The 110,988-nt window shown below is 60.9% G+C and carries 107 protein-coding genes, 1 other RNA gene and 1 pseudogene (1 of these 109 only partly in view); 65 read left to right on the top strand and 44 right to left on the bottom strand.

Annotated elements, in window-relative coordinates; all coding sequences use genetic code 11:
• From PspCFBP13509_RS06380 to PspCFBP13509_RS06370, 3 genes are all read right to left on the bottom strand, one after another.
• Positions 1-1,430, bottom strand: the 5' portion of a protein-coding gene (locus PspCFBP13509_RS06380; RefSeq protein WP_137211710.1) for a class I adenylate cyclase. Its footprint begins 1,411 nt before the window's first position; only the first 1,430 of its 2,841 coding nucleotides appear in the window; it begins with the start codon at positions 1,428-1,430; its stop codon lies beyond the left edge, outside the window.
• 167 nt (positions 1,431-1,597) lie between these two features.
• Positions 1,598-1,852, bottom strand: coding sequence for a TIGR02647 family protein (locus PspCFBP13509_RS06375; RefSeq protein ID WP_027608325.1), 255 nt, complete (start codon positions 1,850-1,852; stop codon positions 1,598-1,600).
• A 95-nt stretch (positions 1,853-1,947) separates the two neighbouring features.
• Positions 1,948-2,232, bottom strand: coding sequence for a hypothetical protein (locus PspCFBP13509_RS06370; protein ID WP_065926681.1), 285 nt, complete (start codon positions 2,230-2,232; stop codon positions 1,948-1,950).
• 125 nt (positions 2,233-2,357) lie between these two features.
• Here PspCFBP13509_RS06370 and PspCFBP13509_RS06365 point away from each other — a divergent pair, with 125 nt between their 5' ends.
• Positions 2,358-3,017, top strand: coding sequence for a glutathione S-transferase family protein (locus PspCFBP13509_RS06365; protein WP_137211709.1), 660 nt, complete (start codon positions 2,358-2,360; stop codon positions 3,015-3,017).
• Between the two features lie 37 nt (positions 3,018-3,054).
• On the opposite strand, the gene argH is transcribed toward PspCFBP13509_RS06365, so the two are convergent.
• Entirely contained in the window at positions 3,055-4,449 is a 1,395-nt protein-coding gene (gene argH / locus PspCFBP13509_RS06360; RefSeq protein WP_137211708.1) for an argininosuccinate lyase, read from the bottom strand.
• Between the two features lie 389 nt (positions 4,450-4,838).
• On the opposite strand from argH, the pseudogene PspCFBP13509_RS32095 reads away from it, so the two are divergent.
• From PspCFBP13509_RS32095 to PspCFBP13509_RS06330, 8 genes and pseudogenes are all read left to right on the top strand, one after another.
• Positions 4,839-4,955 (top strand): annotated as a pseudogene (locus PspCFBP13509_RS32095) (sensor histidine kinase); the annotation flags it as partial.
• Positions 4,952-5,698 carry a LytR/AlgR family response regulator transcription factor gene (locus PspCFBP13509_RS06355; RefSeq protein ID WP_065926678.1) on the top strand — a complete coding sequence of 249 codons (747 nt, stop codon included), beginning with the start codon at positions 4,952-4,954 and terminating at the stop codon, positions 5,696-5,698. The pseudogene PspCFBP13509_RS32095 and the gene PspCFBP13509_RS06355, both read left to right, overlap by 4 nt.
• Before the next feature lie 137 nt (positions 5,699-5,835).
• Positions 5,836-6,777 carry a hydroxymethylbilane synthase gene (gene hemC / locus PspCFBP13509_RS06350; protein ID WP_065926677.1) on the top strand — a complete coding sequence of 314 codons (942 nt, stop codon included), beginning with the start codon at positions 5,836-5,838 and terminating at the stop codon, positions 6,775-6,777.
• Positions 6,774-7,532 carry a uroporphyrinogen-III synthase gene (locus PspCFBP13509_RS31640; protein ID WP_065926676.1) on the top strand — a complete coding sequence of 253 codons (759 nt, stop codon included), beginning with the start codon at positions 6,774-6,776 and terminating at the stop codon, positions 7,530-7,532. The genes hemC and PspCFBP13509_RS31640 overlap by 4 nt, the downstream gene beginning before the upstream one ends.
• An 18-nt stretch (positions 7,533-7,550) precedes the next feature.
• Positions 7,551-8,675, top strand: a complete 1,125-nt coding sequence (locus PspCFBP13509_RS31635) for a uroporphyrinogen-III C-methyltransferase (RefSeq protein WP_065926675.1) — start codon at positions 7,551-7,553, stop codon at positions 8,673-8,675.
• A 5-nt stretch (positions 8,676-8,680) separates the two neighbouring features.
• The gene (locus PspCFBP13509_RS06340) at positions 8,681-9,922 is read left to right on the top strand and encodes a heme biosynthesis protein HemY (RefSeq protein WP_065926674.1); all 1,242 of its coding nucleotides are present in this window, start codon (positions 8,681-8,683) and stop codon (positions 9,920-9,922) included.
• Between the two features lie 236 nt (positions 9,923-10,158).
• Complete coding sequence (locus PspCFBP13509_RS06335; RefSeq protein WP_065926673.1) at positions 10,159-10,680, top strand: disulfide bond formation protein B; 522 nt, start codon at positions 10,159-10,161, stop codon at positions 10,678-10,680.
• Between the two features lie 209 nt (positions 10,681-10,889).
• Positions 10,890-11,348 (top strand): Rsd/AlgQ family anti-sigma factor, encoded by a 459-nt coding sequence (locus PspCFBP13509_RS06330; protein ID WP_027608335.1) that lies wholly within the window; start codon positions 10,890-10,892, stop codon positions 11,346-11,348.
• A gap of 52 nt (positions 11,349-11,400) precedes the next feature.
• Here the strand turns inward: PspCFBP13509_RS06330 and PspCFBP13509_RS06325 are convergent, their stop codons facing one another.
• Positions 11,401-12,078: an FKBP-type peptidyl-prolyl cis-trans isomerase gene (locus PspCFBP13509_RS06325; protein WP_137211707.1), complete on the bottom strand. Its 678-nt coding sequence runs from the start codon at positions 12,076-12,078 to the stop codon at positions 11,401-11,403.
• A 192-nt stretch (positions 12,079-12,270) separates the two neighbouring features.
• Here PspCFBP13509_RS06325 and PspCFBP13509_RS06320 point away from each other — a divergent pair, with 192 nt between their 5' ends.
• Complete coding sequence (locus PspCFBP13509_RS06320; protein ID WP_137211706.1) at positions 12,271-13,272, top strand: AlgP family protein; 1,002 nt, start codon at positions 12,271-12,273, stop codon at positions 13,270-13,272.
• Here PspCFBP13509_RS06320 and PspCFBP13509_RS06315 read toward each other — a convergent pair.
• A complete protein-coding gene (locus tag PspCFBP13509_RS06315) occupies positions 13,269-13,733 on the bottom strand; it encodes a TIGR02444 family protein (protein WP_065926671.1) in 465 nt (154 codons plus the stop codon). The genes PspCFBP13509_RS06320 and PspCFBP13509_RS06315 overlap by 4 nt on opposite strands.
• A 50-nt stretch (positions 13,734-13,783) precedes the next feature.
• On the opposite strand from PspCFBP13509_RS06315, the gene PspCFBP13509_RS06310 reads away from it, so the two are divergent.
• The 3 genes from PspCFBP13509_RS06310 (at position 13,784) to PspCFBP13509_RS06300 (ending at position 16,990) form a co-directional block, all read left to right on the top strand.
• On the top strand, positions 13,784-15,694 hold the full coding sequence (locus PspCFBP13509_RS06310) for an ATP-binding cassette domain-containing protein (RefSeq protein WP_065926670.1): 1,911 nt from the start codon (positions 13,784-13,786) through the stop codon (positions 15,692-15,694).
• On the top strand, positions 15,694-16,266 hold the full coding sequence (locus PspCFBP13509_RS06305) for a mechanosensitive ion channel family protein (RefSeq protein ID WP_003176850.1): 573 nt from the start codon (positions 15,694-15,696) through the stop codon (positions 16,264-16,266). The genes PspCFBP13509_RS06310 and PspCFBP13509_RS06305 overlap by 1 nt, the downstream gene beginning before the upstream one ends.
• A gap of 91 nt (positions 16,267-16,357) precedes the next feature.
• On the top strand, positions 16,358-16,990 hold the full coding sequence (locus PspCFBP13509_RS06300) for a LysE family transporter (protein WP_027608340.1): 633 nt from the start codon (positions 16,358-16,360) through the stop codon (positions 16,988-16,990).
• A gap of 151 nt (positions 16,991-17,141) precedes the next feature.
• Here the strand turns inward: PspCFBP13509_RS06300 and PspCFBP13509_RS06295 are convergent, their stop codons facing one another.
• The 4 genes from PspCFBP13509_RS06295 to PspCFBP13509_RS06280 are packed head-to-tail and all read right to left on the bottom strand — an operon-like array spanning position 17,142 to position 20,285.
• A complete protein-coding gene (locus tag PspCFBP13509_RS06295) occupies positions 17,142-17,882 on the bottom strand; it encodes a penicillin-binding protein activator LpoB (RefSeq protein WP_065926669.1) in 741 nt (246 codons plus the stop codon).
• Positions 17,883-17,885: 3 nt separating this feature from the next.
• Positions 17,886-18,473, bottom strand: coding sequence for a penicillin-binding protein activator LpoB (lpoB, locus tag PspCFBP13509_RS06290; RefSeq protein WP_027608342.1), 588 nt, complete (start codon positions 18,471-18,473; stop codon positions 17,886-17,888).
• A 35-nt stretch (positions 18,474-18,508) separates the two neighbouring features.
• The gene (locus tag PspCFBP13509_RS06285) at positions 18,509-18,880 is read right to left on the bottom strand and encodes a YcfL family protein (RefSeq protein WP_015886478.1); all 372 of its coding nucleotides are present in this window, start codon (positions 18,878-18,880) and stop codon (positions 18,509-18,511) included.
• Positions 18,881-18,890: 10 nt separating this feature from the next.
• Positions 18,891-20,285 (bottom strand): COG3014 family protein, encoded by a 1,395-nt coding sequence (locus PspCFBP13509_RS06280; RefSeq protein WP_137211705.1) that lies wholly within the window; start codon positions 20,283-20,285, stop codon positions 18,891-18,893.
• A gap of 268 nt (positions 20,286-20,553) precedes the next feature.
• On the opposite strand from PspCFBP13509_RS06280, the gene PspCFBP13509_RS06275 reads away from it, so the two are divergent.
• Both PspCFBP13509_RS06275 and PspCFBP13509_RS06270 read left to right on the top strand, forming a co-directional pair.
• The gene (locus tag PspCFBP13509_RS06275) at positions 20,554-22,449 is read left to right on the top strand and encodes an FTR1 family protein (RefSeq protein ID WP_137211704.1); all 1,896 of its coding nucleotides are present in this window, start codon (positions 20,554-20,556) and stop codon (positions 22,447-22,449) included.
• A 1-nt stretch (position 22,450) separates the two neighbouring features.
• Positions 22,451-22,906: a YaiI/YqxD family protein gene (locus PspCFBP13509_RS06270; RefSeq protein ID WP_065926879.1), complete on the top strand. Its 456-nt coding sequence runs from the start codon at positions 22,451-22,453 to the stop codon at positions 22,904-22,906.
• Between the two features lie 29 nt (positions 22,907-22,935).
• Here PspCFBP13509_RS06270 and elbB read toward each other — a convergent pair whose 3' ends face one another.
• Positions 22,936-23,601, bottom strand: coding sequence for an isoprenoid biosynthesis glyoxalase ElbB (elbB, locus tag PspCFBP13509_RS06265; protein ID WP_065926666.1), 666 nt, complete (start codon positions 23,599-23,601; stop codon positions 22,936-22,938).
• Positions 23,602-23,717: 116 nt separating this feature from the next.
• Between elbB and PspCFBP13509_RS06260 the strand changes: the two genes are divergently transcribed.
• Positions 23,718-24,953: a sterol desaturase family protein gene (locus tag PspCFBP13509_RS06260; protein WP_065926665.1), complete on the top strand. Its 1,236-nt coding sequence runs from the start codon at positions 23,718-23,720 to the stop codon at positions 24,951-24,953.
• On the opposite strand, the gene PspCFBP13509_RS06255 is transcribed toward PspCFBP13509_RS06260, so the two are convergent.
• Positions 24,934-25,572 carry a DedA family protein gene (locus PspCFBP13509_RS06255; RefSeq protein WP_065926664.1) on the bottom strand — a complete coding sequence of 213 codons (639 nt, stop codon included), beginning with the start codon at positions 25,570-25,572 and terminating at the stop codon, positions 24,934-24,936. The two genes, PspCFBP13509_RS06260 and PspCFBP13509_RS06255, sit on opposite strands and share 20 nt — an antisense overlap.
• 208 nt (positions 25,573-25,780) lie before the next feature.
• Here PspCFBP13509_RS06255 and hemB point away from each other — a divergent pair, with 208 nt between their 5' ends.
• Both hemB and ppk1 read left to right on the top strand, forming a co-directional pair.
• The gene (gene hemB / locus PspCFBP13509_RS06250) at positions 25,781-26,794 is read left to right on the top strand and encodes a porphobilinogen synthase (protein WP_065948754.1); all 1,014 of its coding nucleotides are present in this window, start codon (positions 25,781-25,783) and stop codon (positions 26,792-26,794) included.
• 18 nt (positions 26,795-26,812) lie between these two features.
• Complete coding sequence (gene ppk1 / locus PspCFBP13509_RS06245) at positions 26,813-29,038, top strand: polyphosphate kinase 1 (protein WP_027608351.1); 2,226 nt, start codon at positions 26,813-26,815, stop codon at positions 29,036-29,038.
• Between the two features lie 168 nt (positions 29,039-29,206).
• Here ppk1 and ppx read toward each other — a convergent pair whose 3' ends face one another.
• A complete protein-coding gene (gene ppx / locus PspCFBP13509_RS06240; protein ID WP_027608352.1) occupies positions 29,207-30,709 on the bottom strand; it encodes an exopolyphosphatase in 1,503 nt (500 codons plus the stop codon).
• A gap of 495 nt (positions 30,710-31,204) precedes the next feature.
• Between ppx and PspCFBP13509_RS06235 the strand changes: the two genes are divergently transcribed.
• The 5 genes from PspCFBP13509_RS06235 (at position 31,205) to PspCFBP13509_RS06215 (ending at position 36,480) form a co-directional block, all read left to right on the top strand.
• Positions 31,205-31,864: a DUF1120 domain-containing protein gene (locus PspCFBP13509_RS06235; RefSeq protein ID WP_065926662.1), complete on the top strand. Its 660-nt coding sequence runs from the start codon at positions 31,205-31,207 to the stop codon at positions 31,862-31,864.
• Positions 31,865-31,947: 83 nt separating this feature from the next.
• Positions 31,948-32,595 (top strand): DUF1120 domain-containing protein, encoded by a 648-nt coding sequence (locus tag PspCFBP13509_RS06230; RefSeq protein WP_161985716.1) that lies wholly within the window; start codon positions 31,948-31,950, stop codon positions 32,593-32,595.
• A gap of 92 nt (positions 32,596-32,687) precedes the next feature.
• Entirely contained in the window at positions 32,688-33,401 is a 714-nt protein-coding gene (locus PspCFBP13509_RS06225; RefSeq protein WP_074847951.1) for a fimbria/pilus chaperone family protein, read from the top strand.
• Positions 33,402-33,536: 135 nt separating this feature from the next.
• A complete protein-coding gene (locus PspCFBP13509_RS06220) occupies positions 33,537-35,915 on the top strand; it encodes a fimbria/pilus outer membrane usher protein (protein ID WP_137211703.1) in 2,379 nt (792 codons plus the stop codon).
• 58 nt (positions 35,916-35,973) lie between these two features.
• Complete coding sequence (locus tag PspCFBP13509_RS06215) at positions 35,974-36,480, top strand: hypothetical protein (protein ID WP_083221267.1); 507 nt, start codon at positions 35,974-35,976, stop codon at positions 36,478-36,480.
• On the opposite strand, the gene PspCFBP13509_RS06210 is transcribed toward PspCFBP13509_RS06215, so the two are convergent.
• From PspCFBP13509_RS06210 to PspCFBP13509_RS06195, 4 genes are read right to left on the bottom strand one after another with little or no spacing between them, the layout of a single operon-like run.
• The gene (locus PspCFBP13509_RS06210; RefSeq protein ID WP_027608358.1) at positions 36,461-37,198 is read right to left on the bottom strand and encodes an amino acid ABC transporter ATP-binding protein; all 738 of its coding nucleotides are present in this window, start codon (positions 37,196-37,198) and stop codon (positions 36,461-36,463) included. The genes PspCFBP13509_RS06215 and PspCFBP13509_RS06210 overlap by 20 nt on opposite strands.
• Positions 37,185-37,835 (bottom strand): amino acid ABC transporter permease, encoded by a 651-nt coding sequence (locus tag PspCFBP13509_RS06205; RefSeq protein ID WP_065938033.1) that lies wholly within the window; start codon positions 37,833-37,835, stop codon positions 37,185-37,187. The genes PspCFBP13509_RS06210 and PspCFBP13509_RS06205 overlap by 14 nt, the downstream gene beginning before the upstream one ends.
• Positions 37,832-38,500 carry an amino acid ABC transporter permease gene (locus PspCFBP13509_RS06200; protein WP_017736949.1) on the bottom strand — a complete coding sequence of 223 codons (669 nt, stop codon included), beginning with the start codon at positions 38,498-38,500 and terminating at the stop codon, positions 37,832-37,834. The genes PspCFBP13509_RS06205 and PspCFBP13509_RS06200 overlap by 4 nt, the downstream gene beginning before the upstream one ends.
• Positions 38,501-38,514: 14 nt before the next feature.
• Entirely contained in the window at positions 38,515-39,300 is a 786-nt protein-coding gene (locus PspCFBP13509_RS06195) for a transporter substrate-binding domain-containing protein (protein ID WP_027608360.1), read from the bottom strand.
• 255 nt (positions 39,301-39,555) lie between these two features.
• Here PspCFBP13509_RS06195 and PspCFBP13509_RS06190 point away from each other — a divergent pair, with 255 nt between their 5' ends.
• The 5 genes from PspCFBP13509_RS06190 (at position 39,556) to PspCFBP13509_RS06170 (ending at position 44,788) form a co-directional block, all read left to right on the top strand.
• The gene (locus PspCFBP13509_RS06190) at positions 39,556-40,251 is read left to right on the top strand and encodes a FadR/GntR family transcriptional regulator (protein ID WP_108573429.1); all 696 of its coding nucleotides are present in this window, start codon (positions 39,556-39,558) and stop codon (positions 40,249-40,251) included.
• Positions 40,252-40,372: 121 nt separating this feature from the next.
• Positions 40,373-40,702: a thioredoxin TrxA gene (gene trxA / locus PspCFBP13509_RS06185; RefSeq protein WP_015886460.1), complete on the top strand. Its 330-nt coding sequence runs from the start codon at positions 40,373-40,375 to the stop codon at positions 40,700-40,702.
• Between the two features lie 234 nt (positions 40,703-40,936).
• Entirely contained in the window at positions 40,937-42,196 is a 1,260-nt protein-coding gene (gene rho / locus PspCFBP13509_RS06180; RefSeq protein WP_003176825.1) for a transcription termination factor Rho, read from the top strand.
• Positions 42,197-42,353: 157 nt separating this feature from the next.
• Positions 42,354-43,820 carry a 4-hydroxy-3-polyprenylbenzoate decarboxylase gene (gene ubiD / locus PspCFBP13509_RS06175; RefSeq protein WP_027608362.1) on the top strand — a complete coding sequence of 489 codons (1,467 nt, stop codon included), beginning with the start codon at positions 42,354-42,356 and terminating at the stop codon, positions 43,818-43,820.
• A complete protein-coding gene (locus tag PspCFBP13509_RS06170; protein ID WP_074847944.1) occupies positions 43,820-44,788 on the top strand; it encodes a CDP-6-deoxy-delta-3,4-glucoseen reductase in 969 nt (322 codons plus the stop codon). The genes ubiD and PspCFBP13509_RS06170 overlap by 1 nt, the downstream gene beginning before the upstream one ends.
• Before the next feature lie 34 nt (positions 44,789-44,822).
• Here the strand turns inward: PspCFBP13509_RS06170 and PspCFBP13509_RS06165 are convergent, their stop codons facing one another.
• Positions 44,823-45,305, bottom strand: coding sequence for a sn-glycerol-3-phosphate transporter (locus PspCFBP13509_RS06165; RefSeq protein ID WP_065926654.1), 483 nt, complete (start codon positions 45,303-45,305; stop codon positions 44,823-44,825).
• Positions 45,306-45,634: 329 nt separating this feature from the next.
• Here PspCFBP13509_RS06165 and PspCFBP13509_RS06160 point away from each other — a divergent pair, with 329 nt between their 5' ends.
• Complete coding sequence (locus tag PspCFBP13509_RS06160) at positions 45,635-48,022, top strand: TonB-dependent receptor plug domain-containing protein (RefSeq protein WP_065926653.1); 2,388 nt, start codon at positions 45,635-45,637, stop codon at positions 48,020-48,022.
• Between the two features lie 27 nt (positions 48,023-48,049).
• Positions 48,050-48,703: a gamma-glutamylcyclotransferase gene (locus PspCFBP13509_RS06155; protein ID WP_065926652.1), complete on the top strand. Its 654-nt coding sequence runs from the start codon at positions 48,050-48,052 to the stop codon at positions 48,701-48,703.
• On the opposite strand, the gene glpT is transcribed toward PspCFBP13509_RS06155, so the two are convergent.
• Together glpT and PspCFBP13509_RS06145 are read right to left on the bottom strand one after the other, a co-directional pair.
• The gene (gene glpT, locus PspCFBP13509_RS06150; RefSeq protein WP_065926651.1) at positions 48,700-50,037 is read right to left on the bottom strand and encodes a glycerol-3-phosphate transporter; all 1,338 of its coding nucleotides are present in this window, start codon (positions 50,035-50,037) and stop codon (positions 48,700-48,702) included. The genes PspCFBP13509_RS06155 and glpT overlap by 4 nt on opposite strands.
• A 230-nt stretch (positions 50,038-50,267) precedes the next feature.
• A complete protein-coding gene (locus tag PspCFBP13509_RS06145; protein WP_137211702.1) occupies positions 50,268-51,245 on the bottom strand; it encodes an NADPH:quinone oxidoreductase family protein in 978 nt (325 codons plus the stop codon).
• A 150-nt stretch (positions 51,246-51,395) separates the two neighbouring features.
• Here PspCFBP13509_RS06145 and PspCFBP13509_RS06140 point away from each other — a divergent pair, with 150 nt between their 5' ends.
• The gene (locus PspCFBP13509_RS06140; protein ID WP_027608369.1) at positions 51,396-51,803 is read left to right on the top strand and encodes a flagellar basal body-associated protein FliL; all 408 of its coding nucleotides are present in this window, start codon (positions 51,396-51,398) and stop codon (positions 51,801-51,803) included.
• A 121-nt stretch (positions 51,804-51,924) separates the two neighbouring features.
• On the opposite strand, the gene PspCFBP13509_RS06135 is transcribed toward PspCFBP13509_RS06140, so the two are convergent.
• The 4 genes from PspCFBP13509_RS06135 to PspCFBP13509_RS06120 all read right to left on the bottom strand — a co-directional run bounded on the left by PspCFBP13509_RS06135 (position 51,925) and on the right by PspCFBP13509_RS06120 (position 57,308).
• Positions 51,925-53,043 carry an ABC transporter permease gene (locus tag PspCFBP13509_RS06135; RefSeq protein WP_065926649.1) on the bottom strand — a complete coding sequence of 373 codons (1,119 nt, stop codon included), beginning with the start codon at positions 53,041-53,043 and terminating at the stop codon, positions 51,925-51,927.
• Positions 53,043-55,760, bottom strand: coding sequence for a ribosome-associated ATPase/putative transporter RbbA (rbbA, locus tag PspCFBP13509_RS06130; protein ID WP_137211701.1), 2,718 nt, complete (start codon positions 55,758-55,760; stop codon positions 53,043-53,045). The genes PspCFBP13509_RS06135 and rbbA overlap by 1 nt, the downstream gene beginning before the upstream one ends.
• Positions 55,757-56,722 carry an HlyD family secretion protein gene (locus PspCFBP13509_RS06125; RefSeq protein ID WP_027608372.1) on the bottom strand — a complete coding sequence of 322 codons (966 nt, stop codon included), beginning with the start codon at positions 56,720-56,722 and terminating at the stop codon, positions 55,757-55,759. The genes rbbA and PspCFBP13509_RS06125 overlap by 4 nt, the downstream gene beginning before the upstream one ends.
• 136 nt (positions 56,723-56,858) lie before the next feature.
• Positions 56,859-57,308, bottom strand: coding sequence for an EVE domain-containing protein (locus tag PspCFBP13509_RS06120; RefSeq protein WP_137211700.1), 450 nt, complete (start codon positions 57,306-57,308; stop codon positions 56,859-56,861).
• A 121-nt stretch (positions 57,309-57,429) separates the two neighbouring features.
• Here PspCFBP13509_RS06120 and PspCFBP13509_RS31415 point away from each other — a divergent pair, with 121 nt between their 5' ends.
• Entirely contained in the window at positions 57,430-57,651 is a 222-nt protein-coding gene (locus tag PspCFBP13509_RS31415; protein WP_162556796.1) for a hypothetical protein, read from the top strand.
• A gap of 7 nt (positions 57,652-57,658) precedes the next feature.
• Here PspCFBP13509_RS31415 and PspCFBP13509_RS06110 read toward each other — a convergent pair whose 3' ends face one another.
• From PspCFBP13509_RS06110 to PspCFBP13509_RS06095, 4 genes are all read right to left on the bottom strand, one after another.
• Positions 57,659-58,288 (bottom strand): 5-formyltetrahydrofolate cyclo-ligase, encoded by a 630-nt coding sequence (locus PspCFBP13509_RS06110; RefSeq protein ID WP_065948759.1) that lies wholly within the window; start codon positions 58,286-58,288, stop codon positions 57,659-57,661.
• Between the two features lie 58 nt (positions 58,289-58,346).
• Positions 58,347-58,525: non-coding RNA, 6S RNA (gene ssrS / locus PspCFBP13509_RS06105), on the bottom strand.
• Between the two features lie 30 nt (positions 58,526-58,555).
• Positions 58,556-58,873: a cell division protein ZapA gene (locus PspCFBP13509_RS06100; RefSeq protein ID WP_027608375.1), complete on the bottom strand. Its 318-nt coding sequence runs from the start codon at positions 58,871-58,873 to the stop codon at positions 58,556-58,558.
• On the bottom strand, positions 58,870-59,079 hold the full coding sequence (locus PspCFBP13509_RS06095) for a TIGR02449 family protein (protein ID WP_007982902.1): 210 nt from the start codon (positions 59,077-59,079) through the stop codon (positions 58,870-58,872). Before PspCFBP13509_RS06095 ends, PspCFBP13509_RS06100 begins: the two co-directional genes overlap by 4 nt.
• Positions 59,080-59,218: 139 nt before the next feature.
• Between PspCFBP13509_RS06095 and PspCFBP13509_RS06090 the strand changes: the two genes are divergently transcribed.
• From PspCFBP13509_RS06090 to gcvH, 8 genes are all read left to right on the top strand, one after another.
• A complete protein-coding gene (locus PspCFBP13509_RS06090) occupies positions 59,219-59,776 on the top strand; it encodes a YecA/YgfB family protein (protein WP_137211699.1) in 558 nt (185 codons plus the stop codon).
• Between the two features lie 25 nt (positions 59,777-59,801).
• Positions 59,802-61,124 carry a Xaa-Pro aminopeptidase gene (gene pepP / locus PspCFBP13509_RS06085; protein WP_065926645.1) on the top strand — a complete coding sequence of 441 codons (1,323 nt, stop codon included), beginning with the start codon at positions 59,802-59,804 and terminating at the stop codon, positions 61,122-61,124.
• Positions 61,121-62,308, top strand: a complete 1,188-nt coding sequence (gene ubiH / locus PspCFBP13509_RS06080) for a 2-octaprenyl-6-methoxyphenyl hydroxylase (protein WP_065948761.1) — start codon at positions 61,121-61,123, stop codon at positions 62,306-62,308. Before pepP ends, ubiH begins: the two co-directional genes overlap by 4 nt.
• 61 nt (positions 62,309-62,369) lie before the next feature.
• Positions 62,370-63,587, top strand: coding sequence for a 2-octaprenyl-3-methyl-6-methoxy-1,4-benzoquinol hydroxylase (locus PspCFBP13509_RS06075; RefSeq protein WP_178084541.1), 1,218 nt, complete (start codon positions 62,370-62,372; stop codon positions 63,585-63,587).
• Between the two features lie 95 nt (positions 63,588-63,682).
• Entirely contained in the window at positions 63,683-64,687 is a 1,005-nt protein-coding gene (locus PspCFBP13509_RS06070) for an extracellular solute-binding protein (RefSeq protein WP_053127831.1), read from the top strand.
• A 160-nt stretch (positions 64,688-64,847) separates the two neighbouring features.
• Positions 64,848-66,464 carry an ABC transporter permease gene (locus tag PspCFBP13509_RS06065; protein ID WP_137211697.1) on the top strand — a complete coding sequence of 539 codons (1,617 nt, stop codon included), beginning with the start codon at positions 64,848-64,850 and terminating at the stop codon, positions 66,462-66,464.
• 155 nt (positions 66,465-66,619) lie between these two features.
• On the top strand, positions 66,620-67,702 hold the full coding sequence (gcvT, locus tag PspCFBP13509_RS06060; protein ID WP_137211696.1) for a glycine cleavage system aminomethyltransferase GcvT: 1,083 nt from the start codon (positions 66,620-66,622) through the stop codon (positions 67,700-67,702).
• Between the two features lie 52 nt (positions 67,703-67,754).
• A complete protein-coding gene (gene gcvH / locus PspCFBP13509_RS06055; RefSeq protein ID WP_065926640.1) occupies positions 67,755-68,138 on the top strand; it encodes a glycine cleavage system protein GcvH in 384 nt (127 codons plus the stop codon).
• A gap of 65 nt (positions 68,139-68,203) precedes the next feature.
• Here the strand turns inward: gcvH and PspCFBP13509_RS06050 are convergent, their stop codons facing one another.
• The 7 genes from PspCFBP13509_RS06050 to PspCFBP13509_RS06020 all read right to left on the bottom strand — a co-directional run bounded on the left by PspCFBP13509_RS06050 (position 68,204) and on the right by PspCFBP13509_RS06020 (position 74,281).
• Positions 68,204-69,346, bottom strand: coding sequence for a DegT/DnrJ/EryC1/StrS family aminotransferase (locus tag PspCFBP13509_RS06050; RefSeq protein WP_065926639.1), 1,143 nt, complete (start codon positions 69,344-69,346; stop codon positions 68,204-68,206).
• 159 nt (positions 69,347-69,505) lie between these two features.
• A complete protein-coding gene (locus PspCFBP13509_RS06045) occupies positions 69,506-70,174 on the bottom strand; it encodes an outer membrane protein (RefSeq protein ID WP_137211695.1) in 669 nt (222 codons plus the stop codon).
• A gap of 163 nt (positions 70,175-70,337) precedes the next feature.
• Positions 70,338-70,655: a DUF2388 domain-containing protein gene (locus tag PspCFBP13509_RS06040; protein WP_027608386.1), complete on the bottom strand. Its 318-nt coding sequence runs from the start codon at positions 70,653-70,655 to the stop codon at positions 70,338-70,340.
• Between the two features lie 69 nt (positions 70,656-70,724).
• Complete coding sequence (locus tag PspCFBP13509_RS06035) at positions 70,725-71,171, bottom strand: NfeD family protein (RefSeq protein WP_027608387.1); 447 nt, start codon at positions 71,169-71,171, stop codon at positions 70,725-70,727.
• A gap of 10 nt (positions 71,172-71,181) precedes the next feature.
• Positions 71,182-72,102 carry an SPFH domain-containing protein gene (locus PspCFBP13509_RS06030; RefSeq protein ID WP_027608388.1) on the bottom strand — a complete coding sequence of 307 codons (921 nt, stop codon included), beginning with the start codon at positions 72,100-72,102 and terminating at the stop codon, positions 71,182-71,184.
• Between the two features lie 77 nt (positions 72,103-72,179).
• Positions 72,180-73,859, bottom strand: a complete 1,680-nt coding sequence (locus PspCFBP13509_RS06025; RefSeq protein WP_137211694.1) for a GspE/PulE family protein — start codon at positions 73,857-73,859, stop codon at positions 72,180-72,182.
• Between the two features lie 83 nt (positions 73,860-73,942).
• Positions 73,943-74,281 (bottom strand): hypothetical protein, encoded by a 339-nt coding sequence (locus PspCFBP13509_RS06020; RefSeq protein WP_065926636.1) that lies wholly within the window; start codon positions 74,279-74,281, stop codon positions 73,943-73,945.
• Between the two features lie 127 nt (positions 74,282-74,408).
• Between PspCFBP13509_RS06020 and PspCFBP13509_RS06015 the strand changes: the two genes are divergently transcribed.
• Positions 74,409-74,879, top strand: coding sequence for an Lrp/AsnC family transcriptional regulator (locus tag PspCFBP13509_RS06015; protein WP_010207358.1), 471 nt, complete (start codon positions 74,409-74,411; stop codon positions 74,877-74,879).
• Positions 74,880-74,920: 41 nt separating this feature from the next.
• On the opposite strand, the gene PspCFBP13509_RS06010 is transcribed toward PspCFBP13509_RS06015, so the two are convergent.
• Complete coding sequence (locus PspCFBP13509_RS06010; RefSeq protein ID WP_137211693.1) at positions 74,921-76,288, bottom strand: CYTH domain-containing protein; 1,368 nt, start codon at positions 76,286-76,288, stop codon at positions 74,921-74,923.
• A gap of 158 nt (positions 76,289-76,446) precedes the next feature.
• Between PspCFBP13509_RS06010 and argE the strand changes: the two genes are divergently transcribed.
• The 10 genes from argE to PspCFBP13509_RS05960 all read left to right on the top strand — a co-directional run bounded on the left by argE (position 76,447) and on the right by PspCFBP13509_RS05960 (position 86,780).
• Positions 76,447-77,595 (top strand): acetylornithine deacetylase, encoded by a 1,149-nt coding sequence (gene argE, locus PspCFBP13509_RS06005; RefSeq protein WP_065948766.1) that lies wholly within the window; start codon positions 76,447-76,449, stop codon positions 77,593-77,595.
• A 133-nt stretch (positions 77,596-77,728) separates the two neighbouring features.
• Complete coding sequence (argA, locus tag PspCFBP13509_RS06000) at positions 77,729-79,030, top strand: amino-acid N-acetyltransferase (protein ID WP_027608393.1); 1,302 nt, start codon at positions 77,729-77,731, stop codon at positions 79,028-79,030.
• A 595-nt stretch (positions 79,031-79,625) separates the two neighbouring features.
• A complete protein-coding gene (locus tag PspCFBP13509_RS05995) occupies positions 79,626-80,996 on the top strand; it encodes an OprD family porin (RefSeq protein ID WP_065926632.1) in 1,371 nt (456 codons plus the stop codon).
• Positions 80,997-81,268: 272 nt separating this feature from the next.
• Positions 81,269-81,907 (top strand): peroxiredoxin, encoded by a 639-nt coding sequence (locus PspCFBP13509_RS05990; RefSeq protein ID WP_065926631.1) that lies wholly within the window; start codon positions 81,269-81,271, stop codon positions 81,905-81,907.
• A 201-nt stretch (positions 81,908-82,108) separates the two neighbouring features.
• Positions 82,109-82,702, top strand: coding sequence for an NADPH-dependent FMN reductase (gene ssuE / locus PspCFBP13509_RS05985; RefSeq protein WP_027608396.1), 594 nt, complete (start codon positions 82,109-82,111; stop codon positions 82,700-82,702).
• A 99-nt stretch (positions 82,703-82,801) separates the two neighbouring features.
• On the top strand, positions 82,802-83,770 hold the full coding sequence (locus PspCFBP13509_RS05980; protein WP_065948769.1) for a sulfonate ABC transporter substrate-binding protein: 969 nt from the start codon (positions 82,802-82,804) through the stop codon (positions 83,768-83,770).
• Between the two features lie 25 nt (positions 83,771-83,795).
• On the top strand, positions 83,796-84,944 hold the full coding sequence (ssuD, locus tag PspCFBP13509_RS05975; RefSeq protein WP_065948770.1) for an FMNH2-dependent alkanesulfonate monooxygenase: 1,149 nt from the start codon (positions 83,796-83,798) through the stop codon (positions 84,942-84,944).
• A gap of 9 nt (positions 84,945-84,953) precedes the next feature.
• On the top strand, positions 84,954-85,742 hold the full coding sequence (gene ssuC, locus PspCFBP13509_RS05970) for an aliphatic sulfonate ABC transporter permease SsuC (RefSeq protein WP_065924365.1): 789 nt from the start codon (positions 84,954-84,956) through the stop codon (positions 85,740-85,742).
• Positions 85,739-86,545, top strand: a complete 807-nt coding sequence (gene ssuB / locus PspCFBP13509_RS05965; RefSeq protein ID WP_065924364.1) for an aliphatic sulfonates ABC transporter ATP-binding protein — start codon at positions 85,739-85,741, stop codon at positions 86,543-86,545. Before ssuC ends, ssuB begins: the two co-directional genes overlap by 4 nt.
• Positions 86,546-86,564: 19 nt before the next feature.
• On the top strand, positions 86,565-86,780 hold the full coding sequence (locus PspCFBP13509_RS05960) for a TOBE domain-containing protein (protein ID WP_003176783.1): 216 nt from the start codon (positions 86,565-86,567) through the stop codon (positions 86,778-86,780).
• 68 nt (positions 86,781-86,848) lie between these two features.
• On the opposite strand, the gene PspCFBP13509_RS05955 is transcribed toward PspCFBP13509_RS05960, so the two are convergent.
• Together PspCFBP13509_RS05955 and PspCFBP13509_RS05945 are read right to left on the bottom strand one after the other, a co-directional pair.
• Positions 86,849-87,478 carry a TetR/AcrR family transcriptional regulator gene (locus PspCFBP13509_RS05955; protein ID WP_074847910.1) on the bottom strand — a complete coding sequence of 210 codons (630 nt, stop codon included), beginning with the start codon at positions 87,476-87,478 and terminating at the stop codon, positions 86,849-86,851.
• A 229-nt stretch (positions 87,479-87,707) separates the two neighbouring features.
• Positions 87,708-89,084: a glutamine synthetase family protein gene (locus tag PspCFBP13509_RS05945; RefSeq protein ID WP_003213894.1), complete on the bottom strand. Its 1,377-nt coding sequence runs from the start codon at positions 89,082-89,084 to the stop codon at positions 87,708-87,710.
• A 597-nt stretch (positions 89,085-89,681) separates the two neighbouring features.
• Here PspCFBP13509_RS05945 and PspCFBP13509_RS05935 point away from each other — a divergent pair.
• From PspCFBP13509_RS05935 to PspCFBP13509_RS05905, 7 genes are all read left to right on the top strand, one after another.
• A complete protein-coding gene (locus tag PspCFBP13509_RS05935; protein ID WP_003176780.1) occupies positions 89,682-91,040 on the top strand; it encodes a glutamine synthetase family protein in 1,359 nt (452 codons plus the stop codon).
• Positions 91,041-91,098: 58 nt separating this feature from the next.
• Entirely contained in the window at positions 91,099-92,463 is a 1,365-nt protein-coding gene (locus tag PspCFBP13509_RS05930; protein ID WP_137211691.1) for an aspartate aminotransferase family protein, read from the top strand.
• 181 nt (positions 92,464-92,644) lie between these two features.
• On the top strand, positions 92,645-93,739 hold the full coding sequence (locus PspCFBP13509_RS05925; protein ID WP_065924369.1) for a polyamine ABC transporter substrate-binding protein: 1,095 nt from the start codon (positions 92,645-92,647) through the stop codon (positions 93,737-93,739).
• Between the two features lie 154 nt (positions 93,740-93,893).
• Positions 93,894-94,988 (top strand): polyamine ABC transporter substrate-binding protein, encoded by a 1,095-nt coding sequence (locus tag PspCFBP13509_RS05920; RefSeq protein ID WP_027608404.1) that lies wholly within the window; start codon positions 93,894-93,896, stop codon positions 94,986-94,988.
• Positions 94,989-95,054: 66 nt separating this feature from the next.
• A complete protein-coding gene (locus tag PspCFBP13509_RS05915) occupies positions 95,055-96,197 on the top strand; it encodes an ABC transporter ATP-binding protein (protein WP_027608405.1) in 1,143 nt (380 codons plus the stop codon).
• On the top strand, positions 96,194-97,114 hold the full coding sequence (locus PspCFBP13509_RS05910) for an ABC transporter permease subunit (RefSeq protein WP_027608406.1): 921 nt from the start codon (positions 96,194-96,196) through the stop codon (positions 97,112-97,114). The genes PspCFBP13509_RS05915 and PspCFBP13509_RS05910 overlap by 4 nt, the downstream gene beginning before the upstream one ends.
• Complete coding sequence (locus tag PspCFBP13509_RS05905; protein ID WP_015886412.1) at positions 97,111-97,995, top strand: ABC transporter permease subunit; 885 nt, start codon at positions 97,111-97,113, stop codon at positions 97,993-97,995. The genes PspCFBP13509_RS05910 and PspCFBP13509_RS05905 overlap by 4 nt, the downstream gene beginning before the upstream one ends.
• Before the next feature lie 111 nt (positions 97,996-98,106).
• Here PspCFBP13509_RS05905 and PspCFBP13509_RS05900 read toward each other — a convergent pair whose 3' ends face one another.
• Positions 98,107-98,748, bottom strand: a complete 642-nt coding sequence (locus PspCFBP13509_RS05900) for an HD domain-containing protein (protein WP_065924361.1) — start codon at positions 98,746-98,748, stop codon at positions 98,107-98,109.
• A 292-nt stretch (positions 98,749-99,040) separates the two neighbouring features.
• On the opposite strand from PspCFBP13509_RS05900, the gene PspCFBP13509_RS05895 reads away from it, so the two are divergent.
• A complete protein-coding gene (locus tag PspCFBP13509_RS05895) occupies positions 99,041-100,006 on the top strand; it encodes a GlxA family transcriptional regulator (RefSeq protein ID WP_065924360.1) in 966 nt (321 codons plus the stop codon).
• Positions 100,007-100,039: 33 nt separating this feature from the next.
• Here PspCFBP13509_RS05895 and PspCFBP13509_RS05890 read toward each other — a convergent pair whose 3' ends face one another.
• The gene (locus PspCFBP13509_RS05890; protein ID WP_074847906.1) at positions 100,040-102,394 is read right to left on the bottom strand and encodes a penicillin acylase family protein; all 2,355 of its coding nucleotides are present in this window, start codon (positions 102,392-102,394) and stop codon (positions 100,040-100,042) included.
• A 31-nt stretch (positions 102,395-102,425) separates the two neighbouring features.
• Entirely contained in the window at positions 102,426-103,001 is a 576-nt protein-coding gene (locus PspCFBP13509_RS05885) for a DUF6436 domain-containing protein (protein WP_137211690.1), read from the bottom strand.
• 99 nt (positions 103,002-103,100) lie between these two features.
• On the opposite strand from PspCFBP13509_RS05885, the gene PspCFBP13509_RS05880 reads away from it, so the two are divergent.
• Positions 103,101-104,042: an alpha/beta hydrolase gene (locus PspCFBP13509_RS05880; RefSeq protein WP_065924357.1), complete on the top strand. Its 942-nt coding sequence runs from the start codon at positions 103,101-103,103 to the stop codon at positions 104,040-104,042.
• 40 nt (positions 104,043-104,082) lie between these two features.
• On the opposite strand, the gene PspCFBP13509_RS05875 is transcribed toward PspCFBP13509_RS05880, so the two are convergent.
• Positions 104,083-104,835, bottom strand: a complete 753-nt coding sequence (locus PspCFBP13509_RS05875) for a DUF2059 domain-containing protein (RefSeq protein ID WP_027608412.1) — start codon at positions 104,833-104,835, stop codon at positions 104,083-104,085.
• A 131-nt stretch (positions 104,836-104,966) separates the two neighbouring features.
• Here PspCFBP13509_RS05875 and PspCFBP13509_RS05870 point away from each other — a divergent pair, with 131 nt between their 5' ends.
• Positions 104,967-105,599, top strand: a complete 633-nt coding sequence (locus PspCFBP13509_RS05870; RefSeq protein ID WP_065924356.1) for a 2OG-Fe(II) oxygenase — start codon at positions 104,967-104,969, stop codon at positions 105,597-105,599.
• Between the two features lie 2 nt (positions 105,600-105,601).
• A complete protein-coding gene (locus PspCFBP13509_RS05865) occupies positions 105,602-106,084 on the top strand; it encodes a DUF523 domain-containing protein (RefSeq protein WP_027608414.1) in 483 nt (160 codons plus the stop codon).
• Here PspCFBP13509_RS05865 and PspCFBP13509_RS05860 read toward each other — a convergent pair.
• Positions 106,035-106,559 carry a transporter substrate-binding domain-containing protein gene (locus PspCFBP13509_RS05860; RefSeq protein WP_051429424.1) on the bottom strand — a complete coding sequence of 175 codons (525 nt, stop codon included), beginning with the start codon at positions 106,557-106,559 and terminating at the stop codon, positions 106,035-106,037. The genes PspCFBP13509_RS05865 and PspCFBP13509_RS05860 overlap by 50 nt on opposite strands.
• 134 nt (positions 106,560-106,693) lie before the next feature.
• On the opposite strand from PspCFBP13509_RS05860, the gene PspCFBP13509_RS05855 reads away from it, so the two are divergent.
• Positions 106,694-107,134, top strand: coding sequence for a DUF4399 domain-containing protein (locus tag PspCFBP13509_RS05855; RefSeq protein WP_027608415.1), 441 nt, complete (start codon positions 106,694-106,696; stop codon positions 107,132-107,134).
• A gap of 67 nt (positions 107,135-107,201) precedes the next feature.
• On the opposite strand, the gene serA is transcribed toward PspCFBP13509_RS05855, so the two are convergent.
• Entirely contained in the window at positions 107,202-108,431 is a 1,230-nt protein-coding gene (gene serA, locus PspCFBP13509_RS05850; protein ID WP_003176761.1) for a phosphoglycerate dehydrogenase, read from the bottom strand.
• 366 nt (positions 108,432-108,797) lie between these two features.
• Between serA and PspCFBP13509_RS05835 the strand changes: the two genes are divergently transcribed.
• Positions 108,798-110,192 carry an FAD-binding oxidoreductase gene (locus PspCFBP13509_RS05835; protein WP_065948776.1) on the top strand — a complete coding sequence of 465 codons (1,395 nt, stop codon included), beginning with the start codon at positions 108,798-108,800 and terminating at the stop codon, positions 110,190-110,192.
• 22 nt (positions 110,193-110,214) lie between these two features.
• On the top strand, positions 110,215-110,880 hold the full coding sequence (locus PspCFBP13509_RS05830) for a fumarylacetoacetate hydrolase family protein (RefSeq protein ID WP_027608418.1): 666 nt from the start codon (positions 110,215-110,217) through the stop codon (positions 110,878-110,880).
• Positions 110,881-110,988 lie beyond the last annotated feature (108 nt).

The following is a 110,988-nucleotide window of genomic DNA, read 5'->3' as shown; positions in this document are numbered from 1 at the left end:
TGGCCGGGCTCCTTGCGGTTGGGCGATTGCACCAGGGTCAGGGTGTCTTCGGCCAGGTCCGGGGCGATGCCGGGGTTGATGAATTCAACCTTGCCGGCCTTGCGTTCAAAGGCGGCATACAGGCGCCGTCCCAGCACATTGAGGTCGCGCTTGTTGATCAGGCTGACCGTCTGTTCGGTCCGGGCGAACTGGGTCAGGAAGCGATAGCTGTAGTTCAGCTCGCTGACCAGGGCACGGCGCTCGGAGGCCACCTGGCGTACTTTCCACTGGCTGCGGCTGTCCAGCAGCGCCAGTTGGCGTTGGTCCCAGCCCCACTCGTGGGCCAGGCGCTCCAGCAACAGCCGCTGCCAACTGGTGCTGCGCTGACCGGCGCTGAGCTTGCGGTTGACCTTCAGGTACAGGGCGCGACGCACCAGCTCCAGGCGCTCCGGCTCGTTGCGTGCCTTGAGATATTCCTCGATACGGCGGTACACCACGATGTACGGGTCCAGCTCATCCAGGTCCATCTGGTTGGCGAACACCGCGCGCTTGAAGCGCAGGCTCAGGCAGTGCACGTTCGGGTGCTCGCTGGCGTAGACCTCGGTCAATAGCAGCTTGAGCACCGACTTGTAGGGCGACTCGATGCCCTTGAACAGTTGCCACAGCCCGGCACCGATGAATTCACCGGGAGGGATACGCGCCATGTGGCCGAGGTCGAGGGTTTCATCGGCGCGGATAAAACGCTTGGAGATCAGCGTGTGGGTGAATTCCGCATAGCGGGCCTCTTCATACACCGGCACCAGCCACCAGATCGGCGTACGCCCGGCCAGCCAGATGGCTGTGCGGTAAAACTCGTCCAGCAACAGGTAATGCTGGGTCGTGCCGCAGTCGTCGGAGCTGAGTTGGGTGTCGCGCTCGCCGAGTACAAAGCGCGTCGGCTCAATCAGGAAGAAGTGCGCTTCTGCGCCCATGCCCAGGGCCCAGGCTTCCAGCAGTTGGCATTTTTTACGCAGCTCCGCGAGCTCGTTTTCGCCCAGGTCGGGTGCGTGGCACACCCACACATCCATGTCGCTCTGGTCGGCCTGGGCGAGGGTGCCGAGGCTGCCCATCAGGAACAGACCGTGGATCGGTTTGGGTTGATTGACTGGACGCGGCTTATAAGAGAACGAGCGGGTCAGGCGCTGGACTTCCGTGAGTGCCTGGGCGTCGGGCTCGAAGTTCGACAGCCCGGCCGGCGTACTGCCCGATACATACCCCGGCAACAGTGGGTGATTGACGTGAAAAAACAGCGGCAGCAGGGTCAGCACGCTTTGCTGGCGCGGCGTCAGCCCTTCGACGGCACGAGCCATGCGACCTTCATTGAGGGCCATGAAGCGCGCACGCAATTGGGCCAGCACCTTGCGGTCGATGCCTTCGTCCAGGTCAGGGCGGATTTCATGGGTGCGGGTCATGTCGAACTCGGTGGCTCGCAGGGCCCGACGCGGGCGGCCATGTAGGAGTTTACAGCCAGTCGCGTAGGAGGTTTAGAGGGAAATGGTTTTTGACGTCAAAAAGCGGGCCGTTGCACAACAGTGCCCTCGGAGTCCGCAAGAGCCGGACTCCATGGGCGGTATACGGATCAGGCGGCTTCTTTGGTGTTGGCGGTGCTCAGGATGGTCAGCAGGGTTTGGGCCTGCTCTGCAGCGTCCCGGCCAAGGCTGGTCAGGTAGCCTCCGTCCGGTTGATCGATAAGTCCTTTCGCATGGAGGCGCTTGGCAGCGGCGATGGCAGAGGGAGCGGCGGTCTGATGGACTTTCAGACCTTCCTTGGTGCTGTCCAAGGGGAAGAGTACAAGGATTTCCAGTTCGGCAACCAACTCAGGGGTATACGACATAAGGACTCCAGACTTTCTAAAATTTATTAGAGGCTAGCAGGCCATAAGGTGAACGCACTTTGCCGAACTGTCCAGCGTGTTGCGGTGTGCCGGGATTATTCCTTTTCGGGCGGCAGCTCAGGCAGTGCCCGCAGCGCTGTTTCATACCATTCGGTATTGAATGCGCGGTCATCATCCAGCATCGCGTCGATCTCGAAAGCCAACACATGAGCCATGAGATTCAGGATCTCTTCACGTTCATAGCCCACCAGGGTCAGTTTATTGAAAGTGGCCTTGGCTGCGGGCGGATTGTCGCTTTCGATCTGGTTTTCGATCGCTTCGATCAAGGTGTTTTCGGTGAACTCTTCTTCGTCGCTGTCGATATCGGTCGGCTCGCTCATGGCAGGCTCCTCAAGGAAAGGGCGCCAGTCTACCCCCATTCAGGCAGGTGATGCTGCTGGTCAGGACCGGCCCTGGGATCTATAACTCCTGCAGCCAACCCCGCACACGGCCTGGAGGCTTTGCGATGCTCAAGCTTTACGGATTCTCGGTCAGCAACTACTACAACATGGTGAAACTGGCACTGCTGGAGAAAGGCCTGGCTTTTGAGGAGGTGCCCTTTTATGCCGGGCAAACCCCTGAAGCCCTGGCGGTCAGCCCGCGTGGCAAGGTGCCGGTGCTGGGCGTGAAGCAGGGGTTTATCAACGAAACCAGTGTGATCCTCGAATACATCGAGCACTCCCAGGAAGGCCCGTCGCTGTTGCCGGCCGACCCGTTCCAGCGTGCCCAAGTGCTGGCGTTGTGCAGGGAAATCGAGCTGTACATCGAATTGCCCGCCCGCGCGTGTTTTGCCGAGGCATTTTTCGGTATGCCGGTGCCGGAGGCGATCAAGGCGAAATCCAGGGCTGAGTTGCTGCTGGGGATCGGCTCTTTAGGCCGTCACGGCAAGTTCGCGCCTTTTGTGGCGGGGGAGGGCTTTACGATTGCGGATCTGTATTTCATGTACAGCGTGAACCTCGCCTGTGCGGTGGGCGAGAAGCTGTTTGGCCTGGACCTGTTGGCTGAATTGCCGGCGGCCAGAGCGTTGCTGGAGCGACTGCATGCCATGCCTAATGCGCAGAAGGTGGCGGCGGACAGGGAGGCCGCGATGCCGGCGTTCATGGCGATGATTGCGGCCAAAAAATGATCAAATGTGGGAGAGGGTTGCCCCCCTCCCACCTTTTTCAGCGGCTGGCGAGCAGGGCCTGGCCGCGCACGACCGCAGCCTTCACCTGCGCCGGCGCGGTACCGCCCACGTGGTTACGGGCATTCACCGAGCCTTCCAGGGTCAACACGGCAAACACGTCCTGTTCGATCTGGTCACTGAACTGGCGCAGCTCTTCCAGGCTCATTTCCGCCAGGTCCTTGCCGGTGTCGACGCCGTATTTCACCGCATGGCCAACGATCTCGTGACAGTCGCGGAACGGCAGGCCACGGCGTACCAGGTAGTCCGCCAGGTCAGTCGCCGTGGAGAAACCGCGCAGGGCCGCTTCACGCATGATCGCGTGCTTGGGCTTGATCGCCGGGATCATGTCGGCAAACGCGCGCAGCGAGTCGCGCAGGGTGTCGGCGGCATCGAACAGCGGTTCCTTGTCTTCCTGGTTGTCCTTGTTGTAGGCCAAAGGCTGGCCTTTCATCAGGGTCAGCAGGCCCATCAGTGCGCCGAATACACGGCCGCTCTTGCCACGCACCAGTTCGGGCACGTCGGGGTTTTTCTTTTGCGGCATGATCGAGCTGCCGGTGCAGAAGCGATCCGGTAGGTCGATGAACTGGAATTGCGCACTGGTCCACAGCACCAGCTCTTCGGAGAAACGCGACAGGTGCATCATCGCGATGCTGGCGGCGGCGCAGAATTCGATGGCGAAGTCGCGGTCGGACACGCCGTCCAGGGAATTGCCGCCGACGGCGTCGAAACCCAGCAGTTGTGCGGTGTACTCACGGTCGATCGGGTAGGTGGTGCCGGCCAGGGCTGCGCTGCCGAGCGGCATGCGGTTGGCGCGCTTGCGGCAATCCACCAGGCGCTCGTAGTCGCGGCTGAGCATCTCGAACCAGGCCAGCAGGTGGTGGCCGAAGGTCACGGGTTGTGCGGTTTGCAGGTGGGTGAAGCCAGGCATGATGGTGTCCGCCTCACGCTCGGCCTGCTCCAGCAAGCCTTTCTGCAAGCGGGTGATTTCGGCCAGGATCAGGTCGATTTCATCGCGCAGCCACAGGCGGATGTCGGTGGCCACCTGGTCGTTACGGCTACGACCGGTGTGCAGTTTCTTGCCGGTCACACCGATACGGTCGGTGAGACGGGCCTCGATGTTCATGTGCACGTCTTCCAGGTCGACACGCCAGTCGAACGTACCGGCTTCGATCTCACCACGGATGGTGGTCAGGCCATCGATGATGCTGTCGCGCTCGGCGTCGGTCAGCACGCCGACCTTGGCCAGCATTGTCGCGTGGGCTATGGAGCCCATGATGTCGTGGCGGTACAGGCGCTGGTCAAAGGTGACGGAGGCGGTGAAGCGGGCGACGAAGGCGTCGACGGGTTCACTGAAGCGGCCGCCCCAGGACTGGTTGGTCTTGTCGGTGCTCATGGGTTCGCTCGTGGTCTGCTTATTAAGAGGCATGAAAGTGTGCCGGCGATAATAACAGGGTTGCCCTTGGAGGCGGTGCCGCGGGTCGTCGGCATTTTTATTTGTGCAAAGGATGGCTAAGTGCCTTGCCGCCGACCGCGTCCGGGACGAGACTGGAGACAGGTGCTTATTGATACGATATTTGACGATTGAGCAATATCGTCTCGGCGAGCGTCTACAGTTGGACTGATAGTGTGTGAATGCACCAAAGTCGGGTAATGCGGTCAGAGCCTGACTATCCATTTAAAAGGGGGGTATTCGGATTGTGTATCAGCAAACCCTACGACGATGCCCGAAGGCAGCAGGTCTTGGGCGCTATTGAACAGGTCCGGGTAAATATGGGTGCCGCTGTCAGGGCACTTTTTGCCGCTCGCGCTAGTCTTAGCGTGGATCGCTGTGACGCAAGTCACCGCACCTGTCTACGCTATCCTTGTGCGAGACTCACGCAGGAATCCAGCGCTATATGAATGTCCTGATCGTTGATGACGAACCCCAAGCCCGCGAGCGACTGAGCCGTTTGGTCAGTGAACTCGAGGGTTATACAGTCCTTGAACCGAGTGCCACCAGCGGCGAGGAGGCGTTGACGTTGATCGACAGCCTCAAGCCGGACGTGGTGTTGCTCGATATCCGCATGCCGGGCCTCGATGGCCTGCAAGTGGCTGCCCGCCTGAGTGAGCGCGAATCGCCACCTGCCGTGGTGTTGTGTGCCGCGCAAGAAGAGTTTGCCGCGCAGACACTGGAAGCCAGTGGTGTCAGCTTCGTAGTCAAGCCAGTGACTGCCGAGGCCTTGCTCAGGGCCCTGAAGAAAGCCGAACGTCCCAACCGCGCCCAACTCGCTGCCCTGACCCAGCCAGCCGCCCAAAGCGGCAACGGGCCGCGCAGCCATATCAGCGCCCGCACACGCAAAGGCATCGAGTTGATCCCCTTGGACCAGGTGGTCTACTTCATTGCCGATCACAAGTACGTGACCCTGCGGCATGAGGCTGGCGAAGTGTTGCTCGATGAGCCGCTCAAGGCCCTTGAGGATGAATTCGGTGACCGCTTCGTGCGAATCCACCGGAACGCGCTGGTGGCCCGTGAGCGAATCGAGCGCCTGCAGCGCACGCCCCTCGGGCACTTTCAGTTATTCCTCAAAGGGCTTAACGGGGATGCGTTGATCGTCAGCCGGCGCCATGTTGCCGGCGTGCGCAAGATGATGCAGCAGCTTTAGCCCAAGGGTTTTGGCAAGCCTGCATTCATTATCCCGGTGCGACGTGGCCAGGGAGGCCCCGCACTTGCTGATTCAAATCAAAGCGTATTTGCCTGAGCTGTTATTATCTGCCGTATCTATTCAGTACGGATTGATCCATGTCCTCTCGCGAAATCCGCATCGCCACCCGTAAAAGCGCCCTGGCCTTGTGGCAGGCCGAATACGTCAAAGCACGCCTTGAGCAGGCCCATCCCGGCCTCAAGGTGACCCTGGTGCCCATGGTCAGTCGCGGCGACAAGCTGCTCGACTCGCCGCTGTCGAAGATCGGCGGCAAGGGCCTGTTCGTCAAGGAACTGGAAACCGCGCTGCTGGAAAACGAAGCCGACATCGCTGTGCACTCAATGAAAGACGTGCCCATGGACTTCCCCGAAGGCCTGGGCCTGTTTTGCATCTGTGAGCGTGAAGACCCGCGTGACGCCTTCGTTTCCAATACCTTTGCGTCTTTGGATGACCTGCCCCTGGGCAGCATTGTCGGTACCTCCAGCCTGCGTCGCCAGGCACAGCTGTTGACCCGTCGTCCGGACCTGCAGATTCGCTTCCTGCGCGGCAACGTCAACACCCGCCTGGCCAAGCTCGATGCCGGTGAGTATGACGCGATCATCCTCGCCGCCGCCGGCCTGATCCGTTTGGGCTTCGAAGACCGCATCACCTCGGCCATCAGCGTCGAAGACAGCCTGCCTGCTGGCGGGCAAGGCGCCGTGGGCATCGAATGCCGCACTGCCGACCGTGAAATCCACGCGTTGCTCAACCCCCTGGATCACTACGAGACCGAAGTGCGTGTCACGGCCGAACGCGCCCTGAACAAGCACCTCAACGGTGGCTGCCAGGTGCCGATCGCCTGCTACGCCGTGCTCGAAGGTGAAAACCTGTGGCTGCGTGGCCTGGTTGGGGATCCGGATGGGGGCACTCTGCTGACTGCTGAAATCCGTGGTCCGCAGCGTGACGCCATCGCCCTGGGTGTCCAGGTGGCTGAAGAGCTGCTGGACAAGGGCGCTGGCGCCATTCTGCAAAAAGTCTACGGCGAGGCCGGCCCGCAGTGACCGGTTGGCGCGTGCTGCTGACACGGCCTGCCGAGGAGTCGGCGGCCCTGGCGGCGGCGTTGTCCGAAGCCGGTATCTTCAGCAGCAGCTTGCCTTTGCTGGACATCGAACCGTTACCCGTTACCCCCGAACAACAGGCCGTCTTCGGTGATCTTGGCCGCTACTGTGCAGTGATCGTGGTGAGCAAACCGGCCGCGCGGCTTGCCGTGCAGCAGTTGGATCAAGCCTGGCCGCAACTGCCGTGGTTCAGCGTCGGTGCGGCCACCGCGCAGGTCCTGGCTGATCACGGCCTTCCCGTTCACTATCCCCAAACCGGCGACGACAGCGAGGCCTTGCTTCAATTGCCTGCGTTGCGCGAGGCTATCGCACGGCCCGGTGCGCGGGTGTTGATCCTGCGCGGCGAGGGGGGGCGGGAGCTGCTGGCTGAGCGTTTGCGCGAGCAAGGTGCTAGTGTCGACTACTTGGAGTTGTATCGTCGTTTCCTTCCGGCCTACGACACCGGTGTACTGACCCGGCACATCCAGTTGGAACGCTTGAACGGCCTGGTGGTCAGCAGTGGGCAGGGTTTTTTGCACCTGCAGGCCCTGGCCGGATCCGATTGGCCACAGGTGGCGCAGCTGCCGTTGTTCGTGCCCAGCCCGCGAGTCGCCGAGATGGCGCGGGCCGCTGGCGCAGAAAAAGTTGTGGATTGTCGCGGCGCGAGTGCCGCGGCTTTGTTAGTGGCGTTACGGAGTCATGCCGTTCCCACTCTCTGATACGCAAAGGACGGATACGTGAGCGAAACAGCCTTGCCTAAAGATGAAACCCAACCCGCACTTGATGCGTCGGTTGAGTCACCGGTCACCGCGCCGCGCCGCGGCAATGGCCTGGCAGTTGTCGCCCTGCTGCTTGGCGCTGCGGGTGTTGCCGCCGGCGGTTGGGGTCTCTGGCAGGTTCGTGCCCTGCAAGCCAGCAGCCAGCACCAACTGGGTCAAGTGCAGACCCTGGATGACCAATCCCAGGCCCTCAAGCAAAGCCAGCAACAACTGGCTGCACGCCTGGCGCAACTGCCGGGTGCGGATGAGCTTGAGGAGCGCCGTCGGCTGGTGGCCCAGTTGCAGGGTGACCAGCAGCGCTTGAGCCAGCGCCTGGAAACCGTGCTGGGTGCCAGCCGCAAGGATTGGCGCCTGGCTGAGGCCGAGCACCTGATTCGCCTGGCGAGTTTGCGCTTGTCTGCCTTGCAAGACATCAACAGCGCCCAGGCCCTCGTCCAGGGCGCCGACGAGATTCTTCGCGAGCAAAGCGATCCGGGCTCCTACGCTGCCCGCGAGCAGCTGGCCAAGAGCCTTGCCGCGTTGCGCAGTACTGAGCAGCCGGATCGCACCGGGCTGTATCTGCAATTGGCGGCCTTGCGTGATCAGGTCGTGCAACTGGCGGCCATTGCCCCTGAGTATCAACTGACCGAGCCCGCATCCCAGGGGCGTCCGAGCACCGATACGGACAGCCGTTGGAGCCAGTGGTGGGAGCAGATTTCCCGTTACTTCCGCATCGACTTCAACCCCGACGACAACATTCGTCCACTGCTCGCCGGTCAAGGCCTGAACCAGGTACGCCTGGCCCTCAGCCTGGCCCTGGAGCAAGCACAATGGGCGGCGCTCAATGGTGAATCGGCGGTGTACAGCCGCTCCCTGGGTGAGGCTCGCAGCGTGTTGCAGGACAACTTCAACCAGGACAACCCGCAGAGCAAGGCGATGCTGGCGCGTATCGCCGAGCTTGAGCCCAAGGCTGTCTCGGTGGTGACCCCGGACCTGGCGGCGAGCCTGGCTGCGGTGCAGGCGTACCTCGAACGTCGTCATCTGTCTGCTGACGAAGCCAAGGCGGCATCCACGCCGGCGGCCACGTCGGCGAAGCAGGAGTAGAGCCGATGAAGCGTTTCTATGTGATCCTGGTGCTGGCGATTGCAATCGCCCTCGCACTGGCCGTGGGCATTTCGAAACACACCGGCTACGTGCTGATTACCTATCCTCATGTGCTGCACTACGAGTCGAGCCTATGGGCTACCGTGGTGGCGGTGTTTGTCTTCGCCCTGGCTATCTACTTGATCCGCGTATTGCTGAGCCTGGTCACCACCTCGGGTGGCGTGGTCAACCCGTGGTCACGACGTAACCGCAGTCGCCGCGTGCAGATCGCCATTGAACAGGGCCAGATGGACCTCGCCGAAGGCCGTTGGGCCAGTGCCGAACGTCACCTGCACCGTGCCGCCGAAGCCGAGCGCCAGCCATTGCTGTACTACCTGGGCGCGGCCCGGGCGGCGAATGAGCAGGGCCGTTATGAAGAGTCGGACGGTTTGCTCGAGCGCGCCCTGGAGCGTCAGCCCCAGGCCGAGCTGGCGGTTGCCTTGAGCCATGCGCAGTTGCAATTGGACCGTGGCGATACTGACGGCGCGCTCACCACCTTGCAGGCCATGCACGAGCGTCATCCCCACAACGGCCAAGTGCTGCGCCAATTGCAGCGTCTGCACCAGCAGCGTGGCGACTGGTCGTCGGTAATCCGCCTGTTGCCGGAGCTGCGCAAGGATAAGGTACTGCCCGCCGGCGAATTGGCCGAATTGGAGCGGCGTGCCTGGGGGGAGAACCTGAGCCTGGCGGCCCAGCGCGAAGAGCAGGGCGAAGCCGGCCTGCAGTCTCTTGAGCGGGCCTGGCAACAGCTCACTTCCGCCCAGCGCCAGGAGCCGCAACTGGTCCTGGCCTATGCCGAGCAACTGCGTCAATTGGGCGCCGATGCCAAGGCGGAGGAGGCGTTGCGCGGTGCCATCAAGCGCGGCTACGACAGCCACCTGATTCGTCTCTACGGCCTGCTGCGCGGCAGTGATCCTGCCCGGCAATTGAAGTTTGCCGAGGGCTGGCTAAAGGACCACCCGGGCGATGCCAGCCTGTTGTTGACATTGGGTCGTCTGTGCCTGCAAAACAGCCTGTGGGGCAAGGCGCGTGATTACCTGGAAAGCAGCCTGCAGGTGCAACGTAATCCCGAGGCCTGTGCCGAACTGGCGCGGCTGTTGGCGCAGTTGGGCGACACCGAGCGCAGCAACCAGTTGTTCCAGGAAGGCCTGGGCTTATTGGATAACCGCTTGCTGGCGTCTCCGCTGCCAGTTCCTGCCCGAGTTTGATGCAGGAAGAAGTCTAGGGTTGGCTCAGATATTTCTGATGACCAGCCCTTCAATGCTGCGCATATGCCGGCCCTGAGGGGCTTTGAAGCAAACTCCTACGTTCATGCGCTTCAAGTCTTCCATTCTCTGACGGGATGTCCCTACGTTCTCACGGAATCGTCTGCTCTGGCGCGTATTGAAAGGGGTCAGGCCTTTCCTCTAACGTAACGACCTATCTCTCGCGATGCGGATAAAGCATGTCTTTGGCCCCTTCACGCTCCTTGTTTTTCCTTGCGTTCATGGCGGGTGCGCTGACGTTGGGTGCGTCCTTCTATCTTGAGTTCGGTGCCTCGTTACGCCCTTGTTTCCTGTGCCAGATGCAACGGGCCTTTCTGGCTGCCTTCACGCTGATCAATCTGGTCGCCGCTATCCACAACCCCAGGCGTTCCACTTTTTACTTGTACGGGTTTACGAGCATGGTCTGTGCGTTGCTGGGTGCCATCACCGCCGTACGCCAGGTGCTGCTGCAAAATGCCGCAGCGGATCAGGCCGCCGATTGCTGGCCCAGTCTCAGTCACATGCTCGAGAACCTGTCGCTGTGGCAGGCGTTGCAATTGACGGTCGAAGGCACGGTCGATTGTATGGAAATAAGCTGGACGCTATTTGACCTGAGCCTTCCCGAGTGGAGCCTGTTGTTCTTCCTGGGCATGTTGATCCTCGGTGTCATGCAGTTTTCCCGACTGTTCTTGAGCCGTCCGTTGCGCTCAGCGGGCCACTGATCGGAGGCCGCAGTTTGTAGGACGGGATTAAACACTTGTATGAACTTTCTCTCCTGCGTACCTTGAAGCCATAGTCATGGGGGCATAATCTGGCCCGCACGCGTTATTGAAACCGTTTGTCAGACGCGGCCTTGTCCCGCTGCTGTTTTATCCTTGAAGTGTTGCGCGGGCATCAGGCGGCAGCGCCCCTATAGGGAAGAGAGATCATCATGCTGGAAAGTTGTCAGAATGCTCAGGAACGCTGGGGTGGGGTGCACAAGCTGATCGACAGCTGGTTGAAGGCACGTCACGAACTGGTTCGGGCCTTTGATGCTCTCGGCGCGAAGCCCGAGGCCCTGGCTGAGAATCGCAAGCCGTTGCAGGAGTTCTGTGAAGTGTTGGTGGACTATGTGTCTGCTGGCCATTTCGGTGTCTACGAGCAGTTGACCAAAGAGGCGGAAGCCTTCGATGATAAGCGTGGTCTGGAACTGGCCGAGACCCTTTACCCGCGTATCGATGTCATCACTGAGAAACTGCTGGCGTTCACCGACCTGTGTGATGCCGGCCAGTGCGTTGCTGAGAAATTCAAGGAGTTGGGTGGCCTGCTCCATGAGCGTTTCGAACTGGAAGATTGCCTGATCGAAGTGCTCCACAACGCCCATAAGGAAGAAGCTGTCCCCCAGGCCTGACCTTTGCGGGCGAGATAAGAACGGTGCGCATGGCGCACCGTTTTTTATTGGCTCAATGACGGGTGCCGAGTAATTCGATCTCGAATACCAGTGGCGTATACGGCGGGATCAGCTCGCCGGCACCGTCGCCTCCATAGGCTTGGGCCGATGGGATCACGAGGCGCCATTTGGCCCCGACCGGCATCTGCTGCAACGCGCTGCTCCAGCCGCTGATCACACTGTCCAGGCGAAACCACTGGGGTTGTGTGCTCTGATCGAAGACCGTGCCATCGGGCAATCGTCCAACGTAGTTCACCTGGACCTGATCATTCGCGCCAGGCTTGTTACCAGTGCCGGGTGTCAGTTCCGTGAGCAGGATGCCATCGGCCAACTCGCGCACCCCTTTCACGGCTTTTTCCTTGGTTAAAAACTGCTGCTCGGCGGCGAGCGCCTTTTCGCTTTTAGGCGCTTGGGCGTCGGCTTCGGCCTGCGCTTCGTGCTCGGCAAGAATCTGTTCGATGCGCGTGTTATCCAACGCCAGCGGCTTGCCTTGATAGGCTTGCTTGAGGCCGTCGATCAAGGCCTGGATCTGCAGGTCCGGGACTTCCTGGCGCAGGCGCTCACCGAGGCTGGCGCCCAGGCTGTAGGCGAGGTCGTGCTGGTCTTGGGGCGTGGTTTTTGACGGTGATTGCTCGCTCGCATTGGCCGTGGAAATCGCCAGGCCCAGCACAAGGAAAAGGTAACGCAACATGGGCATTCTCCTGCCGAAAGTGCGACGGATTATGCCAGTGCGAGTGCGTAAAAAGTGCCGCGTGTTTTCGTTATATCGATAAGAATTTTCGCACGTTGCAACGCAACGCAAACGATACTGTCAACATGCCCTAGCGGCGGTAAGAGCAGAGGGCTAGTATGAGCCGCACCCACGTCAGCCAGGAGGTAAACCATGTCGGCCAAACAGAAGCCTGTAAATACCCCGTTGCATTTACTCCAACAATTGTCGGGCAGCTTGCTCGAACATCTGGAAAGCGCATGTTCCCAAGCGTTGGCCGATGCAGAAAAACTGCTCGCCAAGCTGGAAAAACAACGCGGTAAAGCGCAAGAAAAGCTGCACAAATCCCGCACCAAACTGCAAGACGCCGCCACTGCCGGCAAGGCCAAGGCACAAGCCAAAGCCAAAGACGCGGTAAAAGAACTCGAAGACCTGCTGGATGCTCTCAAGGATCGTCAAGCTGAAACCCGCACCTACATTTCCCAACTCAAAAAAGATGCTCAAGAAAGCCTGAAACTGGCCCAGGGCGTTGGTCGTGTGAAGGAAGCCGTAGCTAAAGTGCTGGGTGCCCGTGCTCCGGCTAAAGCGCCAGCCAAGCCAGCGGCTAAAACCGCTGTTGCAAAACCAGCCGTGAAGCCAGCGACCAAAACTGCTGCTGCAAAGCCAGCCGTGAAGCCAGCGACCAAAACTGCTGCTGCAAAGCCAGCCGCGAAGCCAGTTGCTAAAACCGCTGCTGCGAAACCAGCCGCGAAGCCAGTTGCTAAAACCGCTGCTGCGAAACCAGCCGCGAAGCCAGCGGCTAAAACCGCTGCTGCGAAACCAGCCGCGAAGCCAGTTGCTAAAACCGCTGCTGCGAAACCAGCCGCGAAGCCAGCGGCTAAAACCGCTACTGCGAAACCAGCCGCGAAGCCAGTTGCTAAAACCGCTGCTGCAAAGCCGGCCGCGAAGCCAGTTGCTAAAACCACTGCCGCCAAACCAGCCGCCAAACCTACTGCTGCAAAACCGGCTGCAAAGCCAGCCGCCAAGCCAGTTGCAAAGCCTGCTGCTGCGAAACCAGCACCGGCCAAGCCAGCAGCACCTGCTGCTACCCCGGCAGCGACCACCGCTCCAACCGCATCGGCCAGCAGCACCCCTGCACCGGTAGCGCCAAGCACCACCCCAACCAGCGCTTCCTAAGTGCCGGTGATCATGACGCGCAGCTGCTGCAGCGCGTCATGGTCAAGGTTGGCGGCATCCTCAGCCGCCAGTCCTTCCAACCACCGCGGTTGAGTCATCTCCCCTTTCGGCCATGCCTGCGTCAACGCTTCCAGGCGCGTCAGCAATTGCCGTTCGGCATCCAGTTCCAGGGCTTTGACCCGCTCGCGCAGCGCCGCCAGTTGCTCATCCTGCTGCACCTTGGCACGCCATTGCACACGCAACTGCCGCAAGGGTTCGATCACCTGCGCCTGCCACGGCCGGGCCAGCTGTTGCAGGGTGCGCATACGCTCCGGCTCAAGTGCCACGCCCCGCTGTTCCAGCCACGCGCCGCAGAGCAACAGGCACACGTCCGCCCCTTGCTCCTGCAAGCGCAGGCAGGCGGCTTCGACGCCCGGGCGGGCGTAAGTCGAGAGAGCAAAGCTCCACAGGTCAGCGTTCATATTCACACCCAAGCCAGCGGCCAACGAAGCTGGTAGACTCCGCCGCCATTATGATCCGACTTCAAAGCCTAACATTACAGCGTGGCCCGCAACGTCTTCTCGAAGACGCCGAGCTGACCCTGCACGCCGGTCACAAAGCCGGCCTGATCGGTGCCAACGGCGCCGGCAAATCCACGTTGTTCGCCCTGTTGCTGGGTGAGCTGACCCCGGATTCCGGGGACTGCTTGCTGCCGGCCGACTGGCGCATCGCCCATATGCGCCAGGAGATCGACACCCTGGACCGCATCGCGATCGACTACGTGCTCGATGGCGACCTGCGCCTGCGCCAGGTGCAGCACGACCTGGCCGAGGCCGAGAAAGCCCAGGACGGCGCCGCCCAGGCCCGCCTGCACGCGGAACTCGACAGCGCCGACGGCTACACCGCCGACGCCCGCGCCCGCAAGATGCTTGCCGGTCTTGGCTTCACCAACGAACAGATGGATCGTCCGGTCGCCGACTTCTCCGGTGGCTGGCGCATGCGCCTTAATCTGGCCCAGGCGCTGATGTGCCCCTCGGACCTGCTGCTGCTCGACGAACCGACCAACCACTTGGACCTCGATGCGATCCTGTGGCTGGAGGACTTCCTCAAGAGCTATCAGGGCACCTTGCTGCTGATTTCCCACGACCGGGACTTCCTCGACGCCGTGGTCGACAACATTGCCCACGTCGAACAGAAGAAGATCACGCTCTACCGTGGCGGCTATACCGCGTTCGAACGGGCGCGTGCCGAGCGCCTGGCCCAGCAGCAGCAGGCGTTCGAGAAGCAGCAGGCGCAGCGCGCGCACATGGAAAGCTACATCGCCCGGTTCAAGGCCCAGGCCACCAAGGCCCGCCAGGCCCAGAGCCGGATCAAGGCCCTGGAGCGCATGGAAGAACTGTCGGCGGCCCACGTCGATTCGCCGTTCGACTTTGTGTTCCGCGAATCGGTGAAAATCTCCAGCCCGTTGCTGGACCTCTCGGATGCCCGCCTGGGGTATGGCGAGAAAACCATCCTGGAGAAGGTCAAGCTGCAGCTCACCCCAGGTGCGCGCATCGGTTTGCTCGGCCCGAACGGCGCGGGCAAGTCGACGCTGATCAAGAACCTGTCGGGCGAGCTGCAACCCCTGGCCGGTCGTTTGACCCGTGGCGAGAACCTGGTGGTGGGCTACTTCGCCCAGCATCAGTTGGACTCCCTCGACGCCAAGGCCAGCCCGTTGCTGCACCTGCAACGCCTGGCGCCGACCGAGCGCGAGCAAACCCTGCGCGACTTCCTCGGTGGCTTTGACTTCCGTGGCGCGCGCATCGATGAGCCGGTGCTGAACTTCTCCGGCGGCGAAAAAGCCCGCCTGGCCCTGGCGTTGATTGCCTGGGACCGCCCGAACCTGCTGCTGCTCGACGAACCGACCAACCACCTCGACCTGGAAATGCGCCTGGCGCTGACCATGGCCTTGCAGGAGTTCAGCGGTGCGGTCCTGGTGGTGTCTCACGATCGCCACTTGCTCAAGAGCACCACCGACAACTTCCTGCTGGTAGCGGATGGCAAGGTCGAAGAGTTCGACGGCGACCTGGACGACTACGCCCGCTGGCTCACGGACTACCGCCTGCGCAATGCGCCGGTCAGCAACACCCCGGTCAACCCGGACAAGACCGATAAGAAAGCCCAGCGCCAGGCCGCTGCCGCACTGCGCCAGCAGTTGGCGCCGCACAAGCGCGAAGCCGACAAGCTTGAGGCCGAGTTGGGCAAAGTGCACGAGCGCCTGGCCAAGATCGAAGCCAGCCTGGGCGATAGCGCCGTGTACGAGGCTGCGCGCAAGGATGAGCTGCGCGACCTGCTGGCCGAACAGGCCAGGCTCAAGGTGCGCGAAGGGCAATTGGAGGAAACCTGGATGGAAGCCCTCGAACTGCTGGAAACCCTGCAAGCGGAGCTGGAGGCGCTGTCCTGATGGAAGCCTTGCAACTGCCGTTGCCTGCGCAATGGATCGAGCCTGTATGGATCGGCGTGCAAATCCTGCTGATCCTGCTGGCCGGCTACCTCGCCCAGCGGTTTGTCGCCAAGGGCCTGACGCGCCTGGGTGAGCGCTACCCGTTTCCGCCACAACTGCTGATGCCCCTGCGTGGCGGATTGCGCTGGCTGATCATGGGCAGTGCGTTGATCTTTGTGCTGGGCCGGCTGGGTGTGTCCGCCACGGTGTTGTGGACCGCGCTGTCGGGGTTTGTCGCAGTGGCGGCAGTGGCGTTCTTCGCCATGTGGTCGGTGTTGTCCAACCTGCTGTGTGCGATCCTGATCTTTACCGTCGGACCGTTTCGCCTCGGTGACATCGTCGAGTTGGTGGATACCGTCGACAAGCCCGGCGTGAAGGGCAGGGTAGTGGCGATCAACTTGCTCTACACCACACTGATCGAAGTGGAAGCGGCAGGCACCGACAGCGCCATCGTACAGGTGCCTAACAGCCTGTTCTTCCAGCGCTCGGTGCGGCGTTGGCCCGGCACCCATGTGTTCCCTGGCGACCGCTAGCATTTACCGCGTGTAAAAATCTATAGCCAGCCTCTGCTCGGCGGAGTTAGCTTAAGGCCCGACAATCGCTGACTCTTCCCCGAGGTGTGCTATGGCACTCGACACGTGGCTGGCCTTTTTCCTGGCCAGTTGGATCATCTCCCTTTCCCCTGGCGCCGGCGCCATCGCTTCGATGTCCAGCGGCCTGCAATACGGCTTCCTGCGCGGTTACTGGAACGCCATTGGCCTGCAACTGGGCCTGGCCATGCAGATTGCCGTGGTAGCGGGCGGTTTGGGTGCCATTCTGGCGGCGTCGTCGACCGCGTTCTATGCGATCAAGTGGTTTGGCGTGGCGTACCTGGTGTACCTGGCCGTCAAGCAATGGCGTGCCTTGCCCATGGACATGGCCGATGACGCGGCGATACGCCCGCTCGGCAAGCCGATGGCGATGATGTTCCGTGGTTTCCTGGTCAACGCCAGCAACCCCAAGGCCCTGGTGTTCATGCTGGCGGTGCTGCCGCAGTTCGTGAATCCCCAGGCGCCGTTGCTGGTGCAGTACCTGATCATCGGTGCGACGATGATCAGCGTCGATATGATCGTGATGGCGGGGTACACGGGGTTGGCGTCGAAAGTCTTGCGCCTGTTGCGCACGCCCAAGCAGCAGAAGCGTGTGAACCGCACGTTTGCCGGCTTGTTCGTGGGGGCTGCGGGTTTCCTGGCCAGCTTGCATCGCGCAACGGCGTAAACCTCGGTACCTCTGAAGAAACCGAGTTAAAAGTGTGGGAGGGGGCTTGCTCCCGATGGCGGTGTCTCAGTTACAGCTAAGCTGACTGACACCCTGCTATCGGGAGCAAGCCCCCTCCCACATGGGTTGTGTGTTTCCAAAGGATTACCCTTCAGCGCAGGATCTTCGGCGCTTCATCCCTTGGCAGGTTATTGCGCAACACCGGCTGGCCAGGCTCTTGATAGCCGCCGCCCAACTGTTCCGCCAGTTGCCGTGCCACGTCCTCACCCAGCGCCTTCGACACTTCCTTCACCACCCGCGGCCGGTTCAGGCTCACGCGTATGTCGCGGCTGTTCACCAGCTTGGTGTCCTGGCCTTCGCCCATGGCGGTAAACGCCGAGGTGATTTCGTAGGTGCGGGTGTTGATCAGGCTGAAATCCGCCACCAGCGTCAGGCCCAGCACCGCCGAGTAGCTGTTGGTGTGGTCCAGGGCGTTGATGTCCTGGGTGAAGTCGATGTCTGACAGCGTACCGAACAGCACATAGTCCGCGCCCTTGAAGTGACCGGCCTTTATGCGCTTGATCACGTCATAGACGTCACCCTTGGCATCGGCGGTGTAGGGCGTGCCCTGCACCAGCTGGAACTGGCGGGACTTGAGAATCTCCCCCTTGATATCACCGCTGAACTTGCGCAGCTCGGTTTGTTCGATGTAGCTGCTACGGCTCTCGTACTCGCTGTAGTTCGATGCACCGCTGGCGTTGTAGCTGCTTGCCTGGAAGTTGTTGCTGGCCGAAACCTGGTGGATGTACTCCTCGACCTGCGCCTGGTAGGCCAGGTCGGTCACCGCAATCTTGGGTGCAGCCGAGGCGCCAAAGGCGCACAACAGGCCGATCAAACCGATCCATGCACGCATTGCCTAGCGCTCCGTGGTCTTGCGGATTTCTTTTTCGTCCATCCATTCGGCCAGGCCGCTCTCGACGTCGATCAGCTGCAGGCTGAACTTGTAGAACACGTCCTTGTAGTCCGAGCTGCGCTTGACGATGGAACTGATGGAGCCTTCCAGGCGGTACTTGGCGGCGACCATGTTGCCGGTCTTGCTGACGCTGGACTTCTTGTACAAGCCGCTCTGGTTCTGCAGCTTGAGCTGGTCGACCTGGCTTTGCATGTCGGTGTTGTCACTGGCGAAGCGTGCGGTGCCGGTCTTCATCAGCTGGGTCTTGATCGACGTGGTGATCTCACGGGTGTCGATGTACTCGCTGGTCTTGTTCTTCACGTCATACACCTGCACCACCGGGCGGCCTTGCAGGATGCCGGACTGGGCGAGGGAGCGGGTCATGCTTTCGGCGATCATCTGCAGGTCGGTGGAGCCGAACTCGTTGGTCACCAGTTCCACGGCCTTGGTGTCGCCGTAGCTGATGTTTTTACCACCCAGTACCGGGGAGGTATTCGCGCAGCCGCTGGCCAGGACGGCAACCACGGCGAGAATCGAGAAGCGTGCAAGCATGGGGAAATCTCTCAGCAGCAAAAAGAATGAACGGCTCAAGGGGTTTTGACTTCAAGGCGGAAGTCCGCGGCCTGGGGCACATTGGCAATGGCGGGCAGGAAGGTCGCCTGGTTGGCGTACAGGTTCAGCACTTTCCAGGTCTCTTCATCGCCCACCGGGAAACCATCGGCGCCCAGCCAGGCGAAGCGGTAATACATCATCTGGTTACTGCTGGTGATATTGCTCAGTTGCACCTTGGCGGTGAGGAAGCCGTTCTCGCGGGCCACACGAATGGCGCCGACCGCGATGCCCTTGAACTTGCCCATCACCACGATCTTGCTCGCGGCGCTGCCAGGCTCCGGTGGTGGCGGGGTGGCGCAGCCGGCAAGCAGGACCAGCGCCAGTGCGCCGAGGATAAAGTGACGCATAGGGTGCTCCTTAAGGTTGTTTGAGGGCGATGGCCTGGGTTGTCGTGCCGGGCAGCACATGGGCGGCGAGGCCACCGGCGAACACTTGGTTGCCGACCACGCGCAGGGTGATCACCTGGTAGCGCTGGTCGGCCTTGATCGTTACCAGCGTGCCACCCAGGGCGTTGGGCAGGCTGACCTGGTGTTCACCACGCTTGAGGCGCAGACGCGTGACTTGGGTCATGTCCGGCAGGGTGCGCCAGGTGCGGGTGTCGGCGCCTTCGGTCACGGCCGAGGCGATACCCAGTACCAGGCCTGCCATGGGGTTGGTCTTGTTCAGGTTGTTCTGCGCCACACCACGGCTTACCGCACGCACGGTAGTGCGCAGGATGATGCCTGGCATGTCGTCACGCAGGGCGCGGCGGGACATGGCCGTGGTGCTGTTGAGCGCCGTGAGGTTCTGTTGCTGGCCGTCGACACCGATCTGGGCAAAGGTCGCTGTGGAGGTGTCGGCCTTGATCACCGGGAACGACAGCGGGGTGATCACCAGATTGCCATTGATCGGGATCGGCAGCGGCAGGCGGATCGAGTCGCGGGCGGGGGCGAGGCCGCTCTGCACTACGATCAGCACGTCGGTTTCGTCACTGCCGACCTTGGATTTGTCCAGGTCGAGCAGCGCTTTTTCCAGCAGTGGTGTGTTAGGGCGCAGCTCGACGGCCTTGCGATAACCGGGGGCTGCCAGGTCTTTTTCGCCCAGGGCTTCGTAGACGAAGCCGGCCAGGTAATGGCTGAACGCACTCTGGTAGCTGTTCTTCAGGCCGACCACCTCCGGCGCGTCGAGGGCCTGCACCGGGTAGCCGTGCAGGTCCTTGATCCGGGTGGTCACGCCCTGTTGCTCGGCTTCGTCTTCGCGCTTGAGGTATTCCTTGTCGCGCAGGTCGGCGATCACCGCTTCGCGTTCGTGGGTCTTCTTGATTTCGGTGCGTGCACCGTCGAAGTCGTTCAAGGCCAGCAGGTTCAGGGCCATCTGCGTGGTCAGCATGACTTTTTCGTAGTCATAGCCTTCGTAGCGACGCACCTTGTCATTGGCCAGGAAGCTGCCGAACTGGGAAAGGTATTTTGCGCTGTCGAACTTGACCGACTCTTCCCACTTGTAGACTTGCAGGTCGGCGCTGCGCCAGGCGGTCTGGCTGCCGGTCAGGTCGCCCTTGGCCCGCAGCAACTCGCCCTTTTCGAAGAAATACAGCAGGTCTTTGTCTTCGCCGGTGTTGTTCTTTTCCAGCAGGGTCAGGGCGGCGTCGACATTGCCGGTGGCGAGTTGCTGGTTGGTGGCTTGCAGCTCGGCGTCGTAGCTGCGGAACATTGAACAGCCGCTGAGCAAAGTGACTGCCGCGAGCGCGAGCGGAGGTAAGGCGCGAAAAACCATGTCACTTCTTCCCTGAAAGTAGTCAACCAATATGGTTATTCCTCATAAAACCGAGGAACGAAATTCCCTTTCGCACTAACAGGGCGCGGCATTATAAGCATCGTTACTGGCAAAACAATGGCTTTTTGCCTCGATTGAGCTGACAGCGATGTCAGTAACCCATCTCCAAAATGCCCCGTCCGCCCACACGACAAATCACTAACGCCTTGAGTCAAACCCTTTAACGCTTAACAATGTGTTACTTCGTATTTCCACTTGAGATTCATTCATGACTGGCCCCTTCCGTTTTCTCGCCTGGCTGCTGTTGCCGGCATTGATGTCGTGCAGCTTCAACCTGCTGGCCGCGACTGCCGAGGGCGCTCCACAAGCCCTGCATCTGCTGGACTACATTGGCGCCGACTACCCACCGACGGTAGAGGCGGGCAAGGTGGTGGATGATTCGGAATACCGCGAGCAGGTGGAGTTTCTTGGGGGCTTGCAGGGGTTGGTGGCGGATTTGCCGCAAAAGCCTGAGCGCGCGGAACTGGTGAAGGGGGTCGAGGAACTGCTGGCGGCTGTCACCGCTCATGCAGACGGCGCGACCGTCGCTCGCCAGGCCCGCCAGTTGGGCGCCAAGCTGGCAGTCGCGTATGAAGTCAGCCAAGCCCCGGCCATCACGCCCGACCCAACGCGCGGCGCACCGCTCTACGCCCAGCACTGTTCGGTGTGCCACGGCACTGCCGGTGCCGGCGATGGTCCGGCCGGCGTGGGGATGACGCCGCCTCCGGCCAACTTGACGGATGCTGCGCGCCTGGATCGCCTGAGCCTTTACGCGATCTACAACACCCTGGGCCTGGGTGTCGAAGGCACTGACATGCCGTCCTTTGCTGACCAACTGGACGACCGCCAGCGTTGGGACCTGGCCACCTACATCGCCGGCTTCACCGCCGACCCGGCTGCGGCGAAAAGCGAGCAGCCCTTCAACCTCGCCGACCTGGCCCGCCAGACGCCTAATGAAGTGCTGGCCGCAAACGGCCCAACCGCTGCCGCGACCTTCCGCGCCCAGCGTGCGCAACCGCCGCAGGTCAAGCGTGGCCCGGCGCAGTTGCTCGATTACACCGCCAGCACCCTGGACAAGAGCCTCGCAGCGTTCCGTAACGGTGACCACGAGCAAGCCTATGATTTGTCGGTGGCGGCGTACCTGGAAGGCTTTGAGCTGGTGGAAAGCTCACTGGATAACGTCGATGCCAACGTGCGTAAGGACACCGAGAAGGCCCTGATGGCTTACCGGCAGTCGTTACAGGACGGTCTGCCGATCGAGCAGGTGCAGCAGCGCCTGGACGTGGCCAAGGGCAAGCTCACCGAGTCCGCAGGCTTGCTGGGCAGCGATGGCTTGAGCTGGTCGTTGAGCTACATTTCCGGTCTGCTGATCCTGCTGCGTGAAGGCCTGGAAGCCATCCTGGTGCTGGCGGCGATCCTGGCGTTCCTGCGCAACACCGGCCAGCAATCGGCGGTGCGCAGCGTCAACATCGGCTGGGGCCTGGCACTATTGGCCGGCTTGGCCACCTGGGCATTGGCGGCGTATGTGATTGATGTCAGCGGCGCCCAGCGCGAATTGCTCGAAGGCTGCACGGCGCTGTTCGCCAGTGTGATGGTGCTGTGGCTTGGCGTGTGGATGCACGACCGCCGCCATGCCGCGGCGTGGCAGGACTACATCAAGAGCAGCCTGGTGGGCGGCGGTGGGCGTTTCGGTTTTGCGATATTGGCGTTCTTCTCGGTCTACCGCGAGCTGTTCGAAGTGATCTTGTTCTACGAAACCCTGTGGCTGCAAGCGGGCCCGGCCGGGCACAACGCGGTGCTGGCGGGTGGTGCCACGGCGTTGGTGCTGCTGGTGGGCCTGGCCTGGGTGATCCTGCGCGGTTCGGCGAAACTGCCGCTGGCGCTGTTTTTCGGCATCAATGCGGGGCTGTTGTGCGCGTTGTCGGTGGTGTTCGCCGGGCATGGCGTCAAGGCGTTGCAGGAAGCCGGCATCTTCGGCACGCGGCCAGTGGCGTTCTTTGACTTCGACTGGCTGGGCATCCACGCCGATGCGTACTCGTTGAGCGCACAGGCCGTGGCGATCCTGGCCATTGTGGTGCTCTATGGCCGCAGCCGGCTGGCAGAAAAGCAGCGAGTGGCGGCATAACATGCGCGTATGGATCGATGCAGACGCCTGCCCCCGGGCCGCCAAGGAGCAGGTGGTGAAGTTCGCCCTCAAGCGCCAGTTCGAGGTCGTCCTGGTGGCCGGCCAAAGCCAGATCAAGCCGAGCTTCTCGTGCGTGAAGTTGATCGTGGTGCCCAGCGGCCCGGACGCAGCAGATGACTATCTGGTGGAGCACGCAGTGCCCGGCGAACTGGTGATCTGCAGCGATGTGCCCCTGGCCGACCGCCTGGTGAAGAAGGGCGTCACGGCCCTCGACCCTCGGGGCAAGGAGTTCAGCCCGGCGAACATGAGTGAGCGATTGGCGGTGCGCAACCTGTTTACCGACCTGCGCGAGCAGGGCCAGATGGGCGGTGGACCACCGCCCCATGGGGAGAAGGACAAGCAGGCGTTTGCCAACTCACTCGACAGGATACTGACGCGGTTAATGCGCCAGTCCTGATCCGTTGGAGAGGGAGCCCGGCATCCCCACTAATCGTTCTCGTGAGTCAGCTCCAGCACCCGGTCCACCAGCTTGTTGATGCCTGAGGCCACTTCACTGATGCTCTTGCCGAGCATATAGGCGGGCGTACTGACCAACTTGCGTGCGGTGTCCTCGACAATGTCTTCCACGCTGCATTCCTGGTGGGTGGCGCCCATCTTGTCCAGGGCCGCGGCAGTGTCGGTGTCGTTGCCGATGGTGCAGGTCACGCCCGGGCCGTAGATCTTCGCGGCCAGGGCCGGCGAGATGCAGATCAGCCCCACCGGCTTGCCCGCTTCGGCAAAGGCTTCGGCCAGTTCCAGCACTTGCGGGTTGACGCTGCAACCCGCGCCCTCGACGGCAAAGTTGGACAAGTTCTTCGCCGCACCGAACCCACCGGGTACGATCAGCGCATCGAACTCGTCGGCGTTGGCGTCTCGAATATCCTTAATCTCGCCCCGGGCAATGCGGGCCGACTCCACGAGCACGTTGCGCGACTCGGGCATTTCCTCGCCGGTCAGATGGTTGATCACATGCAACTGGGCGATATCGGGTGCAAAACACTGGACCTGAGCACCGCGCTGATCCAGGCGCAGCAGGGTGATCACGCTTTCGTGGATCTCTGCGCCGTCGTACACGCCGCAGCCGGAAAGGATCACTGCAATCTTTTTGCTCATGGGCATTTCTCCTGGAGTCTTGGCGTTAAATGTCTACTAATTTGTCACCTGTTGCCAATGGGATCTCGCGCTGCTGCACCTAATCTTGATGTAACAAAAATAGACCGGACCAGACCATGGACTTCGTGCCTTACGCGGTACCGTTTTTCATTGCCTTGATTGTGGTGGAGCTGCTCGCCGACCGTTGGCGTGGCCAGCGCAACTACCGGGTGGCGGACGCCATCAACAGCCTCAGCACCGGCGTGCTGTCCACCACCACCGGGCTGTTGACCAAGGGTATGGGGCTGCTGACCTACGCGTTCGCCCTCAAGCACCTGGCGTTGATCGAACTGCCTGCCCACAGCGTCTGGACCTGGGTATTCGCCTTTGTGTTCTACGACTTCTGCTACTACTGGCTGCACCGGATGGGGCACGAGCGCAATATCCTGTGGGCCGCGCACTCGGTGCATCACCAGAGCGAGGACTACAACCTCAGCACCGCCCTGCGCCAGACCAGCACCGGCTTCCTGCTGAGCTGGATCTTCTACCTGCCCCTGGCCGTGCTTGGCGTACCGCTGGTGGTGTTTATCAGCGTGGCGTCCCTCAACCTGTTGTATCAATTCTGGGTGCATACCCGGCACGTGCCCAAGCTTGGCTGGTTCGAGTGGTTTTTCGTCACGCCCTCCAATCATCGGGCCCACCATGCACAGAACGCTCTCTACATGGATCGCAACTACGGCGGTGTGTTCATTCTTTGGGACCGGCTGTTCGGCACCTTCCAGGAAGAAGACGACAACGAGCCGGTGATTTTCGGCGTGACCACACCCTTGGCCAGCTGGAATCCGTTATGGGCCAACCTGCAGTTTTATGCACAGCTTTGGCGTGATGCACGGCGTACCGAAAGTAAGTGGGACAAGCTGCGCATCTGGTTCATGCGCACCGGTTGGCGCCCGGCGGACGTGAAGGCCAAATACCCCGTGGCCAAGCCGGATTTGAGCCAGTTCCGCAAATTCGACGTGCCACTGGACGCGCGCCAACAGGTCTACATCGCCCTGCAGTTCGCGGCGTATGTGGGGTTTGGCAGCTATTTGATGAATGTCGGCGAGGGTCTGCCCAGCGCAGCGCTGATTGTCGGCTGGGGGGCGATGGCGCTTGGATTGTTCACCCTGGGGGTAGCCCTGGAGAATCGCCCGTGGGCGTTAAAGGCAGAGCTGATACGCCTGGCGCTGAATGTGCCGTTGGTGTGGCTGGCGCCGGTGGTCGGGCTGTGGCCGGCCAGCAACCTGGGCTGGCTGGGCCTGGTGAGCTACAGCCTGCTCAGCGTGATTGGCCTCTACTGTTGCAGGGGCCGGCTTACTCGACTGGTGTCTTAGGCGCTTCTACCGGGACGGGCTCGGTGGCGGCGAGCCGCGCCTTGGCATCGGCACAGGCCTGGCGGGCGATACGGGCGTTCTTGAAGCGGCGGCGCAGCCACAGGCCAAAGCCCAGCAGCAGCAAGGCGCCCAGTACCCATAGCTCGTATTTCTTGACGCTGCCCAGCATGCCTTCCAGTACCGCGCCGAAATGATAAGCCGCAGCGCCCAGGGCCGCCGCCCAGATTGCAGCACCTATACCGTTGAGGATCAGGTAGCGCAGTGGCGGGTAGCCTGACAGGCCGATCGCAACAGGCATTACCGTGCGTAAGCCGTAGACAAAGCGGAAGCTCAGCACCCAGATATCCGGGTGCTTGCGGATATGTTCCAGGGCCTTGTCGCCCATCAATTGCCAGCGCGGCTTGCGCGCCAACAGTTTGCGGCCGTGCTTGCGCCCCATGTAATACCAAAGCTGGTCGCCGGCGTAGCTGCCGAAGAAGGCAACGACCACCACCAGGTTGATATCCATGTACCCACGGAACGCCAGGAAGCCTGCGAGAACCAGGATGGTTTCGCCTTCGAAGAACGTGCCTAGGAAGAGGGCAAAGTAGCCGAAGTCATGCAGAAATTGTTGAAGCATGGTCTGGGTGCTGGCGAAATGAACGCGCAGCCTACGCCTTCGTGAACATTCATGAAAGTATCGAGATGTGTCACGAAGTGAACAATTCCTACATTAACCGACGAATGCGACTACAGGTCGCATCGTTAAGCACAACTGTCATACCTTCGTCATAATGCCCGCTTATAACTGCAACGCTCGCCCGTGAACCCGGGCTCAGGAGTCTGTCGTGAGCTTTACCCCTGCCAATCGCCTGTTCCCTGCTACCCGCCTGCGCCGTAATCGCCGTGATGATTTTTCTCGCCGCCTGGTTCGTGAAAACGTACTGACGACGGATGATCTGATCCTGCCGGTGTTTGTACTCGACGGTGAAAATCGCCGGGAATCGGTAGCGTCGATGCCGGGTGTAGAGCGTCTGACCATTGATCTGCTGCTTGAAGAGGCGGCGGGCTGGGTCGACCTGGGGATTCCGGCGTTGGCGTTGTTTCCGGTCACGCCGTCTGAACTCAAGTCCCTTGATGCTGCCGAAGCCTGGAACCCGGACGGTATCGCCCAGCGCGCCACCCGCGCCCTGCGCGAGCGTTTCCCGGAGCTGGGGGTGATCACCGACGTGGCGTTGGACCCGTTCACCACCCACGGGCAGGATGGCATTCTTGACGAAGACGGCTATGTTCAGAACGACATTACCGTCGACGCGCTGGTCAAGCAGGCCTTGTCCCATGCGGCAGCAGGCGCCCAGGTGGTTGCGCCGTCGGACATGATGGATGGCCGCATCCAGGCGATTCGCGAAGCCCTGGAACTGGCCGGCCACGTCAATGTGCGGATCATGGCCTACTCGGCCAAGTACGCCAGCGCCTACTACGGCCCGTTTCGCGATGCGGTGGGCTCGGCGCTGAACCTGGGCAAGGCCAACAAGGCTTCGTACCAGATGGACCCGGCCAACAGCCATGAAGCCTTGCACGAAGTGGCGGCGGATTTGGCCGAAGGTGCCGACATGGTGATGGTCAAGCCGGGGATGCCGTACCTGGACATCCTTTACCGAGTCAAAGAGGAATTCAAAGTGCCGACCTTTGTGTATCAGGTCAGTGGCGAATACGCCATGCACATGGCTGCAATCCAAAATGGCTGGTTGAGTGAAGGGGTAATCCTAGAATCCTTGACGGCCTTTAAACGTGCCGGGGCTGATGGCATCCTGACCTATTTCGCCGCCCGCGCCGCCCAATTGCTTAGAGAGCAACAATAGCCCTCACAGGAACATTCGATGAATACCGAAGGACTCTCCGAAGTTGCCGTAAAAGACGCTCACCCGGTGGTGGAACAAGTCACCGAGACCCCGCCGGAGCACGAGCCGGCCGCGCCTGTGGTGGTAGCCGAAGCGCCAGCCCCGGCCCCGGTGGCCGCCGTAGTGACCAATCTGGATGACAGCAGCCTGTACATCCACCGCGAGCTGTCACAACTGCAATTCAACATCCGCGTGCTTGAACAGGCACTGGATGAGTCCTACCCGTTGCTGGAACGCCTGAAGTTCCTGCTGATTTTCTCCAGCAACCTGGATGAATTCTTCGAGATCCGCGTCGCCGGCCTCAAGAAACAGATCACCTTCGCCCGTGAACAAGCTGGCGCGGACGGCCTGCAGCCGCACCAGGCGCTGGCGCGCATCAGCGAGCTGGTGCACGGTCATGTGGATCGCCAGTACGCGATCCTCAATGACATCCTGTTGCCGGAACTGGAAAAGCATCAGGTTCGCTTCATCCGTCGCCGCCACTGGACTACCAAGATCAAGACCTGGGTGCGTCGCTACTTCCGCGACGAAATCGCGCCGATCATCACCCCGATCGGCCTGGACCCGACGCACCCGTTCCCACTGCTGGTGAACAAGAGCCTGAACTTTATCGTCGAGCTGGAAGGTATCGACGCTTTCGGTCGCGATTCGGGCCTGGCGATCATCCCGGCGCCGCGCTTGCTGCCACGGATCATCAAGGTACCCGAAGAGGTGGGGGGCGCTGGCGACAACTATGTATTCCTGTCGTCGATGATCCATGCCCACGCCGATGACCTGTTCCAAGGCATGAAGGTCAAGGGCTGCTACCAGTTCCGCCTGACCCGTAACGCCGATCTGGCGCTGGATTCCGAAGACGTCGAAGACTTGGCCCGCGCCCTGCGCGGCGAGCTGTTCTCGCGGCGCTACGGTGATGCGGTGCGCCTGGAAGTGGCCGACACCTGCCCGAAACACCTGTCGGACTACCTGCTCAAGCAGTTCAACCTGGGCGAGACCGAGCTGTACCAGGTCAATGGCCCGGTGAACCTCACGCGCCTGTTCAGCATCACTGGCCTGGACAGCCATCCGGAGCTGCAATACACCCCGTTCACCCCGCAGATCCCGAAACTGCTGCAAAACAGCGAGAACATCTTCAGCGTCGTGAGCAAGCAGGACATCCTGCTGCTGCACCCTTTCGAGTCCTTCACCCCGGTGGTCGACCTGCTGCGCCAGGCTGCCAAGGACCCGCACGTGTTGGCCGTGCGCCAGACCCTGTACCGTTCCGGTGCCAACTCGGAAATCGTCGACGCGCTGGTAGACGCCGCGCGCAACGGCAAGGAAGTCACTGCGGTGATCGAGTTGCGCGCGCGCTTTGACGAAGAGTCGAACCTGCAATTGGCCAGCCGCCTGCAAGCGGCCGGCGCGGTAGTGATCTACGGCGTGGTGGGCTTCAAGACCCACGCCAAGATGATGCTGATCCTGCGCCGTGAAGCCGGTGAAATCGTGCGTTACGCCCACCTGGGCACCGGCAACTACCACGCCGGCAACGCCAAGCTCTATACCGACTACAGCCTGCTGACTTCCGACGACGCCTTGTGTGAAGACGTCGGCAAGTTGTTCAGCCAGTTGATCGGCATGGGCAAGACGTTGCGCATGAAGAAGCTGCTGCACGCGCCGTTCACCCTCAAGAAGGGCATGCTCGACATGATTGCCCGCGAGACCCAGTTCGCCCTCGAGGGCAAACCGGCGCACATCATCGCCAAGTTCAACTCGCTGACCGATCCGAAGATCATCCGCGCGCTGTACAAGGCCAGCCAGTCCGGCGTGCGTATCGACCTGGTGGTGCGTGGCATGTGCTGCCTGCGTCCGGGCATTGTCGGCGTGTCGCATAACATCCATGTGCGCTCGATCATCGGCCGCTTCCTGGAACACACGCGGGTGTTCTACTTCCTTAACGGCGGCGAGGAGCAGATGTTCCTCTCCAGTGCCGACTGGATGGAGCGCAACCTCGACAAGCGCGTGGAGACCTGCTTCCCGGTCGAGGGCAAGAAGCTGATCATGCGGGTCAAGAAGGAGCTGGAAAGCTACCTCACCGATAACACCCACAGCTGGAGCCTGCAGTCGGATGGCCGTTACGTGCGTAACACGCCGACCGGCAACCAGAATCCGCGCAGCGCCCAGGCGACGTTGCTGGAAAAGTTGGGTAGCCCGATTCTGTCGGTGAACTAACAGACAACACGCTCTGAAAATGTGGGAGGGGCGGTGCGACGACTCGACTTGCTCCCGATTGCGGTGGTTCAGTCAAAGTATTCGCGACTGACACACCGTAATCGGGAGCAAGTCGAGTCGTCGCACCGCCCCTCCCACATTTGTTTTTGCAGTGTTCATGAGATCGGGTTAGCGCAGGTTCAGGCTGAACCCCACCCGCGTCAGCCACTCCGCTTCCTGGGCGAAGTCCGCCTGGGTCAGCTGGTTCTCATCCAGCCAGCCTTTGGGGAATACGACATCCAGGCTGTCGCCATTGGCACGCAGGGTTACCTGGGGCATCTGCTGGGTGCCACGAATGTGGTGGAACAGGATCGCGAAGCGCAGCAGCACGCACAGGCGGATCAGCTTGATGCCTTCATCGCCGAACTCGGCAAACTTGTCCTTGGGAATATTGCGACGATGGCCGCGCACCAGCAGCGCGAGCATCTGCTGGTCTTCCCGGGAGAAACCCGCCAGGTCGGAGTGCTCGATCAGGTAGGCGCCGTGCTTGTGGTAGTGGTAGTGGGCGATATCCAGGCCCACTTCATGCACCTTGGCCGCCCAGCCGAGCAGTTCGCGCCATACGCCGTCTTCCAGGTCCCAGTCTTCGGCGACCTGATCGAACGCATGCAGGGCTTTACGCTCCACGCGGGCTGCCTGCTCCTGATCGACGTGATAGCGCTCCATCAGCGACGTTAGCGTGCGCTCTCGTACGTCTTCATGATGATGGCGGCCCAGCAGGTCATACAGCACGCCTTCGCGCAGGGCGCCGTCACAGTGGTCCATGCGTTGCAGTTCGAGGGCGTCGAAGATCGCCTCGAGAATCGCCAGGCCGGCCGGGAAGATGGTGCGACGGTCGGGCTTGATGCCGTCGAAGTCGATCTTCTCGGCATCCCCCAGCTTGAACAGCTTGCGCTTGAGCCAGGCCAGGCCTTCGGCGTTGACCTCGCCGGTGCCATGGCCGCCGGCCTTGAGCGCCAGGCCGATGGCACGGATGGTGCCGGACGAGCCGATGGCTTCATCCCAGGTCAGGCGGTGCAGGGCGTGCTCGATGCTCATGATCTCCAAACGCGCTGCCGTGTAGGCCTGGGCGTAGCGCGCCGGGGTGATCTTGCCGTCCTTGAAATAGCGTTGGGTATAACTGACACAGCCCATCTGCAGGCTTTCGCGCAGCAGCGGTTCGAAGCGCTGGCCGATGATGAACTCGGTACTGCCGCCGCCGATGTCCGCCACCAGGCGCTTGCCGGGGGTATCTGCGAGTGTATGGGACACGCCGAGGTAGATCAGGCGTGCTTCTTCGCGGCCGGAGATGACTTCTACGGGGTGGCCGAGGATTTCCTCGGCGCGACGGATGAATTCGCCCCGGTTACGGGCTTCGCGCAGGGCGTTGGTGCCGACGATTCGCACGGCGCCCAGGGGCATGCCGTTGATCAGCTGTGCAAAACGCTTGAGGCAGTCGAGCCCGCGTTGCATGGATTCTTCATTGAGCTGGCGCTCATCGTCGATCCCGGCAGCCAGTTGCACTTTCTCTCCGAGCCGCTCAAGGATGCGGATTTCGCCGTTCTGGGCCTTGGCCACGACCATGTGAAAGCTGTTGGAGCCCAGGTCGATGGCGGCGATCAGGGACAGATTCTTGGCTTGGGATTGCGGCATGGTTTGGGGGTCTCGGTCGATAACCTTGCCATCGTGCCACGATCGATCGCTGGAGCCAACGCGTAGTAACAGAGGATTTTTCCTCGTATACCTATAAGTGCTTTCTGCGTGGCACGTAGGACCGGCCCACAAATGATGTATTACAAAGCCAGAAAGCACTGGATTTTGTACTGGCTATTCTTGGTTTTATTGAGTGTGTCGATAAGTCTTACGCCGTTTTATGTTTGTCCTAACTTGCTGTGTCCCTGTTCGTATACATGGGGTTGTTTTTTAGAGTGGAGATAGGGATCACTCTTACATGAGGTGTCATTTTTTCCGGTTTTATTATTCTCTTGGAATATGAATACTCACGTTCGGCACCTGTCCCGGGTGGTGTTTATAGGTCGGAGCTTCAAGGACGAGATATTCATATGCGCACCAGGCGTGACGCAGGGGAGGTGTTCTGATCATTCAATAACTGGCCAGCCTATGGTCATTGCTATGGATGAAAGTTAGATGAAGAAGAATTACCCAGTAGTGGCGGGCCTATGCCTCGTCGTTGCGAGCCTGACTGTCCAGGCTGCCGATGTACGTGTAAAAGGCGCGATCGCTCCAGCCAGTTGCAGTTTTACACTCACCCGCTCGGTCATTGACTATGGAACTATTCACCCGAGCAGCCTGAGTCCGACAAGTTATACCAAGCTGGATAAGAAGAGTGTTCCATATACGGTGAGGTGCAGTGGTCAGTCTAAAATAAAAGTGGGTATCAAGAGCGTTGATAATCGAGCTGGCTCGAGAATACCAGGCATGATGCTGGGGCAGTTTGGCGGGAACTATAAGGATCTCTACAATTTTGGTCTGGGGGCCACTTCCAGGGGGCAGAAAATCGGAGGTTATGTAGTGCATCTTCGAAATTCTGTAGCTGACGGCAAGTCGGTAGGGATTGTTAGCTCGGAAAATAACGGCGTACGATGGGAACCAAACAGTACCCAGGCAGTAGGCCACACTGCCAATATAGCCAGTTGGCGTGCGGGGAATGTGTATGCGCCTATATTGGTTAATGCTGTTTCCGGCAATGTTGAAGTTCAAGCCGTCATCAACAAGACGTCCGAACTTGATATGAGCAACCAGATCAACCTGGACGGCCATTTCACCCTGGAGTTGCGCTACCTCTAGGCTTCTCCACACAGGTATCCATGGCGTGCTGACTATGAAGTGTCAATCAGCACGTGTCTCTTTGGCTATTGTCGATGATTGCTATGAAGAAGATTATTTCGTTATCAGGTATGTTTCTCGCTATGCTGGGTTTGAGTGCGCAAGCTGCGGACTTACGAGTGAGAGGCTCCATTGCGCCTGCCAGTTGCAGTTTTACTATTGTTAATTCAACGATAGATTACGGTCGGATTGATCCTAGGTCACTGAGTGCTACTAACTACACCAAACTGGCCAAAAAGGGGACGCCTTACACCGTCAGGTGTGCATCGCCCACGTTTGTTGGTATTAAGGCACAGGATAACCGCGCGTCCAGCAAGGTGCGCGGCATGATGGTGAGTCAGTACAATATTACTTATAACGATGATTTCAATTATGGTCTTGGGTTTACCTCGAAGAATGAAAAAATCGGCGGCTACGTGGTTTTCATGGAAAACAACATTGCCGATGGTAAAACTGTACGGGCTGCGCGGTCTAATAATAATGGCGCGAGTTGGGGGATCACCGATCCTGTCTTGGGGCAGTCAGCCAACGTTGGAAGTTGGCGTACGAGCGCCAGCTATTCGCCGATTAAAATAACCGTCGTCTCGGGGAATTTGAATGTTCAACCAGTGATCAATAAAACCTCTGCGCTGAGCATGAATAACGAAATAAAACTTGATGGCCATACAACCCTGGAATTGGTCTATCTCTAAAAGCTTCCAGGCGATTCAGGTCGGCTTGCAGTCTCTTTGGCGGCAGCCCACCTGATTCGGCGTGTTTCGTTATTGCTGTGAAGGAAGTGTTGATGCTTGTTTCTACAAGAAAAAAATCTATTCTGGCCGGTTGTTTGTGTCTCGGTTTTGTTTTCTGCCGTGCCGCGTATGCAGACGGCATGGAACCGGAAACAACAGTTGTCATTCTCAATGAGGCGGATGGTGAAGTCAGCATCAATGTCACCAATACGGACCCAAGTCCTGCCCTGCTTCATTCAGTTATCGAAGATATACCGGAAGACCCGGAGCCTTTAGCCGTCATTACTCAGCCCGTTGCGCGTGTCGATAGCGGTGAGCGGCAAATGGTCAGGGTTATGGCAATCAATAAGGAGCCTCTCAAAACCCAACGTTTGAAGCGCATTACGTTTGAAGGTATTCCCCAGGCACAACCCGGCTCGGGCGCGACAATTGGTATCAGCCTACGGCAAAACCTGCCGCTCATTCTCCACCCCAAAGGTTTACCCCAACATCATGCACCGTGGGAACTGCTGACCTGGAGCCTTCACGGCAATACCTTGAGCGCACGCAACAACAGCCCCTATGTGGTGCGCCTGGCGGCTGAGGTGGTCTTGAACCCGCAGAAGGTGAATGCGCTTTTGCCGCGTACCTATATCTTGCCGGGCGAAACCCTCAGCGTTGCCGTGGAAAAACGTTCTGCAGCCACGTCGGTCACCCTTATGCCGGCCACGCTCTATGGGTTTTCCGTCGATAGCTACGAGGCTTTGCTCGTAGCGAATCAGCCGTGACCTGCCATGGGAAAAAAAGCCAGCAGGTTTTGTAGCGCCGTACGTGGGCAGCCATCCCGGGCGCCAATAAAACCTGAGGAGGCTTTCAGGCGAAGCGGAATCAGCCTTTCGGTTTGGGCGGTGGTGGTGTCGGGAATGGCCGCTGACGTTTACGCCGCGCCGGCGGCGGTGCTCGGATTTGACCTTGCCACCTTGCAGGCGCGTGGTATCGACCCTTCAGTTGCGCGCTACTTTCAGCAAGCCCCTCGGTTCAGCGAGGGCACGCGCGTCGTCGATTTGACGGTCAACGGTAATCCCATCGGGTTGACTGACGCGCGGTTTAACCATGAAGGCGCGCTGTGTTTCAACCGTGGGCTATTGGATCGGGCGGGACTGCAGATTCCCGCCACGGTGATCGATAAGCAAGTCTCTGCCGCCCAGGCCTGTCATGACTTTATTGCCGAGTATCCGAAAACGGTAGTGACCTTGCGCCCAGGGCGTGAGGAGGTTGTGCTGGTCGTCCCGACCCAGGCGCTGCGCGACATGCAACAAAGCACTGGTCATTACGCCCGGGGAGGTGCAGCGGCGCTGGTCAACTACGATGTCCAAGGCGTCAATGCCCACTCGCGGGGGGATCGAGGGCGCTTTTTATCCGCTTCAACGGAAATGGGTTTCAACGTGGGCGATTGGATCGTCCGCAGTCGTCAGCTCTATCTCTCCAACGATGAGCGTTCGGCGACTGAGCATCTGTATGCATACGCGCAGCGCGATATCGCTCCCTTGGCTTCGACATTTCAGGCAGGCCAGATATCGGCTGATAGCCCCGTGTTCGGTGGTGTTCAACTGATCGGTGCACAGCTGTTTCCTGACGGAATGGAAAACCGCACCAGCAGCAATGGCGTTTTGGTTGAAGGGCGGGCGCGGAGTCAGTCGCGGGTGGAAGTCCGGCAGTCCGGCGCATTGATTTATACCACTCTCGTCCCGGAAGGGCCGTTCACCTTGCGCAATTTGCCACTGCTCAATGGCACCAGCGACCTCGACGTCAGGGTTATCGAAATCAAGGGGGGGCAACACAGTTTTATCGTGCCGGCCGCCTCGTTCCGTGGATCGGTTCCGATTAAATCGGGATATACCGCTGCAATAGGGAAGGTGCGTGATGTGGATCGAAGGGGCGCCGCCGAGCCTCTGTTGGCGATGGCCAGCGGAACGTGGGCGTTAGGGGAGGACGCGGCCCTCAGTTCGGGAGTTCAGGGCACGGACAACTACCACTCGGTGGGCCTGGCGTTGGACAGCAGCTTTGACCAGCGGTTTTCACTGGGATTGCGCAATAACCTTTCCCATGACCGTAAGCAAAAGGTACGCGGTTCGCGTAGCGGCGTTTCGTTTGGCAGTACGCTGCCGGGCAACGTCCAGATGAACTTGAGCGCCACTCGCCAGACGTCGGGTTACCGGGATGTGCTCGAAGCTGTTGGCGGCGAGCCCGGCGAGGTACAGGGCGCGCGCGCCAGGCACCAGTACACGGCAGGCTTCAGTTGGTCAGACCCTCAATTGGGTGGCTTCGCTGTCGGTTATTCCCGTTCGACTCATTTCGACAATCGTACTTCCCAGCATATCTACGGCGCGTGGAACAAAAACTTCAGGCACGCCAATGTTGCGGTGAGCATTGACTCCCAGGTAGGTGCGTCAGGCGACTCCAGAGACAAAAATGATGGCTTGGGCATGCGCTTGCAGATCACTGTTCCACTGGGCAGTGACCGCTCCGTGACCTCGACGGTTCGACGCCAAGGGCGTCATGCCGGTATCGGTACAGCCTACAGCGAGCGCGTGAATGACACCCTGAACTACGAGTTAAGGGGCGAACGCGACCTGAGAGGTACCAGCGATCAGTCGGTGGGTGGAACGCTCAACGCGACGTCTCGTTATACCCAGCTCGGCCTGGGGCTCAATCGAGACTCGTCCAGCACGATCTATAGCGGGCAGCTACAAGGCGCCGTGGTTGCTCACGAGCGAGGCCTGACACTGTCTCCCTACCGTGTAGAGGACACTTTCGGTGTGGCGTCGGTGGGGAATATTCCGGGTGCTCGCATCAGTACCCCTCAGGGGCCCGTCTGGACCGACCGCTGGGGAATGGCCGTGATTCCCGGCTTACCCGCTTATCAGGGCAGCCTTGTCGAGGTGGACGGTAAAAGCTTGCCACGCCAGGTTGATCTCAATAATGGCACGAAGATGCTGGAGGTCGGGCGAGGCTCGTTCAGTACGGTCGAGTTTGAGGTATCGAAGGTTCGCCGGATGCTGGTGCGTGTCAGCGACCCAAGCGGGCGGCCGTTGCCCAAGGGGACGTCGGTGCTTGCCGCCGATAACACGTTCCTGACCACGGTGGTGGGGGACGGAATGATCTTCCTCAACAATATTGAGCATTCCCAGGTACTGACCTTGTCGTCGCCGAATGCGACTCCCTGCAAACTGCAACTCGATCTGGCGGAGCCCAACTATGACGGCCAACTGTATGAAACCTCCTCGGCAGTCTGTCGTTAAGGCTGCCCTTGCCTCGGGACGCTTTCCAGGCGGGGTGGGATTACTGGCGGGTCTCTTGATGATTGCTGACGTTTCGGCGTCGGAATGCCACCTGTCATTGAGCCGGCCGCAGATCGACTACGGGCCGTTGCGCGTCGACACACAGCCCGGACCCCACGGTGTTTCCATCGGTAGACGCACGGTGCACCTCAGCGTGGTTTGCCCTGAGGCGGCGGTGATTGCGCTGCGTTTCCGCGGTGCGCCAGCCGATGCGCAGGGTTTCAGTTTTGGCCATCACGGGCGCTTTGATCTGAGCCTTCGGCAGGCATTGCTGGATGGCCAGGCCGTCGAACTGGTGTCGATGCACAACCGCACTGAACGAGACGGGCAGCTGCGCCCCGGCGGTGTGCTGGTGCCACTGAGGGCCGGGCAGCCAATCGCCGGTCGAGTCTTTTCGGCTCAGGTGCAGGTCGATACCTATCTAGCGGGCACCCACCCCGCCGTGCGCGATAAAACCCTGCTGGAGGGGGGAGGCCGTTTCGAAATGGTGCCCGATGGCTGGGCGATCAGGCGTGCGCTTCGGTAGTGCCGATGAAGTTCGCCAACTCAGCAGTCTGCGGGTTGGCAAACAATACCTTCGGATCGCCGACTTCATGCACCTTGCCCTGGTGCATGAACACCAGCTTGTCGCCCACTTCCCGGGCGAAGCGCATTTCGTGCGTCACCATGATCAAGGTCATGCCGTCCTTGGCCAGTTGGCGCACCACGCTGAGTACTTCATTGACCAGTTCCGGGTCCAGGGCCGAGGTGATTTCATCGCACAGCAGCACCTTGGGCGACATGGCCAGGGCGCGGGCGATGGCAACGCGTTGCTGCTGGCCGCCGGACAGGCGATCGGGGAACGCGTCGAATTTCTCACCCAACCCCACGCGTTCCAGCATTTGCCTGGCCAATTGGGCGGCCTTGGCCTTGGGCACTTTCTGCACCACTTGCGGTGCAAGCATGACGTTCTCACCCACGGTCAGGTGCGGGAACAGGTTGAACTGCTGGAACACCATGCCGACTTTCTGCCGCAGGCTGCGCAGGTCGGCGCGGGCGGCGTCGAGGTATTCGCCATCCACCTCTATCACGCCGTCGTTGATCGATTCCAGGCCATTGAGGGTGCGCAGCAAGGTGGACTTGCCCGAGCCGCTACGGCCGATGATTGCCACGACCTGGCCTTCTTCAACGGTCAGGTCGATGCCCTTGAGGACGTGGTGATCGCCGTAATACTTATGCAGGGCGGAAATTCTAAGCAGAGGCATGCAGTCTCCTTTCCAGGTAGCGCGCACTGAGGGACAAGGGGTAGCAGAGCAGGAAGTAACCGAGGGCCACCAGGCCGTAGACCATGAAGGGCTCGAAGGTGGCGTTGGCGAGCATGCCGCCGGTCTTGGTCAGTTCGGTAAAGCCGATGATTGAAGTGACGGCGGTGCCTTTGACCACCTGCACCGAGAAGCCCACGGTAGGCGCCACGGCGATCCGCAGGGCCTGGGGCAGGATCACGTAGCGCAGTTGTTCAAGCGGATTCAGCGCCAGGCTGGCCGATGCTTCCCACTGGCCATGGGCGATGGAGTCGACGCAGCCGCGCCAGATTTCGGCGAGGTAGGCGCTGGTAAACAGCGTCAAGGCGATCGCGGCCGCCAGCCAGGGCGAAATATCCACGCCGAGCAGGGCAATGCCGAAAAAAACCAGGAACAGCTGCATCAACAACGGGGTGCCCTGGAACAGTTCGATATAGGTGCGCGCAACATTGCGCGCGAATGCCTTGCGGCTGATGCGCAGGGTCATCACCAGCAAGCCGATCAGGCCGCCGCCGATAAACGCCACGATCGACAGCAACAGCGTCCACTGCAGGCCCGTAAGCAAGTTGCGCACGATGTCCCAGAAGGAAAAATCACTCATCGGCTGTTCCTCATCACAAAGCGGCGGCCGATCCAGTTGAGCAACTGGCGAATCATCAACGCCATGCACAGGTACACCAGGGTGGTCAGGGCATAGGTTTCGAACGCGCGGAAATTGCGTGACTGGATAAAGTTGGCGGCAAAGCTCAGCTCCTCGGTGGCGATCTGCGAACACACCGCCGAACCGAGCATCACGATGATGATCTGGCTGCTCAAGGCAGGCCACACCTTGCCCAGCGCCGGCAGCAGCACCACATGGCGAAACGCTTCGAAACGCGTCATCGCCAGCGCGGCGGCGGCTTCCAGTTGCCCGCGCGGGATGGCCTGGATGCCGGCGCGGATGATCTCCGTGGAGTAGGCCCCCAGGTTGATCACCATCGCCAATACGGCTGCTTGCCACTCGGTGATTTTCAATCCCAGGGAGGGCAGGCCGAAGAAGATGAAGAACAACTGCACCAGGAACGGCGTGTTGCGGATCAACTCGACATACACCCCGAAGAACCAGGCAAAGGGCTGGATCTTCCACGCCCGCACCACGGCGCCGACAGTGCCCAGGGCGACGCCCAGGATTGCGCCGATGGCCGTCAGCTCAAGGGTGAACAGCGCGCCGCGCAACAGCAGATCGGTATTGGCCAGCACCGGCACAAAGTCGAATTGATAGGCCATCAATCAGCTCCGCTTCAGAGATCAGCAGGCAATGGCTCTTTGAGCCACTGCATCGCGTTCTTTTCCAGGCTGCCATCGGCCTTGGCCGCGACCAGGATCTGGTTGACCTTCTCCAGAAGCGCCGGCTCGTTCTTGTTCACGCCCACGTACACCGGCGAGTCCTTGAGCTTCACTTTCAGCGCCGGCACGCGTTTCGGGCTGCGCTCGCTGATCGCCACCATGACCACGTTGCCGCTGGCGATCAGGTCGACCTGGCCGGCCAGGTAGGCCGCGATGGTGGAGTTGTTGTCTTCGAAGCGCTTGATGGTGGCTTCCTTCGGCGCTACGGCGGTCAGCTCGATGTCTTCGATGGCGCCACGGGTCACGCTGATGGTCTTGCCCTTGAGGTCGTCGGTGCTGCTGATGGCGGCATCAGGCGGGCCGAACACGGCCAGGTAGAACGGTGCGTAGGCCTTGGAGAAGTCGATGACCTTTTCGCGCTCGGGGTTCTTGCCCAGGCTGGAGATCACCAGGTCGACCTTGCCGGTGGTGAGGAACGGGATGCGGTTGGTGCTGTTGACGGGGGTCAGCTCCAGCTTGACCTTGAGTTGGTCGGCCAGCAGTTTGGCGGTGTCGATGTCCAGGCCACGGGGCTTCATGTCGGGGCCCACCGAGCCGAACGGCGGGAAGTCCTGGGGCACGGCGACCTTGAGGGTGCCACGGGCGACGATATCGTCCAGACCGTTGGCCTGGGCGGGTGCCTGGCTCAGCATCAGGCTGGCAAACAGGGCAGTGAGCAGGGCGCTGCAGCGCTTGGTCATGGCAACTCTCCGAGAAGGGCGAAGGAATTTTCTGGATTTGCTCAGTGCACAGCCCATGCCAGTACGGCGCGGATCGTCTGCGAGGCGCGAGTTTGTTGAGTTTTTGTGGTCTTACTGGTCTGAACAGTTGTGCGGGTTTTCGCACCCTTTTCGAGCGTTGGTAAAACTGCGCGAGCCCCTTTGGGGCGTGGCTTGCCGTGGCTCCTGAATAGCTTTACAACTAGCCGCTCTGTTGACGCAAACCTTGAGTTTTTTATGAATTCCATCGCCCAAGCCGTACCGGAAGCGGCCCTGCAGGCCATCCGCAAACTGATCAAGGAGCAAGGCTTCGGGCCGGGCGATGCACTGCCGTCCCAGCGCGACCTGGCGGTGCAGTTGGGCGTCAGCCGGGCGTCGCTGCGCGAGGCGCTGTCGTCCTTGAGCGCCTTGGGTGTGGTCAGTGTGCAGCCGGGCAAAGGTGTGTTCGTGCAGGCGGTGGAGGATGCGCCGGGCTTTGCCTGGCCTTTTGCAGCCCAGGCCACGCCGCTCGATATCTTCCAGTTGCGCTATGCGCTGGAAGGGTTTGCGGCGGGTTTGGCGGCGGTCACGCTGACGATCGATGAGCTGGACAGCCTGGAAGACAACGTCGAGGCCATGCGCAAGGTGCTCAAGGCCGGCGACTTCGAAGCGGCCGCGCGGCTGGACTTCGAATTCCACCAGCGCATCCTGCTGGCCAGCGGCAACCAGGCGATGGTGAGCATCCTGAGTGCCAGTGCCGAGGTGTTTCTGGAAAGCCAGAAACTACCGTTCATCCGGCCGGAGCGGGCCATGGAAACCTGGCAGGAACATCGCAAGATCCTGCGCGCCCTGGCCCGGCGGGCCAGTGCGTCGGCGCAGAAAACCATGCAGGAACACGTACGCAACGCGGCGTTGCGCACGGGGATTGCCTTCGTGACTCCTGTTGCGCCCTGAGTTGGGCTATGCGCAAACTCATGCGCCATCATAGGAAGACTCAATCAGAGGCGGCTTCCTGAACGGGGGAAGGGCGGCTATGATGGGCAACGTTTTTTTTGCTTACAATCCGGAGACATCCATGAGCAACGATCTTATCAAGCACGTCACCGACGCGACCTTTGAGGCCGAAGTACTCAAGGCTGCTGGCCCGGTGCTGGTTGACTACTGGGCTGAATGGTGTGGCCCTTGCAAAATGATCGCTCCGGTCCTGGACGACATTGCAACCACCTACGAAGGCAAGCTGACCATTGCCAAGCTGAACATCGACGACAACCAGGAAACCCCGGCCAAGCATGGCGTGCGCGGTATTCCTACGCTGATGCTGTTCAAGAACGGCAACGTCGAAGCCACCAAGGTGGGCGCGCTGTCGAAGTCCCAGCTGCAAGCTTTCCTCGACGCCAACATCTAAGCGTCGTCAAAAAGCCCCGCAAATAGCGGGGCTTTTTCGTGAAACAGGGCTAGACGCTCCGAAACTCAGGTGGTACATTCGGCCCCGCACTGGTTTCTCCACTGCCCCCTGCAAGCCGTCGCCGACGCATTCCTTTTCGATTAGTACGCGATCCTGTCGCCTTCTCCGCGGCGCGGCCTCATTAAGCCAAAAGCTTAATTTCCCCCCCTCCATAAATGATTACGTCATTCCTATATGAATCTGACTGAACTCAAGCAAAAGCCGATTACCGACCTGCTCCAACTGGCCGAAGAAATGGGCATAGAAAATATGGCCCGTTCGCGCAAGCAGGACGTGATTTTCTCCCTGCTGAAAAAGCACGCGAAAAGCGGCGAGGAAATCTCCGGTGATGGCGTGCTGGAGATTCTCCAGGACGGCTTCGGCTTCCTCCGCTCTGCAGACGCCTCCTATCTCGCCGGCCCAGACGACATCTATGTCTCGCCGAGCCAGATCCGTCGCTTCAACTTGCGCACCGGTGACACCATCGTTGGCAAGATCCGCCCACCGAAGGAAGGCGAGCGTTACTTCGCCCTGCTCAAGGTCGACACGATCAACTTCGATCGTCCCGAGAACGCGAAAAACAAGATTCTCTTCGAGAACCTGACGCCGCTGTTCCCGACCGTGCGCATGAAGATGGAAGCCGGTAACGGTTCCACCGAAGACCTGACCGGTCGCGTGATCGACCTGTGCGCCCCGATCGGCAAAGGCCAGCGTGGCCTGATCGTCGCACCGCCGAAAGCCGGTAAGACGATCATGCTGCAGAACATTGCAGCGAACATCGCACGTAACAATCCTGAAGTTCACCTGATCGTATTGCTGATCGATGAGCGTCCGGAAGAAGTCACCGAAATGCAGCGCACCGTGCGCGGCGAAGTGGTTGCCTCGACGTTCGATGAGCCGCCGACCCGCCACGTGCAGGTTGCCGAAATGGTGATCGAGAAGGCCAAGCGCCTGGTCGAACACAAGAAGGACGTGGTGATCCTGCTCGACTCCATCACCCGTCTGGCCCGTGCCTACAACACCGTGATCCCGAGCTCCGGCAAGGTCCTCACCGGTGGTGTCGATGCCCACGCCCTGGAGAAACCGAAGCGTTTCTTCGGCGCCGCGCGGAACATCGAAGAAGGCGGCTCGCTGACCATTATCGCCACCGCACTGGTTGAAACCGGTTCGAAGATGGACGAAGTGATCTACGAAGAGTTCAAGGGTACCGGCAACATGGAACTGCCCCTGGACCGTCGCATCGCGGAAAAACGCGTGTTCCCGGCGATCAACATCAACCGCTCCGGCACCCGCCGCGAAGAGTTGCTGACCGCCGACGACGAACTGCAGCGCATGTGGATCCTGCGCAAGCTGCTGCACCCGATGGACGAAGTGGCAGCCATCGAGTTCCTGATCGACAAGTTGAAAACCACCAAGACCAACGACGAGTTCTTCCTGTCGATGAAACGTAAGTAATCACGACGTTTCAGGTCCGAAAAAATGGCGCCCCCAGGGGCGCCATTTTTTTTGTGTCGGTTTTTCGGTCCCTGCAACGGCCAAATGCACCTCGATAAGCTGCCAGCCGCCCTCAGAGCAGGTAGGATGTACGCCTATTTTACGGGTGGCATGGTTAATGAAATTCAAGGATCTTCGGGATTTCGTGCAGCAACTTGAGCAGCGCGGAGAGTTGAAACGTATCCAGATGCCGATTTCACCGGTGCTGGAAATGACTGAGATTTGCGACCGCACCTTGCGTAACAAGGGCCCGGCGCTGCTGTTCGAGAACCCGACCGGTTTTGACATACCGGTGCTCGGCAACCTGTTCGGTACTCCCGAGCGTGTGGCCTTTGGCATGGGCGCCGAGGCGGTCAGCGAATTGCGCGAGATCGGCAAGCTGCTGGCGTTCCTCAAGGAACCCGAGCCGCCCAAGGGCTTGAAGGATGCCTGGTCGAAGCTGCCGATCTTCCGCAAGATCATTGCCATGGCACCCAAGGTGGTCAAGGACGCGGTGTGCCAGGAAGTGGTCATCGAAGGGGATGACGTCGACCTCGCCATGCTCCCCGTGCAAACCTGCTGGCCCGGCGACGTCGGCCCGCTGATCACCTGGGGCCTGACCGTCACCAAGGGCCCGAACAAGGACCGCCAGAACCTGGGGATCTACCGCCAGCAAGTGATCGGCCGCAACAAGGTGATCATGCGTTGGCTGAGCCACCGTGGCGGTGCCTTGGACTTCCGTGAATGGTGCGAGAAGCATCCCGGCAAGCCGTTCCCGGTCTCCGTGGCCCTGGGCGCCGACCCTGCGACCATCCTCGGCGCCGTGACCCCGGTGCCCGACAGCCTGTCCGAATACGCCTTCGCCGGGTTATTGCGTGGCAACCGCACCGAGCTGGTGAAGTGCCGTGGCAACGACCTGCAAGTGCCGGCCACCGCTGAAATCATCCTCGAAGGCGTGATTCATCCAGGCGAGATGGCCGATGAAGGCCCGTACGGCGACCACACCGGCTATTACAACGAAGTCGACAGCTTCCCGGTGTTCACCGTGGAGCGCATCACCCATCGGATCAAACCGATCTACCACAGCACCTACACCGGTCGGCCGCCAGATGAGCCGGCGATTCTGGGGGTGGCGCTGAACGAAGTGTTCGTGCCGATCCTGCAGAAGCAATTCCCGGAAATCACCGACTTCTACCTGCCGCCGGAAGGCTGTTCGTATCGCATGGCCATCGTGACCATGAAGAAGTCGTATCCCGGCCATGCCAAGCGGGTCATGCTGGGTGTGTGGTCGTTTTTGCGACAGTTCATGTACACCAAGTTCGTTATCGTCACCGACGACGACATCAATGCCCGGGACTGGAACGATGTGATCTGGGCCATCACCACGCGCATGGACCCCAAGCGCGACACGGTGATGATCGATAACACGCCGATCGACTACCTCGACTTCGCGTCGCCGGTGTCGGGGCTGGGCTCGAAGATGGGCCTGGACGCTACCCACAAATGGCCGGGTGAAACGACCCGCGAGTGGGGCCGGGTGATCGTCAAGGATGAGGCCGTCACGGCACGTGTCGATGCGATTTGGAAAGAATTGGGAATAGATTGATGCGTGTAACCCTGCAACCTTCCGGCGCCGTGCTGGAGCTGGTCCCCGGCGAGCGAATCCTCGAAGGCGCGCGCCGCCTGGGCTACGAATGCCCCCAGGCGTGTCGCAATGGCGTGTGCCACGTGTGCGCCGCACTGCTGGTGGAGGGCCGGGTGCAGCAAGCCGGTGAAGTGCGCGACCATGGCGAGTTCTACACCTGCATCGCCGAGCCGCTGGAAGATTGCATTGTGTTGTGGGATGGCGTGCTGGCGCCGGGAGAGTTGCCGTTGCGCAAGTTGTCGTGCCAATTGAGCGAGTGCGTGGAAGTGGGCGGCGATGTGTGGCGCGTGCGCCTGCGGGCCCCGGCGGGCAAGGCGGTGCGTTACCACGCCGGGCAATACCTGATGATCGAGCGGGAGAATGGCGAGAAGTCGGCATTTTCCCTGGCGTCGGCGCCCCACGCCGGTCGCGAGCTGGAACTGCATGTACTGGCCCGCGAGGACAGCGCGCGCAACTTGCTGGAGCAATTGCAGCGCAACCAGATGGCGCGCATCGAGCTGCCCTTTGGCGACACCCACCTGGCCGAACTGCCGGACGGGCCATTGGTGCTGATCGCCGCCGGGACCGGCATGGCGCAGATGCACAGCCTGATCGAGCATTGCCGCGCGTCCGGCTTCAAGCACCCGGTGCACCTGTACTGGGGCGTGCGTCGCCCGGAAGATTTCTACGAGATCGAGCACTGGGACCAATGGCTGCAACTGCCCAACCTGTTCCTGCACAAGGTGGTCAGCGACCTGTGTGGTTGGGAAGGGCGCTGCGGCCTGCTGCATGAAGCGGTGTGCGAAGACATTGCTGACCTCAAGGCGGTGCATGTCTACGCCAGCGGTTCACCGGCGATGATCTACGGCACGCTGGATGCACTGGTCGATGCCGGCATGGATGCGCACCAGATGCGCGCCGACGTATTCGCCTACGCCCCGCGGCCCTGACGCAACCGAACTGTGGAGCGGGGCTTGCGCTCGCTCAGAATCGCACTCCGGTCGTGACCATTGCCGCATTGAACCCCAGCAGCACCAGTTCCGCTGCCACCGGCCCGTAATGGGTGCCTACCGACGGGATGATCACCGGCGCCACGCCGAAACGGTTCAGGGGGATCTTGTCACGGTATTTGCCGCGATAGCCCTGGATCGCCCCGCCTGTGACCTTCAGGTACACCGCAGAGTCGGTTATCTCATAGCGCTTGCCTGCGTAGACGTAGTAGGAGCGCTGGCTGAACGAGTTGCGAAACGTCGCCCCGCCATACACCAATCCTGATGCCTCATTGCGCTCCAGGCCGATCAGGTCCTGGTTGTTGTTGTGGTCTTTGTCCGGCGCGAAGTGCCGGGTATAGACGCTGGTCTGCGCGTACCAGAAGCCTTTGTCGTCCTCGGCAGGCGGTGTTTCGCCAGCCAGTGCGGTGGTGGCCTGGGCCAGGAACAGCAGGCCAGGCAGTCGAAATTTCTTCATGGGTGCGACCTCGATAGGCGGTTTGATGGGCGGCTAGGTGGGTCGTGAACGTGCGCGCCAGTTTGACGGCTTGGCGTGCTCCCAGGCTGAACCGGGGCTGAAAGTAGCCGGATTGCCCTGTGCAATCCTGACGAAAGGGCGTCGGGCTTATGCATTCGCTTATGCTTTAAAGGTATTTAATTTGTTACATAAATATCTTTAAGCTATATCTCAACGGACTACCGATTTTCTTCCAATAACCATTAACTGACCGCCACCGCCCGCCAGCCGGATCGATCTTGCGAACTCAGAACACTGACGTTCTGATTCTTGATTCAAAGGGGAGCGGTATGGGGAGCTACACGCAACACGCGCTGTACACAGCGATTTTGTCGGCTAATTTGCTGGCCGCTGTGGGCTTCAATCCTGTCCTGGCGGCCGAAGCGCCCGCCACCGATGCACCCAAACTCGACACCGTGATCGTCACCGGCACCCGCGCCCAGGAGCGTACCGCCAGTGCTTCGCTGTCTCCGATCGATGTGATTTCCGGCGATAGCCTGCGCAGCACGGGCTCTGATGAGTTGGGGGCGGTGCTGGCGCGCCTGATTCCGTCGATCAACTTCCCGCGCCCAAGCCTGGTGGATGGTGCCGAACTGGTGCGCCCTGCGCAGTTGCGCGGCCTGTCACCCGATCAGGTGCTGGTGCTGGTCAACGGCAAGCGCCGCCACACCAGTGCCTTCGTCAACCTGGGCGGTGCGGTGGGCCGTGGGTCGGCACCGGCGGACCTGAACGCGATCCCGCTGTCGGCGGTGGACCATATCGAAGTGCTGCGCGACGGTGCTTCCGCCCGCTACGGCTCGGATGCGATTGCCGGGGTGATCAACGTGATCCTCAAGCACGCCGACCATGGCGGTTCGATCTCCACCAAGTTCGGCGAATACAAGAAGGGCGATGGTATCCAGCGCAATGTCAGCGGCAATACCGGCCTGGCACTGGGCGACAACGGTTTTATCAACCTGTCGGCCGAAGGGGCCGATAACGATTACACCAACCGTGCCGGTAAAGACTTCCGGCCTGGCAGCGTTGGCTCTACCACTTACGGCCAGCAGGTGTTCCGCCAGGGTGAGCCGGCCACCAATGAAGGCAAGTTCCAGTTCAACTCCGAATATTCCTTCAACGATGCGGCCGAGTTCTACACCTTCGGCGGCTACAGCAAGCGGCGCGGCGAGACGGCGGCGTTCTACCGGGCGAGTAATGCGTCCAACAACATCCCGGCGCTCAACCCCAACGGTTACCTGCCGCTGATCAAGGGCAACCTTGAAGACACCTCATTGGTGGTGGGCCTGCGCGGTTTGCTGGCCTACGACTGGCATTACGACCTGTCGGCCAACTATGGCAAGAACGAGTACGCACTCAGCACCGAAACCATCAACACCTCCCTGGGCCTGGCCACGCCGCGCAAGTTCGACAATGGCACCCTGAGCAACGACCAGAAGCAAGTCAGCCTGGACCTGTCCCGCGAGTTCGACGTGGGCTGGCTGCCTTACCCGGTGTCCGTGGCGTTTGGCGGTGAATACCTGCACCAGGGTTATGAAATCGAGGCGGGCGAGCCGGCCTCCTACTTCCAGACCGGCAGTTCCGGACTGGGTGGTTTCCGTGATGCCGACGCGGGCACCAGCACGCGCCACAACTGGGCCCAGTACCTGGACCTGGAAACCAACTTCACCGAAAAACTCAGTGCCTCGGCGGCGGTGCGCCATGAGGACTACAGCGATTTTGGCTCGAATGTCAGCGGCTCGCTGTCGGCCCGTTATGACTTCACCCCGCAGGTGGCCGTGCGCGGCAGTGTTTCCAACGGTTTCCGCGCGCCGTCCCTGGCCCAGCAGAACTTTGCCTACACTTCATCGCAGTTGATCGGCAGCACCATCCAGGAAGCCGGCACCTTCCCGGCCAACAGCCAGGTGGCGCGTTTACTCGGCGCCGAAGACCTCAAGGCCGAGAAGTCGCGCAACTACAGCCTTGGGCTGGTGCTGGAGCCGGCCGATGACCTGACGGTGACGGTGGATGTGTACCGCATCGACATCCGTGACCGTATCAGCCTGTCGTCCAACCTCGGCATAAACGCGGCGACCCGCGCCTATTTGCAGGCCAACGGTGTCGGCAATATCGACTACACCACCGCCCGCTACTTCACTAACGCCACCGACACCAGCACCGACGGCGTCGACCTGGTCGCCAACTATCGCTATCAGTTCGACAGCGGCATCCGCTGGAACAGCACCGTGGGCTACAACTACAACCACACCAAGGTGACGGATGTGAAGGCCAACCCGGCCATCCTCGACAGCCTGGGCGCGAACCTGGTGCGCGTGGACCGCCGCGAGCGCATCGGTTTGCTGGGGGATACCACGCCGCAGCACAAGCTGAGCCTGGGTAACGACTTCACTTACGGCCATTGGGCCCTGCACAGCAACCTGGTGCGCTATGGTGAATTCACCAGCTACCAGGCGGACAAGGTCAACGACCAGACCTTCAAGGCGGCCTGGGTGCTGGACCTGTCGGCGGACTACAGGCTGAAGAATTGGACCTTCACCCTGGGCGGCGACAACGTCACCGATAAATACCCGGAGAAGGTCAACGCCTTCGCCAGCAGTGGTGGCAATCTGGCCTATAGCACTTTTTCGCCGTACGGTTACAGCGGCGCGTTTTATTACGGTAAAGTTGCTTACAACTGGTAACACACAGGAGGCGTACCGCTTTTCGCCATGACCGCCATTGAATCCGATCTTCTGCAATTGGCTTACCCTCCGCGGCTCGATCTGGGGCCGCAACTCACTCACGAACAGTTAATGAGCTCGATGCAGGCCACCATGGGCCGGCACAAGGGTGGGCCGGTCTGGCTATTTGCGTATGGTTCGCTGATTTGGCGCCCGGAATGTTCGTCGACTGAGCGGGTGCGGGCACGGGTCCACGGTTATCACCGGGGCCTGTACCTGTGGTCCCACGAGCATCGGGGCACGCCGGAGTTGCCGGGCCTGGTCTTTGGCCTGGATCGCGGAGGCTCGTGCAGCGGCTTTGCCTATCGCTTGCCGGAAGATCAACTGGAGGCTTCGCTTTACGCCTTGTGGCAGCGCGAGATGCCTTACCCGTCCTACCGGCCGCACTGGCTCAGTTGCCGTCTTGAAGATGGCAGTCAGGTACAGGCGTTGGGGTTTGTGTTGGAGCGGCACTTGCCCAGCTACGCCGGCAACTTGCCGGATATCGTGCTGAACCATGTGCTGCAAAGCGCTTGCGGGCGTTACGGCACTACTCGCGATTACGTCGAGCAGACCGTCAACGCCCTGCGTAGCCACGCCATGCCAGACAAGAATCTGGAGGCGCGGCTCAAGCGTTGTGCCAAGGATTGCTCAGGCGATTAACGCGCCGAGCTGACGCTGTTGGTGTGCCACAGCGTTGGGATCAGGAACGCGATGGCCAGCAGGCATGCGCCGATCAGCAGCACGAAACCACCGTCCCAGCCGAAATGGTCCACGGTGTAGCCCATGGCCGCACTGGCTGCCACCGAACCGCCCAGGTAGCCGAACAGACCGGTGAAGCCCGCAGCCGTACCGGCGGCTTTCTTCGGTGCCAGTTCCAGCGCCTGCAGGCCGATCAGCATCACCGGGCCGTAGATCAAAAAGCCGATCGAGAACAGCGCGATCATGTCGACCATCGGGTTGCCCGGCGGGTTGAGCCAGTACACCAGGGTCGCCACGGTCACCAGCGCCATGAACACGATGCCGGTCAGGCCACGGTTGCCACGGAAGATCTTGTCCGACATCCAGCCGCACAACAGCGTGCCCGGAATACCTGCCCACTCGTAGAAGAAGTATGCCCAGGACGATTTATCCACCGTGAAGTGCTTGGCTTCCTTGAGGTAGGTCGGTGCCCAATCCAATACGCCGTAACGCAGCAGGTAGACGAACACGTTGGCGAAGGCGATGTACCAGAGCATTTTGTTGCGCAGCACGTACTTGACGAAGATTTCCTTGGCGCTGAATTCGTCTTCGTGGCTGGCGTCGTAGCCTTCCGGGTAATCATTCTTGTACTGCTCGATCGGCGGCAGGCCCACCGATTGCGGGGTGTCGCGCATGGTGATGAAGGCAAACGCCGCCACCGCCAAGGCCACCGTGGCCGGTACATAGAACGCCGCATGCCAGTCGTTGAACCAGGCCATGCCCAGCAGGAACAACGGGCCGATCAGGCCGCCGCCGACGTTGTGCGCCACGTTCCACACCGACACCACGCCGCCGCGTTCTTTCTGCGACCACCAGTGCACCATGGTCCGGCCACTTGGCGGCCAGCCCATGCCCTGGGCCCAGCCGTTGATGAACAGCAAAATGAACATCATGGTCACGCTGGACGTCGCCCAAGGCGCGAAACCGAAAATGAACATTACCCCGGCCGATACCAGCAGGCCGAAGGGCAGGAAGTAACGCGGGTTGGAGCGGTCGGACACCAGGCCCATGAGGAACTTGGACAGGCCGTAGGCAATCGCGATGGCCGACATCGCCAGGCCCAGTTCACCCCGGGTGTAACCCTCGTCGATCAGGTAGGGCATGGCCAGGGAGAAGTTTTTGCGCAGCAGGTAGTACCCGGCATAACCGAAGAAAATACCGGCGAAGATCTGCCAGCGCAGCCGTCGATAGGTACTGTCGATTTTTTCTTCAGGCAGGGGCGCCTGGTGTGCGGCAGGACGAAAGAAAGCAAACATTCAAGAGCTCCAGATTTCTTGTTTTGACTGCGGATGCGAATGTTACAGTTTCGTTACCGAAAATAGCATTGCCTCTTATGCGCAAACACAGGAAATGAGAGCAATTGCATGTTCTCTTATGAACATGTCGTAAATGGATAAGTGTGGGTCGTTATCGATTTTAAGACCGCAGGAGATCAAAGGTGGGAGGGGACAAGCCCCCTCCCACATTTGATTGCATTTCAGGTCGGTTAGCGGGTCTGGACGACGACCTTGCCGACGGCCTTGCGCTGGCCGAGGTCATTGATCGCCTGGGCAGCCTGCTCCAGCGGATACACCTGCGACACCAACGGCTTGAGCTTGCCCTCACCGTACCAAGTGAACAGTTGCTGGAAGTTCGCCGCATTGTCCTGGGGCTGGCGCTGGGCGAACGAGCCCCAGAACACCCCGACCACCGCTGCGCCCTTGAGCAGCGCCAGGTTCACCGGCAGCTCCGGGATGCGCCCGCTGGCAAAACCCACCACCAGCAGGCGGCCGTTCCAGGCAATCGCGCGAATGGCTTGGTCAAACAGGTCGCCGCCCACCGGGTCGTAGATCACATCGGCGCCGTTGCCGTCGGTCAGGCGCTTGATCTCGTCCTTGAGGTTGGCTTCGTTGTAGTTGATCAACTCATCGGCGCCGGCGGCCTTGGCCACGGCGAGTTTGTCGGCGCTGCTCGCGGCGGCGATCACCCGCGCGCCCATGGCCTTGCCGATTTCCACGGCGGCCAGGCCCACGCCGCCGGAAGCGCCGAGGACCAGCAGGGTTTCGCCGGGTTGCAGGTTGGCGCGTTGTTTGAGCGCGTGCATCGAGGTGCCGTAGGTCATGCTGAAGGCGGCGGCGGTGTTGAAGTCCATGCTCGGCGGGATCGGCAGCACGTTGTAGCCTGGCACCGCGACCTGTTCGGCGAAGCTGCCCCAGCCAGTGAGCGCCATGACCCGGTCACCGACTTTCAGGTGGCTGACCTTTTCCCCCACTTCGCTGACCACCCCCGATGCCTCGCCACCCGGCGAGAACGGGAAGGGCGGCTTGAACTGGTATTTGCCCTCGATGATCAGGGTGTCGGGGAAGTTGACCCCGGCGGCATGCACGTCGAGCAGGATTTCGTTCTTCTTGATCGTGGGGCTCGCGACGTCTTCCAGCACCAGGGTTTCGGCGGGGCCGAAGGCTTTGCACAGCACAGCTTTCATCGGGCTATTCCTTTTGGTGTCGTGGCCGATAAGTGTAGGAGGGTAGGCCTGCGGGTCAACGAGCATGCTCGGCCCTGATAAGTCGCCATAAGCTTGTGCTCTGCCTTGCTAGCGTTATGCTACCCGGCAACCGAATGTGAGGAATGAACTGTGAAAGCGTGGATCCTATTGATGCTGGCCCTGACCTTGCCGATGGCAGCCCAGGCCGAAGAAGCCAAAGAAGGCGAGGCGCCGAAGGTCAGTTACATCAGCCTGAGCCCACCGTTCGTGGGTAACTACGGCCTGGATGGCACAGCCAAGCTCAAAGTGTTCAAGGCCGACATCGCCCTGCGCGTGACCGGCGAAGAAGCCGCCAAAGCGGTCAAGGCCAACGATGCATTGATCCGTAACCAGTTGGTCGCGCTGTTCACCCAGCAGACCAACGAGGCCATGAGCACGGTCGACGGTAAGGAGAAGCTGCGCCAGGAAGCCCTCAAGCAAACCCAGCAAGTGATGAACGACGAGACGGGCAAGCCCATGGTGGAAGATCTGCTGTTCAATAACCTGATCATTCAGTAACGCGCTGCCCCGTAGCAGCTGCCGAACGCAAGCGAGGCTGCGTAGGGCGCGACTCGGTCCTGAATCGGCAGCGCGGCCGACGCAGCCTCGCTTGCGCTCGGCAGCTGCTACGGGGGCTTCGTCAGGAAGCCAGGCTCTTCCTGAACCGCGCCAACGCCACCGCAAAAAACAACAGCCCGATCCCCGCCAGCGCCAGCAAGTCCGGCCACACCACACTCACCCCCGCGTCGCGAAACAAAATCGCTGCGCTCAGGCTCACAAAGTGCGTCGACGGCGAGCCCTGCATCACCCACTGCAACCACTCGGGCATGCTGTCCAGCGGCGTGCTGCCGCCTGACAACAGCAGCATCGGGATAATCACCGGAATCGCCAGCAAGCCGAACTGCGGCGTCGAGCGGGCGAGGGTGGCGAGGAAGATCCCCAGTGCCGTACTGGCAAACAGATACAGGGCAGTCACAAACAGGAACAACCCCAGCGACCCGGCCAGCGGCACGCCGAGCAGCCCTTTGACCACCACCTCCAGCGATAGCCAGGTGCACAGCACCACCACCAGCATATTGCTCCAGATTTTCGCCAGCATGATTTCCAGTGCGGTCAGCGGCAGTACCAGCAGGTGGTCGAGGGTGCCGTGCTCGCGCTCGCGCAACAGCGCGGTGCCGGTGAGCACGATGGCCAGGATGGTGATGTTGTTGACGATCTGGATCACGGCCAGGAACCAGCCGCCCTCCAGGTTGGTGTTGAACAGTGCTCGGGTCGTGAGCAGCGCGGGCGCCTGGCGGGTGGCGTCGGTTTGCCCGCTGTAGTTGAGCAATTCGCGCTGGAAGATCCGTCCGATATAGCCCGCGCCCATGAACGCCTGGCTCATCGCCGTGGCATCGACGTTCACCTGCACGCCAGGCTGGCGACCGGCCAACAGGTCGGCCTGGAAGTTGGCCGGTACGTTGATCACGAAGGTGTACTGGCCGCTGTCCATCACCTTGTCCAACTGGTCATAGGCCAACGGTGCCGGTGCTTGGAACTCGGGCGGTTGCAGCGCCTCGGCCATCTGCCGTGAGAGCGCGCTGTGGTCTTCATCGACAAACGCTACGCTGGCGTTGTGCACGCCGATCACCGAGCCGGCGGCTGGCATGTAGATGGCGACGGTGAAGGCGTAGAACAAAAACAGCAGCAAGACGCTGTCGTGGCGCAGGCTGGTGAGTTCCTTGATGCCCAGCCGGAAGATGTGTGCGAGCTTGTGCATCAGGCCTCCTGCTTCTTGAGCATGACCAGGCTCAACCCGGTGAACCCGATAAAGAAGCCGAACAGCGCCAGGCATTGCGGCCACAACTGGCGCAGATCCAGGGCCTTGGTGAAGGTGCCCACGGCAATATCCAAAAAGTGCCCGGCCGGAAACAGTGCGCCCATCAAGGCGGCGGCGCCTTCCAGGGACGAGCGTGGCACGATCAGCCCGGAAAACTGGATGGTTGGCAGGCTGGTGATGATCATGGTGCCGAGGATCGCCGCGATCTGGGTACGGGTGAACGCGGAAATCAGCAGGCCCATGCTGGTGGTGGCCAGCACATACAGCAGCCCGCCAAATGCCAGCGTCAGGCCGCTGCCCTTGAACGGCACACCGAACAGCCAGCGATTCATCGCCACCAGCAGCGCCAGGTTGACCAGGCTCACGGCCAGGTAAGGCGCCTGTTTACCGAGCAGGAATTCCAGGCGCGTCAGGGGTGTGGCGTAGAAGTTGGTGATCGAACCCAGTTCTTTCTCGCGCACGATGCCCAGGGCGGTGAGCATCGCCGGGATAAACGCCAGGATCAGTGCCATCACGCCGGGGCCGATGGCATTCACGCTGACCACGTCCTGGTTATAGCGAAAACGGGTTTCCAGTTTGGCGGCTGCCTGGGCGCTGCGCGGCAGGCTGCTCAGTTCGGCCAGTTGCTGCAGGTTGCCTTGGTGCACCGCCTCCACATAGTTGCGGCTGGTTTCCGCACGAAACGGCATGCCGCCATCGAGCCACGCGGCCACGGTGGGTTGGCGCCCGGCATAGAGATCGCGACCAAAGCCGGGTGGGATCTCCAGGGCCAGTTTGATTTCCGAGCGTTGCAGGCGTCGGTGTAATTCATTGGCATCCTGGATCGGCGCCTGCTCGGCGAAGTAGCGCGAGCTGCGGAAGGCTTCCAGATAGGCGCGGCTTTGTGGCGTCTGGTCCTGGTCGTAGACGGCGAAGGCGAGGTTTTCCACGTCCAGGGAAATGCCGTAGCCGAAGATCACCATCATGAACATCGCACCGAGCAGGGCGAAGGCCATGCGTACTTTGTCGCGCAGCAGTTCCTTGCCTTCGCGGCTGGCCACGGCCAGCAGGCGAGACAGGCTGAAACCACGCTTGCTGATGGGCGGCGCATGGGTTTCGCTGACGGTTTTGGCCGACGTGGCGGGTTCGGCATCGCCTTGGGCTTGCTCAAGGCAGGTGACGAACGCGGCTTCCAGGGTGTCGCCGTTGAATTGCCGTTGCAGTGCATCCGGTGTGTCGCAGGCCAGTACCTTGCCGGCATGCATCAAGGAGATGCGGTCGCAGCGCTGGGCTTCATTCATGAAGTGGGTAGACAGGAAGATCGTTACCCCTTGTTCACGGGACAACTCGATCAACAGTCGCCAGAAATCATCCCGGGCTGCCGGGTCGACGCCCGAGGTGGGCTCATCAAGGATCAATACTTCCGGGCGATGCAGCACCGCCACGGCCAATGACAAGCGTTGGCGCAGGCCGAGGGGCAGCTCTCCGGAGGGCTGCTCGGCCACTTCACCGAGGTCGAAGCGCTGGATCAGCTCATCGATGCGCGGGCCGCTGTCGGCCTTGGGCAAATCGAACAGTTGCGCATGCAGCACCAGGTTCTGGCGCACGCTGAGTTCGCCATACAGCGAGAAGCTTTGCGACATGAACCCTACGCGCTTGCGGGTGGCCAGGTCCTTGGCATTCACCGGGTTGCCCAGCAGCGTGGCGCTGCCTTCGGTGGCCGGCATCAGCCCGGTGAGGACTTTCATCGTTGTGGTCTTGCCACAGCCGTTGGAGCCGAGGAAGCCGAAGATTTCGCCACGGCCGATGGCAAAGCTGACCTTGTTCACTGCCGTGAAGTCGCCGAAGCGCAGGGTCAGGTCGTGGGCCTCGATGGCGATATCGGTGTTGGCGTTTTCCCTGGGCGGGATCACCAGCGGTTGGTTGTCATGGGCGCTGTCGCCCTGGAAGTGGGTGAAGGCCTCATCCAGTTTGCCGCTGGGGGTCGCTGCCGCCAGTTCGCTGCTGAGCCCGTCGGCGATCAGCTTGCCACGGTCGAGCATCATGCAATGTTCGAATTGCTCGGCCTCCTCCATATAGGCCGTGGCCACCAGCAGCGTCAGTTGCGGGCGCTCGCTGCGCACGGTCTCGACCAGTTCCCAGAAGCGCCGCCGCGACAGCGGGTCGACGCCGGTGGTGGGTTCGTCGAGGATCAACAAGTCCGGGTCGTGGATCAGCGCGCAGCACAGGCCGAGCTTCTGCTTCATGCCGCCGGAGAGCTTGCCGGCCGGGCGCTCGGCAAAGCGTGCAAGGTCGGTGGCCAACAGCAGGTTGTGCATGCGCTGGTCGCAGTCGGCTTTGGACAGGCCGAACAGCGTGGCGAAGAAGCGGATGTTTTCGCGGATGGACAGTTCGGGGTACAGGTTGCCGCCCAGGCCCTGGGGCATGAAGGCGATGCGTGGGTACAGGCTGTTGCGGTGACGACGGTTGGCGATTGAGCCGCCGAGCACCTCCAGTTGGCCGTCCTGGAGCTTTTTAACCCCGGCGATCAATCCCAACAGGCTCGACTTGCCGGCCCCATCCGGGCCGATCAGACCGCAGCGGGTGCCGGTGGGCAGGCTGAAGGCAATGTCGATCAAGGCCTGCTGCTTGCCGTAACGGTGGTTGATGCCGGTGGCGTGCAGCGCCAGGCCGGTCATTGCAGGTTGGCCGGCCAGTCGATGTCAGCCATGCGCACGTAGCCGGCGCCGGGCATCCCCGGTTTGGCCTGGGGCACGGCGCTGGGTTGGGTCAGGCGCAGCTTGACGCGAAACACCAGTTTTTGGCGTTCGTCGCGGGTTTCGACTTCCTTGGGGGTGAACTGCGATTTGGCCGCGACAAAGCTGATCTTGGCCGGCAACGGTTGCTGGGGCAGGGCATCGAGCAGGATGCGTGCGTCGCTGCCAACCGTCAGGCGGCCGGTGACGGAGGCGGGCAGGTAGAGGTTCATGTACTGATCCTCGGGATCGATCAGCAACAGCACGCGTCCGCCGGCACCGAGGACCTCGCCGGGCTCGGCCAGGCGCAGCTGGATAATGCCGTCGATGGGCGCGCGCAGGCTGCTGTCGTCGATTTCGCTGGTCAACTGGGCGACTTGGGCCTGGGCGGCACCAATGGCGGCCTTTACCGAATTGACCTGGGCTTGCGCGGCGATCACGGCGGCGTTGCCGGTGTTCTGGCGGGCCTGTTGCTGGTCGATCAACTGGCTGCTGGCAAAGCCGCGCTTGTACAGTTCCTGGGTACGCTTGAGTTCCTGGTTGGCCAGCAGTTGCTCGCTTTGACGCAGTTGCACATTGGCCTCGGCGGCGGCGAAGTTTTCCCTGGCGCGCAGCACTTCGGCTTCGGCCTGGGCGCGCTGGGCTTCCAGGGTGCGGGTGTCCATGCGCGCCAGCAACTGGCCCTTGAGCACCTTGTCACCTTCATCCACCCGCACCTCGGCCAGGCGACCGGGGATCTTGGCGGCGATCTGCACTTCGGTGGACTCCAGGCGACCGTTGCCCATGCCCAAGCCTTCGGGCAGGCGATCCTGGGTGGACTTCCAGTAACCGAAGCCGCCGGCGGCGAGCAACAAGGCAATCAACAAAGCGGCAAACAGGTGGGAGGAGCGGGGCGTGATCGACATGGGTGCATCCTGCGGCGTTAGCGTCCTAGTTTGACCGAGGCAGCCCGAGGGGCGTTGATGCCGGTCAAATGAAGCGCAAGCCTAACCCGGTTCAGGTGCAGATGCATGCGCCGGGAGCGTGACCGCAGGGTTCTGGTCAGCGCAGTGCCAGCACCGCCGCCCATTGCTCTGCCGTGACCGGCATCACGGACAAGCGACTGCCTTTTTGTACCAGGGGCAATTCGGCGAGGACGGTTTGCTGTTTCAGGTAGCCCAGGCCCAGCACCTTGGGAAAGGTCTGGACGTGCGCGACATTGATCGCGCTCCACGGGTTTTTCTCCGGGGTGGCCTTGGCGTCGAAGTAGTGGCTGTCCGGCTCCAGTGCGGTAGGGTCCGGATAGGCGGCCGCGATGATCTTGCCGATGCCGGCAATGCCGGGCTCGGGGCAACTGGAGTGGTAGAAGAAAAATTGGTCACCCACTGCCATGGCGCGCAGAAAGTTGCGTGCCTGGTAGTTGCGGACCCCGTCCCAGCGCGCTTCGCCCAGCGTTTCCAGGCCGTTGATGGAGAGTTCTTCGGGCTCGGATTTCATCAGCCAGTAGGCCATTTTTGCGCTCCTGAAAAAGCAGTGGGCAAGTTGTCAGGCAATTTGATGACAAACCGACAGTCGGTTGGCGTCAAGGTTTGCGTGTTGGTTCACGTTATCGCAGAATGCCGGGATTTTAAGCTTGACGCAGCTGCAACGGACTACTTGGAACGTTGTTGTCATCGTGTACGAGATGCCTGAAGGGGGGCAATCGATGCAACGTAAACCGGATTTACTATGGATATTGGTGATTTTGTTTGGTCTGGGCGTCGTGACCACCGGGTATGCGCAAAGCTTGTGGTCGAACAAGACCGATGCGCCAGTTGAACTGACTCAGCAGCAGCCGCAACCCTTCAAGCGCTGACCCTTCTTCAAGGCGCCGTAGCTTCCTGCGGCGTTTCTGCGACATACCACTGCCTGTCGGTAACGGTGCCAGCCAACGGCACATCCCAGCTGGCCTGTGCCAATCGATCGACCTTCTGACATTCATGGGCCAGGCCCAGCAGTGTCGGCTTGCGCCAGCCCTGGCGACGCGCCAGGTAGGCGAGGCTGCGGTCGTAGAAACCGCCGCCCATGCCCAAGCGTCCACCGGCATCATCGAACCCCACCAACGGCAGCAACACCAGATCCAGCGCCCACACCTTGCGCTGGCGCCTGGCATTGACCCGTGGCTCCAGAATGCGAAAGCGATTGGGCAGCAGGGTTTCCCCAGGCTTCACGCGCTGGAACACCATCTTGGTCCGTGGCCAGGCGCTGAGCACCGGCAGGTAAGTGACCTTGCCCCGGCGCTGTGCCGCACGCAGCAGCAGGCGCGGATCGATTTCACCGTCCGTCGGTAGATACAGGGAAATATGTTTGGCCCGGCGAAACAGCGGGTGCTGTGCCAGTTGCCGATACAGGCCATGGGCGGCCTGGCGCTGCTCGCTTGGCGTGAGGGCGCGGCGGGCTTTGCGCAACATGCGTCGAAGGTGCGGACGGGAAAGCGGCGCAGGTTCGTTCATGGTTTTTCGGCTCATAAAACAATGCCAGTCCGGGGACTGGCATTGAGTTCTGGAATTCAGGCTCCCCGACAGAGCCGCTGTCGACTCAGCCCTTGAACCCGAAAGTTCAAGGTGGAAGAAGCAGTAGGCTTTAAGGCTTTCCGTCTAGCGGACATGCACACCAGCCCAACGTGCAACTTCCAGGGTAGTGCGAATCGGCTCCGGGACATCGCCGACTGGCAAGCACGCCAGGGAGTGGGGCGAGTATACCTTAAACAGTCGCGGCAATCAGCCCTTGGGTTGCTCTGTGTCGCTGGAAAGCACCAGGTCCACGCGTTCGAGCAGGTCGCGCACCTGCTCACGTGTCGAGCCGCTGGCCTGTACGTCAGGGCGCTCCTGCTTATGCAGCAGGTCGTGGGTAATGTTCAGGGCGGCCATTACGGCGATGCGGTCGGCACCAATGACTTTGCCGCTGCTGCGGATTTCGCGCATCTTGCCGTCCAGGTAGCGGGCGGCGCTCACCAGGTTGTTGCGCTCTTCCTGGGGACAGATGATCGAATATTCTTTGTCGAGGATCTGCACGGTGACGCTATTGCTTGAACTCATGAGTCTTGCTCCAGGGCCTTCAGGCGCGAAATCATCGATTCGACCTTACGCCGGGCGATTTCGTTTTTTTCAATGAGGTGAGCGCGTTCCTCGCGCCAGGTCTTTTCCTGAGCTAATAGGAGTCCGTTTTGACTCTTAAGTTGCTCGACCCGAGTAATTAGCAATTCGAGTCTGGCCATCAGCGCTTGCAGGTCGGTGTCTTCCATTGGGTTCCACTGGATTTTGTCTGATGAATGGCAACTGCAGGATAAACGATCTGACGCCCTCGATAGTCTTGGTGCGTCTGCCGGTGCTAGGATACAGCGCTCCATTCTAGACATTGCGCCGTCTGGCGCCTAGCTCACCATGCCCATTCAGAACTCCCCGTACGATGCTTTTTCCAAACTGCTGAGCACCAGCGGCCATCCTTGCTCGCCCGCCGAGCTGCATGGCGTGCTGCTCGGCCGCAGTTGCACCGGTGTTGGCTTTGATGCCGACAACTGGCTGGCCGATGTGGCCGAGCTGCTGGAAACCGAACCGACCGACAACGTGCGTAACGCGCTTATCGGCCTGCAAGAGATGGTCAAGGGCGAACTGACCGGTGATGACGTCACCGTGGTCCTGCTGCTGCCGACCGACGATGCACCGCTCCCCGAACGCGCCGCCGCACTGGGCCAATGGTGCCAGGGCTTCCTCCACGGTTTCGGCGTGAACGCCGGCGGCCTGGAACTGAGCACCGACGCCAAGGAAGTGCTGCAGGACCTGGCGGCCATCTCCCAGGTGCAAGACGCCCTGGAAGAGTCCGAAGACGGCGAAGGCGACTACATGGAAGTCATGGAATACCTGCGCGTCGCGCCGTTGCTGCTGTTCACCGAGACCAAGAAGTCCGCTGAGCCTGCTGCACCCAAGCCTTCGCTGCACTAAATAGAGAAAGGAAGCCAATCTGCCCATGATCCATATCCCCAAAGCGGAATACACCCGGCGTCGCAAGGCGCTCATGGCGCAGATGGAACCCAACAGCATCGCGATCCTGCCGGCTGCCGCCGTGGCGATCCGCAATCGCGATGTGGAGCACGTCTATCGCCAGGACAGCGACTTCCAGTACTTGAGCGGTTTCCCTGAACCGGAAGCTGTGATCGTGCTGATGCCCGGCCGCCAGCATGGCGAGTACGTGCTGTTCTGCCGCGAACGCAACGCCGAGCGCGAATTGTGGGACGGCCTGCGTGCGGGCACCGAAGGCGCCATCCGTGACTTTGGCGCCGACGATGCCTTCCCCATCACCGATATCGACGACATCCTGCCCGGCCTGATCGAAGGCCGCGACCGGGTGTATTCGGCCATGGGCAGCAACGCCGAATTCGATCGGCACCTGATGGAGTGGATCAACGTCATCCGCTCCAAAGCGCACCTTGGCGCCCAGCCACCGAACGAGTTTGTTGCCCTGGATCATCTGCTCCACGACATGCGCCTGTATAAATCGGCGGCGGAAGTGAAGGTGATGCGCGAGGCAGCGCGCATTTCCTGCGCGGCCCATGTGAAGGCCATGCAGGCCAGTCGCGCCGGCTTGCATGAGTTCAGCCTGGAAGCCGAGCTGGATTACGAATTCCGCAAGGGCGGCGCGAAGATGCCGGCCTATGGCTCCATCGTCGCCACCGGGCGCAACAGCTGCATCCTGCATTACCAGCAGAATGACGCCGTGCTCAAGGATGGTGACCTGGTGCTGATCGATGCCGGTTGCGAAATCGACTGCTACGCCAGCGACATCACACGCACCTGGCCGGTCAATGGCAAATTTTCGCCGGAACAGAAGGCGATCTATGAAATCGTGCTGGCTTCCCAGGAGGCCGCCTTTGCCGAGATCGCGCCGAACAAGCATTGGAACCAGGCCCACGAGGCGACGGTGCAGGTCATCACTGCCGGGCTGGTGAGTCTGGGGTTGCTGAAGGGCGACGTCGACGAACTGATCGCCAGTGAAGCCTACAAACCCTTTTATATGCATCGCGCTGGCCATTGGCTGGGGATGGATGTGCATGACGTCGGCGAGTACAAGGTGGGTGGCGAATGGCGAGTGCTGGAAGTCGGCATGGCACTGACCGTGGAGCCAGGCATCTACATCTCGCCGGATAACCAGACCGTAGCGAAGAAATGGCGTGGCATTGGCGTGCGCATCGAGGACGACGTGGTGGTGACCAAGCAAGGCTGTGAAATCCTGACCGGCGGCGCCCCCAAGAGCGTCGTTGAAATCGAAGCCCTGATGGCGGCCGCCCGATGAGCCGGGTCAACCTGGCGATTATCGGCGGCGGCCTGGTGGGCGCGAGCCTGGCGCTTGCGTTGCAGGCCGGTGCCAAGGCGCGTGGCTGGAAGATCGTGCTGATCGAACCCTTCGCGCCCGGCGACAGCTACCAGCCGAGCTACGATGCGCGGTCTTCGGCGCTGTCCTACGGCGCCCGGCAGATTTATCAGCGCCTGGGCCTGTGGCAGCAGATCTCGCGCCGCGCCGAGCCGATCAAGCAGATCCATGTGTCGGACCGTGGGCGCTTCTCCACCGCGCGACTGTCCGCCATGGAGGAGGGCGTGCCAGCCCTCGGTTACGTGGTGGAAAACGCCTGGCTCGGTCAATGCCTGTGGCAAGGCCTGGACAAGGACGTGGTGAGTTGGCGCTGCCCGGCGGAAGTCACACGCATGGAGCCGCTGCCCGATGGCTACCGCCTGACCCTCAACGATGAAACCGTGCTGGAATGCGACCTCGCGGTGCTCGCCGACGGCGGCCGCTCCGGCCTGCGCGAGCAACTGGGCATTGGCGTGAAAACCCGTCCGTACAACCAGAGCGCGCTGATCGCCAACATCACCCCGAGCGAAGCCCACAACGGCGAAGCGTTCGAGCGTTTCACCGATGAAGGCCCGATGGCCCTGCTGCCGCTGCCGGACAACCGTTGCGCACTGGTATGGACCCGTATCGGCATGGACGCACAGCGCCTGGCCAGTCTCGATGAACGCAGCTTCCTGAGCGAGTTGCAGGGCGTGTTCGGCTACCGCCTGGGCACCCTCAAGCAAGTCGGCGCCCGTCATCTGTATCCGTTGACCCTGGTGGAAGCCGAAGAGCAAGTGCGCTCGCACCTGGCGATCCTCGGCAATGCCGCCCACAGCCTGCACCCGATTGCCGGGCAGGGGTTCAACCTGTCCCTGCGTGATGCGCACGCCTTGGCCGAGGCCTTGCTGGCCGGGCCGGCGGTGCCGGGCGACCTGGCGACGTTGCAGGCTTATCGCGAGCGTCAGCGCATGGATCAGAAGTTGACCGTGGGTTTCTCCGACCAGGTCACGCGGCTGTTTGGCAGCGCGCAACCGCTGGTCGCCCTGGGCCGCAATATGGGCCTGCTGGGCCTGGACCTGCTGCCACCGGCCAAGCGTTGGTTCGCCCGTCAGGCCATGGGCCTGGGTACCCGTCCCGATGCGTGAGACTTATCAATCCTTTTACGTGCGGTGCAAGCCGCCAGCGAGACAGGCTTAAAGCATGGACATGCGCGCAGATGTGCTGATTGTCGGGGCCGGAATGGTCGGAAGCGCCCTGGCGCTGGCATTGCAAGGCAGCGGCCTGCAAGTGTTGCTGCTCGACGGCAGCCCGCTGAGCGTCAAGCCGTTCGACCGCGCGGCGGCCTTCGAACCCCGTGTGAGTGCCTTGTCGGCGGCCAGCCAGCGCATCCTCGAGCGCCTCGGTGTGTGGGATGGCATCGTTGAACGACGCGCCAGCCCGTACGGCGAGATGCAGGTGTGGGACGGCAGCGGCACCGGGCAGATTCACTTTTCGGCGGCCAGTGTGCATGCCGAAGTGCTCGGGCATATTGTCGAGAACCGTGTGGTCCAGGATGCCTTGCTCGAGCGTCTGCACGACTGCGACCTGGGCCTGCTGGCGAATGCGCGCCTGGAGCAGATGCGCCGTTCCGGCGATGACTGGCTGCTGACCCTGGCCGATGGCCGCACATTGCGCGCGCCGCTGGTGGTGGCCGCCGATGGCGCCAACTCCGCCGTGCGCCGCCTGACCGGCACCGCGACCCGTGAATGGGACTACCTGCATAACGCCATCGTTACCAGCGTGCGCAGCAGCCAGCCGCACCAGCGCACGGCCTGGCAACGCTTTACCGACACCGGCCCGCTGGCGTTTTTGCCGCTGGAGCGGGACGGGCAGCAAGATTGGTGCTCGATCGTCTGGTCGACTACGCCGGTTGAATCCGAACGCCTGATGGCGCTGGATGATGAAAGCTTCTGCCGTGAACTGGAGCGCGCCTTTGAAGGGCGCCTCGGTAGCGTGGTCAGCGCCGATCCGCGTGTGTGCGTACCCTTGCGTCAGCGCCACGCCAAACGCTATGTGGCCGAGGGCCTGGCATTGATCGGCGACGCCGCCCATGTCATCCATCCATTGGCCGGGCAGGGCGTCAACCTGGGTTTCCTCGATGCGGCGGTGCTGGCCGAAGTGTTGTTGTCGGCCACCGAGCGCGGTGAACGTCTGGCCGATGTGAAGGTGCTCAGCCGTTACGAGCGCCGACGAATGCCCCATAACCTGGCCCTGATGGCGGCGATGGAAGGCTTTGAGCGCCTGTTCCAGGCCGATCAACTGCCGCTGCGCTGGTTGCGTAATGCCGGGTTGAAGATGGTCGACCAGATGCCCGATGCCAAGGCCGTGTTTGTGCGCCAGGCCCTCGGGTTGAGCGGGGATCTGCCGGACCTGGCCAAGCCCTGACAGGTTTGTGCAACATTTGGTAACGGCTCCGCCGAGCGTTACCAAATGTGAGTCCCTATCATTTGCGCTTATTTTGCAAATGAGAGACCGCCCCCATGTTGGCACCCAAGCGCCTCCTGACTGCCCTGGCACTCACTCTGATCGGCAGCACCACCGTGCAGGCAGCCGACGAAGTGGTGGTCTACTCCTCGCGTATCGACGAACTGATCAAACCGGTGTTCGACGCCTACACCCAAAAGACCGGTGTCCAGGTGAAGTTCATCACCGACAAGGAAGCCCCGCTGATGCAGCGCATCAAGGCCGAGGGCGAAAACGCCACCGCCGACCTGCTGCTCACCGTGGATGCCGGCAACCTCTGGCAGGCCGAGCAAATGGGCATTCTGCAACCGTTCACCTCGCCGGTAATCGACAAGAACATTCCCCTGCAATACCGCTCTTCGGCGCATGCCTGGACCGGTTTGAGCCTGCGCGCGCGGACCATCGCGTACTCCACCGACCGGGTCAAACCGGGTGACCTGACCACCTACGAGGCCCTGGCCGACAAACAGTGGGAAGGCCGCCTGTGCCTGCGCACGGCGAAAAAGGTCTACAACCAATCGCTGACCGCCACCCTGATCGAAACCCACGGCGCGGCCAAGACCGAAGAAATCGTCAAGGGCTGGGTGAATAACCTGTCTACCGACGTGTTCTCCGATGACATCGCGGTGCTGGAGGCAATCAACGCCGGGCAATGCGATGTGGGTATCGTCAATACCTACTACTACGGCCGTCTGCACAAGCAGAAGCCGGACCTGGCGGTGAAGCTGTTCTGGCCGAACCAGGGCGACCGTGGCGTGCATGTGAACCTGTCGGGCATCGGCTTGACCAAACACGCGCCACACCCGGAAGCCGCCAAGGCATTGGTGGAGTGGATGACCACGCCTGAGGCGCAGAAGATCTTTGCCGACGTGAACCAGGAATTCCCGGCCAACCCGGCGGTACCGCCGTCGGCTGAAGTGGCGACTTGGGGCAAGTTCGTGGCGGATACATTGCCGGTGGAAGTGGCGGGCAAGCGCCAGGCTGAAGCCATTCGCCTGATGGATCGGGCGGGCTGGAACTAAGTACAATTTGTAGGACGCCGCAGATCCAAATGTGGAGGGGCTTGCCCCCGATGTCGGAGTGTCAGTCTACTCATCGTGGACTGACACTCCGACATCGGGGGCAAGCCCCTCCCACATTGGATTGTGGTGATTTGAAGATTTCATTATTGAGAACCCACCCTTGGCCCACCCCGCCCAACGCCGCTGGTACCTGCCGGTCTTCAGCGTCGCCGCCCTGGTGCTGCTGCCCCTGAGCGTGCTGTTGCTGTCCTGGCAAAGCATCGACGCGCAAATCTGGTCCCACCTGTGGGAAACCCAGATGCCGCGGTTGCTGGGCAACACCCTGACCCTGGGGCTGGGGGTCGGCGTCGGTGTAACCCTGTTGGGGGTCAGCCTCGCCTGGCTCACCAGCCTCTGCGAATTCCCCGGCCGGCGTTGGCTCGACTGGGCGTTGATGCTGCCCTTTGCCATTCCCGCCTATGTGCTGGCTTTCGTGTTTGTCGGCCTGCTGGATTTTTCAGGCCCCGTGCAGACCCTGCTGCGCGAATGGTTCGGCACCGGCTTGCGTCTGCCACGGGTGCGCTCCACCAGCGGCGTGATCATTGTGCTGGTGCTGGTGTTCTATCCCTACGTGTACCTGTTGGCGCGCAGCGCATTCCTCGCCCAGGGCAAGGGCCTGATGGAGGCGGCACGGGTGCTGGGACAGTCGCCCTTGCAGGCATTCTGGCATGTGGCCCTGCCCATGGCGCGGCCGGCGATAGGGGCCGGGGTGGCGTTGGCACTGATGGAGACCCTGGCGGATTTCGGTGCGGTGTCGGTGTTCAACTTCGATACCTTCACCACCGCTATCTACAAGACCTGGTACGGCTTTTTCAGTCTGTCCAGCGCGGCCCAACTGGCCAGCCTGTTGCTGTTGGTGGTGATGCTGGTGCTGTATGGCGAACGGCGTGCCCGGGGCGCCAGTCGGGCTAGCAATGAACGGCCACGGGGCAAGGCGCTGTACCACTTGCGCGGGTTCAAGGCGGCGGCTGCCACTGCCTGGTGTGGATTGGTGTTTGCCTGTGCCTTTGTCATCCCGATGCTGCAATTGGTCGCCTGGTTCTGGCAGCGCGGCCGGTTCGACCTGGATGAGCGCTATTCGGGCCTGATCGTCCATACCCTTTACCTGGGCGGCATTGCCGCGCTGATCACGGTCAGCGTGGCGCTGGTACTGGCCTTCGCCAACCGCCTGGCGCCGACCCGGGCGATTCGCTCCGGTATCAGCCTGGCCAATGTCGGCTATGCCTTGCCGGGCTCGGTGCTGGCGGTGTCGATCATGCTGGCGTTCAGTTACCTGGACCGTGAGCTGGTGGTACCGCTGTCCGGCTGGCTCGGCGGGGCGGGCAAGCCATTGTTGCTGGGCAGTCTGTCGGCGCTGGTGCTGGCGTATCTGGTGCGCTTTCTGGCCGTGGCCTACGGGCCGCTGGAAAACAGCCTGGCGCGCATCCGGCCTTCGTTGCCGGAAGCAGCGCGTAGTTTGGGCGTGAGTGGGCCGCGACTGTTTTGCAAAGTGTATCTGCCGCTGTTGCTGCCCGGCACCCTGAGTGCAGCACTGCTGGTGTTCGTAGACGTGCTCAAGGAAATGCCCGCAACCCTGCTGATGCGCCCGTTCGGCTGGGACACCCTGGCGGTGCGGATCTTTGAAATGACCAGCGAAGGCGAGTGGGCGCGGGCTTCTCTGCCAGCGTTGACGCTGGTGCTGGTGGGGCTGCTGCCGGTCATCGGGCTGATCCGACGCTCCGCCCGACCAATCGGTTAGGTGCCAGTCCTACGGCTTGCGGCTACAATGCGCGGCATTCGGTGCGGTCCGTCCTTCGGATCGAGTCGCTGTACGTGGCTGCAGGCCTTGTCATTCAAGGTGTCCGGCACGGGCAACGGCCTGCGCACCTTCGCCAAGCCCGGAAGGAGAAACCCATGGGACAGCGTACGCCTCTGTATGACCTGCATCTCGCCCTCGGCGCGAAAATGGTCGATTTTGGCGGTTGGGATATGCCTTTGCACTACGGCTCGCAAGTTGAGGAGCACCATCAGGTGCGGCGCGACTGCGGGGTGTTCGATGTATCTCATATGACCGTGATCGATGTCACCGGCCCCCAGGCCAAGGATTGGCTCCAGCACCTGCTGGCCAATGATGTCGAGCGTTTGCACGGCTGTGGCCGTGCGTTGTACAGCGCCATGCTCAACGAGCAGGGCGGCGTGGTGGACGACATGATCGTCTACCGCACCGAGACCGGATACCGGCTGGTGGTCAACGCCGCCACCCGAGACCAGGACATGGCCTGGATCCAGGCGCAACTTGGCAGCTATCAGGTGCACCTGCATGAGCGGCCCGAGTTGGCCATGCTCGCCATTCAAGGTCCCCACGCCCGGCAGAAGATTGCCGAGTTGGTCACCCAGTCTCGCGGTACCCTGATCCACCAGCTCAAGCCCTTTGAAGGGCATGCCGACGGCGATTGGTTTATCGCCCGCACGGGTTACACCGGTGAAGACGGCCTGGAAATTGTCCTGCCTGCCGATCAGGCGCCGGGTTTTTTCAACGATCTGGTCGGTGCGGGGATTTCCCCCATAGGCCTCGGCGCGCGGGACACCCTGCGGCTGGAAGCCGGCATGAACCTGTACGGCCAGGACATCCATCAGAACGTTTCGCCCCTGGCGGCCAACATGGCCTGGAGCATTGCCTGGGAACCTGCCGAGCGCAATTTCATCGGGCGTGCGGCGCTGGAAGCAGAGTTGGCCGCCGGTGTGCAGTTCAAACTGGTCGGGCTGGTACTGGAAGAACGTGGGGTTTTACGTGCTCACCAGGTGGTTCGCATCGCCAATGTTGGCGAAGGGGAGATCACCAGTGGTAGTTTCTCACCTACGCTGAGCAAATCCATTGCCCTGGCGCGTGTACCGACGGCGACTGCCGATCGGGCCGAAGTGGAAATCCGCGGCAAGTGGTACCCGGTTCGAGTGGTCAAACCGACCTTCGTGCGCCATGGCAAAACCTTGATCTAACTATTTCCGGCAGGCCAATGGCTGCTGACATTTCTTCTTGAGGACACAGACTATGAGCGATATCCCTGCCGACCTGCGTTTTGCCGAAAGTCACGAATGGGCCCGTCTGGAAGCTGACGGTACGGTGACCGTCGGGATCTCCGACCATGCTCAGGAAGCTTTGGGTGATGTGGTGTTTGTTGAGTTGGCCGAAGTCGGCGCTACGTTTGAAGCCGAAGGCCAGGCGGGTGTGGTTGAGTCGGTGAAGGCTGCTTCGGATATCTACGCCCCGGTTGCCGGTGAAGTGATTGCCGTCAACGAGGAGCTGGGTGGCAGCCCTGAGCTGCTGAACTCCGACCCTTACGGCGCGTGGATCTTCAAGCTCAAGCCAAGCAACCCGGCTGATCTGGAAAAACTGCTGGATGCGGCTGGCTACAAAGCCGCCATCGGCGAGTAACCGCAAGACCCATGTGGGAGGGAGCAAGCTCCCTCCCACATTCAATCGTCGTGAGCCGTGAGTGTTCAGTTCGCTTTCAGGACTGCCTTTACCGCCGCCACCGACCGCTCCACATCTGCCTCTGTCATCGCCGTGAACATCGGCAACGACACGATCAAACGTCCAACCTTTTCCGCTACCGGGAACATCCCTTCCTTGAACCCCTGTGCCCGATAAAGGCTCAGCAGGTGAATCGGCGGGTAGTGATAGCCAATGCCAACACCCTGTGCCTGCATTTTCTCCATGAAGGTTGCGCGGGCCGGCAGGCCATCGTGACGCTCCGGCAGCACCAACTGGAACAGGTGCCAGTTGCTGTTTTCGAAGTCAGCCGGCGGCAGTTGCGCGCCGTACTTTTCTTCGAAATCACTGCCGAAACATTTGAAGTAGTGCTGTGCCAGGTGCTGGCGATGGGCGGTGATCTTCTCGATGTGGGCAAACTGCCCCAGGCCGATGGCCGCAGCGATGTCGGTCATGTTGAACTTGCCGCCCAGTACATCCACGTCCAGGCCGTCGAAGCCGGTGCGGGTGACGCCCTGCAGGCGGTATTTTTCCGCCAGGCGGGCTTCTTCGGCATTGTTCAACACCAGGCAACCGCCCTCGGAAGAGGTGATGTTCTTGTTGGCCTGGAAGCTGAACGATACAAAGTCCCCGGTGGAGCCGATGCGCTCGCCATCCCAGCTGGAGCCCAGGGCCTGGGCGGCGTCTTCGACAATGCGCAGGTTGTACTTGTTGGCCAGTGCGTACAGCATCGGCATGTCCAAGGGCAGGCCGGCCAGGTACACCGGGATGATCGCCTTGGTGCGCGGGGTGATTGCGGCTTCCACCTGGGCCAGGTCGATATTGCGGGTGACCGGGTCGATGTCGGCGAATACCGGCGTGGCACCTACTTCCAGGATCACGTTGGCTGTTGCGACCCAGGAGATTGGTGTGGTGATGACTTCATCGCCGGGCCCGATACCGGCGATACGCAAGGCGATCTCCATGGTGCAAGTGCCCGAGTTGAAGGTGCGCACCGGCCGGCCGCCAAAGTATTCCGACAGCTGTGCTTCGAACGCCTGCACTTTCGGCCCGCTGGTGATCCAGCCCGAGCGCAGTACATCGCCGACCGCCGAGATGGTGGCTTCATCGATGGTAGGTTTGGAGAACGGCAGAAAGGGCTGTTGGCTCATGACGACGAAGGCATCCGTTTCAGATTGGCGATGAGTAAGCGAGGGTTCAGTCCCGGCATGGTGGCACGGTTAGACTGAATATAGCCTGTCGCCTGTGAATGAATCGTCATGCCACGGACACGGAAGTGCCGCTTGAACGGCGGCATTTCCTGTTGCCGGTCAGAAGTACACACGGGTTTCAAAGAACACACTCTGCTCCTTGAGCTTGCCCTTGAGCTGTTCATCACGAGCGTTTATCCGGTTGGTGAAGGTGTTGTAGCCGGTCTCGATACGGCCCATGTCCACGTAGCGCCAACCTGTGCCAAAGGAAATGCGGTCGTTGACCTTGGCATCCAGGCCCAAGCCTACGCTGTAGGCAAAATTATATTGGCGGTGGCTGGCAAAGCGACGGGTGTCATTGCTCTGAAAACCCTCGGCATCAATTTGTGCGACGCCCATCCCCGCCATGCCGTAGAACGACAGCCAATGGGTGAGCGGTATGTTTTTATAGCCGTTGACCATCACGCGCTGACTGTCCGCTTCAAGACGGTTGACGTTGGTGAAGGGCGACCAGAAGGAGTCGAAGGTCGAGCTGCCGGAGAGGGTGTATTCCCCTTCCGCGCGCCAGCCATTGGCGAAGGCATAACCTACTGCGTAGGATCCGGTGAATGTTTTAGTGCTATCAGGCGCTTCCACTCGTTCGGTGACGCGCGGGCTGGTCAACAGTGCACTGGATAGATTCTGGCGTGCACTGTTAAATTTTGCCGAGCCGTACCAGGCCTCTGCCTGTGCATAAGGCGTTGCAATAGCAGTGAGGAACAGAAAGGAAGATAGTTTTCGCATGGTTATCGATTCACTGAGGGGAAGGGTGGAATCGATAGCTTGTCGCCGGGTGAGCGCAGTGATCGAGAGGACTTCTCCTGTTCAATCGTCAACTCATCAGTCTTTGCTGTAGGAAGAAAAGCGGCACAAAAAAGCCGCTCCCAGGGAGCGGCTGTTTTAACCGGCGGTTTTACTCGGCGGCGATAGCGTTTTTCGCCAGGATAGCGTTGGCCAGCTCCATATCCGTGGCCTGCAGGCCAGGGTTGTCGGCGCGGACTTTCTGCATGGCGGCTTCCAGGTACGGGCCGCGGATACCGCCATCGCTGGCAACGAAGCTGCCTGCGTCGTCTTGTGCGGCAACCACCAGCTTGTGGTCCTTGAAGGTCAGGTAGGTCGAGCCGGTAGTGGCGCCCGACGAGATGACATTGCGCCAGAAACTGTCGGCCATGGCTGAACCGACAGGAAGGGAAAGCACAGCGAGGGTAGCGACAGCATATTTAAGACGCATGATGGGTGACTCCGGGTGGGTGATCTGTACCTTTTGATTGCAGTTAGCCCAGCCGAGTTCCATCACAGACTAAACAGTTTCTACCTTCAAGATCACGCCATCGAGGCCCACCACACGCACTTGAGCGCCTACTGGGCTGTCAGGCCCGGTCACCATCCAGACGCCATCACCGACTTTTACCTTGCCCCGACCCTCCACAATCGCCTGATGCACCACGAACACGCGGCCGATCAGCTCCGAGCCACGCTCGTTGAGCCCCGGCTGGTCACTGGCTTTGGCACTGCTGCGCTGGCGTTTCCACCAGTACACCGCCGTCAGTATCGACAGCACAGCGAACAGCAACAGTTGCCACTCCAGCCCGAGCGGCGGCACCAGAAACTTGATCACGCCCACGGCTGCCGCAGCTATGCCCATCCACAGCAGGTAGCCACCGGCGCCGAATACTTCAAGAATCAATAGCACTGTACCCAGTGCGAGCCAATCCCAGAACGAAAGATGCTGCAGGAAATCCCACATGGCGATCGCCTCAGGCTTTCTTGTTGTCGAAGGTTGCCTTGACGATTTCGCCGATGCCGCCGACAGCGCCGATCACCTGGCTGGCTTCCAGCGGCATCAGGATCACTTTGCTGTTATTGGCCGACGCCAATTTGCCAAGGGCATCGATGTATTTCTGCGCGACGAAGTAGTTGATGGCCTGTACGTTGCCGGTGGCAATCGCTTCGGAAACCACCTGGGTCGCGCGGGCCTCAGCCTCTGCCTGACGCTCACGGGCTTCAGACTCCAGGAACGCGGCCTGGCGTCCACCTTCGGCTTCAAGAATCTGTGCCTGCTTCTTGCCTTCGGCCGTCAGGATCGCCGACGCCCGCAGGCCTTCGGCTTCCAGGATCTGTGCGCGCTTGATCCGCTCGGCTTTCATCTGGCCGGACATGGCGGCCATCAGGTCGGCGGGCGGGCTGATGTCCTTGATTTCGATCCGGGTGATCTTGATGCCCCACGGCGCCGTGGCTTCATCGACGGTGCGCAGCAGTTTTTCGTTGATGCCGTCGCGCTGGCTGAGCATGGCATCCAGCTCCATGGAGCCGAGCACGGTACGGATATTGGTTTGCAGCAGGTTGCGGATAGCGTGTTCGAGGTTGTTGACCTCGTAGGCGGCCTGGGCGGTATTGACCACCTGGAAGAAGCACACGGCGTCGATCTGCACGGTGGCGTTGTCGGCGGTGATGACTTCCTGGGGCGGGATATCCAGCACGCTTTCCATCACGTTGATCTTGCGGCCGATGCGGTCCATGACCGGGATGATGATGTTCAGACCCGGCTTGAGGGTGTTGGTGTACCGGCCGAAGCGCTCGACGGTCCACTGATAGCCCTGGGGTACCACCTTGAAGCCCATGAACAGGATGGCGATGGCCAGGCCCACGAAAAGAAGCAGTACGGTTCCTATCTGCATAGCGATTCCCTATCTGTTGGTGTCAGTTAAACGACGTTCGGCGGATTGTAACGGTCTTGTCACCGATAAGGACGGTTTCAGCACGGGGTAATCAACGCATTTGTTACCGAATCCCCAGGCGTCACTCGCAATACCTCGGCCATTGTGGTCAGCCCCGCCTTGACTTTACCCACGCCGGCCATGCGCAGGCCGCACATGCCTTGCGCCACCGCCTCCCTGCGCAGGGACTGCGCGTCGGCGCCTGGCGTGATCAGCGCCTTGAGCGAGTCATTCAGCACCATGATCTCGTAGACCCCGGCGCGTCCGCGAAACCCGCTGTTTCGACATTCTGCACACCCTACCGCTTCGTGAGCATCGCCCGCCACCCGCTTGCAATGAGGGCACAGCAAGCGCACCAAGCGCTGCGCCATTACGCCCAATAACGTCGCCTTGATCAAATAATGAGCAATGCCCAGTTCCTGCAAGCGGCTGATGGCGCTGGGCGCATCGTTGGTGTGCAGCGTCGAGAGCACCAAATGCCCGGTTAATGCGGCCTGGATCGCCATCTCGGCGGTTTCCTGGTCGCGGATCTCGCCGATCATGATGATGTCCGGGTCCTGGCGAAGCAGGGCTCGGATGCCGCTGGCGAACGTCAGGTCGATATTGGGCTGTACCTGCATTTGGTTAAACGCCGGCTCGACCATCTCGATCGGGTCTTCCACGGTGCAAAGATTGACCTCCCGGGTCGCCAAGTGTTTGAGCGTGGTGTAGAGGGTGCTGGTCTTGCCTGAACCGGTAGGCCCCGTGACCAGGATGATGCCGTTGGTGTGGCGCGTCATGTCGTGCCATCGCTGCTGGTCCTCGGCCGACAAGCCCAGCTCGTCAAAGTCCTTGAGCAGCACCTGCGGGTCGAAAATCCGCATCACCAGTTTCTCGCCAAAGGCGGTGGGCAAGGTCGACAGCCGCAACTCGACTTCTGTGCCTGCAGGGCTTTTGGTCTTGACCCGACCGTCCTGGGGTTTGCGTTTTTCCGCCACGTTCATCCGCCCGAGGCTTTTCAGGCGGCTGACCACCGCCATCGTCACTTGGGGTGGAAATTGATAGACGTCATGCAACAGCCCATCAATGCGAAAGCGCACGCGGCCTTGCTCACGGCACGGTTCGATATGAATATCACTGGCCCGCTGGGCGAACGCGTATTGCAACAGCCAGTCGACGATATTGACGATATGCGCGTCGTTGGCGTCCGGCTCCTGGTCGCTGGCGCCGAGGTTGAGCAACTCGACGTTGCCAGGCCCCGCCACCTTTTGATCCGCACCGCTGACGGACTTCGCCAGCCGGTAGAATTCGCTGATACAACGCTGAATGTCCTGGGGGTTGGCAACCACGCGCCTGATCGAGCGCTGGAGCACTTGTGCCAGTCCCGATTCCCAGCTGGTGACATGGGGCTGGGCGCTGGCAACGGTGACGGTCTGCGCGTCCACGGCTACCGCAAGGATGGCGTGGCATTGGGCAAACGCGTGGGACATCAGCGGCACGACCGTTGCGACATCGATCTTCAGCGGGTCGATACGCCAATAAGGTTGCCCCACATGTTGGGCAAGCCACTGGGTCAGGGTTTCCAGGGAAGGCCCATGGGCGGCGATGCACTCCAACGGATGCTGGGCGTTGCCGGCGGGCAGCGCTGATAAGCGCTTCGCGATGTCGGGAGCAATCACCCCTCCCTCGACCAGCGCCGGGAGCAACTGATGCAGTTCCAATCGGTGATCAGCAGACATGAAGGTGTTCCTGGGTAGCCTCGGACGACATTTCAGGCTAGCCAGCCGCCGAATATCTTCCTCCCAGCGTATGTTGCAGGCCTTTACCGAGCTGCTGCCGCCACGGCCGCAGGCCCCACGGAATCAGCGCGCCACACATGCAGCGTGCACACGCTGATCAGGTTTCGAATCTTTTCGGCGATCACTTGGGCGCGATGCCAGCTCAGGCTATCCATCACGATATCGATGTTCAGCAGGTCTTCCTGGCGGCTCACGTTGACCTGGCTCGGTGTCAGGAACTGCAACGCAAAATAGTTGAGTACCCGACACAACACATCGGGCTCCGCCTCGGCGACGATCCGGTAATGCGCCTGGCAATGGGCGCTGCTGGCAGCCCACACATCGACACGGGTCAGGGGGTGAGTGGTTTCGACGGCATGCATACTGATTCTCCAGATTCGACTGGAGAAATTTTTACATTCGCGTCGGGAGATTTCTTATCTAAGATGAGCCTGATTTGCATTTTATTGAATCAATCAATTCATAAAGTCCATACATAAAGGTATTTTTATGCACAGCGAATTGGACGCCTACGACCGCCGCATCCTGGCCCTGCTGCAAGAGGACGCCTCGCTGTCCAGCGCGCAGATCGCCGAACAGGTCGGACTGTCCCAGTCGCCGTGCTGGCGACGCATCCAGCGGCTCAAGGAGGAAGGAGTGATTCGCGGCCAGGTCACTCTGCTGGATCGCAAGAAGATCGGCCTGAATACGCAGATCTTTGCCGAGGTCAAACTCAACGCCCACGGCCGATCCAACTTCACCGAGTTCACCGACGCGATTCGTGGGTTTCCGGAAGTGCTGGAGTGCTATGTGCTGATGGGGGCGGTGGATTTTCTGCTGCGCATCGTGACGTCGGACATTGAGGCGTACGAGCGGTTTTTCTTCGAGAAGTTATCGATGGTGCCGGGGATTCAGGAGGTCAACTCGATCGTGGCGCTGTCCGAGATCAAATCGACCACCAGCCTGCCAGTATTGCGCTGACAGGATCGGCCTCATCGGGGGCTAGGCCCCCGATGGCGATATTACAGGCGCAGCAGGGTCTTCCAGGCACGGTTCTGATACACCGCAATCGCCTGATGCATGCGCGCATCCAGCGACTCGTCGGTGATCGGCTGGTTGGCCAGTTGCGCCAGCTTGTTCAGCTCGCCGTACAAACGATCCAGTTCCGCAATGTCCACCACGTTACGCGCATGGTGCAGCCAGGCCTGGATGCGTTCGATGCGCGGCAGTTGCTCGGCCAGGTCTTCCGGTTGCTGCTGGTAGCGCGGCAGTTGCAGGGCGACGGCATCGTCGGCCAGCAGGCGCGGCAGCCAGTTGGTGATTTGCGCGGCGCCCTGGCGGTTGCCGCGCACGTTGCGGTCGGCAGTCCAGGTGCGGGCCATCAGCCAGCGTGACATGTTCAGCGAGAACAAGCCCCAGCGCACGTCGTCCAATTCTTCGGCAAACTGCTCGGGTGCGGCTTTGCGGATGTCTTCGTCGTCGTCACCGGCCTGGACCAGCGGGCGCCAGTCTTCCAGCAGTGCATCGAGTGCGCTGCGCAGTTCGCTGGTGGATTGACGCGGCGCGGCCTGGCCGAGGCTGCCGATCAGGGCGCGCAGTTCGCCGAGGTTTTCGACCCAGTCCTGCAGCAGACGCCAGTGGCCATTGAAGCGGTATTGCTCGGCCAGGCGCTGGCTGCTGCCGAGCAGGTGCCACATGATTGCGGCGAAGGCGTCGTCCAGCGGCATTTCGGCGTGGATCTGCGGCGCCGGCAGGCTCAGGGAGTAGCTGCTGGCGTCGTACAGGCGGTAGCCGCGCTCGGCCTTGCTGATGTCACACGGCATCAGTGCGAGGGTGGCGGCCAGCTCGGCGGCCAACTCCAGCAGCGCAGCCGGCTCGCCTTCGCGCAGTTCCAGTTCCAGCTCGCAGATTTCTTCTTTCTGCTTACCCACGACCACATGGCCCATGTCCAGGGCGGCTTCGATCACCACCTTGGCCTTGCCACGGCCCCAGGCGATTTCGGCGCGCTCGCGCACGAAGTCGGTGGTGAAGATCGGCTTGAGGGTCTTTTTGTCCAGCTCGGCCAGTTGCTCGGGCCAGCAGTCGCCGTCGAGTTTCTTCACGTCGAGCTTGGCCTTGGGCAGGTCCCAGTTGTACTCATTGCGTTCCGACAGGCCGGCGACGCTTTGGCCACGGGTCTTGAGGGTCTGGATAATCTCGTCACCGTCCTTGCGCAGGCGCAGGGCGACTTTGGCCTGGGCCAGGTCACGCTCGGGGGTGTCGAAGTACTGGTTCATCAACTCACGGCGTTCCCAGCCACTTTTGTTGCGTTTTTTCAGTAGCGGGTGCTCACGCAGCGCGGCGAGTGTTTCGCGGCTGACGCGGAGCTTGATTTCGGTTTCTTTCTGCATGGCCGGAAAATCCAGGATCGGGAGCGCAGCCGGGGAAAAGAGTGGCTGCCAAGGTCGTGCAGTGTACAGGACTGAGCCCGGCAACGCGCCGCAACGGTTTATTGTCTCGTGCAGATGCCTCTATAGTGGGGCTCATCCGGGAAGTAGGGAGACCGCGTATGCCGTTACCGTCCATGAAAGAGCAGTTCGCCGCGCTGATTGCCGCGCCTTCGGTGAGTTGCACCCAAGTGTCTCTCGACCAGACCAACCGCCCGGTGATCGATTTGCTCGCCGGTTGGTTGGGCGACCTGGGGTTCTCCATTGACATCCAACCGGTCAGCCCCGGCAAATTCAACCTGCTGGCCAGCTTTGGCACAGGCCCCGGCGGCCTGGTATTGGCCGGCCATAGCGACACCGTTCCTTATGACGCTGCGTTGTGGAAGACCGATCCGCTCAAGCTGACGGAAGTCGACGGCCGCTGGGTAGGATTGGGCAGTTGCGACATGAAGGGTTTTTTCGCGCTGGCGATTGAAGCGGTGTTGCCGCTGCTGGACCAACCGTTCAAGCAACCGTTGCTGATCCTCGCCACCTGCGATGAAGAAAGCTCCATGTCCGGTGCCCGGGCATTGGCCGAAGCCGGGCGCCCGTTGGGCCGCGCGGCGGTGATCGGTGAACCGACCGGCCTCAAGCCGATCCGCCTGCACAAAGGCGTGATGATGGAGCGTATCGACATTCTGGGCCAAAGCGGCCATTCGTCGGACCCAAGCCTGGGACACAGCGCCCTGGAAGCCATGCATGACGCCATCGGCGAGCTGCGCGGCCTCCGCCTGGCCTGGCAGCGCGAGTACCGCAATCCACAATTCAGCGTGCCGCAACCGACCATGAACTTCGGCTGTATCCATGGTGGCGACAACCCCAACCGTATCTGCGGCCAGTGCTCCCTGGAATTCGACCTGCGGCCCTTGCCGGGCATGGATCCCGAAGTGCTGCGTGCGGCTATCCGGCAAAAGCTCGAACCCCTGGCCGAGCGCCATAAGGTCAAGATCGACTACGCGCCGTTATTCCCCGCAGTGCCGCCGTTCGAGCAGGTCGAAGACGCCGAGTTGGTGCGGGTCGCGGAACGATTGACCGGGCATCGTGCCGAAGCAGTAGCGTTCGGCACCGAAGCGCCTTATCTTCAGCGCCTTGGTTGTGAAACCCTGGTGCTCGGCCCTGGCGATATTGCCTGTGCCCACCAACCGGGCGAGTACCTCGAAATGTCACGCTTGACGCCTACAGTGCGTCTATTGCGGGAACTGATCGAACATTACTGCCTGAAACCTGCGTAAATTAACCCCTGTCCATTCGTACATAAGGAGAGCGAGCGTGTCGCCAAGCCTGTTCCGACGATAACCATCAGCCCGCTGTGCGTTTTCACGACTCATCCTTTTTCGGCTGCTTTTTATTACAGGCCCAGGTTCCATGCCCGACTACGTTAATTGGCTTCGTCACGCTTCGCCCTACATCAACGCTCACCGCGACTGCACCTTTGTGGTCATGTTGCCGGGCGACGGTGTGGATCATCCGAACTTCGGCAATATCGTCCACGACCTGGTGCTGCTCCACAGCCTGGGCGTGCGCCTTGTGCTGGTGCACGGTTCGCGCCCACAGATCGAAGCGCGCCTTGAAGCGCGCGGCCTGGTCCCGACTTACCATGAAGGCATGCGCATCACCGATGCCGCGACGCTGGAGTGTGTGATCGACGCGGTCGGCCACCTGCGTATCGCCATCGAAGCGCGCCTGTCGATGGACATGGCCTCGTCGCCGATGCAGGGCTCGCGCCTGCGGGTGGCCAGCGGCAACCTGGTGACGGCGCGGCCTATCGGTGTGCTTGAAGGCGTGGATTACCACCACACCGGCGAAGTGCGCCGGGTCGATCGCAAGGGCATCAATCGCCTGCTGGATGAGCGCTCCATTGTGCTGCTGTCGCCCCTGGGCTATTCGCCGACGGGGGAGATCTTCAACCTGGCCTGCGAAGACGTCGCCACCCGCGCCGCCATCGATCTGGGGGCGGACAAGCTGCTGCTGTTCGGCGCTGATCTCGGCCTGATCGATGAAAATGGCCGCCTCGTCCGCGAACTGCGCCCGCAACAAGTACCGGCACACCTGCAACGCCTGGGCAGCAGCAACTACCAGTCCGAATTGCTCGATGCGGCGGCCGAGGCCTGTCGTGGCGGGGTAGGGCGCAGCCACATCGTCAGCTACGCCGAAGACGGCGCCTTGCTCACCGAACTGTTCACCCGCGATGGCGGCGGCACGCTGGTAGCCCAGGAGCAATTCGAACGGGTGCGCGAGGCGGCGATTGAAGACGTCGGCGGCTTGCTCGACCTGATCAGCCCCCTGGAAGAACAGGGCATCCTGGTGCGCCGTTCGCGGGAAGTGCTCGAGCGTGAGATCGAGCAGTTCAGCGTGGTGGAGCGCGAAGGCATGATCATCGCGTGTGCGGCGTTGTATCAGATCGCCGATTCGGACGCGGGTGAACTGGCTTGCCTGGCGGTGAACCCGGAGTACCGCCACGGCGGGCGGGGTGACGAGCTGCTGGAGCGTATCGAAACCCGTGCCCGGGCTCAGGGGTTGAAGACGCTGTTCGTACTTACCACGCGGACTGCCCACTGGTTCCGTGAGCGCGGCTTTGTGCCGAGCAGCGTGGATCGCCTGCCCTCGGCGCGGGCTTCGCTGTACAACTACCAGCGTAACTCGAAGATTTTCGAGAAGGCCTTGTAGAGCCCTACCCCCAAGTCACCGGGCAGGCTCGTGCAAGAGCCTGCCGTCACGCACGACTAAAGTTTAAGCATTCTTGATCTGACGCCGATAACAGGTGGGCGGCTATGGATAGAGTGTGGACGCTCGCAACACCTGAACCTTCGAATGGGCGGCTTGGACAGCAAAAGAAACGATTAGTGACACAAAAACTGTAACAAATTGACGGGAGGATGTGCCTTTGGCCATGATGGCGTCGCCTTTTTGATCGTGGGTGACGTATGCAACAGCGCGGCCACACTAATCGATCTAAAAAAGCTCTAACAAATACCCTTTAGGAATTAGCTTGTGTGGCGAGTGGTCTATGCTGGCCTGCCCACGTCACGGAAAGTCTTATTCCTGAATCGTATGAAAAAGAATGAAATAATTCTTTTTGGGTGTATGAAAAACTCATTACCCTGCAGGGACCAAATCAACGGTGGTTAGACGAAGGTAGTAGACACACAAGGTTACGATTGACTTGTCAGTCACTATCCGGTGCTAATCGCGCATCTGTGGATCGAGGGCGTCAGACCCGAGACCAAAGAAATACAAAAATTAGAAACGAGAGGAGCGGTACATGAAGAAGTCCACCTTGGCACTGTCTGTAGCTTTGGGCGTAATCGCTCAGCAAGCAGGCGCTGCCGGTTTCATCGATGACAGTAAAGTAACACTGGGTCTGCGTAACTTTTACATCAACACCGACAACCGTGACTCGGCCGCCGGCACGGCAGCCAACAAGCGCGCTGGTGTTCAGAGCAAGCAAGAAGAATGGGGCCAAGGCTTTGACCTGCGCTTCATCTCCGGTTACACCCAAGGCACTGTAGGCTTCGGTCTTGACGCTATCGGCCTGCTGGGCGTTCGTCTGGATTCCGGCGGCGGCACCAACGGCGCTACTGCCTCGTCCTACGGCGGCACTGTGTTCCCGAGCAAGTCCAATGGCGAAGCTGTTGATAACTACTCGAGCCTGGGCCTGACTGCCAAAGCCAAGATCTCCCAGACCGAACTGAAGCTGGGTACCCTGCAGCCTAAGCTGCCGGTTATCGTGACCAACGACGGTCGTCTGCTGCCGCAGACTTTCCAAGGTGGCCAGATCACTACCAACGACATCAAAGACCTGACGCTGGTTGCCGGTCAGATCGAAAAAGCCAAGGGTCGTAACTCCAGCAACGTCGACAACCTGTCGATCTCGGGTGCCAACTCCCGTGGCGCCAACTGGCGTGACAGCAACAAGTTCTACTACGCCGGTGGTGACTACAAGATCACCAAGGACCTGACTGCCCAGTACTACTACGGCAACCTGGAAGACTTCTACAAGCAGCACTTCCTGGGTCTGACCCACAACTGGGCCATCGGTCCAGGCGTATTGAAGTCTGACTTGCGTTATTTCCACAGCACCGATGACGGTAAGAACGGCAACGAGTCGGCTTACTTCTCCTCGGGCAACTACAGCGGCGTCAACTCCGGTCGCGGCAAGGTGGATAACAACCTGTACAGCGGCCTGTTCCTGTATACCTTGGGCGGCCACACCTTCGGTGGTGGTTACCAGGTCAGCAACGGTAGCAGCGACTTCCCTTGGTTGAACCAGGGCGACGGTTCGTCGGCTTACCTGACCACTGACATGCAGATCGCTAAGTTCGCCCGTGCCGGCGAACGTACCTGGCAAGCTCGCTACGCTTATGACTTCGCCAAGGTTGGCGTGCCTGGCTTGACCGCTGGTGTTGTGTACCTCAAGGGTACTGACATCGACACCGTCAACGGTAGCCGTGCCGAGTTCACCGGCCAGTCCGAGTGGGAGCGCGATATCACTGTTGCCTACGTAGTGCCAGAAGGCCTGTTCAAAAACGTCGGCGTCGCCTGGAAAAACGCTATGTGGCGCAACGATGTCGCTGCCGCGCGCGATCAAGACGAAAACCGTGTAATCGTCAGCTACACCTACGCATTCAAGTAACTGCGTAAAACCTTGCCCGGCGCACGCCGGGCAAGGTGTCTTGCTTTTCAAGTCGGGCTAAACCCCCGCAAGCCCTTCCTGAACCCCTCTTTGTACAGCGTCTCAAGGCCTTCTCGAACCTTGGAAACGATGTTGCGCCTCGCCCTTTCCCGCGTCCAATGAACAGATTTTTAATATTCCTTTATCGTCTAGATAAATCGATATTTATTCTTTTTAAATAATCCGCAATCCATGCACAGTGGGCTCCATAAGTACTCACCAGGAGCCACACCATGAGCCTAAGACTGGGCGATATCGCCCCCGACTTCGAACAGGATTCCAGCGCCGGCAAGATTCGTTTCCACGAATGGCTGGGCGACAGCTGGGGTGTGTTGTTTTCCCACCCGGCGGACTTCACCCCGGTGTGCACCACTGAGCTGGGCTTCACCGCCAAGCTCAAGGACGAGTTCGCCAAGCGAGGCGTCAAGGCCATTGCCCTGTCGGTGGACCCGGTGGACTCGCACCACAAGTGGATCGAGGACATCAACGAAACCCAGGCCACCATCGTCAACTTCCCGATCCTGGCTGACGCCGACCGCAAGGTTTCGGACCTCTACGACCTGATCCACCCGAACGCCAGTGACACCCTCACCGTGCGTTCCTTGTTCGTGATCGACCCGAACAAGAAGATCCGCCTGACCATCACCTACCCGGCCAGCACCGGCCGTAACTTCCACGAAATCCTGCGGGTCATCGACTCGCTGCAACTGACCGACAACTACAAAGTCGCCACCCCCGCCAACTGGCAGGACGGTGATGAAGTGGTGATCGTGCCGTCGCTCAAGGATGAGGAAGAAATCAAGAAGCGCTTTCCGAAGGGGTATCGGGCGGTGAAGCCGTATTTGCGGCTTACTCCACAGCCTAATCGTTGAAACTGAATCACAGCAGGGGTTTTCAGGCCGTTTCTACGGCCTTTTTTTTCGCCTGGCGGTTTATAAATCTCATATGCATTTAAAGAATAAACAAATGAAAAAATAAGATTTATAGATATATGAATCTGCTGATAAGGTCTGTTCCATCTTGGCGCCATCGCCACACAGCGAACCGCCGGCACTTGCTCAAGGAATTCCTGCATGTTGGTCGTAACACTTGGAGGCAGTCCCAGCCAGCGTTCCCGCTCCGGGGTCTTGCTGGAAAAAACCCGTCAGTGGTTGCAAGACAAAGGCGTTGAAGTGGTGAGTTACCAGATACGGGACTTCCCGGCTGAAGACTTGCTGCATGCACGCTTCGACAGCCCCAAGGTCATTGACCTGCTGCAACAGGTGGCTAACGCGGATGGCCTGGTGATCGCCACGCCGGTGTACAAGGCTTCGTTCTCCGGGGCGTTGAAAACCGTGCTCGACCTGCTGCCCGAGCGCGCCCTGGCCCACAAGGTTGTGCTGCCGATGGCGACCGGCGGCAGCATCGCCCACATGCTGGCGGTGGATTACGCCCTGAAGCCGGTATTGTCGGCCCTCAAAGCCCAGGAGCTGCTCCACGGCATCTTTGCCGAAGACAGCCAGATCGCCTACGGCGAAGGCAGTGCCCAGGCACAACTGGTACCGGTCCTCGAACACCGTTTGCACGAGGCCCTGGAGACGCTTTATGGCGCCATGGCCCGTCGCCCGAAACCGCTGGACCCGCATGTGTTGAATGAACGTTTGTTGAGTGCTCGCTGGAGCATTTAAGTCAGCCTCACCGTTATAGAGATGTACTCACCTTACTCAGCCGCCAACGGCCAAGCAGGTGCAGCCAACCCCCTCATCGCATTATTTGGAGAGAGCGCCATGCGCACTGTCATCTTGCGTCGTGGTCTGGTCGCACTGTTTGCTGCGGCTGTGTCCTTCGGCGCCATTGTTCAGGCTCAAGCTGCCGAGACCCTGCGGATCGGTTACCAGAAATACGGCACCCTGGTGCTGCTAAAGGCCAAGGGTACCCTGGAAAAACGCCTGGCCGCCCAAGGTGTGCAGGTGCAATGGACCGAGTTTCCCGGCGGTCCGCAACTGCTCGAAGGCCTGAACGTGGGTTCCATCGACTTCGGTGTCACCGGCGAAACCCCGCCGGTCTTCGCCCAGGCCGCCGGTGCCGACCTGCTCTACGTGGCCTACGAGCCGCCAGCGCCCACCAGCGAAGCGATCCTGGTGCCGAAAGACTCGACGATCAAATCGGTGGCCGAGCTCAAGGGCAAGAAAATCGTGCTCAACAAAGGCTCCAACGTGCACTACCTGCTGGTGCGTGCCCTGGAAGACGCCGGCCTGAAATACACCGACGTGCAGACCGTGTTCCTGCCGCCCGCCGATGCCCGTGCCGCCTTCGAGCGTGGCAGCGTGGATGCGTGGGTGATCTGGGACCCGTACCAGGCCGCCGCCGAGAAGCAACTGCAAGCGCGCACCCTGCGTGACGGCACCGGCATCGCCGACAACCACCAGTTCTACCTGGCCACCAAGCCGTACGCCGAAAAACACCCTGAAGTGGTCAAGGCGCTGATCGAAGAAGTGCGCGCGGTGGGCGAGTGGTCCAAGGCCAACCCCCAGGAAGTGACCGAACAGGTCGCGCCGCTGCTGGGCCTGCCGGCAGACATCACCCTGACCTCGGTAAAACGCCAGGGCTACGGCGCGCTGTTCCTGACCCCGGAAGTGGTGGCGGCCCAGCAGAAAATCGCCGATAGCTTCTACCAACTCAAATTGATCCCCAAGCCCTTGAACATCAAGGACGTGATCTGGACGCCACCGGCTGCCGTGGCTAAAGCGCCGTAATCCGATTTCTTCAGGAGACAACTCCATGAGCCTCACTATTTTCTGGTTCCTGCCTACCCACGGCGACGGCCATTACCTTGGCACCGCCGAAGGCGCTCGCGCCGTTGATCACGGTTATCTGCAGCAAGTGGCCCAGGCCGCTGACCGCCTGGGATTCGGCGGGGTGCTGATCCCCACCGGTCGCTCCTGCGAAGACTCGTGGCTGGTGGCCGCCTCGCTGATCCCGGTGACCCAGCGTTTGAAATTCCTTGTCGCGCTGCGCCCCGGGATCATTTCCCCGACGGTGGCCGCGCGCCAGGCCGCGACCCTGGATCGCCTGTCCGGCGGCCGTGCGTTGTTCAACCTGGTGACCGGTGGTGACCCGGAAGAGCTGGCTGGCGATGGCTTGTTCCTCAGCCACGAAGAGCGCTACCAGGCGTCCGTGGAATTCACCCGCATCTGGCGCCGCGTGCTGGAAGGCGAAACCGTGGATTACGACGGCGAGCACATCAGCGTCAAAGGCGCCAAGTTGCTCTACCCGCCGATCCAGCAACCGCGCCCGCCGCTGTACTTCGGCGGATCCTCCGAAGCGGCCCAGGAACTCGCCGCCGAACAAGTGGAGATGGTGCTGACCTGGGGCGAGCCACCGGCCGCGGTCGCCGAGAAGATCGAGCAGGTGCGGGCCAAGGCAGCGAAACTCGGGCGCACCGTGCGCTTCGGCATTCGTCTGCATGTGATCGTGCGCGAAACCAACGAAGAAGCCTGGAAAGCCGCCGACAAACTGATCTCCCATCTCGACGACGACACCATCGCCCGTGCCCAGGCTTCCCTGGCGCGCTTCGATTCCGTCGGCCAGCAGCGCATGGCGGCCTTGCATGGCGGCAACCGCGACAACCTGGAAGTCAGCCCCAACCTGTGGGCCGGCGTCGGCCTGGTGCGTGGCGGTGCGGGCACCGCGCTGGTGGGCGATGGCCCGACGGTTGCAGAACGGGTCAAGGAGTACGCCGCGCTGGGCATCGACACCTTTATCTTCTCCGGTTATCCACACCTGGAAGAGTCCTATCGGGTCGCCGAGCTGCTGTTCCCGCACCTGGATATCGAACGTCCGGAGTTGCCGAAAAGCGCCGGTTACGTGAGCCCGTTCGGTGAGATGGTCGCCAACGACATCCTTCCAAAAGCTGCGTCACAGAGCTGAGGCGGCGCCATGACTTTTGAAAAATTGAGCCATCGCGTGGCGCCCTGGGTGCTGCCGATTCTATTGCTGGCGGTGTGGCAGTTGTCGGTGTCGGCGGGCTGGTTGTCGACACGCATCCTGCCGGCGCCCAGTGCGGTGATTGAGGCTGGGGTCAACCTGGTGCGCAGCGGCGAAATCTGGACGCACCTGGCCATCAGTGGCTGGCGTGCCGGCCTGGGCTTTGTGATCGGTGGCAGCATCGGCCTGGCGCTGGGGTTTATCACCGGCCTGTCGACGTGGGGCGAACGCCTGCTGGACAGCTCGGTGCAGATGATCCGCAACGTGCCGCACCTGGCGCTGATTCCGCTGGTGATCCTATGGTTTGGCATCGACGAGACCGCGAAGATTTTCCTGGTCGCCCTCGGCACGCTGTTCCCGATCTACCTCAACACCTACCACGGCATCCGCAACGTCGACCCGGCGCTGGTAGAAATGTCGCGCAGCTATGGCTTGTCCGGTTTCAGCCTGTTCTGGCAAGTGATCCTGCCGGGCGCGCTGCCATCGATCTTGGTGGGCGTGCGCTTTGCCCTGGGCTTTATGTGGCTGACGCTGATCGTGGCGGAAACCATCTCTGCCAGCTCCGGCATTGGTTACCTGGCGATGAACGCCCGCGAATTCCTGCAAACCGACGTGGTGGTGTTGGCCATCGTGATGTACGCCATCCTCGGCAAACTGGCCGACCTGGCTGCGCGTGGCCTGGAGCGGGTTTGGCTGCGCTGGCATCCGGCGTATCAAGTGAATAAAGGCGGTGCGGCATGACGGCTCAACAACCTCCGCGCCTGCTGAAGGGGATTCCCCTGGCGGTGCGCAAATTGCGCAAATCCTTTGGCGCACGGGAAGTGCTCAAAGAGATTGACCTGCACATTCCGGCGGGCCAGTTCGTCGCCGTGGTGGGTCGCAGCGGTTGCGGCAAAAGTACCTTGCTGCGTCTGCTGGCCGGTCTGGACAAGGCCAGCGGCGGCGAGCTGCTGGCCGGTTCCGCACCGCTGAGCGAAGCGATTGAAGACACGCGGCTGATGTTCCAGGAAGCACGTTTGCTGCCCTGGAAAAAGATCATCGACAACGTGGGTCTGGGCCTTAAAGGCAACTGGCGTCCCAAGGCGCTGGAGGCCCTGGAAGCGGTCGGCCTGGCCGAGCGCGCCGATGAATGGCCGGCGGCGTTGTCCGGTGGCCAGAAACAACGTGTTGCCCTGGCCCGCGCGCTGATCCACCAACCGCGCCTGCTGTTGCTCGACGAACCGCTGGGCGCCCTGGACGCCCTCACCCGTATCGAGATGCAGCAACTGATCGAAAACCTCTGGCAAAAACACGGTTTCACCGTGTTGCTGGTGACCCATGACGTCAGCGAAGCCGTGGCCATTGCCGACCGGGTGATCCTGATCGAAGACGGCGAAATCGGCCTCGACCTGATCGTCGATCTGCCGCGCCCACGGGCCCGAGGCTCACATCGCCTGGCCGCACTTGAAGCGCAAGTACTCAACCGTGTGCTGTCGTTGCCCGGCACACCGCCGGAACCCGAACCTGTTTCACCGCTGCCTACGCAACTGCGTTGGGCTCAATAACTCATAGAGGAACACCATCATGACTATCAAAGCCATCAACGTGCGTAACCAGTTCAAAGGCACCATCAAGGAAATCGTGGTCGGCGACGTGCTGTCGGAAATCGATGTGCAGACCGCCTCCGGTATCGTCACTTCCGTGATCACCACGCGCTCCGTCAAAGAGCTGGAGCTGGTGATTGGCAGTGAAGTGATTGCCTTTGTGAAGTCGACTGAGGTGTCGATCGCCAAGTTGTGATTTGCGTCGCTCTTGAGGCCGTCATCGGGGGCTTGCCCCCGATGAGGCCAGTCCGGCCAGAACAAAACTCAGCGCTTGGGCAGGTAAGCCGGCAAATACAGCCCCACATACGCATCAAAAACCCGCATCCCTTCCTCCGCCATACGCGGCGTAATCAGCCCATGCTGATGCACCGAACGCGCATACACGCGATCACTCAATTCCAACGCCAGCGCAAACACATCCACATCGGTTGGCAAACTCGGCACTTCAAAGTGGCGGTCGAACACCTCCAGCATCAAATCCCCCAACTCCAGATCATGCTGGCGGTCCGCCTGGGTCACTTCGGTCAGCCCGTGCTGGGCCAGGATCAACTGGCGCGCGGCGGCGTCGTTGCTGTAGATGGTCAGCATGCGCTGTTCGACGATGTAGGACAGGTCGCGCCAATGCTTGAGTGAAACATGCTCGATGGGGGCCTGGATGGCGCAGCGGAAGGCTGCATGTATATCGGCGGTCAGTGCCTCCAGCAGCGCCGGCACACTGGCGAAAAAGTGATACACCGACGACGGCGGAATCTGCGCGCGCTCGGCCACGCTGTAGATCGACAAACTCGCCACGCCTTCGGCGGCCAGCAAGGTGCGGGCGGCATCGAGAATCGCGTCGATCCGTGCCTGGCTGCGGGCGCGGGGTTTGCGAGGGGCGGCGGGGCGGGTGGGCATGGAAGTCTCCTACAAGGCAGCGGGCATTGTACGCAGAGCCTGGGGATGATCCATACCGCTTGTTGTGGTGAGCGGGCTTGCCCCGCGCTGGGCTGCGAAGCGGCCCCAATAAAAACGCCGCATTCTGACAGGCAGAATGCGGCGTCTGGTTTTAGGGCGGCTTCGCCACCCAGCGCGGGACAAGCCCGCTCACCACAGCAAGCCCGCTCACCACATTTAATGCAGCCGGTTAAACGGTATGCAGGTACCAGTTGTACTCAAGGTCGGAGATGGAGTGTTCGAACTCTTCCAGCTCACTTTCCTTACAGGCGACGAAGATATCGATGTATTTAGGATCGATGTACTTGGCCATCACCTCGCTGTCGTCCAACTCGCGCAGGGCATCGCGCAGGTTGTTCGGCAGGCTCTGTTCGTTCTGCTCGTAGCTGTTGCCTTCCACGGGTGCGCCCGGTTCGATCTTGTTGGTCAGGCCGTGGTGCACGCCTGCCAGGACCGAAGCCATCAGCAGGTAAGGGTTGGCGTCGGCACCGGCCACACGGTGTTCGATACGTACGGCGTCGGACGAGCCGGTCGGTACGCGAATCGCCACGGTGCGGTTGTCCAGGCCCCAGCACGGCGAGTTCGGCACGTAGAACTGTGCGCCGAAACGACGGTAGGAGTTGACGTTAGGGCACAGGAACGCCATTTGGGCGGGTAGGGTCTCGAGCACACCGCCGATCGCGTGACGCAATGCGGCGTTCTGCTCGGGATCCTCGCTGGCAAAGATGTTCTTGCCGTCCTTGTCCAGGATCGAGATGTGTACGTGCAAACCGTTGCCAGCCTGGCCTGGGTAAGGCTTGGCCATGAAGGTGGTGTCCATCTCATGGTCGTAGGCGATGTTCTTGATCAGGCGCTTGAGCAACACTGCGTAGTCGCAGGCCTTGATCGGGTCGGCCACGTGGTGCAAGTTCACTTCGAACTGCGCCGGGGCACTTTCCTTGACGATGGCGTCGGCCGGGATGCCTTGCTCTTTGGCACCTTCCAGGATGTCCTGGAGGCAATCGACGTATTCGTCGAGGTCGTCGATCAGGTAGACCTGTGTCGAGTGCGGGCGTTTGCCGGAGATCGGCGAGCGGGGCGGTTGTGGGCGGCCGTTCACGTTCTCCTGGTCGATCAGGTAGAACTCAAGCTCGAAGGCGGCGCAGATGGTCAGACCGAGGTCGTCAAACTTGCTTACAACTTGGCGGAGCACTTCGCGCGGATCGGCGAAGAAAGGTTCACCTTCAAGTTCGTGCATGGTCATCAGCAATTGCGCGGTAGGGCGCTTTTGCCAAGGTTCATTGCACAGGGTGTCAGGGATCGGATAACAGATTCGGTCAGCATCACCGATGTCCAGGCCCAGGCCGGTGCTTTCCACCGTCGAGCCATTGATATCCAGGGCAAATAAAGAGGCAGGCAGGTTAATGCCCTTCTCGTAAACCTTGTGGAGGCTGGTGCGTTCGATGCGCTTACCGCGCACCACACCATTCATATCCGCAATTAGAAGGTCTACGTACAGAACCTCAGGATGATCCTTAAGGAACGCGTTCGCTTCGTTAAGCTGAACGGCACGCGGGGGTACCGACATGATGCAACACCTTTGTTGTTAAAAATATCAATCATTGATCTTTTCTGGTTTCAGTCAACCCGAACGGCATGCCGAAGTCAAGCGAGGCCTTTTTTGCCCTAAAAAAGCGCCGTGACCGCACTTTTGGGGCTTTTTGGGGCGGTTTTTTCGGTTTGACCGGCTTGGGACTCGCAGGCTTGAGCGGGCCGTGTTGTATTTTTTACGGGGGTGTTGTGTAAAAAAATGAACAAGGCTAAGCTCGATTCAAACCCATAACAGCAATAATACCGGGGTGCTTCATGTCTCGCCTGCCGCCACTCGGCGTCTCAGCCTGCTTCAGCCAGGCTTTGTCCGCAGTCCGTTCGTCCCGCGTGAATGCCCACGCACCGGCCAATATTCTTGACGGCCCATCCGCTCTCTTTTTTGCCTCCTCGACTGTCACTGACCGGCTCCCCTCTGCGCGGCCGCTCATGATTCTGCACGACTTTGGCTTGAGGAATGCAACGCTGCAGCAAATGGCAGGTAAGCTCCTACCCTGAACGAAAAAACGACGCGGATGCTGCGTCAACCAACGCCTGGCCTTTAATGGATGCCAGGAAACCCAGCCCAGAGGCATTTATGAGTAACAACCTCGACCAGCTCACCGATTGGTTGAAAGACCACAAGATCACAGAAGTCGAATGCATGATTGGCGACCTGACCGGTATCACCCGGGGCAAGATCTCGCCGACCAACAAGTTCATCGCCGAAAAAGGCATGCGCCTGCCCGAGAGCGTTCTGTTGCAGACCGTGACCGGCGACTATGTCGAAGACGACATCTATTACGAATTGCTCGACCCGGCAGACATCGACATGATCTGCCGCCCCGACCAGAACGCGGTGTTCCTGGTGCCCTGGGCCATCGAGCCGACCGCCCAGGTGATCCACGACACCTACGACAAGCAAGGCAACCCGATCGAGCTGTCGCCGCGCAACGTGCTCAAGAAAGTCCTCAAGCTCTACGCCGACAAAGGCTGGCAGCCCATCGTGGCGCCGGAGATGGAGTTCTACCTGACCAAACGCTGCGAAGACCCGGACTTCCCGCTGCAACCGCCGATCGGTCGGTCCGGGCGCCCGGAGACCGGCCGCCAATCCTTCTCTATAGAAGCCGCCAACGAATTCGACCCGCTGTTCGAAGACGTCTACGACTGGTGCGAGCTGCAGGAGCTGGACCTCGACACCCTGATCCATGAAGACGGCACGGCCCAGATGGAAATCAACTTCCGTCACGGCGATGCCCTGTCCCTGGCCGACCAGATCCTGGTATTCAAGCGCACCATGCGTGAAGCCGCGCTCAAGCACGACGTGGCGGCCACCTTCATGGCCAAGCCGATGACCGGCGAGCCCGGCAGCGCCATGCACCTGCACCAGAGCATCATCGACATCGCCACCGGCAAGAACGTCTTCTCCAATGAAGACGGGACCATGAGCCAGCTGTTCCTCAACCACATTGGCGGCCTGCAGAAGTTCATCCCTGAGTTGCTGCCGCTGTTTGCCCCCAACGTGAACTCGTTCCGCCGCTTCCTGCCCGACACCTCGGCGCCGGTGAACGTGGAGTGGGGCGAAGAAAACCGCACCGTCGGCCTGCGCGTACCGGATGCCGGCCCGCAGAACCGTCGCGTGGAAAACCGCCTGCCGGGCGCCGACGCCAACCCGTACCTGGCGATTGCCGCCAGCCTGCTGTGTGGCTACATCGGCATGGTCGAAGGCCATAACCCCAGCGCCCCGGTAGTGGGTCGTGGTTACGAGCGCCGCAACCTGCGCCTGCCGTTGACCATTGAAGACGCCCTGGAACGCATGGAAAACAGCAAGACCATCGAAAAATACCTGGGTCAGAAATTCATCACAGGGTATGTCGCGGTCAAGCGGGCCGAGCATGAAAACTTCAAGCGCGTGATCAGTTCGTGGGAGCGGGAATTCCTGCTCTTCGCCGTCTGATGCGCCGGGCGCGCCCGTCACACGGCGCGCCCCTCACTGAAAAGTCTAGGAGATTGGTATGTCCAGCAACAACCCGCAAACCCGCGAATGGCAAGCCCTGAGTAGTGATCACCACCTAGCGCCGTTCAGCGACTTCAAGCAATTGAAAGAGAAAGGCCCACGGATCATCACCAAAGCCCACGGCGTGTACTTGTGGGACAGCGAAGGCAACAAGATCCTCGACGGCATGGCCGGCCTGTGGTGCGTGGCGATCGGTTACGGTCGCGATGAACTGGCCGACGCCGCCGCCAAGCAGATGAAAGAACTGCCGTACTACAACCTGTTCTTCCAGACCGCTCACCCGCCGGTGCTGGAGCTGGCCAAGGCGATTTCCGACATCGCGCCTGCCGGCATGAACCACGTGTTCTTCACCGGCTCCGGCTCCGAAGGCAACGACACTATGTTGCGCATGGTCCGCCACTATTGGGCGATCAAGGGCCAGCCGAACAAGAAAACCATCATCAGCCGCAAGAATGGCTACCACGGCTCCACCGTGGCTGGCGCCAGCCTGGGCGGCATGACCTATATGCATGAACAGGGCGACTTGCCGATCCCGGGCATCGTCCATATCGCCCAGCCGTACTGGTTCGGCGAAGGCGGCGACATGAGCCCCGAAGAGTTCGGGGTCTGGGCCGCCAACCAACTGGAAGAGAAGATCCTGGAACTGGGTGTGGACAACGTCGGTGCCTTTATTGCCGAGCCGATCCAGGGCGCCGGTGGCGTGATCGTGCCGCCGGACAGCTACTGGCCGCGCATCAAGGAGATCCTCGCCAAGTACGACATCCTGTTTGTGGCCGACGAAGTGATTTGCGGTTTCGGCCGTACCGGTGAGTGGTTCGGTAGCGATTTCTACGACCTCAAGCCCCACATGATGACCATCGCCAAGGGCCTGACCTCGGGCTACATCCCCATGGGCGGCCTGATCGTGCGCGACGACGTGGTGGCCGTGCTCAACGAAGGCGGTGATTTCAACCACGGTTTCACCTACTCCGGTCACCCGGTGGCCGCGGCCGTGGCCCTGGAAAACATCCGCATCATGCGCGATGAAACAATTGTTAACCGCGTCCACGACGAAACGGCACCGTATTTGCAGAAACGTCTGCGGGAGCTGGCGGATCACCCGTTGGTGGGTGAGGTGCGCGGTGTCGGCATGCTCGGTGCAATTGAGCTGGTTCAGGACAAGGCGACGCGCAAGCGTTACGAGGGCCGTGGTGTCGGCATGATCTGCCGAACCTTCTGCTTCGAGAATGGCCTGATCATGCGCGCCGTGGGCGACACCATGATCATTTCGCCGCCTCTGGTGATCAGCAAGGCTGAAATCGACGAGCTGGTGACCAAGGCTCGTCATTGCCTGGACCTGACTTTGGCGGCATTGCAGGGCTAAGTGCTAGGCTCAGTGCGCAGCGCACCGGGCAGTTATAAATGCAGGGGCTTTGGTTGAAAGCCGGCCCCTGAACTTGCCAGACTGTCGCCCTGTTTTGCTGCCCTCTGGAAGGGTCGCTGAACATAAAAGAACGTGGCCCAAAAAAGAAAAATTGGAGCATCACCAAATGAAGGCATTAGGTTTGAAGAACGCTGGCAAGACCCTCCTCGCCTTGTCCCTGATGGGCGCAATGGCGGGCGCGGTCCAGGCCGACGATAAAGTGCTGCACGTCTACAACTGGTCCGACTACATTGCACCGGACACCATCGCCAACTTTGAAAAAGAGTCGGGCATTAAAGTGGTGTACGACGTTTTTGACAGCAACGAGACACTCGAAGCCAAGTTGCTGGCAGGCAAGTCCGGCTACGACATCGTCGTACCGTCGAACAACTTCCTCGCCAAGCAGATCAAGGCCGGTGTCTACCAGGAGCTGGACAAGTCCAAGCTGTCCAACTATGGCAACCTGAACACCTCCCTGCTTAAAGCCGTGTCGGTCAGCGACCCGGACAACAAGCACGCTTTCCCGTACATGTGGGGTTCGATCGGCATCGGCTACAACCCGGACAAGGTCAAGGCCGCGCTGGGCGTGGACAAGATCGATTCGTGGGACGTGCTGCTCAAGCCTGAAAACATCGCCAAGCTCAAAAGCTGCGGCGTGAGCTTCCTCGACTCGCCGACCGAAATGCTGCCGATCGCGCTGCATTACCTGGGCCTGCCAACCGACAGCCAGAAGAAGGCCGACCTCAAGCAAGCCGAAGACCTGTTCCTGAAAATCCGTCCTTCGATTGGCTACTTCCACTCGTCCAAGTACATCTCCGACCTGGCCAACGGCAACATCTGCGTAGCCGTGGGTTACTCGGGTGACATCCAGCAGGCCAAGTCCCGTGCGGCTGAAGCCGGTGGCAAGGTCAAGGTGGCCTACGACATTCCGAAAGAAGGTGCCGGTAGCTTCTTCGACATGGTCGCCATCCCTAAAGATGCCGAAAACGTCGACGCCGCTTATAAGTTCATGAACTACCTGCTCAAGCCGGAAGTCATGGCTTCGATCACCAACAGCGTGCGTTTCCCGAACGGTAACGAGAAGGCCACCGCACTGGTCGACAAAGACATCACCAATGACCCGGGCATCTACCCGCCAGCGGATGTGCAAGCCAAGCTCTACGCCATTGCGGACTTGCCGGCTGCCACCCAGCGTGAAATGACACGCAGCTGGACCAAGATCAAATCCGGTAAATAAACCGGCCTTCATTAACCACCGCGCGCCCCGCGGTGGTTAATGAAACAAATAAATGACAGAAAGTTTTGCCGGATCGGTTTATCGAGGGTAAGTTGCGCGCCGGTTTTGTTGCCGGGCAACAACTTTGGGCCCAACTATTTAAGAGGACCTCCACTTGCCAATTTCTTTGTTTCGCCAAGCCTTGCTGGTAGGTGCAGGTCTCACGCTGGCTGTCAGCGTGCAGGCCGCACCGACCGTGCATATTTATAACTGGTCGGATTACATCGGTCCCGACACCCTGGCCAACTTCGAAAAGGCCACCGGCATCAAACCCGTGTATGACGTGTTTGATTCCAACGAAACCCTGGAAGGCAAGTTACTGGCCGGGCGTACCGGCTATGATGTGGTAGTGCCGTCCAACCACTTCCTTGGCAAGCAGATCAAGGCCGGGGCGTTCCAGAAACTCGATAAGTCGCTGCTGACTCATTACGCCAACCTGGACCCTGTGCTGCTCAAGCGCCTGGAGAAGAACGACCCGGGTAACCAGTACGCCGTGCCGTACCTGTGGGGTACCAACGGCATCGGTTACAACGTCGACAAAGTGAAGGAAGTGCTGGGTGTCGACAAGATCGACTCCTGGGCCGTGCTGTTCGAACCGGAAAACATGAAGAAGCTGGCCACCTGTGGTGTGTCGTTCATGGACTCGGCGGATGAAATGCTGCCGGCGGTGCTCAACTACATGGGCCTGGACCCTAACAGCACCAACCCTGAAGACTACAAGAAGGCCGAGGAAAAGCTGCTCAAAGTGCGGCCCTACGTGACCTATTTCCATTCTTCCAAATACATCTCGGACCTGGCCAACGGCAACATCTGCGTGGCCGCCGGGTTCTCCGGCGACGTGTTCCAGGCCAAGGCTCGCGCAAGCGAAGCGGGCAAAGGCGTGAACATCGCCTACGCAATTCCGAAGGAAGGCGGCAACCTGTGGTTTGACGTGCTGGCGATTCCCAAGGACGCCACCAACATCAAGGAAGCCCACGCCTTCATCAACTATTTACTGCAATCTGAGGTGATCGCCCAGGTCAGTGACACCGTCGGTTACGCCAACCCTAACCCAGGGGCGGACAAACTGATGGAGCAATCGATACGCACCGACGAAGCGGTTTACCCACCGCAGGCGGTTCTCGACCGGACATTCGTCAACTTCGAGCTACCCCCGAAAGTGCAACGTTTAATGACCCGTAGTTGGACCAAGGTCAAGACGGGCAAGTAAGGCTCAAACTATCCAAGGTTCGCCCGCCTCGGGCGAACTGCACTCTTTTTTTTGGGAGTTTCGTAAATGGCAGTTGCCTCCGGCGCCTATAAGAAAGCCCTCGAGGGCGACCAGACACCGAAAAAGGTGCTGGTCAAAATCGACCGGGTCACGAAGAAGTTCGACGAGACGATTGCCGTGGACGATGTGTCCCTGGAAATCAAGAAAGGCGAGATCTTCGCCTTGCTCGGCGGTTCGGGTTCGGGCAAGTCCACCCTGCTGCGCATGCTCGCAGGCTTCGAGCGCCCGACAGAAGGTCGGATTTACCTCGACGGCGTGGACATCACCGATATGCCGCCCTACGAGCGGCCGATCAACATGATGTTCCAGTCCTACGCCTTGTTCCCACACATGACCGTGGCGCAGAACATTGCGTTCGGCCTGCAACAGGACAAGATCCCCAAGGCCGAAGTCGATGCCCGCGTGGCCGAAATGCTCAAGCTGGTCCAGATGAGCCAGTACGCCAAGCGCAAGCCGCACCAGTTGTCCGGTGGCCAGCGTCAGCGGGTGGCGCTGGCCCGCTCCCTGGCCAAGCGCCCGAAACTGCTGCTGCTCGATGAGCCCATGGGCGCCCTCGACAAGAAGCTGCGTTCGCAGATGCAACTGGAACTGGTGGAGATCATCGAGCGCGTCGGCGTGACCTGCGTGATGGTGACGCACGACCAGGAAGAGGCCATGACCATGGCCGAGCGCATCGCGATCATGCACCTGGGCTGGATCGCCCAGATCGGCAGCCCGATCGACATCTACGAGACGCCGACCAGCCGCCTGGTGTGCGAATTCATCGGTAACGTCAACATCTTCGACACCCAGGTGGTGGATGACGCCGAAGGTCACGCGGTGCTCAAGTGCCCGGACCTGGACCGTGACATCTACGTGGGCTACGGCATCGCCACCTCGGTGGAAGACAAGTCGGTGACCTACGCCATCCGCCCGGAAAAACTGCTGGTCACCACCGAAATGCCGACCTGCGAACACAACTGGTCCAGCGGCAAGGTGCACGACATCGCCTACCTGGGCGGCCACTCGGTGTTCTACGTCGAGCTGCCAAGCGGCAAGCTGGTGCAGTCCTTCGTCGCCAACGCCGAACGCCGTGGCCAGCGCCCAACCTGGGGTGACCAGGTGTACGTGTGGTGGGAAGACGATAGCGGCGTGGTACTGCGCACATGAACATGAAGAAGCTCAAGCGGCGCTTGCACCGCATCGTCCCCAGCGGCAAGCAGGTGGTCATCGGGATTCCGTTCCTGTGGCTGTTCCTGTTTTTCGCCCTGCCGTTTTTCATCGTCCTGAAAATCAGCTTCGCCGAAGCCGACGTGGCGATCCCGCCGTACACCGAGATCTACACCTACGTCGAGCAGAAGCTGCAGGTGGTGCTGAACCTGGCCAACTACAGTTTGCTGGCAGGTGATGAGCTGTACATCGCGGCTTACCTGGGCTCGCTGAAGATGGCGTTCTTCAGCACACTGTTGTGCCTGCTGATCGGCTATCCGATGGCCTATGCCATTGCCACCGCGCGCAAAGAGATGCAGACCGTGCTGGTGCTGCTGATCATGATGCCGACCTGGACCGCGATCCTGATCCGCGTGTATGCGTGGATGGGCATCCTCAGCAACAACGGCCTGCTCAATGGCTTCCTGATGTCCATGGGGCTGATCAACGAACCGCTGCAGATCCTCAACACCAACATCGCGGTGTATATCGGCGTGGTCTATTCGTACCTGCCGTTCATGATCCTGCCGCTGTACGCCAACCTGGTGAAGCATGACCAGAGCCTGCTGGAAGCCGCATCGGACCTGGGTTCGAGCACCTTCAACAGCTTCTGGAAAATCACCGTGCCGCTGTCCAAGAACGGCATCATCGCCGGCTGCATGCTGGTGTTTATCCCGGTGGTGGGCGAGTTCGTGATCCCGGAACTGCTCGGCGGCCCGGAAACCCTGATGATCGGTAAAGTGTTGTGGCAAGAATTCTTCAACAACCGTGACTGGCCGGTGGCGTCTGCCCTGGCGGTGGTGATGCTGGCGATCCTGATCGTGCCCATCATTCTGTTTAACCGCAGCCAAGCCAAAGAGATGGAGGGCAAGATATGAAGCGCGTCAGTTTCTCAAGCTTCATGCTGGTGGCGGGGTTGTTGTTCATCTACCTGCCGATGCTGATCCTGGTGATCTACTCGTTCAACGAATCCAAGCTGGTGACGGTGTGGGGCGGTTGGTCGATCAAGTGGTACGTGGGCCTGCTGGACAACACCCAGTTGATGGGCTCGGTGGCACGTTCTCTGGAAATCGCCTGCTACACGGCGGTGGCCGCCGTGGCGCTGGGTACGTTGGCGGCGTTTGTGCTGACGCGCATCAGCCAGTTCAAGGGCCGCACGCTTTTCGGCGGCCTGGTGACCGCGCCGTTGGTGATGCCGGAAGTGATCACCGGTCTGTCGCTGCTGCTGCTGTTCGTGGCCATGGCGCAGATGATCGGCTGGCCCCAGGAGCGTGGCATCGTCACCATCTGGATCGCCCACACCACGTTCTGTGCCGCTTATGTGGCGGTGGTGGTATCGGCGCGCCTGCGTGAGCTGGACCTGTCGATCGAAGAAGCGGCGATGGACCTGGGTGCACGGCCGTGGAAGGTGTTCTTCCTGATCACCATCCCGATGATCGCGCCGTCGCTGGCGGCGGGCGGCATGATGTCGTTCGCACTGTCCCTGGATGACCTGGTACTGGCCAGCTTCGTCTCGGGACCGGGTTCGACGACGTTGCCGATGGAAGTGTTCTCGGCCGTGCGCCTTGGGGTTAAACCCGAGATCAACGCCGTGGCCAGCCTGATTCTGCTGGCAGTGTCGTTGGTGACCTTCCTGGTGTGGTTCTTCAGCCGACGTGCCGAAGAGATGCGCAAGAAAGCGATCCAGCAGGCGATTGAAGAAGCCGCCGCCGATGGCTGGCAGCAGCCGGACAAGCGTCGGGCTCCAGCGCCGGTCTAAATGTGGGAGGGGGCCTGCTCCCGATGGCGGTGGGTCAGTCAATAGATGCAGTGACTGACACTCAGCTATCGGGGGCAAGCCCTTCCCACATTTGATCGCATTTCAACTCCGCTACGCCAACCACGGCGACTTGCGAATCACCTCGACAAAATTCATCGGCTTGAACCCCGGTTCCTGATCCACCAGCACATCGGTCTTCACGTTGCCGAACGTGGTCTGCGGGCGATGGCGCAAGCCGTCGGCAAACGCGCAGATGATGCACTCCTTGAACCCTTCACCGCGTGGATGCGCATGCACCACGGCTTCGCGCTGCACGCTGCTGAACGCGGCGTAGTCCATGCCCAGCACGTCCATTTCTACACCGGCGGTCACCAGTGCCACGGTCGGGCGCAGGTGTTGCGGCACGCCCGGCGTGGTGTGCAGGGCGATGGACAGCCACACCTGTTCGATATCGTCGTCGCTCAGCCCGTAAGGCTTGAGGAAGGCCGCGGCGGCGTTGGCGCCGTCCACTTCGAAGCGCTGGTCATCACTGCGATGGCCTGCCACCAGGCCCAGGTCATGGAACATGGCGCCGACGTAGAGCAGCTCCGGGTTGTAGGCCAGTTGCTTGCGCTCACCGCTCAATGCGCCGAACAGGAACACCCGGCGGGAGTGGTGGTAGAGCAGGTCGGACTCAATGTCGCGGATGTAGTCGGTGGTGGCTTTGGCCAGGGCGCTGTCCGGGATCTTGATACCGGCGATGGTGGTGGTCATGGTGGTTCTCCTCTGGAAAGCAGTCAGTTTGGTCGCTGGTCGGTGCAGCGAACATCGCGGTGAGGGCGCGATCCCGGCCAATGTGCCGACACATCGTGCCAAGCAGAAATCGACTAGGGTGTAGCGGGCGATATCACTCTGGAAGCCTGCGAAAATCCCAGTGTGGGAGGGGGCTTGCTCCCGATTGCTGAGTACCAGGCACTGCATCTGCTGACTGATACAGCGCCATCGGGAGCAAACCCCCTCCCACAGGGTTTGCATTTTATTCCGCTAGAAAAAGGTGTCTGTGAGCATGCACAAGACCGTCGCGATCCTGATCTTCCCCGGCGTCCAGTCACTGGATGTGACCGGTCCCATGGACGTGTTCTACGAGGCCAACCGCTTTCTGGTGCCCGAAGATCATTACCAGTTGGAAGTGATAGGTTTAGGCCACGGCACGATGGCGGCTTCCAATGGCCTGTCACTCCAGGCCCATAATCATTACAGCGAAGCCCTGCAGGCCTATGACCTGCTGCTGGTCGCGGGCGGCCCGCAGTTACCCTTCGAGGACTTCGGCGCTCCGTTCGATGATTGGCTGCGTGGCGCCACCGCCCGGGCGCGACGGTTTGGCTCAATCTGCAACGGGGCCTTCATGCTGGCGCGCGCCGGATTGCTGGACGGAAAAACCGTCACCACCCATTGGAACGACGCCGCCGACCTGGCGCGTCTGTGCCCCTCGGCCCAGATCGAAGCCGACCGCCTCTACGTACAGGATGGCAATCTCTACACCTCGGCGGGCGTCACGGCAGGCATCGACCTGTCGCTGTACCTGCTGGCCCAGGACCACGGCCCGGAAGTGGCGTTGAGCGTGGCCAAGCGCCTGGTGGTGTTCACCCAGCGCTCGGGTGGGCAGTCGCAGTTCAGCCCGTTCCTCACGCCCCACGCCGAAACCAACTCGGCGGTGGCGCTGGTGCAGTTATACGTATTGGCGAACCTGACGGGCGACCTGACCATCGCCGACCTGGCCAAGGCCGCCAACATGAGCGCGCGCAACTTCTCCCGGGTGTTTGCCCGTGAGGCGAGGATTACGCCAGCGGAGTTTGTCGAACGGGCGCGGGTGGATGCGGCGCGGGTGATGCTCGAAAGCACGCATGCGCCGCTGAAGACCGTGGCCTACCAATGCGGGTTTCGCGATGCCCAGCACATGCGCAGCGTGTTCAATCGCCGGCTGGGCGTGACGCCGCAACAGTTCCGGCTCAATTTTGCGGCACCGGTCTAAGCCCCTTCCACAGGTTGACCGATTTCCAAGGGGCTATCGCGCCGGCAGCAGTTTCAGCGTGCTGCGGGTATTGGCCGTGACTTCCTCATCACTGAAATGCGCCTGCTCATAACCCCCTTCGATATAGGTCTCGGCCTGGTCGCCATAGTGCTTGTCGAACGGCACGCCGCTTTGCCCCACCGGATTGATGGTGAGGGCGTGGGCCACGTCGGCAAAGTCGATCAGGCGGCGAGTGGACGGGCCGTAGGTCACTGGCCATGGCGCGGGGCCGATGACGGCCGACTGGTTGTTCGGCACTTCGTGGGTGCCGGGTGCCGGGAACGGGCCGACGTTGACGATCAGGTCCAAGGGTTTCTGTGAGCCCAGCGGATGACCGTGGGTCAGGGTATGAGCCTTGCCCCACTGCCATTGCGTCGGGTCATCGCCGAAGGTGGTCTTGAGGTGCGCGAGGCTGTTGTCCCAGGCCCGCTTGACGGTGTCGGCGCGCTTGCCGTCCCACCAGGGCGAGGCCGGGTCGGCAGCCAGGCGGGGCAGGGCGGCGTCGATCACGCGGGTGGTGAGTAGGGTCTTGAACATCCCGTCACCCAGCTTCGGGTGGAAGGCCGCGTCGGCGAGGTTGAACAGGAACTGGTTGAACAGCGTGGCGCTGGTGGAATCCAGCGGGTAGTCACCCTTCCAGCCGGCAAGCTGTTCCACCAGCTTCAACTGCGCCGGGTCTGTGACCACCTCGTGCAGCACCGGCAACAGCGGCGCCAGCAGGCGCGGGCCGAAGGCGGTGGTGGTGCCCAGTTGCAGGGCCTGGCTGTTGGTCACATCCCACTTCACGCTCTTGTCGCTCAACTGCGCGTTCAACTGCTGGCCCCGGTCGGCGAGGTTGTAATAGCCGGGGATTTCCATGCCGGTGGGCGACGCCGGCTGGGCATTGGCCGAGACCACATAGCCACGCGCCGGGTTTTCTTCCTGGGGGTTGGCGCTGAAGGGGTAGAAGCCCAGCTTGTCGGCCTCGGCGGTGCTGCCGTCGAGGATAAACCCTGGGTTGGCACCTGCCGGGCGAATCGGCAACTGTGCCGCCGCCCACCAGCCGATATCGCCCCTGGCATTGGCCCACACGATATTCAGCCCCGGTGCCGACACTTTGGACGCCGCCGTACGGGCCTTGGCCAACGTGTCGGCGCGGTTGAGCTGGTAGAAACCTTCGAGGATCGGGTTCTGGGTGTCGAGGAACGCCCACCACATGGCAATCGGCGTCTTGCCGCCGTTGTCGCCGAGCACGTCATTGACGATCGGGCCGTGGGGTGACTGGCGCAGGGTGAGGCTGACCGGTGCCTGGCCTTTTACGGCGATCTGTTGCTCGCTGCGGGTCATGTCGACCCACTGGCCGTGGTACCAGACCTGGTTGGCGTTGTCCGGGTTGACCTTTTCGGCGATCAGGTCGAGGTCGTCGTTCTGGAACATGGTCAGGCTCCAGCCGAAATCCAGGTTGTGCCCCAGGAACGCCACGGGTACCAGCGCGTTGTGATAGCCATACAGCTCGAAGCCCGGCGCCGACAGCTGCGCCTCGTACCACACCGACGGCACCGAGAAGCGAATATGCGGGTCACCCGCCAGCAGCGGTTTGCCGCTCTTGGTGCGACTGCCACTGATGGCCCAGGCGTTGCTGCCCTCGAATTGCGGCAAGCCGTTGTCGGCCAACGCCTGCTCGCTCAGGGCGGCGAGGGCGCCGAGGGTTTTCCAGTCACTGTCGGCCAGGTTGAGGGCGCCCTTGGGTTGCCAGTCGAGGTCGAAGACGTTCAGGTAGTCGCTGCCCAGTTGGTCGCGGACGTAAGTCAGCAAGGGCTCGGTACGAAACGCAGCGGCAAAGCTGTAGGCCATGTACCCGGCGACGCTGATGGTGTCCTCGGCGGTAAACGCGCGCCTGGGGATGCCCAGTACGTCGAACTCCATCGGGCGGGCGTGGCTGTCCTGATACTGGTTGATCCCGTCCAGATAGGCTTGCAGGGCCTTCCAGTGCGCCGACTCATGGTCCTGCTGGGCCACGTAGGTGGCGGCGCGGTCACGAATGCGCAGGCTGCGGAACAACTTGTCGGTCTCCAGCAGCTTCGGTCCGAGCACCTCGGCCAGTTCGCCACGGGCCAGGCGGCGCATGATCTCCATCTGGAACAGGCGGTCCTGGGCATGCACGTAGCCCAGGGCGCGATACAGGTCGGTCTCGTTCTCGGCGCGAATATGCGGCACGCCACGGTCGTCGTAGCGCACGGTGACCGAGCCTTGTAGGTTGGCCAGTTCAACCGTGCCCTGGCGGGTGGGTTGCTTGCTGTAGACGTACCAGCCCGCACCGAGGGCGATCAGCACCAGCAGAACCGCAAGAACCTGCAGGACGCGCTTCATGAACATTCCTTACCAAGAGTGGGGTGGCGGGCTACTCATCTTTCGACCACGAACAATAGCAGCCCACCGCCAGGGTGTGCGTGGCGTTCACGTCTCGGCCGGCTTCAAGGGCTTTCAGGATCGGCTCGATAAAACTGTTATTGGAATTACACGTCAGCCCTTCGCTGTAGGGCCCGAAATACGCGAGCTTGCCGGTTCGGTCCCAGATGCCCACGGCCGGGCTGGCCGGCACCTGCTCGGCGCCGGGCAGGGCAGTGAGGGTTTTCATCTTGCGCAGGTTATCGGGCAACTGGCCGTGGCTGCCGGCTTTTTGCAGGGCATAGAACTCGACGCCCTGGGGTGCGTATTGCGCGATCAACTCGCCCAGGTGCTGCTGGTTGCCGACGTTGCACGGGCAAGCGGGGTCCCAGAAGTGCACCAGGCGGATCGGCCCGGGGCCGCTGAGTTCGGCGGGCAGGCGCAGGGCGTCGCCGGAGAATACCGCGGTGTGTTCGCTGAAGGCGCGCAGGTAGCGGCCCTGGAACCAGTCATACGCCGCCCACAGCACACCGGCGCAGATGATCAGGATCAGGCTGGTGAACAGGGCGTTACGGTAAGGCTGTCGCATTCGGATCTATCCTCGCAGGTCGCGTAGCTTGCCATGCTTGTCCTGACAGATGAATATCGCAGCTCGATATTCATCTTCGCCGCAAGTCTGGAAGCCTTTATGCCTGTGACCTTTGACCCTGATCACCTTCGCGAAAGCCTGCGGCCCCTGGTGGATGCGCAACCGCTTTCAGCCGAAGCACGGGTCTACCAGCGTTTCTACGGACTGGACCTGAGTGCACGCAAAGTGCCGACAGTGAGTCGGCTGGGGCGTTTCGAGGTGGCTGGGTTCGAGGTGGTCGCCCAGGTGTGGTGGCCGCCCGTGCCGGTGGCGACGATGTTTATGTTCCACGGCTTCTACGACCATATGGGCCTGTATCGCCACGTGGTGGACTGGGCCCTGGACCAGGGCTTTGTGGTAATCGCCTGCGATTTGCCGGGCCATGGCTTATCCAGCGGCGCGCGCGCCAGCATCGATGATTTTGCCGTGTACCAGGATGTGGTGCAGGCACTGTTCGCCCAGGCCCAAGCGCTGCAATTGCCGCAGCCCTGGCACTTGTTCGGGCAAAGCACCGGCGGCGCGGTGGTGGTGGATCACTTGCTCAACCGGGGGGCCGACAGCCCCGCCCAGGGCAAGACCTTCCTGCTCTCACCGCTGGTGCGGCCGCGTGCGTGGGGATGGTCACAGGTCAGCTATTACCTGCTGCGCCCGTTCGTCAAAGGCATCGCCCGGCGTTTCAGCGAGAACACTCACGACCCGGCGTTCAAGCCGTTCCTGGAAGCCGACCCGCTGCAACCCCGCCAACTGCCCACCGCCTGGGTAGGTGCCCTGGCGCGCTGGATCAAACGCATCGAAGCCGCCCCGCGCAGCCCTCGGCGGCCGGTGATTGTGCAGGGTGAGGAAGACATGACGGTGGATTGGCAGCACAACTTGCAGGTGCTGCGGGGCAAGTTCGACCAGCCCGAGGTGTTGATGCTGCCGCGCGGCCGGCATCACCTGGCGAATGAGATTCCTGAGATTCGCGAAGAGTACTTCCGGTATTTGACGGACCATCTGAAATAACGCAGTCCAAATGTGGGAGGGGGCAAGCCCCCACATTTTATTACTGCGTCAGGCTTGAAGTGCTCTGGCCGACTGCCAGACCTGCGCGAATCGCCGCCAGCGCCGCCTGGTAATACGCCTTACCTTCCGGTGACTCCGCAAACGTCGCGAACTCTTCCAGCTCCGGGTCGGACAAATCCCGATAGACGTAGAGCAGAGTGTTGTTCAGGTCATTGCCAATCTGTTGCATCAGCCGCTCACGCTGGCCATTCAGCATGCCTTGGGCCTGGCCGCCACCCAGCAGGCCGGGGATCATCTGGCTCAAGCTGTCGGCGGCCACGCCGGCGATCGCCAGGCTCACTTCCGCCCCGGCTTCGCGGGCGGGCAAGGCCTGGGCCAGGTGGCCGATGATCAGGCTGCGAGTGGCGTCAGCCTCGATGTGCGGCAGGCCTTGGGCGTTTTTTGCCAACTGGTCGCGGCGCGTGGCCAGCAACTCGGCCGCAACGACCTTGCGGCCCAGGGGCGATTGGAAAAACGCCAGGGCCGGCGCAGGGTCCGCCAGGTGCTTGCGTAACTGGGCTTCGGCGCGCTGGTCCATGGCCTGGGCGGCAAAGCGCTTGTTGCTGTTGTCCACCAGCGCCTGGTACACCGCCGGCGGCAGGCTGTTACGGTAGCGTTGCTGGGCAGCACTGAGGGCGTCATTGAAATGCGCACGTTGTTCGGCCCAGCCGGCGACCTTGTACAACTGGTCATGGCCGTCTGCCCAGGCGGGCAAAACGCAGAACATCAGCAAGGAAAAAAACAAACGACGCATATGGACTCCTGTCAGTCGGCCACTATTGTCCGTGTCGGGCGTAGGATTTGTCGAGAAGTCCTATCAGTCAGCTGACTAAAGTGTATTCAGACGCTCGGCGGCTCTGTCGGATTCACAGGCGTATGGATACTATGCGCGCCATGCAAATACCCCTCGATCACCCCCTGCTGCAACGCATCGTCGATGACCTGGCCGAAAAAGGCTGGTCGCAGCAGAACGGCTTCCTGCCCCAGGCTCTGACCCTGGAACTGGCGGCTGAGTGCCGTAAACGTGCGGCCGAGGGTGAACTGGCCCCGGCGGCAGTGGGGCGCGGGCCGGCCCAGGAGATTCGCGAGGGTATTCGCGGCGACCATATCCAGTGGCTGGAGGAGGGCGACGCGGCGGTCTGTGACAGCTATATGGCGTTGATGGACACGCTGCGCCTGGCGATGAACCGTGGTTTGTTCCTCGGCCTTGAGGATTTCGAAAGCCACTTCGCGATGTATCCCCCCGGCGCGTTTTACCTCAGGCACCTGGACCGGTTCCGCGACGATGATCGGCGCATGGTTTCGGCGGTGATCTACTTGAACGACGCCTGGTTGCCCGAGCACGGTGGCCAGTTGCGTATGTACCTCAAGGACGGCGTCGAATACGACGTGGTGCCCAGCGGTGGATGCCTGGTGGTGTTCCTGTCGGGCGAAGTGCCCCACGAAGTCATGCCGGCTACGCGCGAGCGCCTGTCTCTCACCGGCTGGTTTCGTCGGCGCGGCAACGAGCCGTTCTAACCATGCAAAAGATTCTGATCAGCCGCTGCCTGCTTGGCCACAAGGTGCGCTACGACGGTGGGGCCAGCGGGCCGTTCGATCAACTGGCGGCGTGGCAGGCTGAAGGGCGCGTGGTTGCGATCTGCCCGGAAGTGTCGGGCGGTCTGCCGACGCCCAGGCCCTCTGCCGAGATTCCAGGTGGGCAGGGCATCGATGTGTGGGAAGGCCGCGCCCAAGTGTTGACGGCCGAGGGCGAAGACTTCAGCGCCGCCTTCCTCGACGGCGCCCGGCAAGCCTTGGCGTTGGTGCAGCGCCATCACATCCGCATCGCCATTCTCAAGGCCAATAGCCCGTCCTGCGGCAACCTGCTGACTTATGACGGCACTTTCACCGGTGTCAAGGTCAGTGGCGAAGGTGTCACGGCGGCGCTGCTCAAGCGCCATGGCGTGCAGGTGTTCAGTGAGCTGGAGTTGCCTGCGGCGGCACTGGCGTTGGCGCGCCTGTAGGGGCCTGGTCCTCGAACCACTTCTGGGACAGTGCCTTTAATCGGCCATCGTCCTTCACCCGCTTCAACGCCCCGTCCAGGCTGGTCTTGAAGGCCGGGTTGCCCTTCTGGAACGGGATCGCCAGTTCAGGCTTGTCGTGATAAGCCTCGCTGAAATCGAACTGATCCTTAAGCTCGGCAGTCATAGCGACATGGTTGATGGCCACATCGTATTTGCCGGTTGAGACCCCCGGCAGCATGTCGGCATCGTCGGTGGTGATAAACGAGGGGCGCACGTCCATTTCCTTTGCCAGCAATTCACCCAGCTCGACTTCAAAGCCGGTGAGTTTGTCGCCTTCCTTGAAATTGTACGGTGGTGTGTTGGCTTCAAGGGCGATGCGGAGTTCGCCGCGATCGTTTACATCGTCGATCAGTTCGGCATGAGCCAGGGGGCTCAGAAGGGGCAGCAACAGTAACAGGCCAGGCGAAAAGCGCATGGTCACTCCTAAAGAATTCGAATGTGCGAGGCGCCGTTCAGCATCGCTTTGCTATGGTGGTGAGTGCCTTGGACAGCAATTTGTCGCGAAGTTGTCAGAACCCTACAGATTTCATGGAAAAACTGGAGAAGAGAATGAAAGCCCTATTGTCCCGTGCAACCATTGCCAGCCTGCTGCTGGGTGCCTCGATGTTGGCGAATGCCGCCGATGTTCCGCGTACCCCCGCGCCCAAGGGGGCTGAGGTGTTTATCGTCTCGCCCAAGGATGGCGCGACCGTCGACAAAACCTTCACCGTCAAATTCGGCGTCAAGGGCCTGGACCTTGAGCCGATCGACAAGCAAGTACCAAACGCCGGCCACCATCATCTGCTGGTAGACCAGGATGTACAGTCGCTGAAGGCTGATGAGGCCATCCCAGCCACCGCCACGTCGATTCACTTCGGTAAGGCGCAGACTGAAACCGAACTGACCCTGGCTCCAGGCAAGCACACCCTGCAACTGGTCGCAGGCGACAACGTGCATCGCCAATTCGAGCCCACTGTAGCCTCGAAAGTGATCACGGTTAACGTCAAGTAAGATTTGTTCAGACAAAAAAATGGGAGGCCCCTGCGGGTCTCCCATTTTTTGTGCAGCGTGTGCAGCGTTAGAACAACACGCGGCTACGGATAGTGCCGTTGATGTGCTGCAGCTTCTCTTGCGCCAGGTCCGAGTACTCGGCGTCGACGTCGATCACCACGTAGCCGACCTTCTCGTTGGTCTGCAGGAACTGACCGGAGATGTTGATGCCGTTTTCCGCGAACACCTTGTTGATCTCCATCATCACCCCAGGGATGTTCTGGTGGATGTGCAGCAGGCGGTGCTTGCCAGGGTGAGCCGGCAGGGCCACTTCCGGGAAGTTGACGGACGATACCGAGGTACCGTTGTCGCTGTACTTGACCAGTTTCTCCGACACTTCCAGGCCGATGTTGGCTTGGGCTTCGGCAGTGGAACCACCGATGTGCGGGGTCAGGATCACGTTGTCCAGGCCACGCAGCGGGCTTTCGAAGATGTCGTCGTTGGAGCGTGGCTCCACCGGGAACACGTCGATTGCGGCGCCGATCAGGTGCTTGTCCTTGATGGCGTCGGCCAGGGCGTCCAGCTCGACCACGGTGCCCCGTGCAGCGTTGATCAGGATGCCGCCTTTCTTGATGGCGCGGATTTCCTTCTCGCCGATCATCCACTGGGTCTCAGCGGTTTCCGGAACGTGCAGGGTGACGATGTCGGACATGCCCAGCAGTTCGGTCAGGCTCGACACCTGGGTGGCGTTGCCCAATGGCAGCTTGGTCAGGGTGTCGTAGAAGAACACCTGCATGCCCAGGCCTTCGGCCAGTACCGACAGTTGCGTGCCGATCGAACCGTAACCGACGATACCCAGCTTCTTGCCCCGGATTTCGAAGGAGTTGGCCGCGCTCTTGATCCAGCCGCCACGGTGGCAGGAGGCGTTCTTCTCAGGGATACCGCGCAACAGCAGGATGGCCTCGGCCAGCACCAGCTCCGCGACGGAACGGGTGTTGGAGTACGGGGCATTGAACACTGCGATGCCGCGCTCGCGCGCTGCATTGAGGTCGACCTGGTTGGTGCCGATGCAGAAACAGCCAACTGCCACGAGTTTCTTGGCGTGATCGAAGATCTCTTCGGTCAGTTGAGTGCGGGAGCGAATGCCGATGAAGTGTGCATCGGCGATCTTTTCCTTGAGCTGGGCTTCCGGCAGAGAACTGGTGATGTACTCAATGCTGGTGTACCCGGCAGCTTTCAGAACGTCGACAGCCGATGGGTGGACGCCTTCCAAAAGAAGGAACTTGATCTTGCTCTTATCGAGAGAAGTCTTGCTCATCTGCGTAAACCTGTATCCCGGAGAAAAATGGCAGGGAATCGAATAGCCGGATGTGCCCTGATTCACCAATACTGTTCCCGTTTGACGGCGTCTGTTGCCGTCATGCTGCGTTGCCGCTCCTCCCCATAGCCAGCTATGAGTCGTCGCGGCGTCTTGCCTGACGACAACAGCCACTCGTCAAACAGAAACGTATTGGTAAATCAGGGCACAGAGCTGACCCGGACGGCAGGAAAGCCGTCACCGCAGAAACGCCCTTGGGCTCTGTCCTGCGGGGGCGGTATGCTAGCATACGCGCCCCGCTAAACACCTATTCCTGCGACGTGAAGCGTTCTCAGGATGACCATGAATTGTTCGAGAGTTCTGTCGATGACCCATCCTGCCCTGATTGATGAGCTAAAGACCCTGGTTGAGCCCGGCAAAGTGCTGACCGACGCCGACTCCCTGGAGGCTTACGGCAAGGATTGGACCAAGCACTTCGCGCCCGCGCCCACCGCCATCGTGTTCCCCAAGACCACCGAGCAAGTGCAGGCCATCGTCCGTTGGGCCAATGCGCACAAGGTGGCGCTGGTGCCATCCGGTGGTCGTACCGGCCTGTCGGCTGCTGCCGTGGCGGCCAATGGCGAAGTGGTCGTCTCGTTCGATTATATGAACCAGATCCTCGACGTGAACCTCACCGACCGCACCGCCGTGTGCCAGCCGGGCGTGGTCACCAAGCAATTGCAGAACGTCGCCGAAGAAAAAGGCCTGTACTACCCGGTGGACTTCGCGTCGTCCGGTTCCAGCCAGATTGGCGGCAATATCGGCACCAATGCCGGCGGGATCAAGGTCATTCGCTACGGTATGACCCGCAACTGGGTGGCTGGCATGAAGGTCGTCACCGGCAAGGGTGATGTGCTGGAGCTGAACCGCGATCTGATCAAGAACGCCACCGGCTATGACATGCGCCAACTGTTTATCGGCGCCGAAGGCACCCTGGGCTTTGTGGTCGAAGCCACCATGCGCCTGGACCGTGCGCCGAAAAACCTCACCGCGATGGTGCTCGGCACCACCGATTTCGACTCGATCATGCCGGTGCTGCACGCCTTCCAGGGCAAGCTGGACCTGACCGCCTTCGAGTTCTTCTCCGACAAGGCCTTGGCCAAAGTCCTCGGTCGTGGCGATGTGCCGGCGCCGTTCGAAACCGAGTGCCCGTTCTACGCGCTGCTGGAATTCGAAGCCACCACCGAAGAAGTCGCCAACCACGCCCTGGAAACCTTCGAGCACTGCGTCGAGCAGGGCTGGGTGCTGGACGGCGTGATGAGCCAGAGCGAAACCCAGTTGCATAACCTGTGGAAACTGCGCGAGTACATCTCCGAGACCATTTCCCACTGGACGCCGTACAAGAACGATATTTCGGTCACAGTCTCCAAAGTTCCGGCGTTCTTGAAGGAAATTGACGCTATCGTCGGCGAACACTACCCGGACTTCGAAATTGTCTGGTTCGGCCATATCGGCGACGGCAACCTGCACCTGAACATCCTCAAGCCGGAAAACCTGAGCAAGGATGAGTTCTTCGCCAAGTGCGCCACGGTGAACAAGTGGGTGTTCGAAACCGTTCAGAAGTACAACGGCTCGATCTCCGCCGAACACGGCGTGGGCATGACCAAGCGTGATTACCTGACCTACAGCCGTTCGCCGGTTGAGATCGAATACATGAAAGCAGTGAAGGCGGTGTTCGACCCGAACGGGATCATGAACCCTGGCAAGATTTTCGCGGTTTAACCGCCCCCGAAGGAGTCGTTTCATGAGCTACCAGCACAAGTATGTCGACGGCACCAATATCCACTTTCCTGTCGGTAAAGTGGTGTGTATTGGGCGTAACTACGCCGAACATGCCAAGGAACTGGACAACCCGGTGCCGACCGAGCCGTTGCTGTTCATCAAGCCGGGCAGTTGCGTCGTCCCGCTGGAAGGCGGTTTCAGCATTCCGACCGAGCGCGGTTCGGTGCACTACGAGGCGGAAATCGCGGTGCTGATCGGCAAGCCGCTGTCGAACAAGCCCAGCCGTGAAGAGGTACTGGACGCCATCTCCGGTTTCGCCCCGGCCCTGGATCTGACCCTGCGCGACAAGCAATCCGAGCTGAAAGCCAAGGGCCTGCCGTGGGAAATCGCCAAGTCCTTCGACGGCGCGGCGGTGATTGCGCCGTTCGTGGTCGGCAGCACCTTCGCGGACGTGACCGATATTGGCATTCGCCTGACCATCAATGGCGAAGTGCGCCAGGACGGCAACAGCGCGAGCATGCTCAACCCGATCGTGCCGATGATCCAGTACATGGCCGGCTGCTTCTCGCTGCAGGCCGGCGACGTGATCCTCACCGGCACCCCGGCCGGCGTGGGCCCATTGAATGTGGGTGATGACCTGGTGTTGGAATTGACCGGCGTGAATCGTTTCGAAAGCAGCGTTCGATAAGCACCTGATGTGGAAGGGGGCAAGCCCTAATGCCAGTCAGTTAAGGCTTTTTGTAGGAGCGAGCTTGCTCGCGAAAAACTCACAGGCGCCGCGTTCATTCAGGAAGCA

This window comes from Pseudomonas sp. CFBP13509 (assembly GCF_005233485.1).
Taxonomy (GTDB): domain Bacteria; phylum Pseudomonadota; class Gammaproteobacteria; order Pseudomonadales; family Pseudomonadaceae; genus Aquipseudomonas; species Aquipseudomonas marginalis.
The sequence above is the reverse complement of the archived record's forward strand: the minus strand, read 5'-3'. Positions and strand labels throughout refer to the sequence as shown.

Bases quoted from the DNA above. Each gene is read 5' to 3' on its own strand.
- PspCFBP13509_RS06375 (WP_027608325.1), bottom strand. From the start codon at position 1,852: ATGTCGTATACCCCTGAGTTGGTTGCCGAACTGGAAATCCTTGTACTC.
- PspCFBP13509_RS06370 (WP_065926681.1), bottom strand. From the start codon at position 2,232: ATGAGCGAGCCGACCGATATCGACAGCGACGAAGAAGAGTTCACCGAA.
- PspCFBP13509_RS06365 (WP_137211709.1), top strand. From the start codon at position 2,358: ATGCTCAAGCTTTACGGATTCTCGGTCAGCAACTACTACAACATGGTG.
- argH (WP_137211708.1), bottom strand. From the start codon at position 4,449: ATGAGCACCGACAAGACCAACCAGTCCTGGGGCGGCCGCTTCAGTGAA.
- PspCFBP13509_RS06355 (WP_065926678.1), top strand. From the start codon at position 4,952: ATGAATGTCCTGATCGTTGATGACGAACCCCAAGCCCGCGAGCGACTG.
- hemC (WP_065926677.1), top strand. From the start codon at position 5,836: ATGTCCTCTCGCGAAATCCGCATCGCCACCCGTAAAAGCGCCCTGGCC.
- PspCFBP13509_RS06340 (WP_065926674.1), top strand. From the start codon at position 8,681: ATGAAGCGTTTCTATGTGATCCTGGTGCTGGCGATTGCAATCGCCCTC.
- PspCFBP13509_RS06335 (WP_065926673.1), top strand. From the start codon at position 10,159: ATGTCTTTGGCCCCTTCACGCTCCTTGTTTTTCCTTGCGTTCATGGCG.
- PspCFBP13509_RS06330 (WP_027608335.1), top strand. From the start codon at position 10,890: ATGCTGGAAAGTTGTCAGAATGCTCAGGAACGCTGGGGTGGGGTGCAC.
- PspCFBP13509_RS06325 (WP_137211707.1), bottom strand. From the start codon at position 12,078: ATGTTGCGTTACCTTTTCCTTGTGCTGGGCCTGGCGATTTCCACGGCC.
- PspCFBP13509_RS06320 (WP_137211706.1), top strand. From the start codon at position 12,271: ATGTCGGCCAAACAGAAGCCTGTAAATACCCCGTTGCATTTACTCCAA.
- PspCFBP13509_RS06315 (WP_065926671.1), bottom strand. From the start codon at position 13,733: ATGAACGCTGACCTGTGGAGCTTTGCTCTCTCGACTTACGCCCGCCCG.
- PspCFBP13509_RS06310 (WP_065926670.1), top strand. From the start codon at position 13,784: ATGATCCGACTTCAAAGCCTAACATTACAGCGTGGCCCGCAACGTCTT.
- PspCFBP13509_RS06305 (WP_003176850.1), top strand. From the start codon at position 15,694: ATGGAAGCCTTGCAACTGCCGTTGCCTGCGCAATGGATCGAGCCTGTA.
- PspCFBP13509_RS06300 (WP_027608340.1), top strand. From the start codon at position 16,358: ATGGCACTCGACACGTGGCTGGCCTTTTTCCTGGCCAGTTGGATCATC.
- PspCFBP13509_RS06295 (WP_065926669.1), bottom strand. From the start codon at position 17,882: ATGCGTGCATGGATCGGTTTGATCGGCCTGTTGTGCGCCTTTGGCGCC.
- lpoB (WP_027608342.1), bottom strand. From the start codon at position 18,473: ATGCTTGCACGCTTCTCGATTCTCGCCGTGGTTGCCGTCCTGGCCAGC.
- PspCFBP13509_RS06285 (WP_015886478.1), bottom strand. From the start codon at position 18,880: ATGCGTCACTTTATCCTCGGCGCACTGGCGCTGGTCCTGCTTGCCGGC.
- PspCFBP13509_RS06280 (WP_137211705.1), bottom strand. From the start codon at position 20,285: ATGGTTTTTCGCGCCTTACCTCCGCTCGCGCTCGCGGCAGTCACTTTG.
- PspCFBP13509_RS06275 (WP_137211704.1), top strand. From the start codon at position 20,554: ATGACTGGCCCCTTCCGTTTTCTCGCCTGGCTGCTGTTGCCGGCATTG.
- PspCFBP13509_RS06270 (WP_065926879.1), top strand. From the start codon at position 22,451: ATGCGCGTATGGATCGATGCAGACGCCTGCCCCCGGGCCGCCAAGGAG.
- elbB (WP_065926666.1), bottom strand. From the start codon at position 23,601: ATGAGCAAAAAGATTGCAGTGATCCTTTCCGGCTGCGGCGTGTACGAC.
- PspCFBP13509_RS06260 (WP_065926665.1), top strand. From the start codon at position 23,718: ATGGACTTCGTGCCTTACGCGGTACCGTTTTTCATTGCCTTGATTGTG.
- PspCFBP13509_RS06255 (WP_065926664.1), bottom strand. From the start codon at position 25,572: ATGCTTCAACAATTTCTGCATGACTTCGGCTACTTTGCCCTCTTCCTA.
- ppk1 (WP_027608351.1), top strand. From the start codon at position 26,813: ATGAATACCGAAGGACTCTCCGAAGTTGCCGTAAAAGACGCTCACCCG.
- ppx (WP_027608352.1), bottom strand. From the start codon at position 30,709: ATGCCGCAATCCCAAGCCAAGAATCTGTCCCTGATCGCCGCCATCGAC.
- PspCFBP13509_RS06235 (WP_065926662.1), top strand. From the start codon at position 31,205: ATGAAGAAGAATTACCCAGTAGTGGCGGGCCTATGCCTCGTCGTTGCG.
- PspCFBP13509_RS06230 (WP_161985716.1), top strand. From the start codon at position 31,948: ATGAAGAAGATTATTTCGTTATCAGGTATGTTTCTCGCTATGCTGGGT.
- PspCFBP13509_RS06225 (WP_074847951.1), top strand. From the start codon at position 32,688: ATGCTTGTTTCTACAAGAAAAAAATCTATTCTGGCCGGTTGTTTGTGT.
- PspCFBP13509_RS06220 (WP_137211703.1), top strand. From the start codon at position 33,537: ATGGCCGCTGACGTTTACGCCGCGCCGGCGGCGGTGCTCGGATTTGAC.
- PspCFBP13509_RS06215 (WP_083221267.1), top strand. From the start codon at position 35,974: ATGATTGCTGACGTTTCGGCGTCGGAATGCCACCTGTCATTGAGCCGG.
- PspCFBP13509_RS06210 (WP_027608358.1), bottom strand. From the start codon at position 37,198: ATGCCTCTGCTTAGAATTTCCGCCCTGCATAAGTATTACGGCGATCAC.
- PspCFBP13509_RS06205 (WP_065938033.1), bottom strand. From the start codon at position 37,835: ATGAGTGATTTTTCCTTCTGGGACATCGTGCGCAACTTGCTTACGGGC.
- PspCFBP13509_RS06200 (WP_017736949.1), bottom strand. From the start codon at position 38,500: ATGGCCTATCAATTCGACTTTGTGCCGGTGCTGGCCAATACCGATCTG.
- PspCFBP13509_RS06195 (WP_027608360.1), bottom strand. From the start codon at position 39,300: ATGACCAAGCGCTGCAGCGCCCTGCTCACTGCCCTGTTTGCCAGCCTG.
- PspCFBP13509_RS06190 (WP_108573429.1), top strand. From the start codon at position 39,556: ATGAATTCCATCGCCCAAGCCGTACCGGAAGCGGCCCTGCAGGCCATC.
- trxA (WP_015886460.1), top strand. From the start codon at position 40,373: ATGAGCAACGATCTTATCAAGCACGTCACCGACGCGACCTTTGAGGCC.
- rho (WP_003176825.1), top strand. From the start codon at position 40,937: ATGAATCTGACTGAACTCAAGCAAAAGCCGATTACCGACCTGCTCCAA.
- ubiD (WP_027608362.1), top strand. From the start codon at position 42,354: ATGAAATTCAAGGATCTTCGGGATTTCGTGCAGCAACTTGAGCAGCGC.
- PspCFBP13509_RS06170 (WP_074847944.1), top strand. From the start codon at position 43,820: ATGCGTGTAACCCTGCAACCTTCCGGCGCCGTGCTGGAGCTGGTCCCC.
- PspCFBP13509_RS06165 (WP_065926654.1), bottom strand. From the start codon at position 45,305: ATGAAGAAATTTCGACTGCCTGGCCTGCTGTTCCTGGCCCAGGCCACC.
- PspCFBP13509_RS06160 (WP_065926653.1), top strand. From the start codon at position 45,635: ATGGGGAGCTACACGCAACACGCGCTGTACACAGCGATTTTGTCGGCT.
- PspCFBP13509_RS06155 (WP_065926652.1), top strand. From the start codon at position 48,050: ATGACCGCCATTGAATCCGATCTTCTGCAATTGGCTTACCCTCCGCGG.
- glpT (WP_065926651.1), bottom strand. From the start codon at position 50,037: ATGTTTGCTTTCTTTCGTCCTGCCGCACACCAGGCGCCCCTGCCTGAA.
- PspCFBP13509_RS06145 (WP_137211702.1), bottom strand. From the start codon at position 51,245: ATGAAAGCTGTGCTGTGCAAAGCCTTCGGCCCCGCCGAAACCCTGGTG.
- PspCFBP13509_RS06135 (WP_065926649.1), bottom strand. From the start codon at position 53,043: ATGCACAAGCTCGCACACATCTTCCGGCTGGGCATCAAGGAACTCACC.
- rbbA (WP_137211701.1), bottom strand. From the start codon at position 55,760: ATGACCGGCCTGGCGCTGCACGCCACCGGCATCAACCACCGTTACGGC.
- PspCFBP13509_RS06125 (WP_027608372.1), bottom strand. From the start codon at position 56,722: ATGTCGATCACGCCCCGCTCCTCCCACCTGTTTGCCGCTTTGTTGATT.
- PspCFBP13509_RS06120 (WP_137211700.1), bottom strand. From the start codon at position 57,308: ATGGCCTACTGGCTGATGAAATCCGAGCCCGAAGAACTCTCCATCAAC.
- PspCFBP13509_RS06110 (WP_065948759.1), bottom strand. From the start codon at position 58,288: ATGAACGAACCTGCGCCGCTTTCCCGTCCGCACCTTCGACGCATGTTG.
- PspCFBP13509_RS06100 (WP_027608375.1), bottom strand. From the start codon at position 58,873: ATGAGTTCAAGCAATAGCGTCACCGTGCAGATCCTCGACAAAGAATAT.
- PspCFBP13509_RS06095 (WP_007982902.1), bottom strand. From the start codon at position 59,079: ATGGAAGACACCGACCTGCAAGCGCTGATGGCCAGACTCGAATTGCTA.
- PspCFBP13509_RS06090 (WP_137211699.1), top strand. From the start codon at position 59,219: ATGCCCATTCAGAACTCCCCGTACGATGCTTTTTCCAAACTGCTGAGC.
- pepP (WP_065926645.1), top strand. From the start codon at position 59,802: ATGATCCATATCCCCAAAGCGGAATACACCCGGCGTCGCAAGGCGCTC.
- ubiH (WP_065948761.1), top strand. From the start codon at position 61,121: ATGAGCCGGGTCAACCTGGCGATTATCGGCGGCGGCCTGGTGGGCGCG.
- PspCFBP13509_RS06075 (WP_178084541.1), top strand. From the start codon at position 62,370: ATGCGCGCAGATGTGCTGATTGTCGGGGCCGGAATGGTCGGAAGCGCC.
- PspCFBP13509_RS06070 (WP_053127831.1), top strand. From the start codon at position 63,683: ATGTTGGCACCCAAGCGCCTCCTGACTGCCCTGGCACTCACTCTGATC.
- gcvT (WP_137211696.1), top strand. From the start codon at position 66,620: ATGGGACAGCGTACGCCTCTGTATGACCTGCATCTCGCCCTCGGCGCG.
- gcvH (WP_065926640.1), top strand. From the start codon at position 67,755: ATGAGCGATATCCCTGCCGACCTGCGTTTTGCCGAAAGTCACGAATGG.
- PspCFBP13509_RS06050 (WP_065926639.1), bottom strand. From the start codon at position 69,346: ATGAGCCAACAGCCCTTTCTGCCGTTCTCCAAACCTACCATCGATGAA.
- PspCFBP13509_RS06040 (WP_027608386.1), bottom strand. From the start codon at position 70,655: ATGCGTCTTAAATATGCTGTCGCTACCCTCGCTGTGCTTTCCCTTCCT.
- PspCFBP13509_RS06035 (WP_027608387.1), bottom strand. From the start codon at position 71,171: ATGTGGGATTTCCTGCAGCATCTTTCGTTCTGGGATTGGCTCGCACTG.
- PspCFBP13509_RS06030 (WP_027608388.1), bottom strand. From the start codon at position 72,102: ATGCAGATAGGAACCGTACTGCTTCTTTTCGTGGGCCTGGCCATCGCC.
- PspCFBP13509_RS06025 (WP_137211694.1), bottom strand. From the start codon at position 73,859: ATGTCTGCTGATCACCGATTGGAACTGCATCAGTTGCTCCCGGCGCTG.
- PspCFBP13509_RS06020 (WP_065926636.1), bottom strand. From the start codon at position 74,281: ATGCATGCCGTCGAAACCACTCACCCCCTGACCCGTGTCGATGTGTGG.
- PspCFBP13509_RS06015 (WP_010207358.1), top strand. From the start codon at position 74,409: ATGCACAGCGAATTGGACGCCTACGACCGCCGCATCCTGGCCCTGCTG.
- PspCFBP13509_RS06010 (WP_137211693.1), bottom strand. From the start codon at position 76,288: ATGCAGAAAGAAACCGAAATCAAGCTCCGCGTCAGCCGCGAAACACTC.
- argE (WP_065948766.1), top strand. From the start codon at position 76,447: ATGCCGTTACCGTCCATGAAAGAGCAGTTCGCCGCGCTGATTGCCGCG.
- argA (WP_027608393.1), top strand. From the start codon at position 77,729: ATGCCCGACTACGTTAATTGGCTTCGTCACGCTTCGCCCTACATCAAC.
- PspCFBP13509_RS05995 (WP_065926632.1), top strand. From the start codon at position 79,626: ATGAAGAAGTCCACCTTGGCACTGTCTGTAGCTTTGGGCGTAATCGCT.
- PspCFBP13509_RS05990 (WP_065926631.1), top strand. From the start codon at position 81,269: ATGAGCCTAAGACTGGGCGATATCGCCCCCGACTTCGAACAGGATTCC.
- ssuE (WP_027608396.1), top strand. From the start codon at position 82,109: ATGTTGGTCGTAACACTTGGAGGCAGTCCCAGCCAGCGTTCCCGCTCC.
- PspCFBP13509_RS05980 (WP_065948769.1), top strand. From the start codon at position 82,802: ATGCGCACTGTCATCTTGCGTCGTGGTCTGGTCGCACTGTTTGCTGCG.
- ssuD (WP_065948770.1), top strand. From the start codon at position 83,796: ATGAGCCTCACTATTTTCTGGTTCCTGCCTACCCACGGCGACGGCCAT.
- ssuC (WP_065924365.1), top strand. From the start codon at position 84,954: ATGACTTTTGAAAAATTGAGCCATCGCGTGGCGCCCTGGGTGCTGCCG.
- ssuB (WP_065924364.1), top strand. From the start codon at position 85,739: ATGACGGCTCAACAACCTCCGCGCCTGCTGAAGGGGATTCCCCTGGCG.
- PspCFBP13509_RS05960 (WP_003176783.1), top strand. From the start codon at position 86,565: ATGACTATCAAAGCCATCAACGTGCGTAACCAGTTCAAAGGCACCATC.
- PspCFBP13509_RS05955 (WP_074847910.1), bottom strand. From the start codon at position 87,478: ATGCCCACCCGCCCCGCCGCCCCTCGCAAACCCCGCGCCCGCAGCCAG.
- PspCFBP13509_RS05945 (WP_003213894.1), bottom strand. From the start codon at position 89,084: ATGTCGGTACCCCCGCGTGCCGTTCAGCTTAACGAAGCGAACGCGTTC.
- PspCFBP13509_RS05935 (WP_003176780.1), top strand. From the start codon at position 89,682: ATGAGTAACAACCTCGACCAGCTCACCGATTGGTTGAAAGACCACAAG.
- PspCFBP13509_RS05930 (WP_137211691.1), top strand. From the start codon at position 91,099: ATGTCCAGCAACAACCCGCAAACCCGCGAATGGCAAGCCCTGAGTAGT.
- PspCFBP13509_RS05915 (WP_027608405.1), top strand. From the start codon at position 95,055: ATGGCAGTTGCCTCCGGCGCCTATAAGAAAGCCCTCGAGGGCGACCAG.
- PspCFBP13509_RS05910 (WP_027608406.1), top strand. From the start codon at position 96,194: ATGAACATGAAGAAGCTCAAGCGGCGCTTGCACCGCATCGTCCCCAGC.
- PspCFBP13509_RS05905 (WP_015886412.1), top strand. From the start codon at position 97,111: ATGAAGCGCGTCAGTTTCTCAAGCTTCATGCTGGTGGCGGGGTTGTTG.
- PspCFBP13509_RS05900 (WP_065924361.1), bottom strand. From the start codon at position 98,748: ATGACCACCACCATCGCCGGTATCAAGATCCCGGACAGCGCCCTGGCC.
- PspCFBP13509_RS05895 (WP_065924360.1), top strand. From the start codon at position 99,041: ATGCACAAGACCGTCGCGATCCTGATCTTCCCCGGCGTCCAGTCACTG.
- PspCFBP13509_RS05890 (WP_074847906.1), bottom strand. From the start codon at position 102,394: ATGAAGCGCGTCCTGCAGGTTCTTGCGGTTCTGCTGGTGCTGATCGCC.
- PspCFBP13509_RS05885 (WP_137211690.1), bottom strand. From the start codon at position 103,001: ATGCGACAGCCTTACCGTAACGCCCTGTTCACCAGCCTGATCCTGATC.
- PspCFBP13509_RS05880 (WP_065924357.1), top strand. From the start codon at position 103,101: ATGCCTGTGACCTTTGACCCTGATCACCTTCGCGAAAGCCTGCGGCCC.
- PspCFBP13509_RS05875 (WP_027608412.1), bottom strand. From the start codon at position 104,835: ATGCGTCGTTTGTTTTTTTCCTTGCTGATGTTCTGCGTTTTGCCCGCC.
- PspCFBP13509_RS05870 (WP_065924356.1), top strand. From the start codon at position 104,967: ATGCGCGCCATGCAAATACCCCTCGATCACCCCCTGCTGCAACGCATC.
- PspCFBP13509_RS05865 (WP_027608414.1), top strand. From the start codon at position 105,602: ATGCAAAAGATTCTGATCAGCCGCTGCCTGCTTGGCCACAAGGTGCGC.
- PspCFBP13509_RS05860 (WP_051429424.1), bottom strand. From the start codon at position 106,559: ATGCGCTTTTCGCCTGGCCTGTTACTGTTGCTGCCCCTTCTGAGCCCC.
- PspCFBP13509_RS05855 (WP_027608415.1), top strand. From the start codon at position 106,694: ATGAAAGCCCTATTGTCCCGTGCAACCATTGCCAGCCTGCTGCTGGGT.
- serA (WP_003176761.1), bottom strand. From the start codon at position 108,431: ATGAGCAAGACTTCTCTCGATAAGAGCAAGATCAAGTTCCTTCTTTTG.
- PspCFBP13509_RS05835 (WP_065948776.1), top strand. From the start codon at position 108,798: ATGACCCATCCTGCCCTGATTGATGAGCTAAAGACCCTGGTTGAGCCC.
- PspCFBP13509_RS05830 (WP_027608418.1), top strand. From the start codon at position 110,215: ATGAGCTACCAGCACAAGTATGTCGACGGCACCAATATCCACTTTCCT.